Source organism: Nocardioides segetis, assembly GCF_051390595.1.
GTDB lineage: Bacteria > Actinomycetota > Actinomycetes > Propionibacteriales > Nocardioidaceae > Nocardioides.
Map to the genome: position 1 here is coordinate 1 of NZ_JBNINR010000012.1, position 111,286 is coordinate 111,286.

The window sequence follows — 111,286 nt, forward strand, 5'->3', positions numbered from 1 at the left end:
GCCCCACCACCGCCCAGCTGGAGGAGGGCTTCGCGCGGATCCAGGAGCAGGCGGCGACGGGCGAGCTCCAGGAGTCGCTGGCGAAGGCCGAGGAGTTGAGAGAGCGGGGGAGGCCCGGTGCCCGCCGCTGATCGATCCGTGCCCGGCTCCGCGAGGCCGGTCAGGGGACCACGATGTCCACGCTGCTGTGGCCCGACGCGCCACGGCGCAGTCGGGCGTCGCAGGTGACGAGTGTGGCGTCGAGGCTCTCGGCCAGCGCCACGTAGGTCGCGTCGTGGGCGGTGAGGCTCTCGCGCAGCGACCAGATCCGGGGGAGGAGGTCGTCGACAGCCCATCGACGCGCGGGGAACGCAGCGAGGTCCTCCAGGGCCGCGGCCGCCCGCGGCACGGGGATCTGGTCGCTGCGTGCCCACCCCCGCAGAACCGAGGCGGTCTCCACCACTGCGAGATGCGGGAGGTGCAGGTCGCCGGCATGGCCGGCGAGGCGCCGGTCGACGGCGGCCGCCCTCGGGGTGTTCATGACGAGCTCCGCGAGGGCCGAGGCGTCGAGGACCGCCGTCACCGCTCGCGCTCGGCCTGCAAGACGTCGGCTGCGCTGGTGGCGGGTTCCGTCCCGCCTCGAAGCCGGACCCGGTCGCGCCACTCGTCGTACGTCGGTTGGGAGGCCGTACGCTCGAGCTCCTCGCGGACGTAGTCGGACAGGCTCATGCCTCGACGAGCCGCGCGCTGCTTGAGGATGCGACGCAGATCGTCGGAGACGTTGCGGACCTGGAGCGTTGACATGCATTCCAGTCTATCTGCATGCACAATGCATGTCTGGATCACTCCACCGGATGCCCGGCGTCCCGGATCGTCAGCGCGATCTGCACCCGATTGGTGGTCTCCAGCTTCTCGAACAGCTTGGACACGTGTCCCTTGACCGTCGGCACCGACAGGTGGAGCTCGGCGGCGATCTCCGCGTTGGAGAGGCCCCGGCCGACCGCGCCCGCGACGTCGAGCTCGCGCTCGGTCAGCCGGTCGAGCCGGCGCTGGGCGTCGGCGGCTCGGGCGTCGCCGGATCCGGTGCGGACCCGCTCGATCAGCGTGCGGGTGACGGACGGGGAGAGCATGGGGTCGCCGGCGGCGACCTTGCGGAGGGCCGCGACGATCTCCGGCGGCGCGGTGTCCTTGAGCAGGAAGCCGTCGGCCCCGGCCGCGAGCGCGCCGACCACGTAGTCGTCGGCGTCGAAGGTGGTCAGCACGATCACCCGCGGCGGCATCGGGTCCGCGTGCAGGATCCGGGTGGCGGCGAGGCCGTCGAGGACGGGCATCCGGATGTCCATGAGCACCACGTCGGGACGCAGCTCGCGGGCGAGGGCGATGCCGGCGCGGCCGTCGGGAGCCTCGCCCACGACCGCGATGTCGGCCTGGCCGCCGAGCATCAGCGTCAGCGCCGAGCGGACCAGCGGGTCGTCGTCGACCACGATCACGCGGATCTGGTCACTCGCCGGGTTCGTCATGAGGCCTCCTCGTGGCCGGGCTCCTGCTCGGCCGCCCACGGTAGCCATGCATGCAGGACGAACAGGTCGGCCCCCGCCGGGTCGGCGGCGTGCTCGATGTGATGCTCGAGGGTCCCGCCGCGTAGCTCGGCCCGCTCGGTGAGACCGACCAGCCCGAGACCGGCTCCGGGGGTGCGGGTGGGGCCGAAGCCGAGGGCGTTGCGCAGCACGACGTCGACCCCGTCGGCGGGGGAGCCGCTCACCCGGATCCGCAGCGTGGCGGCCGGTGCGTGCTTGCCGGCGTTGGTGATGCCCTCCTGCACGATCCGGTAGACGGTCCGGCCGACGACGTCGGGCAGCTCGCCGGCGTCGGCCGCCAGCTCGTCGTCGTACTCGATGACGGCGCCGGCCTCCCGTGCGTCCGCGATGAGGGCGCCGAGGTCGCGGTGTGTCGGCTGTGGACCCGTCAGCGGGCCGCCGCCCTCGACGCCGTTGGCGTCGCGGAGGACGCCGAGCACCTCGCGCAGGTCGGTGAGCGCCTCGTGCGCCTTGGCCTGGATGACGGCGACGCTGCTGCGCATCTCCTCCGCCGAGAGGTCCTCGCGGTAGGTCAGCGCGCCGGCGTGCATGGAGATCTGTGAGATCCGGTGCGCGAGGACGTCGTGCATCTCGCGCGCGATCCGTGCGCGCTCGGTCGTGCGGGCCTGCGTGGCACGCAGGTCGCGCTCCGCCTCGGCGGTCTCCGCCCGCTGGCGCAGCGTCCAGACCAGTTCGCGGCGCGAGCCGATGAACATGCCCCACGCCAGGATCGCCATGACGACGGCGACGGTGACCGAGAGGTTGACCCACCACGGATCCGTCGACTGGTCCGGCTGGATCTCGTAGTAGACCATGCTGACCACGACGTTGAGGACGCCGGCCGTGATGACCTGCCACCATCGGCGGCGCGTGGCCAGCGAGACCGTGGCGAGCGACGCGGGGCCGGCGGCGAGCGAGCTGATCGGCCCCATGAGGATGGTGATCATCGCGATCGTGAACGGCCACCGCCGGCGGAAGGCGACGAGCACGAAGGCCACGAGCCCGACGCCGAGGTCGACCCAGAAGAGCACGGGGTCGCGGTCGAGCTGGGCCTGCATGACCGAGGACCAGGCGAGCAGGCCGAGGAGGAGGGCGAGAAGGTAGCGCCAGACCTGGCTGTACCAGCGCAAGGGCGGCTGGAAGTCGTCGGCTGCGGGCGCGTCCATGGTCAGAGGCTAGTGTCCGCGGTCGGGCGGGCGGCAGCGCCCGGGGACCGGACCGGCACCTACTTTGGTCGGGACGACTCGCGACGCGGGTTCGATGTGCGGAGGTGCCCGCTCGGGCAGGCTGGAGCCATGATCACCGTTGATCGACTCACCAAGACCTACGGCGCGTACACCGCCGTGGACGACGTCAGCTTCGTCTGCCAGCCGGGCCGCGTCACGGGCTTCCTCGGCCCCAACGGCGCCGGCAAGACGACCACCATGAGGGTGATGGTCGGCCTCACCCTCCCGACCCGCGGTCAGGTCACCATCGGGGGCCTGCACTACCACGACATCCCCAACCCGGGCCGTCACGTCGGCACCCTGCTGGACGCCTCCGCGCAGCACGTCGGGCGCACCGGACGGGAGATCCTGACGATCGCGGCGCAGACGATGGGCCTCCCGAAGACCCGGGTCGACGAGATGCTCGCGCTGGTGGGCCTCAACGACGACGAGGCGGGGCGCCGCCTGCGCAACTACTCGCTCGGCATGAAGCAGCGCCTCGGCATCGCCCACGCGCTGCTCGGCGACCCGTCGGTGCTCATCCTCGACGAGCCCGCCAACGGCCTCGACCCGGCCGGCATCCGGTGGATGCGCGGCCTCCTCAAGGGGTACGCCGACCGCGGCGGCACCGTGCTCCTGTCCAGCCACCTGCTGCACGAGGTCGAGCAGATCGCCGACGAGATGATCCTGATCGGGCGCGGCAAGATCGTCGCCCAGGGCAATCGGGAGACGCTCCTCGCCGGCGCGAACGGCACGCCGATCACGATGGTCACCTCGCTCGACAACACCGCCCTCGGTGCGGCCCTGACCCACGCGGGTCACGCGGTGGAGCCCGCGGGCGCGGGTCTGAAGGTGCAGGCGAGCCCGGAGCAGGTCGGCCGCGCGGCCCTGACCGCCGGCGTCGTCCTCACCGACCTCCGGTCCGGCGGCGCCGGCCTGGAGGACCTGTTCCTCGAGCTGACCTCGGCCGACGCCCGCGAGGCGGTCCCCGGCGTCGGCACCCCGACCACCGGAGGTATCCCGGCATGAGCACCACCACCACAGTCCCCACGCTCGACGTCTCCAACACCCCCCGCACCCCGCTGAGCAGGCTGGTCGGGGTCGAGATCCGCAAGGCGGTCGACACGCGCGCCGGGTTCTGGTTCGCGACCTCGATCGTCGGGCTCGTCCTCGTCGTGCTGCTGATCTACACCCTCGCCGCGCCCGACGCCGACAAGGACTTCAGCGACATGCTGTCGGTGGCCGGCGGTGCGCTCGGCTATTTCCTGCCCATCTTGATCATCATGCTGGTCACGAGCGAGCAGTCGCAGCGCAACGGCCTGGTCACCTTCACGCTGGAGCCGCAGCGCTCCCGCGTGGTGGCGGCGAAGTTCCTGGCCGGCGTCAGCCTGGCCGCCACGGTGATGGTGCTGGCCGTGATCCTCGCGCTCGTCTTCACCGGCGTCGGCGCCGCCACGGGCTCCTCGCCCGAATGGTCGGTCGACGGCAACCTGCTGTTCAACGGCTTCGTCCTGGCCAACCTCATCGGCATCTTCGTCGGCTTCGCCATCGCGATGCTGCTGATGAACACGCCGGCCGGCATCGTCGGCTACTTCGCCTACAGCCTGATCCTCCCGATCGCGGTCGGCATCCTCGGCGCGCTGAGCTCCGGCTTCGAGAAGGTCGCGCCGTGGATCGAGTTCAACACCGCGCAGACCCCGCTGTTCACCGGCGACTTCCAGCCCTCGGGCGAGGAGTGGGCCCAGATCGCGACGGCCGGCACCATCTGGCTCGTGATCCCGCTGGTGCTCGGCACGCTGCGACTGTTGCGCATCGAGTTCAAGTAGCACCACCACCCCGGCGCTTCACCGAAGATTGCCGGACACGTCACCGTGGCGGAGCCTGCAGGTAGCGGGCTCCGCCACGGTTGGTTGTCGTGGGCAACGGATACCTGCGCTTCGCCGCTCTCGGCGACAGCACCACCGTCGGCGTCGGAGACCCGCTTCCCGGTGGCGGATGGCGCGGCTGGGCCCGGTTGCTGGCCGAGTCGCTGCGGGCGTCGTACGACGTCTCGTTCTGCAATGTCGCGGCGTCGGGTGCGACCGCGGCGATCGTGCGCGAGCACCAGCTCGACGAGGCGCGGGCCCACCGGCCGGACCTCGCCTCGCTCCTGGTGGGCGTCAACGACACCCTGCGCTCGAGCTGGGACCGCCGTCGGCTGCACGCCGACCTGCACCACGTCGCGGGAGCGCTCGTCGACGGTGGGGCCACCCTGATGACGGTGCGCTGGCACGATCACGCCGCACTGCTCGGCCTCCCGCGGGTGCTGGTGCGACCGATGACGGAGCGGATCGCCGTCGTCAACGACGTCTACGACGACCTGCACGCGACGTACGGCGGGCTCCGGCTCGACCTCGCGCTGATGCCCGAGGTGACGGACCGGGCCTGCTGGTCGGTCGATCGCTTCCACCCCTCCGAGGTCGGGCACCGCGCACTGGCCCGAGCCTGGGCCGAACGGCTGCGGTCGGCCGGCTACGACCTCCCGTTGCCGAGTCTCGAGTCCAGTGGCGGCTGCCCTCCGAGCTGGCGACGCGACGTGGCCTGGATGGTCACCGAAGGTGCTCCGTGGTTCGGACGTCGCGCACGCGACCTCGGCCCGTGGGCGGTCCGGCGGGCGTTGGCGGCCACACGCCAGACCCCCGCTAGGTTGGGGGCATGAGCATCCGCGAGGACGGCCGCGCCGACGACGAGCTGCGCCCGATCACCATCACCCGCAACTGGCTCGACCACCCCGCCGGCTCGGTGCTGGTCGAGTTCGGCAGGACCCGCGTGCTGTGTGCGGCGTCCGCGTCCGAGGGCGTCCCGCGGTGGCGCAAGGGCTCGGGCCTGGGCTGGGTGACGGCCGAGTACGCGATGCTGCCCGCCTCGACCAACACCCGCTCGGACCGTGAGTCGGTCAAGGGCCGGATCGGCGGCCGCACCCACGAGATCAGCCGCCTCATCGGCCGTTCGCTGCGCGCCGTGATCGACGACAAGGCGCTGCGCGAGAACACCATCCAGATCGACTGCGACGTGCTCCAGGCCGACGGCGGCACGCGCACGGCCGCGATCACCGGTGCCTACGTCGCCCTGGCCGACGCCTGCGCGAAGCTGGGCGTCCCCGGCGCGCTCACCGGGTCGGTGGCCGCCGTCAGCGTCGGGATCATCGACGGCGTACCGCGTCTCGACCTGCCCTACGTCGAGGACGTGCGGGCCGAGACCGACATGAACGTGGTGATGACCGGCGACGGCAAGTTCGTCGAGGTGCAGGGCACTGCCGAGGGTGCCGCCTTCGACCGGGCCGAGCTCGACGCGCTCCTCGCGCTCGCCGAGAAGGGGTGCGCCGACCTGACCCGGATCCAGCAGGAGGCGCTGGGCGGCTCCCGATGACCGAGCCGCTCCAGATCCTCGTCGCGTCGCGCAACGCCAAGAAGCTGGAGGAGATGCGTCGCATCCTCGCCGAGCACATGGCCGGGGTGGAGGTCGTGGGACTCGACGACGTGGCGCCGTTCGACGAGCCGGTCGAGGACCAGCCGACCTTCGAGGGCAACGCCCTGCTCAAGGCCCGCGCGGGTGTCGCCGCCACCGGTCTGCCCACCCTCGCCGATGACTCCGGCCTGTGCGTCGATGCCCTGAACGGCATGCCCGGCGTGCTCTCCGCGCGCTGGTCGGGCCCGTCCCTGGGTTCGAAAGAGGGGCAGGACGAGCGCAACAACGAGCTGCTGCTCGCCCAGCTCCACGACGTGCCCGACGAGCGGCGTACCGCGCACTTCGTCTGTGCCGTCGCCGTCGTCCACCCCGACGGCCGCGAGCTCGTCGTCGAGGGCCGGATGGACGGCCGGGTGATCCGGGAGGTGCGGGGGAGCGGTGGCTTCGGCTACGACGTCCTCTTCGTCGCCGACGACCACCCCGGCCTGACCACCGCCGAGCTGTCCCGCGAGGACAAGGACGCCATCTCCCACCGGGGCCGCGCGCTGCGCGAGGTCGCGCCCCTCGTGGCCCGGCTCCTGGCCGGCGAGTAGCCCGCGCCGCTCGGCGCGGGCGGATCGAGACGGTGCCGGAGGCGGGACTCGAACCCGCACACCCGAAGGCACGGCATCCTAAGTGCCGCGTGTCTGCCAGTTCCACCACTCCGGCGTGAGCGGGACGAGTCTAGGAGGCGTTGCCCGCACGCCGCGCGCCGGGAAGGATGGAGTCATGCCCGCCACCCTCGACGAGCTGGTCGCGATCTACGAGGACCTGCACCGCCACCCCGAGCTCGGCCGTCAGGAGCATCGCACCGCCGGCATCGTGGCCGACCACCTGCGCACCCTCGGGTACGACGTCACGAGCGGCGTCGGCGGGACGGGCGTCGTCGGCACGCTCGCCCGGGGCGAGGGGCCCACGGTGCTGCTGCGGGCCGACATGGACGCGCTGCCGGTGCGCGAGGACACCGGCCTGCCCTATGCCAGCACCGCGACGGCCACGACCGCCGACGGCGAGACCGTGCCCGTGATGCACGCCTGCGGCCACGACGTGCACACGACCTGCCTGATCGGCGCGGCGGCGGGGCTCGCCGCGGACACCGGCTGGCGGGGCCGCCTACTGGTGGTGTTCCAGCCCGACGAGGAGGGCGGGGGCGGTGCGCAGGCCATGGTCGACGACGGCCTGTTCGAGCGGTTCGGTACGCCGGACGTCGTGCTCGGGCAACACGTGGCGCCGGTGCCGGTCGGGGTGCTGGGCGTGCGTTCCGGCCCGGCGTTCGCGGCGTCCGACGCGCTGCGGATCACCGTGCACGGTGCCGGCGGGCACGGCTCGCGACCTGAGACGACCGTCGACCCGGTGGTCCTGGGCGCATCAGTGGTGCAGCGGCTGCAGACGGTGGTCTCCCGGGAGGTCGCGGCCGCCGAGACCGTCGTCGTGACGGTCGGCTCCTTCCACGCGGGCACGGCCGCCAATGTCATCCCCGACCGCGCCGTGCTCGGCCTGAGCATCCGCACCACCGATCCCGACGTTCGCACGCGGGTGCTGGCCGCCGTGGAGCGGATCGTGCGGGGCGAGGCGATTGCGGCCGGCGCGCCGCGGGAGCCGGAGCTCGAGGTCCTCAACAGCTTCCCGGCGGTGGTGAACGATCCCGTGGCCTGCGACCGCGTCCGCGCGTCGTTCGCGGAGGAGGGCCGTTGGCTGGTCGTCGATCCGGGGCCGGTCACCGGCAGCGAGGACGTCGGCGTCCTGGCCGAGGCGGCCGGCGCGCCGTGCGCCTACTGGCTGCTCGGCGGCGCCGATCCGGCGCTCTTCGCGAGTGCGACGTCGGTCGACCAGATCCGAAGGGTGGTCGACGGGCTGCCGTCGAACCACTCGCCGCGCTTCGCCCCGCTCGCGGGCCCGACGCTGGAGTCCGGGGTGGCGGCGCTGGTGAGCGCCGCCCGGTCCTGGCTCGCCTGAGGGAGCGGCGGGCGGGGCGTCGCTCCCGCCCCGCCGCGGCGGCTCAGGTCAGTCGGTCCACTGCCAGGCGTCGAGGATGTCGGCGAACCTGTCGAGCACGTCGTCGTCGCCGTCCTTGAGCGAGACGGTGATCGAGTACGCCGTGTCGCCGCTGATGACCAGGTAGGAGCGCTGGGCGACCTCGACGTCGTTGTCGTTGGTCCGGCTGATGTCGACGCCCAGCGCGGTCTGTCCGTCGATCGTGGTGTCGTCGATGTCGACCGTGGAGGCCGTGGTGTCGCCCTCGGTGAGCGCCTGCTTCCAGTCGTCCTTGAGGTCGGCCGGATCCGTGCTGCCGTAGGCCGACTGGACCTCGACGATGACGTTGCCCCGCGCGGCCTGGAAGGTGGGCCCCCAGATGAACACGCGGTCCAAGGTGGCGGCGTCGGGGCTCTGGGCCGCGAGCTCGTCGGTGCCGTCGGACCAGCCCTTCGGCAGGTGCGCCTCGTAGCCGGTGCCCTGGACGGCGGGGCCGCCGAGGTCGGGGGCCGCGGAGTCGTCGTCGGTCGGCTCCTCGCCGGAGTCGCCGGAGTCCGCGTCGTCGCTCGGGTCCCCGGTGCCGGTCGTCTGCGACGACGTGTCGTCGGCCGCCTTGTCGTCGTCGCGCCCGGCGACCGCGATGACGCCGATGATGCCGGCCACCACGAGCACGAGGGCGACGGCGACGGCCGCGACGATGAGCCCGGTGTTGGACTTCTTCGTCGGCGTCGGCTGCGACCAGGCCGCCGGGGGCGGGGCCGGGGCGGCGTACGGCGGCGCGGGCTGCTGCTGCGCGGGAGGAGTCGCCTGGGGCGGCGGCAGGACCGGCCGCTGCGGAGGCGTCACCGGCGAGGTCACCGGCGGCGCCATCGGCGAGGTGGTCGGCGAGCCGGCCGGCGGCTGCGCGGGGGCGGTGCCGCCCGGGCCGTAGCTCGGGGGAGCGGCGGTCGCCGCGTCCGGGTCGAGGCCGCCGACGAGGGACTCGGGCACCCGGCCCAGCGCGAAGCCGAGCACCGCGACGGCCCACTGGCAGCCGCGGACGTCGGCGCTGCCGCGGTCGCGGGCGAGCCGCTGCCCGGCGGACTCGACCGCGTCGGCGGCGCCCGCGCCGCTGTCGAGCATGGACACCAGGGCGTCGAGGGCCCCCAGCCGCACCGCGTCGGTGAGCAGGTTGATGGTGCCGCTCGAGGCCTGGCCCTCGTCGAGGTAGTCGTCGAGGGAGCCGCGGAACGCGGAGGCGTCGCGGAACAGCGCGGGGCCGTGGTCGCGAGCGAGCTCGGCGAGCGACTGGTGCAGCTTCATCGGGGTGCGTCCTTCGGATCCGGGTCAGGCGGGCGGGACGGGCAGGCCGAGGTCCTTGCGGAGCTTCGCCACGTGCCCGGTCGCCTTGACGTTGTACTGCGCGAGCTCGACCGCGCCGTCGGTGTCGACGACGAAGGTCGAGCGGATGACGCCCTCGACGACCTTGCCGTAGAGCTTCTTCTCGCCGTAGGCGCCATAGGCGCGGTGCACCGCCAGGTCGGGGTCGGAGAGCAGGGTGATCGTGAGTCCGTCGCGCTCGCGGAACTTGGCGAGCTTGGTCGTGGTGTCCTTCGAGATGCCGACCACGGTGTAGCCGGCCGCCTGCAGGGCGTCGAGGGAGTCGGTGAAGTCGCACGCCTGCTTGGTGCAGCCCGGCGTCATCGCCGCGGGGTAGAAGTAGACGATCACCTTCCGGCCCTGCTTCAGGAGGTCGTAGAGGTCGACCTCGCCGTCCTGGTCGGAGGCGAGGGAGAAGTCCGGCGCGCGGTCGCCGGCGGACAGCCTGGCCTGGTCGCTCATGGGATGCGTACTCTCCTGGTGGGCAGGTGCTGTTGCAACTGCGATGCAATAAAGTGGCCGAAGAATGAGTCACTGCTCGTGACCATCTAACTACCCCGGTACCCGGCGACCGAACACCGGATCGAGGACAGGAGCAACCATGCACGTCCCGGACGGCTTCCTCGACGCCCCGACCTCGGTGGCGACCGGCGTCGTCGCCGCCGCCGGCGTGGGCATCGCCCTGCGCCGGGCACGCGCAGAGCTCGACGACCGCACCGCGCCGATGGCGGGCCTGGTCGCGACCTTCGTCTTCGCGGGACAGATGATCAACTTCCCCGTCGGCGCCGGCACCAGCGGCCACCTGCTCGGGGGCGCGCTGGCGGCGGTGCTGGTCGGCCCGTGGACCGGAGCGCTGTGCATCAGCGTGGTCCTCCTCGTGCAGGGCCTGTTCATGGCCGACGGCGGCCTGACCGCCCTGGGCACCAACATCACGCTGATGGGGCTGGTCGGCGTCTTCGTCGGGTACGCCGGGTTCCGGCTCGTGCTCGCGGTCCTCCCGCGCCGCCTCGGCTCGGTGCCGCTGGCCGCCGCGCTCGGCGCCCTGGTGTCCGTGCCCGCGGCCGCGGCCGTCTTCACCCTGCTCTTCGCCGTCGGCGGCACGGCCGACGTGTCCGTCGGCAAGGTGCTGACCGCCATGGTGGGCTGGCATGCCGTCATCGGCATCGGCGAGGCCGTCGTGACCGGACTCGTCGTCAGCGCGGTCGTCGCCTCGCGGCCCGACCTGGTCCACGGTGCCCGCGGCCTGGACCGCCGCACGTCCCTGCGCGTCGGGGAGGTCCCGGCATGAGGAACCGACGCTTCCTGCTCGCCGGCCTCCTCGTCGCCCTCCTCCTCGCCGGCGTGGGCAGCTACTACGCCAGCAGCCACCCCGACGGCCTGGAGTACGTCGCCGGAAAGACCGGCTTCGGCGACTCCGCGAAGGAGCCCGTCGACACCGGCAGCCCGTTCGCCGACTACGGCACCGAAGGCGTCGACGACGAACGGCTCAGCGGCGGCATCGCCGGGGTGGCCGGCGTCGGCCTCACCCTCCTCATCGGCGGCGGGCTCTTCTGGGCCCTGCGGCGGCGCTCTCCCGACGTGCAGCAGGACTGAGGATGGGCGCGGGTCACGGGCACCGGCTGCACTTCCACGGGCACTCCGTGGTGCACCGGGCGCCAGCGCACCTGAAGATCCTGCTGCTGCTCGGCTTCGTGCTGACCGTCGTCGCCACGCCGCGCGAGTGGTACCCCGTGTTCGGCGGCTATCTCGCCCTCCTGCTCGGCGTGGTGCTCCTCGCGCGGGTGCCGCTGACCTACCTGCTGCCGCGGATGGTCGTCGAGGTGCCCTTCCTCGTGTTCGCCGCGCTGATGCCGTTCGTCGCCGAGGGCCCGCGCGTCGCCGTACCCCTCGGCGGATGGGAGCTCTCGCTGTCCGAGTCCGGCCTCATGGCCGCGTGGGGACTGGCCGTCAAGGGCACCCTCGGCGTGCTGGCGTCGCTCACCCTCGCCGCGACCACCGAGCCGGCCGACGTGCTCCGGGGCCTGCAGCGGCTGCGCCTGCCCGACCTGCTCGTGCAGATCATGGGCTTCATGATCCGCTACCTCGACGTCGTGACCAGCGACCTCGGCAGGATGGTCACCGCCATGCGCTCGCGCGGCGTCGACCCCCGCTCGCCCCGGCACTGGCCGGCGCTGGCGCGTACGCTCGGTGCGCTGTTCGTGCGGTCCTACGAGAGGGGGGAGCGGGTGCACCTCGCCATGCTGTCGCGCGGCTACGACGGCCGGCTGCCCGGAGACGTGCGATGACGCCCGTCCTCGACATCCGCGACCTGGCCTTCGCCTACCCCGACGGCCATCAGGCGCTGTTCGGCGTCGACCTCCACGTCCACCGCGGCGAGCGGGTCGCCCTGCTCGGGCCCAACGGGGCCGGCAAGACCACGCTGGTGCTGCACCTCAACGGCATCCTGTCCGGCGAGACCGGGCACGGCGCGGGCAGCGTCGCCGTCAGCGGACTGCCCGTCACGAAGAAGAACCTGCTCGAGATCCGGCGCCGGGTCGGGGTGGTCTTCCAGGATCCCGACGACCAGCTGTTCATGGGCTCGGTCCGCGCCGACGTCGCCTTCGGCCCGGCCAACCTCGGCCTCAAGGGCGCGGCGCTCGAGCGCCGCGTGCTGGACGCGCTCGACCGGGTCGGCATGGCCGACTTCGCCGACCGGCCGCCCCATCACCTCTCCTTCGGGCAGCGTCGGCGGGTCGCCGTGGCGACGGTGCTGGCCATGGAGCCGGAGATCCTGGTGCTCGACGAGCCCAGCTCCAACCTCGACCCCGCCTCGCGCCGTGAGCTCGCCGACATCCTGCGCGCCCTCGACGTCACGCTGCTGATGGTCACCCACGACCTGCCGTACGCGCTGGAGCTGTGTCCCCGCTCCGTCGTGCTCAACGACGGCAGGGTCGTGGCCGACGGCCGGACCTACGACGTCCTGACCGACGAGGCCCTCATGCGTGCCCACCGACTGGAACTGCCCTGGGGTTTCGACCCGAGCTCGATCGCGATTGATAGCCTGCCCGGGTGAGTGAGACTCCCTCTGACATCGAGCGTGAGATCGAGGAGGCGCGCGAGCGCCTCGCGGGCACGATCGACCAGTTGCTCTACCGCTCGCACCCCAAGACGATCGTGAGCCGCGAGGTCGCCCAGGTGAAGGCTCACTTCGTCGACCCGGCGACCGGGGAGCCGCGCACCGACAACATCCTCAAGGCGGTCGGCGGCGTCGTAGGCGTGATCGCGCTCTTCGCCGTCCTGCGCAAGATCGCCCGCTGAGCCCCGCCTCCGGTTGAACGCGCACGTGTCCGACAAGACTCCCATCAAGATGCTGCACGACCGCATCCTGTGCGAGGCCGACGCCGAGGCCGGCGAGCGCCGCTCCTCCGGCGGCATCGTCATCCCCGCGACCGCCGCCATGGGCGCCCGCCGCCTGGCCTGGTCGCGCGTGGTCGCCGTGGGCCCGCACTGCCGCTCGGTCGTGACCGGCGACAAGGTCCTCTACGACCCCGAGGACAAGGCCGAGGTCGAGGTCTCCGGCGACGTGTACGTCGTCATGCGCGAGCGCGACATCCACGCGGTCGCCGCCGAGCGCCTCGGCGACGAGGCCGCCGGTCTCTACCTCTGAGATCGGGCCGAGCGTGTCGGATACCGAGCTCGCCGGCCGCGCTTCGCCACCGTGACGTAACGCAGATCACATCGACGCCGTTGGGCGCGTGTGAGGTCGTCTCGTCTGCTCAGCCTGCTCGCCGCCGCTCTCGTGCTGCCCGGCCTGACGGTGGCGGGTCCCGCCGGTGCCGGTTCACCGGAGACGGCGGCTGGCCCGGCTGTCGTACCCGATGACCTCGCGACGGCCGAGCGACCCGGCAGGTACCGGGCCACGGTCTCGATCACCAAGCACGGCATCCCGCACGTGGTGGCCAAGGGCTGGGGGTCGCTCGGCTACGGCAGTGGCTACGCGGCCGCCGCCGCGTCGATCTGCAACCTCGCCGACACCGTGCTCACCGCACGCGGTCAGCGCTCCCTCCACCTCGGACCGCAGGGCCGCTACCGCGACGGCGTCTCGCTGGACGCCAGCAACCTGCAGGTCGACGCCTTCGTGACCGACCTGCGCAACCGGCGGGTCGTGGAGGACCTGCTGGTCTCCCCGGCGGGCCCGAGCGCCCGGGCCCGCAAGCTGGTCCGCGGCTACGCGGCCGGCGTCAACCGCTGGCTGCGCACGAACAAGGTCAGCGACCCCGCGTGCCGCGGCGCCGCCTGGCTGGTGCCCGACGCCACCGAGCTCGACCTCTGGTACGGCGTCTACCTGGCGAACCTGATCGCCTCGTCCGGTGTCTTCGTCAAGGAGATCGTCGAGGCGGATCCGCCGACACTGCAGGATCCGGGCCTGCCCGACCTGGGCCTGCCGCTGCCGCGCACGGAGGCCGAGATCCCGGCGTACGCCGCCCGGGTGGACCGCGACGCCCTGCTGGCCTCGCTGGGGCGCGACCCCTCCTTCGGGTCCAACGCCACCGCGATCGGCGGCGACGCCAGCTCCACGGGGCGGGGCATGTTGCTGGGCAACCCGCACTTCCCGTGGGTCGGCCGCTACCGGTTCACCCAGCAGCACCTGACCATCCCCGGGAAGTACGACGTCGCCGGCGGCTCGCTGATCGGCTCGCCGGTCGTCAACATCGGGTGGAACAAGGACGTGGCCTGGAGTCACACGGTCTCGACCGCGTACCGGTTCACGCCGTACGAGTACCTGACGCTCGGCCCCGGCACGAGCTACCTCACGCCGCGGGGGATCGAGAAGGCGGAGCGACGCCTGGTCGACATCCGGGTGCGCAACGCCGACGGGTCGATCGGCACGGTCCAGGAGGACCTCTACCGCACGCCCCAGGGCTACCTGATCGACAGCCCCGCGCAGTTCATGGGCTGGTCCCCGCTCAGCTTCTGGGCGATCCGGGACGCCAACGCCGAGCAGCTGCGCACGATCGACACGTTCCTCGAGATGGGCCGCGCGACGAGCAGCCGCGACCTGCTCGCCCGCCAGGACGCCGCGGGCGGGATGCCCTGGGTGAACACCACCGCCGCCGATCGCGGCGGTGAGGTGCTCTATGCCGACCACAGCGTCGTCCCGCACGTCACCGACGCCATGGCCAACCGCTGCATGACCGTGGTGGGTCGCCTGATCCAGACTGTGGCCGGCCTGCCCGGGCTCAACGGCAACCTCGCGGACGGAGCCTGTGCGTGGGGCAGCGACGCCGACGCCCAGCGGGCCGGGATCCTCGGCCCCCAGCACCTGCCCGCCGTCGTACGCCGCGACTGGGTGATGAACGCGAACGACTCGTACTGGACGCCCAACGACCGGGTCCGGCTCGAGGGCTATCCGTCGATCATCGGATGCGAGCGGTGCGAGCGGACGATGCGGACGCGGATGGTCGCGCAGTACGTCGTGGACCGACTCGCGGCCGGGAAGGAGACCCCGCGCAGCCTGCGCGGGCACCAGTTCGCCAACCGGCTCCGGGCCGCCGAGGTGTTGCGCGCGGACGGCGGACTCGACGCCGTGTGTGCCGCGACCGGAGAGACCAGGGCCTGCGAGGTCCTGCGCGCCTGGGACGGGCGCTCGGACACCACCTCGGTCGGCACCCATCTCTTCGAGGCGTTCGTGCAGCGGGCGCCGACCGGCTCGGCGCTGTGGCAGGTCCCGTTCGACCCTGCCGACCCCTGGCACACACCCCGGGGGCTGCAGACCGGTGCGCGGGTCGTCGCCGCGATGAAGGCGGCCATCGACGCCGTGCGGGCCGCGGGCGTGCCGCTCGACGCGTCCTGGGGCTCGCTCCAGGTGGCCGGCGACCGCGGCGCGCCGGCCCTCCCGCTCGGCGGCGGGGAGGGCGACCTCGCCGGCAACGCCAACGCCCTGGCATCGATCGCGCCGGCCGCGAACGGCGGACGCTACAAGGCGATCAGCTACGGCTCCTCCCACATCCAGGCGATCGCCTTCCGGGGCACGCGCCGGATCCAGGCCCGCACGCTCCTGACCTACGGGCAGTACGAGGACCCCGGTTCGCGATGGTCGCGCGACCAGACCCGGCTCTTCTCGAAGGAGTCCTGGGTGCGCTTCCCGTGGACCGAGCGGCAGATCGCCCGGGACCTGGTGCGGACGGTCGTCCTGCGGGGCAAGTAGCGTCCTCCCCACGGGCTCACACACGACGAGCGGGGAGGAGCGGGCGTGGCCAACGTGCCGGGGCGGGACCAGCGCGGTCCGATGGAGCGGCTCGTGCGGATCGCCGCCATGCTCCAGGCCCATCCCCAGGGCGGGGTCAGCGCGGCGCGCCTCGACCGGGTGGCCGGCTTCCCCGAGTCGCCGGGCCACGATCAGCTCAAGCGCGAGATCCGGCACCTCGAGCGGCAGGGCTGGCGGATCGAGAACATCGCCCCGGCGGGCTCGCCCGCGGTCTACCGGATGACGACCGTCGACAACCGGCTCCGCGTGCGCCTCACCCTCGGCCAGCAGGCCGCGCTGCGGCGGGCCGTGCTGCTCGCCGACCGCGGCGACCTCGCCCAGCGGCTCGGCCTGGGCGACGACGCCGGAGCCACGGCCACGACCGTGCCCGCCGCCGTCCAGGTGCCGGCGCCGGACGCGCTGCGCCTCGTGGTCGACGCGGTCCGCGACCAGCGGGTGCTGCGCTTCGGCTACAAGGGCTCGCCGCGCGTCGTCCACCCCGCATCGGTCCGCACCCAGAACGGCGTGTGGTACCTGCGCGGCGTGGAGGACGGCGATCTGGCCGACGCGGTCGTGAAGACCTTCGTCGTGTCCCGGATGCTCGACGTCACGCTCGACGACGCGCGCAGCGCGCAGCCGCCTCCGCAGGTACGCCACCCCGAGCTGCACCCGCTGTCGTGGCAGATCGACCCGCCGGTCGAGGTCACGCTCCGCACGCCGGCCGGGTTCGAGCCCGACGTACGACGCCTGCTGGGTGAGCCGGTCGCGGTGACGGCCGACGGCGCCGACGTGCTGCTGCGCTATCGCGTCACGCACCGCGCTGCGCTCCACGCGCGGCTGGTCGAGCTGGACGACCGGGTGCGGATCGACGCCCCGCCCGAGGCGCAGGCGGACCTGATCGCCTTCCTGGCGGCGGCACGGGGCGGGGAGGCCGGGCAGTGAACGACGTCCCGCGCTATGTCAGCCGGATCGCCCGGCTGCCTGAGGTGTTCGCCCGGCTCGCGGCGAGCCCCGACGGGCTGAGGCTGCAGACCCTCGCCGACGCGTTCGACACGTCGGTCGCCGAGCTGCGCCAGGACCTCCTCGCCTTCTACACCGCCGACGTCGGCGGCGAGTGGCTGCTCTCGCGACCCGAGGTGCTGGAGTTCCTCGGCGCTGACGGCGACACCGAGGACCCCGGGACCGCCGACGTCGTGCGGCTCGTCGCGGAGAGCCCGATCGATCTGGGTGTCGAGTACGTCGACGCCGGTGAGCTCGGTCGCGTCCACGCCGCGGCCCAGGCGCTCCTGGAGATCGAGCCCGACAACACCGAGCTCGCCGAGGCCCTCGACGTGCTGGCCGAGACGATGTTCGGCCGGGCGCCCGGGGAGGCGCCGCACGACGAGGCCTCGGACGCCGGTGCTGCGGGGGGCGCGGGTGCTACGGGTGGTGCGGACGGCGCGGGTGGCGCGGGTGCTACCGGTGGTGCGGACGGCGGGGATCTGCTGCCGCGGTTGCGCCGGGCGCAGGGCGAGGGCCGCGCCGTGCGGATCGTCTACTCGCGGGCGTGGGAGCCGGGCGTCACGGAGCGGGAGATCGAGCCCTGGCGACTCGTGCAGACCCGGCGCGGCTGGGAGGTCGATGCGGGGCCGGTCGACGACCAGGGCCGGATCCGCACCTACCTGATCTCCAACATCCGCTCGGTCGAGGTGCTGGACCGCGCGTTCGCCGTACCCGACGACCTCGACGACCTGCTGGCCAGCCAGCGCGCCACGACGCGGGTCCGGGTCCTGCTGCCGCAGGAGTCGCGGTGGGTGGCGGACTTCTACGCCGAGCAGGTCAGCTACGTCGAGGACGACGAGCAGGACGTCGTCGTCGACCTCGAGCTCCTCCCGCCCGTCGAGGACCGGATCGGGCGGCTGCTGCTGACCGCCGGCCCGACCGCGACCGTTCTCGACCCGCCCGAGCTCGACCGCGCTGGCGTCGTCCTCGCCGAGAAGCTGCTCCGGCACCACACCTCGGACCCCCACCCCGAGTGACCGCGGGCGCGCGCCATGTAACTAAGGGTTACGTTGCGAAATTCGCTGCAACAACGCCCGGGTAGTGGTCGGAACGCCCGGGTAGTCGCGTCGGACCGGCGCCTCGACGTCCACGGCCGTTGGTGCGGTGGTTCAATCATCTACCAGGGTGCTGTGGTCACCACCCGGGCGTTGTTGCAGCGAATTCCTTGCTGTAACTCGTAGTTACAAGCGGCGGTGCGAACCGAGACCGTCAGCCCCGCTCCACATGCTCCTTGAGCTGACGCAGCACGTTCGTCCAGTTCTCCCGGGCGGCGGCCACGTCCTCGCCCTCGGTGAGCGACTGCTCGACCGCGACGTCGGTGTGGTCGCCGTCGTCCTCGAGCAGCCAGGCGACGCGGTGGTAGTTCTCCGGGGAGTCGGGCCGACCGGTCAGTGGGCTGTAGTGGGTGACTACGAGTCGCTGCTCGGGCCGCACCTCCACGACCTCGCCCTTGTCCTCGAACGGGCGGCCGTCGTACTCACCGCGCCACCGGATCGGCGAGCCAGGATCCCAGGTCGTGTCCACCTCGGCGCCGAAGAAGTAGGCCCGGATCTGCTCGGGTTCGGTCAGCGCCTGCCACACCTGGGCGGGGGACGCCGAGACCTGCACCTGCGCGTGTGCCGTCGATGTGTCCATCTCCGACCGTTACCCGGCAGGCATCCGGGCATCCGGCCATGCGGCCCGCCCACCTGGCCGGTACGGTGGGCGGTGCAGCTCAGGACGCGGGCTGCCACGGGGGTCGGTCGACCCCGCTCGCACCGCAGGAGCCCGCATGTCCGAGCAGGTCAGCGTCCAGGTCCGTGTCCAGGTCGGCGTCGAGGGTGCACCGGTCCCCGGCCTGGTCCTCAAGTGGGACCGGCTCCGGGGCCGGGCACTGGTCACCTACGAGGCCGACGGGCACGTGCAGACGCAGTGGGTCTCCTCCGACCAGGTGGTGCCGGTCGAGGTCTGAGCCGCACCGGCGCGCGTCAGCCGCCCTCCGGCGGAGGGACGGCGAACTGGCGGCTGGTCGAGTCGACGACCTCCTGCGCGACATCGCGCAGCTTGATGTTGCTGGTACTGCTCGCACGCACGAGGAACTGGAAGGCGCGCTCCTCGGGGATGCGGTAGCGCTCCATGATGATGCCCACCGCCGTGCCGATCGCCTGGCGGGTGGTCACCGACTCGTTGAGCTGGTGCTCGTGACGCGCCCGGCCGAGAGCGATCGAGGCGTGCGCGGCGAACAGCTCGGCGAGCTGGATCGCGTCCGGGTCGATGCCCGGCTCCCAGGAGTAGAAGTTGAGCCCGCCGAGGGTGCTCTCGTCGCTGTAGAGCTGGAGCCCCATCTGGGCCCGCAGGCCGTGGCCGGCCGCCTCGTCGACGTACCGGGGCCAGCGCTGCTCGGTCGCGATGTCCTCCATGATGGTGACGCCGCCGGTCCGGATCGCGTCGTAGCACGGACCCTCGCCGAGCTTGTACTGGAGCTCGTCGATCTCCCACACCAGCGCGCCCGTGCCCGAGCGGGTCTCGATCCGGCGGTTGCCGTGGGTGATCGAGATGCCGACGTGCTCGAAGCCGGGCACCGTCTGCTGTGCCGCCCGGACGATGGCGTCGAGCGTGTCGTCGAGCGAGCGGTGACTGTTGATCGTGAGCGCGGCCTCGGTCAGGGCCGCGGCGACGCTGCTGGGGTCGTGGAGCATGCGGGACACCTCCTGGGTCGGGCTGGTGGTACCCGCACGGGGGTCGCGTCAGACCCGGTCCGGGACCGCCCGAGGCCGGCTTCCGGCCTGCTCCGCGCCCGGGTCAGGAGGTCAGCCGGGCCAGGCAGGCGAACCAGCGCTGCCCCTGCAGGAAGGCGGTCGGGCTCGGGGGGAGCACGAACACGTCGTAGGTGCCCTGGGGACGGTCGTCCCCACTGTCCGCGTCGTAGGCACGCAGCGTGTCGGCGGTGCAGGTGCCCTGCGCCTCGGCATCCGCGTCGACGGCCTCGGTGGTGACGTCCGTGGTGCCCTCCGCGAGCTCGCCGACCGCGAAGGTGAACCAGTGGTCCTCGGCGCACTCGCCCTTCGTGGCGCTCAGGGCCTGGCCGAGCTGCTGGACGCCCCCGTAGCAGGAGCCCAGCTCCGGGGCTCCGGCCAGCGGGTCCGGCACGGGCTCGGAGTCCTGGGAGACCCCGGCGTCGGCGGCGCCTCCGGCGCCGTCGGGCGTGCCGGCCCGGGCGGCGGGGTCGGACGGGTCGGCACGATCGTCCGGGGCGAGTACGACGCCGCCCAGGCCGCCGAGGCCGAGCCCGGTCACGGCGGCGGCGAGCGCGAGGGGCCACCGCCGGCGGGCCGGCGTGGGGGAGCGGGCCGGGGGAGGCGGCGGCCGGAGCTGGGTGAAGCTGGCCTCGGGGCCGCCGACGACCACACCGCCGCCGGTGTCGCCGGACCGGATCTCGCGCAGTGCGTCGTGCAGCTCACGCGCGGTCGGGTAGCGGTCGGCGGCGTCGTACGCCGTGGCGACGCGGATCACCCGCATCAGCGCCGCGCTGCCGGGCACGTCCGGGTCGGGGAACTCGGCCCGGAGGCTGGCGAGCAGCTGCTCGATGGGGACCGGACTCCCGTCGCCCGAGCGCCGCGGCGAGTCGCCGGAGATCATCGCGTGCAGGGTCGCGCCCATCGAGAAGACGTCCGACTGTGGCGTGGGGGCCGAGAAGGAGAACGCCTCGGGCGAGGCGTAGGCGGGCGTCAGCGCCTCGAGGCTCACCGACGGGTCCTGTCCGGGCTGGGGGAGCGCGGCCAGCCCGAAGTCCGAGAGCCGGGGCGTGCCCCAGGCGTCGATGAGGATGTTGCCGGGCTTGATGTCGCGGTGCAGGATCCCGGCCTCGTGGGCGGCGGCCAGCGCGCTGGTGACGGCGAGCCCGACCTCGATCGCCTCCGGCACCCGCATCGGCCCGTGCTGCGACAGATAGGACGACAGGCTGCCGTGGGTGCACAGCTCCATCACGAGGTACGGCCGGTTGTCGCGGGTCACGCCGACGTCGATCAGGGAGACCACGTGGGGATGACCGCTGATCCGGCTCACCGCGGTCGCCTCGCGCACGAACCGCCGGCGGTTGCTCTCCTCGTCGAGCACCCGGTTGTCGATCTTCACCGCGACGTCGCGGTCGACCGCCAGCTGCCGGCCGCGCCACACCGTCGCGAAGCCACCGTGTCCGATCTGCTCGAGCAGCTCCACGCCGGGCAGGAGCAGAGCGTGCTGGGTCGCCTCCACGTCCCGCATGCTAGCCGCGGCCGCGGTGCGCGCCGGCCTGGGATGTCGGGAGTGCTCCGGCGACGATGCCGACCGATGCGAAGAGGCCCTCTCCCGATCGGGAGAGGGCCTCTTCGTGGGTGGTACGCCATCAGGGACTCGAACCCCGAACCCGCTGATTAAGAGTCAGCTGCTCTGCCAATTGAGCTAATGGCGCCTGCGTCGAACGCGAGATGGAACATTACCAGCGTACGCCGATCCGGGTGAAATCGCCGAGGCCTCCCGCTTCCCTCACCGGGTCTCGAGCACCGCCTGCGCGGCGTTGTGCCCGCCGAGACCGGACACGGCTCCGCCCCGCCGGGCGCCCGAGCCGCAGAGGAGGACGCCGGGGTGGGCGGTCTGGACGCCCCACCGCTCGGCAGGGCTCTCCAGCCGGGCCCGGGCGGGGGCCCAGGGCCAGTCGAGGTCGCCGTGGAAGATGTGACCGCCCGGCATCGCGAGGTCCGCCTCGACGTCCTGGGGGATGCGGGCCTCGATGCAGGGCGTGCCGTCGGGGGCCCGCAGCACGACGTCCTCGATCCGGTCCTCGAGCACGGCGTCGAGGGACGCGATCGCGCGGCGCACCGCCTCCTCGCGCGCCCGGTCGGGGTCGGCCTCGAAGAGCCGGGCCGGGGTGTGGAGGCCGAAGTAGGTCAGGGTGTGGGTGCCGGGCGGCACGTCGCCGAGGATGCTCGGGTCGGTGAGGGAGTGGCAGTAGACCTCGCCGGGCAACGGGTCGGGGAGCTCGCCGCGCTGGGCCGCCGCCCAGGCGACCTCCAGGTCCGAGGCGGTCTCGGCGAGGTGGAGCGTGCCGGCGAAGGCGACCTCCGGATCGATGCCGGAGCGCAGGCGGGGCAGCCGCGAGAGCAGGAGGTTGATCTTGAGCTGCGCGCCCTGGGGTTTGGTGGCGGGGTCCTCGCCCTCGCCGAGGAGGATCCGCAGCACCCAGGGGGCGACGTTCGCCAGGACGCGGGACGCCTCGACGACATGCTCGCGGGCACCGTCGTGCCAGCGGACCTCGACCGGGCTGCTCGCGTCGTCCTGCGCCGGCCGGATCGCGCTCACCCCGGCGCCCGTCACGATCTCGGCGCCGGCCTCGGTCGCGGCTCGGGCCAGGGCGTCCGTGACGGCGCCCATCCCGCCGACGGGGACTCGCCACTCGCCGGTCCCGTTGCCGATGAGGTGATAGAGGAAGCAGCGGTTCTGGACCAGCGAGCGGTCGTGGAGCGAGGCGAAGGTCCCGATCAGCGCGTCCGTGCCGACCACGCCGCGCACCAGGTCGTCGCGGAACCGTCGGCCGATGGCGAGGCCGATCGGCTGCTCGACGACGTCGCGCCAGATCTCCGGGTCGACCTGCGCCCGGATCGCCGCGTCGGTGGCCAGTGGCTGGGTCAGGGTGGGGGCGACCGCGCGGGCCAGGCCGGCGACGCCGTCGTAGAAGGCGCGCCAGGCGTCGTACTCGTCGTCGCCGCCGGTCACCTCCCGGAACGACGCCCGCGTCGCCTCGCCCTCGCTGCGCTCGACGAGCAGTCCGGTGTGCCGCCCGGCGCGCACCGTGGGGGAGTACGACGCCGTCGGGCGGCTCACGAGACGCAGGTCGAGCCCGAGGTCGGCGACGATCCGGTCGGGCAGCAGCGAGACCAGGTAGGAGTAGCGCGAGAGCCGGGTCGGGAAGCCGGGGAAGGCCTGGGCGGAGACGGCGGCGCCGCCGACCCGACCGAGTCGTTCGAGCACCAGCACCGAGAGTCCGGCGCGGGCAAGGTAGGCCGCCGCGGTCAGGCCGTTGTGGCCGCCGCCGACGACGACGGCGTCGTACTTCCCCCGGGTCATGGAGGGAGCCTAGGGGTGGGGGAATGCGCCGCGGTGAGTTATGGTTGACATGGCAACCAATCCGACCAGCCACCCGGAGGTGGATGCGATGCCTGCCATGACCGTCGACGACCTGACCGTCCTGCCGCGCCTGCGGGCGCCGGGACTCGGGGACCAGCCCCGTCCGGTGTGGCAGGTGACCACCGCGCCGCAGGGCTACGAGGGGGAGGGCTTCCCGGTGCGGCGGGCGTTCGCCGGCATCGACATGAGGCACCTGGACCCGTTCATCATGATGGACCAGATGGGCGAGGTGGAGTACGCGCCCGGTGAGCCCAAGGGAACGCCGTGGCACCCGCACCGCGGCTTCGAGACCGTCACCTACATCATCGACGGCGTCTTCGACCACCAGGACAGCCACGGGGGCGGCGGCACCATCACCAACGGCGACACCCAGTGGATGACCGCCGGCAGCGGGCTGCTGCACATCGAGACGCCGCCCGAGTGGCTGGTCCAGGCCGGCGGCCTGTTCCACGGCATCCAGCTGTGGGTGAACCTGCCCAGGACGGACAAGATGAACGACCCGCGCTACCAGGACATCCGCTCCGGCGAGGTCGCGCTGCTCGCCGGTGACGACGCCGGGGCGCTGGTCCGGGTGATCGCCGGCGACGTCGACGGGCACGTCGGCCCGGGTTCGACGTACAGCCCGATGACGCTGGTGCACGCCACCATCGAGCCCGGCGCCCGGCTCGACCTCCCGTGGCAGGTCGACTACAACGCCCTGGTCTACGTCCTCAACGGATCCGGCACGGTCGGTGCCACCGACCCGAGCCCGCTGCACACCGGGCAGACCGCCGTCCTCGGCGCGGGCGACTACCTCACCATCACCGCCGACGGCCGCCAGGAGAGCCGCTCGCCGAAGCTCGACGTCATCGTCGTCGGCGGCCGGCCGATCCGCGAGCCGATCGCCTGGGCCGGCCCGTTCGTCATGAACACCAAGGCCGAGGTGATGGCCGCCTACGAGGACTTCCAGAAGGGGCGCTTCGGGCTGCCGATCGGCGGCTGAGCTACAGCGTCTTGGCGAAGAAGGCCTCGGCGTACGGGTTGTCGTTGTAGCGCTCGACCCGCTCGTAGCCCGACCGCTCGTACATCGCGATCGCCTCGCGCAGGGTGCCGTTCGTGTCGAGCACGACCCGTCGGTGCCCCTGCGCGGCGGCGAGGGCCTCCAGGTGGCGCAGCATCCGTGCGCCGAGGCCCGCCCCGCGCCAGTCGGCGTGCACCCACATCCGCTTGATCTCGGCCGTCTCGTCGTCGAGGACCGGGCGGATCCCGCCGTAGGCGACCGGCTCGCCGTCGGAGGTGGCGACGACGTACGTCGACCCCGGCTCGGGTGCGTCCGGGCCGCCGGGGTCGAAGCCGCCGGGGAAGCGGGCGTCGAGCTCGGCCACGTAGCGCCGCGTCGCCTCCCTGGCGAGCGGGTGGTCGGCCGGGACCTCGTCGAGCCGGACCGTCGCCGCCCGGACCAGCAGGTCCGCCATCCGCAGCGCCTCGGCGAGCCGCTCCTGCTGGCGCGGGGTCAGCGGCGCCACGAGGTCGGCGGCCCGCTCCTCGGAGCGGCGCTCGAGGTCGTCGTACGCCGCCTCGCCGGCCGTTGTCAGGCGCACTACGCGGCGGCGCCGGTCGGCCTCGTCGGGCACGGTCGCGACCAGGCCGTCGGCCTCGAGGCGGCGCAGCATCCGGGAGAGATGGCCGGAGTCCAGGTCGAGCCGGTCCCGCAGCGCACGCACGCTGGTGCCCGGGCTGCTGCCCACCTCGAACAGCAGCCGCGAGACCGCCAGCGGGCGGCCGGTGTCGAGGAACGACTCGTCGAGCGCCCCGATCCGCTGGGTGTAGGTCCGGTTGAAGCGGCGCAGCACGTCCGTGAGCATTCTCTGACTTTAGTCAGAAGAAATACCGCTGTCGACCGGCAGGCTCCGCCTGTTACGGTGCTCCACTTTGTGCCGAGCTGCCGAACTGCAAAGGATGACGACGTGCACGCGCACCGGGAGTTCCTCGACCGACTGACGCCGATCCTCCAGCGGGACGAGAGGATCCTGGGTCTGGCGCTGGCCGGGTCGCTGGCCGAGGGGACCGCGGACGAGCACTCCGACGTCGACCTCGTCGTCGTCCTGCGCGACGCGGCGTACGACGAGGTCATGGCCGACCGGCTCGGGCTGATCGGCTCCTGGACGCCGTTGGTCGACGGCTTCACCGGCGAGCACGTGGGCGAGCCGCGGCTGATCATCGCGCTCGTCGGGCCGCCGCTGCTCCATGTCGACTTCAAGTTCGTCCGGATCTCCGACCTGGGCGAGCGGAGCGGCGACCCGGTCGTCGTCTGGGAGCGCGACGGCAGCCTCGCCCGGGCCCTCGCGGGCCGCCCTGCCACGGAGGCGGGGTACGACGCGCAGTGGGTCGAGGACCGCTTCTGGACCTGGGTCCACTACGGCGCGACGAAGCTCGCGCGCGGTGAGCTGTTCGAGGTGATCGGCTTCCTCGGCTTCCTGCGCGAGGTGGTGTACGGCCCGCTCGCCGCCGAGCTCAGCGGGACCGCGCCGCGCGGCGTACGTCGCCTCGAGACCCTGGCGCCCGACCTGGCGCACGCCCTCGAGTCCACTGTCAGCGGGTACGACGCCACCGAGGCCGCCGCGGCGCTGGTCGCCTGCGTCGACGTCTACCGCTCCTGGACGGACCGCCTCGCCGCCCCGCCGCGGCGCAACGAGCTGGTGGTGGGGCTGGTCGGGGACTACCTGCGCGGCGTCGTCGGCCGGTTCGACATCGCCTGACGAGCCCGCCCGTCGATGTCGCTGGGGCGGGGACGCCGGATCAGGCTGTTGCGCCTGCCGGCTCGTACCGCAGGGCGATCGCGCCCGAGCGGAAGTCGTGGCGCTCCACGAGCTCGAGCCGGATGCGCTCGCGCAGGCCGGCGAGAAGCGTCGGCCCGTGACCGGCGACGACCGGCTGCACGAGGAACAGGTACTCGTCGATCAGGCCCAGGTCCGCCAGGGCCAGGGGGAGCGTCACGCCGCCCACGAACAGGCTCTCGCCCGGCTCCTCCTTGAGTCGCCGAACCGCGGGTCCGAGATCGCCTCGCACGAGCTCGGCGTTCCAGTCGACCGTGCTCAGGGTGCTCGACACGACGTGCTTCCTCGCCGGGTCGATCGCCTCGGCGAACGGGATCTCCCATGCGTCCATCCAGTCGGGCCACCCGCCCGAGGCGGGCCGCCGCCACGCCGCCTCCATCATCTCGTAGGTGACCCGGCCGAAGAGCAGGCCGTCGGCACGCTCCATCTCGGCGGTCCAGAAGCGCATCGACTCCTCGTCCGGCGGGATCCCCGCCTCGTGATGGCAGCAGCCGTCGAGAGTGACGTTGATCGCGTAGCGAAGGGTTCTCATCTGCTCTCCTCGGTGCGGACGACGATGCGGGCGGTGCGGGCGACGCGCTCTCGCCGGAGTAGGCAGACTCCCGCGCCGGTCGTTTCTCATCGGCGATCTCCGCCGGCCGGGCCGTCGATCGCAGCGGGACCGATCCGGCGGGAGCAGGCGCGGAACAGGGGAGCGCAGGGCGGAGCGGGGCGGAAGCACCAGTGGCGAGGTCCGGGCCCCGACCGGAGCTGTCCTCCGGTCCGGGACGGACCTCGCCACATCCGGGTGAGTAACGGGACTCGAACCCGCGACATCCGCGACCACAACGCGGCGCTCTACCAGCTGAGCTATACCCACCACGGCTCTCGAAAGAGCCGGGGACGAGTGTAGAGGCAAGCGGCCCCGAACGAGGAATCGGTATCAGCTCAGGGGGCGCGGAGGCCGGTGATCGAGCCGCCGTGGCGTGCCGCGGCGTCCTTCGCGGCGTCGGAGTCCGGGCCGGGGAGGGGGACGAAGACGGTGTCGCGGTAGTAGCGCAGCTCCTCGATGCTCTCCTGGATGTCGGCGAGGGCGCGGTGGTTGCCGCGCTTGGTCGGCGCGTTGAAGTAGGCGCGCGGGAACCAGCGCTTCGCCAGCTCCTTGATCGAGGAGACGTCGACGATCCGGTAGTGCAGGAAGGCGTCGAGCACGGACATGTCGCGGGCCACGAACCCCCGGTCGGTCGCGACCGAGTTGCCCGCGAGGGGAGGCCGGCTGTCGGGCGGGCAGTGCTGGCGCAGGTAGTCCATCACCTGCTCCTCGGCCTCCTGCAGCGTCACCCCGTTCTCGAGCTCGGCGAGCAGGCCCGAGGTCTCGTGCATGGAGCGGACGAACTCGATCATCTGGTCCAGCGCCTCGGCCGGCGGCTTGATGATGACGTCGACGCCGTCGCCGAGGACGTTGAGGTCGAAGTCGGTCACCAGCGCCGCGACCTCGATGAGAGCGTCCGCCCCGAGGTCGAGGCCGGTCATCTCACAGTCGATCCAGACCAGTCGTTCGTTCACGAGCCTGCACCTTACGCCGTACGCCGTCACGACGCCCGGTTCTCAGGTGCCGCTCAGCGGGGCCGGTTAGCCTCGCCGGCATGAGAGGGACACTGGCCTGGGTGGGTCTGGCCGCCCGGCTGGTGGCCGGTGGGGTGTGGATCGTCGCCGGTGGGCTGAAGATCACCGAGCCGGACGCGAGCATCGCCGCCGTGCGCGCCTACCAGCTGCTGCCGTCGTCGTTGGCCGAGATCGTGGGCCTCGCGCTGCCCGCGGTCGAGCTGGTCGTCGGGCTGGCGTTGGTGCTGGGCGTCTTCGCGCGCGGAGCGGCCGTGATCTCGGCGCTGCTGTTCGCGGCGTTCATCGTCGGCATCGCGTCGGTGTGGGCGCGCGGCATCGAGATCGACTGCGGCTGCTTCGGCGGCGGTGGCGCCAAGGCCGGCGCCTCGTCGGCGTACCCGTGGGAGATCGCCCGCGACGTCGCGCTGCTCGCCGCCTCCCTCCTCGTCGCGTTCGTACGACGGACCCGACTGTCCCTCGATTCCCTACTGTTCAACCCGGGGCCCGACGAGCGGGCCGCCGTCACCGAAGGAGCCGTGCACTGATGTCGTCGAACTCGAAGGCCAAGGCCCGAGCGGAGAAGGCCGCCGCGGAGCGGGCCGCGCAGGCCCAGCGCGAGAGCCGGCGCCGGATCCTCACCATCGTGGCCGTGCTCGCGGTCATGGTGCTCATCGTGGGCGGTTCGATCCTCGTCAGCGTCCTCAACAAGGAGGAGGTCAAGGCCGTCGGTGCCGGGTCCAGCGACTACGGCGTGACCATCGGCGACCCGGACGCCCCGCACTCGGTCATCGTCTACGAGGACTTCCTGTGCCCCTACTGCGGGCAGCTGGAGTCCGCGACCCGCGCCGACCTCGAGGAGCTCGCGGCCGACGGCAAGGTGTTCGTCGAGTACCGCCCGTTCGACCTGCTCAGCCAGAGCTTCGGCGACTACCCGATCCGCGCGGCGAGTGCCTTCGCGCTGGTGCTGGAGAAGTCCGGGCCCGAGGTGGCGAAGAAGTTCCACGACCTGCTCTACGAGAACCAGCCCTCGGAGGAGGACCCCGACTCCGTCAGCGACGACGACCTCGTCGACCTCGCCGTCGAGGCCGGAGCGGCCGAGGCCGACGTCCGCGACGGGATCGAGAGCGTCTCCCACAAGGACTGGGTGACCGCGGCGACCGCGGAGGCCGACAAGGCCGGGATCAGCGGCACGCCGACGGTGCTCCTCGACGGCGAGGTGTTCCAGGACGGGCGCACCATCCAGGACCTCGCCGACAACCTGGTCGCCGAACTCGAGTGACCCGGGCTCGGCCGGCTGGCAGGATCTCCCCGTGCTGAGCAACTTCGTCGCGGGTCTGCCAAAGGCCGAACTCCACGTCCACCACGTCGGCTCCGCGTCGCCGCGGATCGTGTCGGAGCTGGCCGAGCGCCACCCGGGCACGGTCCCGTCCGACCCGGAGCTGCTGCGGGACTTCTTCGCCTTCCGGGACTTCGCTCACTTCATCGAGGTCTACCTCGCCGTCGTCGACCTGGTCCGCACGCCGGAGGACGTCAGGTACCTCACCTACGAGATCGCCCGTGAGCTCCACGAGGGGCAGTCCGTCCGGTACGCCGAGCTCACCTGCACGCCGTACACCTCGGTGCTGCCCGGCGACCCCGATCGCGGCATGCCGATCGAGGCCTACACGGAGGCGATCGAGGACGCGCGGGTGGCGGCCGAGCGCGACTTCGGGCTGGTCCTGCGCTGGATCTACGACGTCCCGGGGGAGTCGGGGGTCCCGGCGGCCGACGCGACCCTGGGCTTCGCACTCGACCACGGGCCGGAGGGCCTGGTGGCGTTCGGCCTGGGCGGCCCGGAGATCGGGGTTCCGCGCGAGTGGTTCGTCCCGCACTTCGCCGCGGCCCGCGCCGCCGGACTGCGCTCCGTGCCGCACGCCGGCGAGACGACCGGGCCCGAGACGATCTGGACCTCGCTGCGCGACCTGGGGGCCGAGCGGATCGGGCACGGCACGTCGGCGGCGCAGGACCCGGCCCTGCTCGCCCACCTCGCCGAGCACCGGATCCCGCTCGAGGTCTGCCCGTCGTCCAATGTCGCCACCCGTGCCGTCGCGTCGCTCGCCGAGCACCCGCTGCCGCTCTTCGTCGACGCCGGGGTCGTGGTGACGATCAACTCCGACGACCCACCGATGTTCGGCACCACGCTCAACCGCGAGTACGAGATCGCGGCGGAGCTGCTGGGGCTCGACGAGGCGGGGCTGGCCGCGCTGGCCCGCGCCGCGGTGGACGCGTCGTTCGCGCCCGACGAGGTCAAGGCCCGCCTGCGCGCCGAGATCGCGGCGTACGCGCCGTAGCGCGCGCCCGAGAAGGACGTCAGCCCCGCGGGGCTCATACCTCCCGCGGAGCTGCCCTCTTTGTACGGCGCGCGGCGGGTCAGGCGTGGGAGGCGCGCCGCATTCGGCGCGCGACGGCGTAGGACTGCTCGCGCAGGTGCTCGACCCAGGGGTACTGCTCGAGGCCCGGCAGGGGGTTGACCACCGGGTCGAACGAGACCTCGGTCTCCTCGGGCAGCGGCATCGTCAGCGTCAGATCGCCGAGCGCGTGCCACTGCCGGCCGACGACGGCCCAGCACAGCTGGTAGCCGCGGACGTCGATCGGCCGGGCGCCGATGACCAGGGGCCCGATGGGACTCCGATAGGGGAGCAGGGTCGTCAGCGGCCAGTGGGCGTTCCACGCCGGCATCAGCAGGTGCCGGGTCAGCGGGTCCCAGCCGGTGCTGGCGAGCAACAGGTCGCCGTACCTGGTCTGGCCCTTGCGCAGGCGCAGGGCCAGGCCGTGCACGTCGGGGACGGGGCCGGGCAGCCCCACCGCCCGGGAGAGTCGGACGATCACGTCGTCCTCGCCGCCCTGGTCGATCCACGGCACCCCGGTCCGCTGCTGCGATCCGGGACGGATCAGCTGGCCGGCGTACATGTCGCCGTCCGGGTGGAGGGGCTTGTCGGCGTGCCGCACGGCGGCGACGCCTCGGGTGATCGACGCCAGAGCGCGTCCGGCGAGGTCGGCTGCGGTGGTGACCACGGAGTGTGCCATGCCCCCGTGGTACCCCGGTCAGGCGCTGTGCAGCCGGGCCGGGGGCAGCGCGCGGGCGCGCCAGCGGCCGGCGTCGTGGTCGACCTCGATCGGGTGCTCGAAGGTGCGGGTGATGGTCTCGGTCGTGACCGCCTCGTCGACCGGGCCGGCGACGACAACCCGACCGTGCGCGAGCAGCAGCGCGTGGGACGTGGTCGTCGGCAGCTCCTCGAGGTGGTGGGTGACCAGCACCGAGGCGACCTCCGGCGCCGTGTGGGCCAGCCGGTCGAGCACCGCGAGCAGCTGCTCGCGGGCCGCGACGTCGAGACCGGTCGTCGGCTCGTCGAGGAGCAGCAGCTCGGGCTGGGCGATGAGGGCCCGCGCGATCAGGGTCCGGCCGCGCTCGCCCTGGGAGAGGTGGGGCCAGCGGGCGTCGCGCCGATGGGAGAGGCCGACCTCGGCGATCAGCTCGTCGGCGGTCCGCATCTGCTCCTCGGTGGCGGACCAGCGCATCGGCAGCTCGATGGTGCCGGTGATCCCGGTGAGCACCACCTGGTGGACGCTCAGTCCGGACTGGAGGGGGTGGCGGGGGTTGACGTGGCCGATGTGACGGCGCAGCTCCTGCAGCTCGACCCGGCCCAGCCGCTTGCCGAGCACGTCGACCGTCCCGGAGGTGGGGTGGACCTGCGCGCTGCAGAAGCCGAGCAGCGTGCTCTTGCCGGCGCCGTTCGGGCCGAGCAGTGCCCAGTGCTCGCCCGCCCGCACGGTCAGGTCGACGCCGTGGAGGATCTCGCTGCCCCCGCGGCGGAAGACGACGTCGTGCAGGTCGAGGACGGTCGAGCTCATGTCAGGCGGTTCCCTACGTGTCTGCGCGTGCGCGGCTGCGCTTCTCTGCGCTTGTCTACTTGTCTGAGGAGTGGCTAGAGTCTAGGCCATGCGGATCACCGGCCTCCTCCTTCCCCGCCGCGGCGGGGCCTGGTGCGGCTGGCTCCCCGTCGTGGAGTGATGCGTGCGCCGGCCACCTCCACGACCGGCAAGGAACCACCCGCATGACCCTCACCTGGAACCGCCAGCGTCCCTCGGGGATGCCCTCGCACCGCTATCGCGACGTCTACGACCGCGTCGCCGTCCCGCTGGCCGAGCGCACCTGGCCCACGCGCCGGCTCACCTCCGCCCCGCTGTGGGTGCCCGTCGACCTGCGCGACGGCAACCAGGCACTCGCCGAGCCGATGGACCCCGCGCGCAAGCGACGGTTCTTCGAGCTGCTCGTCGCGATGGGCTACAAGGAGATCGAGGTCGGCTACCCGTCCGCCTCGCAGACCGACTTCGACTTCGTCCGCCTGCTCGCCACCACCGACCTCGCACCGGCGGACGTCACGGTCGTCGTCTTCACGCCGGCGCGCCGCGACCTGATCGCCCGCACGGTGGAGTCCGTGCGCGGGATGCGCAATCCGGTCGTGATCCACCTCTACACGGCGACCGCACCGACCTGGCGCGACGTCGTGCTCGGTCACTCGCGGGCGTCGCTGAAGGAGCTCGTGCTGGCGGGAGCCCGCGACGTCCTCGAGCTGGCGGACGGCCTGCCCGACGTGCGCTTCGAGTTCTCGCCCGAGGTCTTCAACCTCACCGAGCCGGACTACGTCCTCGAGATCTGCGACGCGGTGACGACCCTGTGGGACGCGACGCCCGAGCGACCGGTGATCCTCAACCTGCCCGCCACCGTCGAGGTCGCCACGCCGAACGTGTACGCCGACCAGATCGAGTACATGCACACCTCGCTCGCCCGCCGCGACTCCGTGATCCTCTCCGTGCACCCCCACAACGACCGCGGCACCGGCATCGCCTGCGCCGAGCTCGCCGTCCTGGCCGGCGCCCAGCGGGTCGAGGGCTGTGTCTTCGGCAACGGCGAGCGCACCGGCAACGTCGACATCGCCACCCTCGCGCTCAACCTGCACGCCCAGGGCATCGACCCGATGATCGACTTCTCCGACATCGACGAGATCCGCCGCACCGTCGAGCACTGCAACCGCGTCGAGATCCACCCGCGCCATCCCTACGTCGGCGACCTGGTCCACACCGCCTTCAGCGGCACCCACCAGGACGCGATCCGCAAGGGCCTCGCCGAGCACCGCGCCCGCGCCGCCGAGCTGGGCAAGCCCGAGGACGAGATCGAGTGGCGGGTGCCCTACCTGCCCGTGGACCCCGCCGACCTCGGTCGCAGCTACGACGAGGTGATCCGGGTCAACTCCCAGTCCGGCAAGGGTGGCATCGCCCACCTGCTGGAGAGCGAGTACGGCGTCGAGCTGCCCCGCCGGCTGCAGATCGACTTCAGCCGCCGGGTCCAGGAGCATGCCGACGCCACCGGGGGCGAGGTCACCGCGGCGCAGCTGTGGGCGCTGTTCGAGGCGGCCTATCTCAGCGCCTCCGCGGGGGAGGCGGCCGCGCGGGGGACCGTGCTGGCGTCGTACCGGACGGGGGTGGGGGCCGGCGCCGGCGCCGTCCCCCTCACCCTCGTCGAGTACCGGTCCGACGACGGCTCCACCGCCTGGGCGGCGAGCCGGTTGGACGATGGGCGCCCCCGGCAGGAGTCGAACCCGCAACCATCGGAGTAGAAATCCGCTGCGCTATCCATTGCGCCACGGGGGCCTGGCTCGAGGGTATCGCTCGACCCCGGGGCCCGTGACGTGGCCGGTGGGGCCTGTGGTGTGTCGGAGCCGGATGCGACGGTGCTGGGGCACGGACGCAGTCGGCTCGGCGTCGGCGGACGTCAGTGGCCGGCGATCGCGGCGGCGACCGCGTGGTGCACCTCGGGGTGGAATACCGACGGCATGATGAAGCTCGCGTTGAGCTCGTCGTCGCGTACGACGAGCGCGATGGCCTCGGCGGCGCGCAGCATCATCTCCATCGTCACCTCGGAGGCCCGGGCGTCGAGGAGGCCCCGGAACACACCGGGGAAGGCGAGCACGTTGTTGATCTGGTTGGGGAAGTCCGAGCGGCCCGACGCCACGACCGCGGCGAAGCGCGCGGCCGCGGCGGGGTCGACCTCGGGGTCGGGGTTCGCGAGCGCGAAGACGACCGGGTCGGCGGCCATCGTCGGGATCCACTCGGGCTTGAGGATGCCGGGGGCGCTGACGCCGATGAACACGTCGGCGCCCTCGAGCACCTCCTGCAGCCCGCCGGTGCGCCGCTCGCGGTTGGTGAGCGCGGCCAGCTCCTGATGGGCGGCCGAGAGCCCGGGGGCGTCGGCGACGAGCGCGCCGGCGCGGTCGACGACCACGACGTCTCGGACCCCGGCGGCGAGGAGCAGCTTCACGATCGCGGTGCCGGCGGCACCGCCGCCGGAGACGACGACGCGCGCCGTACCGAGCTCCTTCTTCACCACGCGCAGCGCGTTGGTGAGCGCGGCGAGGACGACGATCGCCGTCCCGTGCTGGTCGTCGTGGAAGACGGGGATGTCGAGGCGCTCACGCAGCCGGGCCTCGATCTCGAAGCAGCGCGGTGCGGCGATGTCCTCGAGGTTGATGCCGCCGAAGCCGGGCGCGATCAGCTCGACCGCGCGCACGATCTCGTCGGTGTCCTGGGTGTCGAGGCAGATCGGCCAGGCGTCGATCTCGCCGAACCGCTTGAAGAGCGCGGCCTTGCCCTCCATCACCGGCAGCGCGGCGCCCGGGCCGATGTTGCCCAGGCCCAGCACGGCGGAGCCGTCGGTGACGACGGCAACGGCGTTGCCCTTGACGGTGAGACGGCGCACGTCGTCGGGGTTCTCCGCGATCGCCATCGACACCCGCCCCACGCCGGGGGTGTAGGCCAGCGACAGGTCGTCTCGGGTCTTGAGCGGCACCTTGGAGGCCACCTCGATCTTGCCGCCGAGGTGGATGAGGAAGGTGCGGTCGGAGACCTTGTGCACCTCGACGCCGGCCACCGCCGCGACCGCGGCCTGGAGGTCGGCCGCGTGCTCGGCGTCGGCGGCGGAGCAGGTGACGTCGACGGTCAGCCGGTGCGCGCTGGAGTCCGCGACGTCGATCGCGGTCACCATCCCGCCCGCGCCGGCGATCGCGGTCGCGACCTCGCCCACGACGCCGTGGTCGACGGTGGTGTGGAGGCGCATCGTGATGGAGTACGACGAGGCAGTGGCAGTCCTGGTGGGCACGGACCCAGTCTCGACCCCGCCCGGGGTTACTCGGAAGTCGCGAGCGCTCCTGCCGCGTGCGGTGCGGGAGAGCGGCTACTTGCGCTCGTGCGTGTGCGCGACGTACACGTCGCAGGAGGCGTGCGCGGCGACGTCGCGGGCGATGCTGCCCAGCACCCGCCCGGCGATGCCCTGCACCCGCTTGTTGCCCACGACGATCAGCTCCGCGCCGACCTGGCCGGCCGCGGTCACCAGCGCCTCACCGGGCTTGCCGTCGGCGGCGGCGGTGGTGATCTCGAGGCCGGGGTGGGTCAGGCGCAGCGTCGTGGCCGCCTTGGCGGCGACCTCCTCGGCGTCCCGCTCGGAGCTGAGGATGAGCGTGTCGCTGCCGATCTGGACGGTCTCGGACTCGAACTTGCCGAAGGCCGAGACCACGTGCAGCCGCGCACCCAGCGCCTGGGCGAGCATCGCCGCCCTCTCGGCCGCGGCCATCGCGGTGTCGCTGCCGTCCACGCCGGTCACGATCGTCTTGTCCGCCATCGCTCTCTCCTGTCCGAGCTGTCCGAGCCGTCCGAGCGCGCCGAGGACGGCCAGTTGTCAGGGCAGCAACGTAGCGCAGCGGGCGGGCATGACGCGGCCGCGATCGCACCCTCAGCCGCGCAGCGCGGCCATCCACTCCTCGACCGCGTCCGGGGTGCGCGGCAGCCCCGCCGAGAGGTTCTCGATGCCGTCGGCGGTGACCACCACGTCGTCCTCGATCCGGATGCCGATGCCGCGCAGCTCCTCGGGGACGAGCAGGTCGTCGGCCTGGAAGTACAGTCCCGGCTCGACGGTCAGCACCATGCCCTCCACCAGGTCGGCCTCCCGGTAGGCCTCGGGCGCCGCCTGGCCGCAGTCGTGCACGTCCATGCCGAGCATGTGGCTGACGCCGTGCAGGGTCCAGCGGGCGTAGACGCGGGAGTCGGGGGAGAGGGCCTCGTCGACCGACACCGGCAGCAGGCCGAGGTCGTCGAGACCGTGCGCGAGCACCTCCATCGCCGCGTCGTGACCGGCCAGGAACCTGGCTCCCGGCCGCAGCGCAGCCAGGGCGGCGTCCTGGGCCCGCAGCACCAGGGTGTAGAGGTCGCGCTGCAGCGGCGAGAAGGTGCCGCTGACCGGCAGGGTGCGGGTGACGTCGGCGGTGTAGAGGTTCGCGCCCTCGACGCCCATGTCGAGCAGGATCAGGTCACCGGGTACGACGGCGCCGGAGTTCTCGATCCAGTGCAGGGTCGTGGCGTGGGAGCCGTTGGCGACGATCGAGTCGTAGCCGAGGTCGTTGCCCATGGTCCGCGCGCGGCGGAAGAAGGTGCCCTCCAGCCAGCGCTCGCCGTGCTCGATCACCCGGTCCCACTCGCGCACGCAGTCCTCGAAGCCCAGCGTCGTCGCGTCGACCGCGGCCTGCAGCTCCGCGATCTCCCACGCGTCCTTGACCAGGCGCATCTCCGAGGCGACCCGGGCCAGCTCGCCGTCGCGGCCCTCGTCGCCGGCGACGAGGCCGTCGACGGTGGCGGACACCCCGCGGTGCACGCGGGTCTTCGCGCCGCGCGCCAGGTCGGCCGCGAGCTCGTCGACGTGCTTGACCGTCAGGCCGAGCGCAGCCTCCAGCTCGCCGGCCGACGGGCGCTTGCCCGCCCACAGGGCGCCGTACTGGCGGTCGCGGAAGAACTCGTCGGTGTCGCGGCCCGAGCGCGGGCGGGCGTAGAGCACCGAGGAGCCGTCCGGCTCGACGACCAGGACGGCGTCGGAGGTGTGGTTGCCGGAGTAGTAGGCGTGCGCGGTGTCGGCGCGGAAGCGGTAGTCGGTGTCGTAGGCGCGCACCTGGTATCCGCCGCCCGGCAGGACCAGCCGCTCGCCGGGGAACGCCTCGGCCAGGCGGGCGCGGCGGGCGGCCGCGAGATCGGCGACGGGGTGACGGGCGACGTCGTCCTCGCGCTCGTCCCAGCCGGTCCGCATGAACGCGGCATAGGCCTCGGGGACGGCCGGGTCGTGCTGCTCCGTCTTGGGGGCGTTCTGGGCGCTGTCGTCGGTGATGTCCGCACTCACCTTGTCACTGTACGACCACGTACGCTCGCCCGCACACCCGGCGATCGGGGGCGCGGCAGCCGCTCCCGATAGGGTTCCCCCATGCCTTCAGCCCGCCGCAACAGCGTCGCCTTCACGGTCGTCGTGACCGTGGCGGTGGTGTTCGGCGCGCTGCTCACCCTGCTGATCCTCGCCCTGTCGGGCGCCCCGGCCATCACGCTGCTGGCGACGGCGCTCGCCGCACTGCCGGTGGGCCCCGTGCTGGCGGCGTACCTCTGGCTGGACCGCTACGAGCCGGAGCCACGCCTCCTGCTCGCCGGCGGCCTCGCGTGGGGCGCGTTCGTCGCGACCATGGCCGCGATCGTCGTCCAGGGCCTCGGCGGCCTGCTCGTCGGCTTCACCGACGACTTCTCGCTCGCGGTCGCCGCGCCGGTGATCGAGGAGGCCAGCAAGGGCCTCTTCCTCGTGCTGCTGCTGTGGTGGCGGCGCGCGGAGGTCGACGGCATCCTCGACGGCATCGTGTACGCCGGCATGGTCGGTGTCGGCTTCGCCTTCACCGAGAACATCCTCTACCTCGCCGCTGCCTGGAACGGCACCGACGGGATGGGCCCCGGCGGCATCGAGGCCGTCACCGGCACCTTCGTCATCCGCTGCGTGTTCAGCCCCTTCGCCCATCCGCTGTTCACCGCGTTCACCGGCATCGGCATCGGCCTCGCGGTCGCCTCGCGCAACCGGAGCGCGCGCTGGCTCGCGCCTCTCGGCGGCTACCTCATCGCGGTGCTGGCCCACGCCGTCTGGAACGGCTCCACGGTGTTCGGGTTCGGCAGCTTCGCCGTCGTGTACGTCGTCATCATGGCGCCGGCCTTCATCGGCATGATCGCGCTGGCGTGGTGGGCTCGCGAGACCGAGGCCCACGTGCTGCGGATGGCGCTCACCGACGCGGCGCAGCGCGGACTCCTCCCCGCGACCGACATCGGGTGGGTCGTGGACCTGCGGGCCCGCCGCGACGCGCGCCGCCACGCGCGGCTCCAGGGCGGCCCGGAGGCGGAGCGCGCCATGCGCGACTACCAACAGGCCGCGATCGAGCTCGGCTACCTGCACCATCGGCTGCTTCGGGGCACCGCCCCGGCCGACTGGCAGGTGCGCGGTCAGGACTTCCTCGGTCGGATCCAGGCGGCTCGGCCGCGGATCGCCTTTCCAGGACAGGTGGTACCCCAGCGATGACCCTCGGCGCCGATCTCAGCGACGACCTCCTCGGGAGCAGGATGCTCACCGAGGTGGTCCGCCTGCACGGATCCCTGCTCAACGCGCCGCTCCCGCTCGACCTCCCCGGCGTGGACGCGCTGCGGGTGGGGCGCGAGCACATCATCGAGCAGCTCGAGGACTACATCATCCCGCGGCTCACCGAGCTCGACGCGCCGCTGCTGGTGGTCGTCGGCGGCTCGACCGGCGCGGGCAAGTCCACCCTCGTCAACACGCTCGTCGGCAGCCGGGTGACCGTCCCCGGCCTGCTGCGTCCCACGACCCGCTCGCCGGTGCTGGTCCACCACCCGGAGGACGGCCGCTGGTTCGGCGCCGACCGGCTGCTGCCGGAGCTGGCGCGCGTCCAGCAGGCCACCAACGACCAGTTCGCGATCCAGCTCGTCCCCAGCACGGCCGTGCCACGCGGCCTGGCCGTCCTCGACGCCCCCGACGTCGACTCCGTCGACGAGCGCAACCGCGAGCTCGCCGCGCAGCTGCTCGCCGCCGCCGACCTGTGGCTCTTCGTCACCTCCGCGGCGCGCTACTCCGACCAGGTCCCGTGGGAGCACCTCAAGAACGCCGTCGACCGCAACACCGCCGTCGCGCTCGTGCTCAGCCGCACGCCGGAGGAGGACGTCGCGACCGTCTCGGTCCACCTCGCCCGGATGATGGCCGCCCGCGGGCTCAAGGACAGCCCGCTGTTCGCCGTACCCCAGGGCACGGTCAGCGACGAGGGGCTGCTGCCCGCGTCGTACGCCACCGAGATCAGGGAGTGGCTCCAGGCGCTCGCCGCCGACGCGGCCGCGAAGCGTGACGTCGTCAACCAGACCGTCGGCGGAGCGGTGCGTACCGTGACCCGCAAGGCGTTCCCGATCGCCGACGCCGTCGCCCAGCAGGTGGAGGCGGTCGGCGAGCTGCTGACCGTCGCCGACCGGGTCTACGACGACGCGCAGACCGCGCTGCTGGCCGCCGGTGCCGACGGCACGCTCCTGCGCGGCGACCTGCTGGCGCGGTGGCAGGAGTTCGTCGGCAGCGGCGAGCTCACCCGCACCCTCGAGGCCAAGGTCGGCTTCGTGCGCGAGCGGCTGGTGAACGCGATCAAGGGCAAGCCACAGCAGGCCGAGCGCGTCGGCGTCGCCCTCGAGATGGGCATCGAGGCCCTGGTCGCCGACCACGCCGAGCGGGCCGCCGCGACGGCCGCCGCGGCCTGGCGGGAGCGGTCCTACGGCGAGGCGCTGCTCAAGTCGACGACCGACGACCTCGCCCGGGCGGGGCGCGGGTTGCGCTCGCAGGCGGAGCAGGAGATCCGGGGTTGGCACGACGAGCTCCAGGAGTTCGTCAAGCACGAGGCCGGCGACGCGCGGCACAGCGCGCGCTTCCTCGCGCTCGGCGCCCGCGGACTCGCCGTCACACTGGGCGTCGTGGCGCTCGCCGGACCGGATCCGCGCGGCGCCGCCGCGGAGTCGGTGCGGTTGGGCCGCACCCTGCTGGAGAGCACGCTCGGCGAGGCCGGAGCCGCCCGGGTGGTCGACCGGGCCCGTGGCACCCTCGCCCGGCGGCTCACGAACCTCATGGGCGCCGAGCGCGCCCGCTACCTCGCGCCGGCCGCGCGGTGGGAGCTCAAGCCGGACGCGCCGGACCAGCTCCGCCAGGCGGCGCGACGAGTGGACGACCTGCGGTTCGCCGCGGCGAAGAAGGGAACGGGTGGACACCTGTGACGGCACCGTTGGCTGAGGGGCGCGGCGACGCGATCCCGGCGGATCTCGCGACCCGCGGCACCTCGATCGGCACCCGGGTCGCCGGGCTCGGCGCGGCGGTCGAGGCCGCGCGCGGCCGCGTGGCCGACCCGCTGCTCGACGACGTGGCCGCCGCGGTGGACAGGTCCACCGGCCGGCTGCGGCTCTCGGCGCGGCACACGGTGGTCGCCATCGCCGGTGCGACCGGCTCGGGCAAGTCGTCGACGTACAACGCCCTGACCGGACTCGAGCTGTCGTCGGTCGGCATCCGCCGGCCGACGACCTCCTGGGCCACCGCGGTGGTGTGGGGCAGCGAGGGTGCCGGCGAGCTGCTCGAGTGGCTCGGCATCCCGCCGCGGCACCAGACCATGCGCGACTCCATGCTCGACACGCGCTCCGAGTCGGAGTTCGACGGCGTCGTCCTGCTGGACCTGCCCGACCACGACTCGACCGAGGTCGCCCATCACCTCGAGGTCGACCGGCTCGTCGCCGTCGCCGACCTGATGGTGTGGATCCTCGACCCGCAGAAGTACGCCGACGCGGCCGTCCACGACCGCTACTTCAAGCCGATGGGCACCCACCAGGACGTCATGCTCGTCGCGCTCAACCACATCGACACCGTGCCTCCGGAGCGGCGGCAGGCGATGATCGACGACGTGCGCCGGCTGCTCGCCGAGGACGGGCTGCCGCAGGTGCAGGTGCTGCCCATCTCGGCGAAGGAGGGCATCGGCATGGCCGAGCTCCGCGCCGAGATCCTGCGCCGGGTCAACGACAAGCGCAGCACGAGCCTGCGGGTGGAGGCCGACATCGCGGCCGCCGCCGGCCGCCTCGAGCAGGCGGGCGGCACCCTGCCGGCGCCCGAGCTCGCGCCGCGCCGCGTCGAGGAGGTCGAGGACCGCGTCGCCGACGCCGCCGGCATCTCCGCGGTGGTCGAGGGCATCGAGCGCACCGTGGGGGAGCGGGCCCGCCGCGCGGTCGCGTGGCCGCCCTTCGCCCTGCTGCGGCGCGGCGCGGACGGTCCCGGCGCCGACCCCGAGATCGCGCCCCTCGACCGGGCCGCGGTCGACACCACGGTCCGCGCGCTCGCCGACGAGGTCTCCGACGGCATCGGCCCGGCCTGGGCGCCGCGGGTGCGCGCCGCCGCGTCGACCGGCCTGGCCGCGACCGGCGAACGGCTCGAGAAGGGCCTGCGGGGCGTTGACCTCGGCGGCCGGCTCCCGGCCTGGGTGACGCTCGTCCGGTTGCTCCACTGGCTCCTCCTGCTGGCCGCCGTCGGCGGGTTCGCCTGGTGGGGTGTCGCCGCCGTGCAGGGCACCACCGACGACCTCGCCGCGGTGGCGGGCTTCCCGCTCCCGGCGGTGCTCGGCATCGGCGGGCTCGTCCTCGGGCTGCTGCTCGCGGTGGTGGGCGGGATGCTGGTGCGCGGGCTGGCCCGCCAGCGGGCCGATCAGGCCGACGAGCGCCTGCGTGGCGTGGTGCACCAGGTCCTCGAGCGCGACGTCGTCCAGCCGATCGGCACCGAGCTGTCGTCGTACGCCGCCTTCCGGCGCGGCATCGAGGCCGCGCGCGGCTGAGCGTCTCGAGACCGCCTCTCCCGGTCCCAGCCGTCCCCGGAGGGGGCGTCGGGCCTCCACAGGCCGGGTGGGTGCACCGCTGCGTCCACAGGCGGTCGGGAGGCGGTGGCCCGGCGTCGGTCCCGTGCCGTGGACTCGTCGGCGACCGGTCGCTCCCGCGACCGCCGACGAGAGGAGTCCCGAGATGTCCTACCAGACGATGGTCACCGTGCAGGGATGGATCGGCACGACGCCGATGCTGCGCGAGGTCGGTGGCGTGCCCGTCCTCAACTTCCGGCTCGGATGCACGCCGCGCCACTTCAGCCGGGCCTCCGGCACCTGGGTCGACGGCCAGCCGCAGTGGTACGGCGTCAGCGCCTGGCGCCGGCTGGCGACCCACGGCGGCCCGTCGCTGCACCAGGGCGATCCCGTTCTCGTGCACGGCCGGCTCGAGCACCGCACCTATGTCAACAAGAGCGGCGTCGAGGTCGTCGCCCTCGAGATCGAGGCGCTGACGATCGGCCACGACCTCACCCGGGGCGTCGCGACCTTCGTCAAGGCCGCGTCCGGCGCGTCCGCGGGTGACCCCGAGCACGACCGCGGGGCCGCCGCTGCGTAGCCTGGGGGCATGGCTGAGTACGTCCTCTCTCTGCGCAATGTGCGTAAGGCCCACGGCGACAAGGTGGTCCTCGACAACGTCACGCTGTCGTTCCTGCACGGCGCGAAGATCGGCGTCGTCGGCCCCAACGGCATGGGCAAGTCCTCGCTGCTCAAGCTCATGGCCGGGCTCGACCAGCCCAACAACGGCGACATCGTCCGCGACCCCGACGCCACGGTGGGCATGCTCCAGCAGGAGCCGCCGCTGACCGAGGGCAAGACCGTGCTCGAGAACGTCGAGGAGGCGGTCGCCGACACGAAGGCGAAGATGAAGCGCCTCGAGGACGCCTACATGGAGATGGGCGACCCCGACGCCGACCAGGACGCGCTCATGGCCGAGACCGGCGAGCTGCAGACCGAGCTCGACAACATGAACGCCTGGGACCTCGACAGCCGCCTGGAGCAGGCGATGGACGCGCTGCGTTGCCCGCCGTCGGACGCGCTCGTGGACAACCTGTCCGGTGGTGAGCGCCGGCGCGTCGCCCTGTGCAAGCTGCTGCTCCAGCAGCCCGACCTGCTGCTGCTCGACGAGCCCACCAACCACCTCGACGCCGAGTCCGTCCAGTGGCTCGAGGGTCACCTGAAGTCCTACCCGGGCGCCGTCTTGGCGGTCACCCACGACCGGTACTTCCTCGACAACGTCGCCGAGTGGATCGCCGAGGTCGACCGCGGCTCGATCCACGGCTACGAGGGCAACTACTCGACCTACCTGGAGACCAAGAAGGAGCGGCTCAAGGTCGAGGGCGCCAAGGACGCCAAGCGCGCCAAGATGCTCGAGAAGGAGCTGGAGTGGGTGCGCTCCAACGCCAAGGCGCGCCAGACCAAGTCCAAGGCGCGGCTCCAGCGCTACGAGGAGATGGCGGCCGAGGCCGACAAGGCCCGCAAGATCGACGCCGCCGACATCAACATCCCCCCGGGTCCCCGGCTCGGCGACGTCGTTCTCGAGGCCCAGCACCTCACCAAGGGCTTCGAGGGCCGGATCCTGTGGAACGACATCTCCTTCACGCTGCCGCGGGCCGGCATCGTCGGCGTGGTCGGTCCCAACGGCGTCGGCAAGACGACGCTGTTCCGGATGATCACGGGCAGCGAGCAGCCCGACGCGGGCACGCTCAACGTCGGCCAGACGGTGAAGATCTCCTATGTCGACCAGAGCCGCGGCGGCATCGACCCCAACAAGAACGTCTGGGAGGTCGTCTCCGACGGCCTGGACTTCATCAAGGTCGCCAACTTCGAGATGAACAGCCGCGCCTACGTCGCGTCGTTCGGCTTCAAGGGCCCGGACCAGCAGAAGAAGGCCGGCGTGCTCTCCGGCGGTGAGCGCAACCGCCTCAACCTCGCGCTCACGCTCAAGCAGGGCGGCAACATGCTGCTGCTCGACGAGCCGACCAACGACCTGGACGTCGAGACCCTGTCCTCGCTCGAGGACGCGCTGCTCGACTTCCCGGGCTGTGCCGTCGTCACCTCCCACGACCGCTGGTTCCTCGACCGCGTCGCCACCCACATCCTCGCCTGGGAGGGCACCGAGGAGAGCGAGGGCGAGTGGTTCTGGTTCGAGGGCAACTTCGCCTCCTACGAGGAGAACAAGATCGAGCGCCTCGGCGTCGAGGCTGCCCGCCCGCACCGGGTCACCCATCGCCGCCTGACGCGGGACTGAGCTGGATGGCGCGAGCGCGTCGCCGCCGGGCGGAGCCTCCGCTACGGCCGGCGGGCCGCTCGCGCCTAGGACCGGATCTCGCGCTCCGGGTGCGCGTCGATCAGCTGGTCGCAGACCGCGTCCATCACGCGGCCCAGCGCGCGCAGGTCGTCGGGCGCGACGAGGTCGACGAGCGAACGGCGTACGGTCTCGACGTGGTCGGGGGCGGCCGTGCGCAGCATGTCGCGGCCGGCGTCGGTGAGCCGGCAGTCGACGCCGCGCCCGTCCTCGGGTGACTCCTCGCGCAGCACGAGGCCGGCCGACTCCATCCGCTTGACCGTGTGGGTGACGCGGCTGCGGCTGTGGGCGAGCGCCGCGGCGAGCTGGGCCATCCGGAGGGTCCCGTCGGCCTCGGAGAGGCGGACCAGGATCTCGTACTCCACCGCCGAGAGGCCGTGCTCGCGGCGCAGGTCCTCGTCGAGGCGGTCGAGCAACAGGGTCGTGCCGAGCAGGAACGAGCGCCAGGTGCGTTGCTGGTCCTCGTCGAGCCAGCGCGGCGGGTGGCCGGTCGCCACGGGCCCAGCGCTGTCGTCAGTCACCGCGTCAGTCTAAGGCGATCCTCATCAGCACCCGGGGGTGTCCGCTCAGGACGGACGTCGTGTCGGCGACGTACCGGAAGCCGGCCGCCTCGAAGTTGGCCCGCAGCCCGGCGTAGGCCATCGTCTGGTCGACCTTCGCGTCGCCGTTGTCGAGCGGGTACGCCTCGACCGCCGGCGCGCCCTGGTCGCGGGCGAAGGCGACCGCGCCCTGGATGAGGTGGTGGGAGATGCCCCGGCCGCGGTGCCCGGGACGCACCCGGATGCACCACAGCGACCAGACCGGCAGGTCGTCGACGTGGGGGATCTTGCGGTTGCGGGCGAAGGTCGTCGCCGAGCGCGGCGCGACCGCCGCCCAGCCGACCGGCACGTCGCCGTCGTAGGCCAGCACCCCGAGAGGTCCGTCCTCCAGCAGCCGGGCGACGAACTCACCGCGCTCCTGCCCGCGCATCTTGTTGTTGACGGTGGACGGGATCCGGTAGCTCAGGCACCAGCACACGCTCGCGTCGTCCCGCTTGGGTCCGACCAGTGCCTTGACGTCCTCGAACACGGCGGCAGGCCGCACCTCGATGCTCATGCACCGCAACCTACGACCCGCCGCCGACACCGACCCGTCGCAGATTGAACTCCGGACGGCGCCGACCCGTCGCAGATTGAACAGCGAGCTACTCAACCTGCGCCGGGTCGGCCCGCACGCGTGTTCAATCTGCGCCGGGTCGGCACTCCTGGCGAGTTCAATCCGCGCCGGGTCGGGACGGGATCAGCTGAGGCGCTCCAGGATCATCGCCATGCCCTGGCCGCCGCCGACGCACATGGTGATGAGGCCGGTGGACTTGTCGTGCCACTGCAGGGAGTTGAGCATCGTGTTCTGCAGGCGGGCACCGGTCATGCCGAAGGGGTGACCCACGGCGATGGCGCCGCCGTTGACGTTGAGCTTCTCGATCGGGATGCCGAGGTCCTCGGCCGACGGCAGGACCTGGGCGGCGAAGGCCTCGTTGATCTCGGCGAGGTCGATGTCGTCGATGGTCATGCCGGCGTACTTGAGGGCGTTGCGGGTCGCCTCGACCGGGCCCAGGCCCATGATCTCGGGGGAGAGGCCCGAGACGCCGGTGGAGACGATGCGGGCGAGCGGGGTGAGGCCCAGCTCGGCCGCCTTGGTGTCCGACATGATCACCACAGCTGCGGCGCCGTCGTTGAGGGGGCAGCAGTTGCCCGCCGTCACCACGCCGTCGGGCCGGAAGACCGGCTGCAGCTGGGAGATGGCGTCGTAGGTGACGCCCGCGCGGGGGCCGTCGTCCTTGGTCACGACGGTGCCGTCGGCGAGCGTGACGGGGGTGATCTCCCGCTCCCAGAAGCCGTCGGCGATCGCCTTCTCGGCGAGGTTCTGCGAGCGCACGCCGAAGTGGTCGAGGTCCTCGCGCTTGAGGCCGCGCATCCGCGCGACGTTCTCCGCGGTCTGGCCCATCGCGATGTAGATGTCGGGCAGCAGGCCGTCCTCGCGCGGGTCGTGCCAGTCCTTGCCGCCCTGGGCGTACTCCTCGGTGCGCTGCTGGGCGTCCGCGAAGAGGGGGTTCTTGGTGTTCGGGATGTGGTCGGAGGTCCCGAACTGGAAGCGCGAGACCGTCTCGACGCCGGCGGAGATGAAGACGTCGCCCTCGCCGGCCTTGATCGCGTGGAAGGCCATCCGCGAGGTCTGCACCGACGAGGAGCAGTAGCGCGTGACGGTCGCGCCGGGGATCTCGTAGCCCATCAGCGTGGTCACGATCCGCGCCATGTTGTTGCCGGCCTCGCCGCCGGGCAGGCCGCAGCCGAGGAGCAGGTCGTCGACATCGTTGGGGTCGAGCGCGGGGATCTTGTCCAGGGCGGCCTGGGCGATGAACGCCGTCAGGTCGTCGGGACGGAAGTCCTTGAGCGAGCCCTTGTTGGCACGCCCGATCGGCGTACGGGCGGCGGACACGATCACGGCCTCGGGCATGGAGACTCCTCGGTGCAGGTGAGTGGCGGAACCCGCACAGCGTAGTCGGCCGGAACTGCAACGCGTTCCCGCCGTGTCGCACGCCACAGCCCGGTCCCTGGATCCGGGCCGCGTCCCGGAGGACCGTCGGGTCTGGAAGCATGACGCGCGTGCGGCACCGCTACGACTGCCCCCTGCGCTGGGGTGACATCGACCAGCTCAACCACGTCAACAACGTGAAGTACGTCGACTACCTGCAGGAGGCCCGCGGCGCCCTCCTGCACGCCTGCCGGACGGCCGCCGGCGTCGAGCACCACCACAACGACGCCTATGTCGTACGCCGCCACGAGGTCACCTTCCGCGCGCCCCTGCGCTTCCGCTTCCAGTCCGTGTCGATCGAGTCGTGGGTCAGCGAGCTCCGCACCGCCAGCTTCACGCTCGATCACGAGGTGTTCGAGGAGCGCCCCGACGGCACGCGCACGGTCTACCTGCGCGCACGGACGGTGCTGGCGCCCTTCGTCCTCGAGACGGGGGCACCGCGCCGCCTCGACGACCAGGAGCGCACCGCGCTGGCGCCGTACGCCGAGCTGGGGGAGGTGCGCTCGCGGCCGGTCCTGGTCGACGTACCTCGGGAGCGGGCGGCGCACTATCCGGTCCAGGTGCGGTTCTCGGACCTCGACATCTACCGTCACGTCAACAACGTGAAGTACTTCGAGTACTTCCAGGAGGCCCGGATCGCCTCGCTCGGACGGCTGCGGCAGGGACTGCGGGACTTCCCGCGGATCGCGAGCGTGATCGCCCAGGCCGACGTCGAGTACGTCGCCCCGATCACCCTGCGGCCGCAGTCCTACGACGCCTGGTCGGTGATCTCGCGGATCGGCACCAAGTCGATGGCCATCGAGTCCGAGATCACCGACGGCACCGACCGGTCGGCGGGCGGGGCGGTGCTGGCCCGGTCGAAGGTCGCTCTCGTCTTCTTCGACGTCGAGACCCAGCGCTCGGTCACTCCGCCACCCGGCTTCCGCGAAGCGCTCGTCGACGCCCTCGGCGACATGGTCGTCGGCTGAGCCGGAGCCGTCCCGAGGCGTCCTGGCCGGCTGCGCGCGGACTCAGGAACCCGGCGGCAGCCGGGTGAAGTCGGGCTCGCGGCCCTCGGCGAACGCGGCCAGCGCCTCGAGGTTGGCCGGACCGCCCATCAGCTCGGCGAAGGCGGCGTTCTCCCGGTCCCGGGCGGCCCGGATCGCGTCGCGATGCGGCTCGGTCATGGTCCGCTTGACGGCGACGAGCGACGAGATGGGCTTCGAGGCGAGCACCTCGGCGTGGCGGCGCGCCGTCGGCATCAGGTCCGCGGGTGCGCACACCTGCTTGACCAGTCCCATCTCCCGGGCCTCGGTCGCGGTGATCCAGGACGAGGACAGCAGCGCCCAGGCCGCATTCTGGCGGCCGACCAGGGCCGGGAAGAGGTACGACGACGCGGCCTCCGGCGCGACCCCGAGCGCGGTGAACGGGCACTTGAGCCGGGCGTCGTCCGCCATGAAGCCGAGGTCCGCGAAGCCGAGGATCGTGGCGCCGATGCCCAGGCCCAGCCCGTTGACGGCGACGACGAGCGGCTTGGGGAAGTCGGCGAGCGCGTCGACGAGACCGATGAAGCCGTGCTCGCCCCGGGGGAAGCCGGGATCGGTCGCCATGCGGTGCATCTCCAGCAGGTCGGTGCCGGCGCTGAACGCCCGCCCGGCCCCGGTGAGCAGCACGACGGCCACCTCGGGATCCACGGCCGCGGCGAGGAGGGCCTTCGTCGTGGCGTCGTAGAGCGCCTCGTTGAAGGCGTTGAGCGCCTCGGGGCGGTCGAGGGTCAGCGTGCGGACCCGGTGCTGGTCGGACACCTGCAGCGTCATGACCCCAGGATAGAACCTGTTCTAGTCGGCGTCCGGGGAGGCCGGGGGCGGGTCGCCGAGGCGGGTCCGCAACCGCTTGAGACCCCGGTGCCGCGCGACGCGGACCGCGACCGCGGTCATCCCGAGGGCGGCGGCCGTCTGGCCGACGTCGAGGTCGAGGACCTCGGTGCACGCGATGACGTCGCGCTCGCGCGGTGGGAGGAGCGCCAGGGCGTGCCGTACCCACTCGTCGGAGAGCAGTCCGGTCTCGGGGCCGGCCACCGTGCGGTCGGCGTCGGCGGCGAGGGTGTCGAGGCCCCGGATCCGGGTGGCGGTGCGCCGCGAGGCGTTGGCCGCGTGCTTGCGCGCGATCCCGAACAGCCAGCCCCCGAAATCCGACGAGCTGCCGGTGAAGTCGGCGATCCGCTCGGCGGCGACCAGCCAGGCCGCGGCCGCGAGGTCGTCCGCTGCCTCGCCACCGGGTGTGGAGCGCGTCTCGAGCCAGAGCAGCAGCCGGCCGGCGTGCGCGCGATAGAGCTCGCGCCACGCGGCGGCGTCACCGCGCTTCGCAGCAGTGACGAGCTCGTCGTCGGCCCGCACCGGACGTGTCCCCACCCCTGTTGTTCTGGCGTGGTCCGGACCTCTCCCCGGGCCACGCGCCCCATTGTCCCGCCCGCGAGCCGGAAGCGGGACATTTGCCGTCGGTCAGTGCGTCGGGCGCTGCTGGTCGCCCGGGCGGTCCTCGTCGCTCGACGGTCCCGCCGGGTCGTCGTCCGCGCCCCGGTCGCCGCCGCCCGAGCCGCGCGGCCCGTCCTGACGGTTGCCCTCTCCGGGCTCCCGGTCGTGACCCTTCGCCTTCCCGCGCGCCTTGTCCTTGTCGTGCCCCTTGGCCTTGCCCTTGCCGGGGGAGTCGTCGGACGAGCCGGGATCCTGAGCGTCGTGCCCCGGCGGGTCCTCGCCGCGACCGCCCTGGCCCTGGTTGCGCGGGCCCTTCTTCTCGTCGGCGCCGTCCGGATCGGTGGCGTGCTCGGGCGAGAAGGACGTGGTGGTGCCCGGCAGCCCCGGGGACAAGGGGCTGCCGGGCGTGGCTACGTCGGAGTGTGGGGTTCCGACGTCTCCGGGACTCGGCGTGCCGGACGGTCCGATCCGGGACGGGCTGTCGGCGGGGGAGTGTGGGCCCCCTCCGCCGGTGGGGATGCCCGCTGCCCAGGTGGCGGTCGCGACGACGGCGACGAAGCCGGTCGCGACGACCACTCGGAGTCCGGCCGACCGAGTCGATCGGGGGCTGGCCGCGTGGGATCCCGCACTCAGGTGCGTGAGCATGCCGAGGAACGCCGGGTCCGGCTCCAGCGTCGGTACGTCGACGCGGAGGCGCTCGGTGGGGCGCTTGCGGATCATGGCCTGCTCTAGGGGTGCGGGGGGATGCGGCAGCGATCGCGGCTCCCGTCAGGACAGGGAACCGCTCTCAACCGGAACATGTCGTCGTGCCGGCCGGGTGTTACATCCGGGATCAGAAAGCCCGGAAAGCGTGACGTCAGGGGCGCTCAGCCCGGCGTGTTCACCATGAAGGTGGCCGCATGGGTGACGTACTCCCAGAAGCGGGCGTCCTGCTCGGGGGTGAGCTCGACGCTGTCGAGACCCGCCCGGAAGTGCGTGAGCCAGCGGTCGCGGGCGTCGGCGTTCACCTCGAACGGGGCGTGCCGCATCCGCAGCCGGGGGTGCCCGCGGTTCTCGGAGTAGGTGGTGGGCCCTCCCCAGTACTGCACGAGGAAGAGCAGGAAGCGCTCCTCCGCGGGTCCGAGGTCCTCCTCGGGGTACATCGGGCGGAGCACCTCGTCGGCGGCCACGCCCTCGTAGAACCGCGCCACGATCCGCCGGAAGGTCTCGAACCCGCCGATCTCCTCGTAGAAGCTCGTCTCCTCGCTCACGCAGCCATCATCCCTCGCGGCCCGACGCGGCCGGCGCCGCCCCCGGCTCCTCGTCGAGCTGCCGCCGGTCCTCGCGATGCCACACGACCCGCTGCGCGAACGGGATCTCGATGCCCTCGTGGTCGAAGCGCGCCTTGATCCGCTGCCGCAGGGCCCGGGCGACGGCCCACTGCTCGAGCGGAGCGGTCTTCACCATGACCCGCAGCGTCACCGAGTCGGCGGCCAGCATCTCGACGCCGGTCACCTCGGGCTCCTCGATGATCACGTGGCGGAACTCGTCGTCCTCCCACAGGTCGTGGGCGACCTCGCGAAGCACCCGTTGCACACGCGCCAGGTCCTCGCCGTACCCGACACCGACGTCGACCACGGCGCGCGACCAGTTCTGGCTCTTGTTGCCGACCCGGACGATCTCGCCGTTGGGGACGTACCAGACCGTGCCGTTGATGTCGCGCAGCCGCGTCATCCGCAGCGTGACGAGCTCCACCGTCCCGTTGGCGTCCCCGACGTCGACGACGTCGCCCACGCCGTACTGGTCCTCGATGAAGATGAAGATGCCCGCCAGGAAGTCCTTGACCAGCGACTGCGCTCCGAAGCCGAGGGCGATGCCGATGATGCCGGCGCTGGCGATGATCGGCGCGATGTCGACGCCCACCTCGCTGAGCACCATCGTGCCGACGATCGCGACGATGACGAAGGTGATGATGCTCTTCAAGACGCCGCTCATGGTGGCGGCCCGCTGCTTGCGGCGGGCCGCCACGGCGCTCTCCACCCGCTCCGGGAGGACGCCTCGTTCGGCACGCCGGGCGACCCGGTCCACGACGCGGTGCAGCAGCCAGCGGATGACCAGGCCGAGCAGGATCAGGCCGATGATGGCGAGCGGTGTCCCGATGAGGACGTCGGACCACTCGGACAGTCGGCGGTTCCCGGTCACGTCCCAGGTCAGGTCGCAGACGGTCTCTCCATCGGCGCAGGGGCTCTCCATCCGCCCAGTGTCCCAAAGCCGCCTGACGAGCGCCGGGGACACCACCGGGCCGCGCGGGATCGGGAGCCGATAGCATCCTCCTCGTGACCAGCACTGCCGTACGCCGCCTGATCGCCGTGTGCTCCCTCGTCGGGGTGAGCGCCCTGCTCGTCGTCGCCGGAGCGGGCTCCGCCTCGGCCGACACGCCGGAGCCGCGCCCGGGCAACGGCGCCGCCAGCTGGGAGCCCAAGCCGGACATCGACGTCCTCAACGCGTGGCTCTACCTCGGCGGTGTGCCGCTGCTGGTGTTCATCGTCATCACGCTGCTCTACGTCGCCCCGGCGCTCGCCCGCGGCGAGAACCTCGGCATCAACGCGCTCGAGACCGAGAGCCAGTGGCTCGGCGGGCCGCGGAAGGCCGCCGGTGAGCTGGCCGCCCCCGACTCCGAGGACTCCAAGGCCGGCGGCGCCGGCGGCAGCTGGTAGCAGCCGACCATGAGCACCCCGACGCTGAGCGCCACCGAGCGCGCCGCACTCGACGTCACCATCCGCGCGGCCGAGCAGGCGTGCCGCGCCGAGATCTCGGTGTTCGTCGGCTCCGCCAGCGGCGACCCGCGGGACTTCGCGACGAGCCTGCACAACACCCTCGTGCTGCCCTCGCGCAGCATCCTGATCATGGTCGACCCCGACCGTCGCGTGGTCGAGATCGTCACGGGCGGTCACACCCGTGAGCGGCTCACCGACGACGAGTCGGGCCAGGCCGTGGCCGCGATGACCGAGGCCTTCGCCGCCGGTGACCTCGCCGGCGGGCTGAACCGCGGCATCGAGCTCCTCGGCGAGCTGGCCAAGGACTGACCCGGCGCAGATTGAACGACACAAGCCGCTGACCCGGCGCAGATTGAACCTCAGGTGTTCAATCCGCGCCGGGTCAGCGCGTTCTGGGATTCAATCTGCGCCGGGTCGCGCTACCGCCGGGCGTCGCAGGCCTGCGCGGCGAGTGCCCGGGCGACGTCGGCGCGGCCCTCGCGGACATAGCGCACGGCCCCGGGGTTGACGGTCTCGGCGTGGGCGGCCAGCCAGTCGTCGACGGCAGCGAGGGTCGCCGGCGTGGCGATGAGGCGCGGGAAGATGTGCTCCAGGGCGACCGCGGCCTTGTGGGCACCGAGCCGGTCCCAGGTGCCGGCGACCTCCGCGAGGTAGCGCTCGACGTACGGCGTGAGGACGTCGTCCTGCCCGGGCTGCCAGAACGCGAGGACGACGCTGCGCTGGGTCTCGTTGGGCACCGACGGGTCGAGCAGGGCCTGGGTCCAGGCGCGCTCCTTGGCCGCGGCGGTGGGCTGGGCGGCCCGCGCGGCAGCGGACTTCTCCTGCCCGGAGATGGTGTTGTCGCCGGCCAGCTCGCCGTCGATGCGGGCGTCGTCGGCGCGACCCACCCGGGCCAGGTGGGTGAGCAGCGCCCATCGCAGGTCCTGGTCGACGGCCAGTCCCTCGAAGGTCAGCGAGCCGTCGAGCACTGCCTCGAGCTCGGCGACCGCGGCGTCGCTCGTCGCGGCGGTCGCGTAGGCCCGGGCGAAGGTGAGCTGGTGATCGGTGCCCGGCTCGGCGGCGGCCAGCAGATCGCGCAGGCCCTGCTCCCAGCGGGCGGCGAGCGCCGGCCGGCCGGCGGGGTCGCTGTAGAGGGAGACGGCCTGGGCGGCGTACACGGGGATCCGGCTGACGCCCCAGGCGTCGGTCTCCTGGCCGATGTTGCCGAGAACGAGCTCGACGAAGTCGGTGGCGGGGAGCTCGGCGTCGCGGGTCATGTCCCACGCGGCGCTCCAGACCAGCGCCCGCGCGAGCGAGTCGTCGAGGTCGGAGAGCCGGGCGATGGCGGTGGCCTGCGAGCGCTCGTCGAGCCGGATCTTCGCGAAGGCGAGGTCCTGGTCGTTGAGCAGCAGCAGCTCGGGCTGGGCCTTGCCGACCAGCTCGGCGAGCTCGGTGCGAGGACCCTCGACGTCGACCTCGACGTAGTCGGTGCGGACCAGGCGTCCGCCCTCCGCGGTGTTGTAGAAGCCGATGCCCACCCGGTGCCGGCGCAGCGTCGGGTGCTCCTGCGGTGCGGTCTGCAGCACCGCGAAGGAGGAGTAGCTGCCGTCGGCGGCGAGCTCGAAGGCGGGGGAGAGGGTGTTGGTGCCGGCGGTCTGGAGCCACTCCTGGGCCCACCCGGAGAGCTCGCGGCCGGACGCCTTCTCCAGCGCGGTCAGCAGGTCGGAGAACTCCGTGTTGCCGAACGCGTGGTCGTGGAAGTACTGCTTGAGCCCGGCCAGGAACGGGTCGAGGCCGACCCAGGCGACGAGCTGCTTGAGCACCGCCGCGCCCTTGGCGTAGGTGATCATGTCGAAGTTGACCTCGACCGCGTGCAGGTCGACGTTGTCGGCGGCGATCGGGTGCGTCGAGGGCAGCGAGTCGGCGCGGTAGCCGGTCTGCTTGCGGGCGTTGGTGAAGCCGGTCCACGCGTCGTCGTACGACGTGGCGAGCGCCTCGGCGTGATAGCAGGCCCACTCGGCGAACGACTCGTTGAGCCACAGGTCGTCCCACCACTTCATGGTCACCAGGTCGCCGAACCACATGTGGGCCATCTCGTGCAGGATCACCGAGGCGCGGAACTCGTAGAACGAGCGCGGCTGGCGCGAGCGGGGGAGGTACTCGTCGCGCAGCGTCACCGCGCCGGCGTTCTCCATCGCGCCCATGTTGTACTCCGGCACGTAGAGCTGGTCGTACTTGCCGAACGGATAGGGGTAGCCGAAGGCCTCCTCGAAGAAGGCGAAGCCCTGGCGGGTGAGGGTGACGATCTCCTCGCGGTCGCGCTCGAGGTACTCCTTGAGCGACTGGCGGCAGTAGTGGCCCAGCGGGATGGTGCCGTGGGCACCTTCGTAGACGTCGTGCACCTCGTAGTAGTCGCCGGCCACGATCGCGGTGATGTAGGTCGACATCGGCTTGGTCGCCGGGAAGCTCCACACGGCCACGCCGTCGCGAACCGGGGCGGGCTCGGGCGTGGCGGCGTTGGAGACCACGGTCCAGTGCGCGGGGGCCGTGACGTTGAAGGTGAACGGCGCCTTGAGGTCGGGCTGCTCGAAGGTCGTGAAGACGCGACGGGCGTCGGGGACCTCGAACTGGGAGTAGAGATAGACCTTGCCGTCGGCGGGGTCGACGAAGTGGTGGAGCCCCTCGCCGGAGTTGGAGTAGGTGCAGTCGGCCTTGACGACCAGCACGTTCTCGGCCTGCAGGCCCGGCAGGGCGATGCGGCTGTCGGCGTACGCCGTGGCGGGGTCGAGCGCGGTGCCGTTGAGGGTGATCTCGTGGACCGTCGCGTCGACGAGGTCGGCGAAGGTGGCCGAGCCCGGCTGGTGGCAGGTGAAGGTCAGCGTGGTGGTCGACCCGAAGGTCGTCACCCCGTCCTCCGTCGCGCGGGACAGGTCGAGATCGATCACGTAGGACGTCACGTCGACGAGAGCGGCGCGGGTAGCCGCCTCGTCGCGGGTGAGGTTGGTGCCGGGCATGGCAGTCATCCTTGCATCCGCGCGAAGTTGTCCGACAATCGGAGCGGGGGGCGCGAACTACAACGCTGTCATTCACTTCTGTCAACGCGACACGCCAGTGACGGGTGAGATTTTCGGGGATTTTGTTGCGTTCTGGGGCGGTTGTGCCCGATGGTGTTCGGCATGCGCACTCCAGGACGGACCGCGCGTTGGGGGACCACGACCGCTGCCAGCGCGCTGGTGGCGTCGTACCTCGTCCTCGCCGGTCCCTCGACCACGACCTCGGATCCGGTGATCCGCTCGGCCGGCACGACGTACCTGTGCAGCGACTACGCCGGATGCAACAGGGCCGGCTACTCCGACGCGGGATACGGCGCGGCCAACGGGACCATGTACTGGCAGATGTACGCCGGCCACAACTGCACCAACTACGCCGCCTATCGCATGATCCAGGCCGGGATGCCCAACAAGCGACCGTGGGTCGGCGGCGGCAACGCCAGTGAGTGGGGCAAGTACATGAGCTCCATCACCGACCAGACGCCGAACGTCGGCGCCATCGCGTGGTGGGGCAAGTACGCCAACGGCGCGGGCTCCGCGGGGCATCTCGCCTACGTCGAGCGGGTGGTCTCCCCGGACGAGATCATCGTCTCCGAGGACTCCTGGGGCGGCACCTTCCACTGGCGCTCGATCACCCGGGCCAGCGGTCGGTGGCCGACCGGGTTCATCCACTTCGTCGACCGCCCGACCACGCCGACGCCGACCCCGACGCCGGAGCAGCCGGCCGATCCGGTCTTCACCCTGACCGGTGCCCCGGTCGTGAACGGGCCGCTCGTGGTCGACACGACCGTCAGTGCCACCGCCGGCACCTGGTCGCCGGTGCCCGCCGAGAACCGGTGGCGCTGGTTCGCCGACGGTGTCCGGATCGCCGACAACATCTCCTCCAGCCTGCCGCTGACCGCCGACCTGCTCGGCAAGCAGATCAGTCTCCGCGTGGTCGCCCGACAGGACGGCTACCCGACCGAGGTGTCACCGTTCTACGACGTCGGACCGGTCGTCGCCGGCATCGTGCACCCGACGACGCCGGCCACCATGACCGGTACGCCGGAGCTCGGCCAGGTGCTGACCGTCACCCCGGGTGGCTACGACCAGCCGGACGCGACGGTGGGCTACCAGTGGCTCCGCGACGGCGCCCCCATCGCGGGAGCGACCGGCGCGACGTACCAGCTCGCGGTCGAGGACGTCGGGACGTCGGTGGCGGTGCGGGTCACGGGGGAGAAGCCGCAGTTCCTGGCGCACGCCGAGACCGTCCCCGCGACGCCGCCGGTGACCAGCCCGGCGGTCGTCACCTTGAAGACCAAGTCGAAGAACGGACGGGCCATCGCCAAGGTGCGCGTGACCGCAGTGGGGAAGCTGCCGGTCAAGGGCAAGGTGCTGGTCCGGATCGGCTCCTGGAAGAGCGAGGTCCGGCTCCGCGACGGCCTCGTCAAGGTCAAGGTGCCGATGGCGCGGGGGCCGAAGGCGGTGCGGGTGCGCTATCTCGGCTCGACGGTGGTGCCGCGCTCGGCGAAGGTGACCGGCACCGTGGACGTGTCGTGATCCACGCGGGAACGTCGCACGCGGGAACGTCGCCCGCGGGAATGCGGGCGGCACGAGTGGGGTTGGCCGTTCATGGCTGAGAACTCCGCGCCCGCGTCGGCGCCGCACCGCGCCGACTTCTGGTTCGACCCGCTGTGCCCGTTCGCCTGGATCACCTCGCGCTGGATCATCGAGGTGGAGCAGGTCCGTGACATCGAGGTGCACTGGCACGTGATGAGCCTCGGGTACCTCAACCGGGACAAGGACATCCCCGAGGAGTACCGCACCATCCTCGCGCCGGCCTGGGGCCCGGTCCGGGTGCTGATCGCCGCCCAGCAGCGCTATGGCGACAAGGTGCTGCGCCCGCTGTACGACGCGTTCGGCCAGCGGATCCACCTCGACGGCCGCAAGCTCCACGAGCAGGCGGACGGCGGGCTCGCGCTGATCGCCGAGGTGCTCGCCGAGGTCGGCCTCGACGCCGACCTGATCGACGCCGCCACCGATACGTCGTACGACGACGCCGTGGCGCGCTCCCACCACGAGGGCATGGACGCGGTCGGCGACGACGTCGGCACGCCGACCATCCACATCGACGGCACGGCCTTCTTCGGCCCGGTGCTCTCCAAGATCCCGCGGGGCGAGGACGCCGGGCGGCTGTGGGACGGCTGCGTCGCCGTCGCGTCGTTCCCCTACTTCTACGAGCTCAAGCGGACCCGGACCGGGGACCTCGACTTCTCGTAGGCGCCGCGGCGGGGATGCGCGACACGCGGGGGAGCCGCTTCCTCTCCCACGCGCGATGGCGCATGCTCGATGGTCATGACCCTCTCGGACCCGTCCCTGCGCCGCCGCGACCTCGCCACGCTCGGTGCCGCGGCGGTGGCGCTCCCGCTGGTGGCGCTCGCCGCCGGCACCGCCGGCCCGGCGAGCGCTGTTCCCGCTGCCCCGCCGGCCGCCCCCGCGCGGCCGGGCGGCCGGCTGCGGCTGCGTCGCGACGGCAGCGGACTCGGCGGTGCGCTCGACGTACCGCTGACCGCGGACCCGCAGGTCGCCGCGCGCGGCGCCGTGCTGCGCACCGCCGAGCAGCACACCGACCGGTTCGCGCTGCTCGGCGTCACCTGGGCCGCGGGAACCGGCCGGGTCCGGGTGCGGGTCCGCGGCGTGGGCGGTGCCTGGGGGCCGTGGCGCGATGTCGCCGCCCTGCGCGACCTCCCGGACCGCGACACCGCCGAGGGACGGCGGACCCGCGCGGGGACCGAACCGCTGTGGGTCGGCGACAGCGACGGCGTCCAGGTCGAGGTGACCGGCGCCGTCCAGCGCCCGGTGCTGACCCTGGTCGACCCCGGCCACGACCCCCGCGACGTCGCGGCGCCCCCGGGTCTCGCGGCCCGGCCGAAGCGCCGGCGGTCGCTGCGCCCGAGGATCCGCAGCCGGCGCGCCTGGGGCGCGAAGGAGAGGTGGGCGACCGGCAGGCCGAAGCGGGTCGCGACGGTCGAGCAGGTCCACGTGCACCACACGGCGACCGGCAACGACTACCGCAGGCGCGACGTACCCCGGATCCTGCGGGCGATCTACCGCTACCACACCAGGACGCTCGGCTGGTCCGACGTCGGCTACAACTACTTCGTCGACCGCTTCGGCCGGATCTGGGCCGGTCGCCGCGGCGCGGACGGCGACCGCGACACCCGCGGTGCGCACACGCTCGGCTTCAACCACACCTCGGTGGGCATCGCCGTGCTCGGCTCCTACCAGGAGGTGGCGCCGACACCGAAGGTGGTGGCCGGGGTCGCCAAGGTCGCGGCCTGGAAGCTGAGGAAGTACCGCCGGGACCCGCTGGCGACCACGCCGGTGCTCTCCCGCGGCAGCGACCGCTTCCCGAAGGGGACGGTGGTCACCCTGCCGGTCATCGACGGCCATCGCGACACCAACGAGACCGCGTGCCCCGGCGAGCTGCTCTACGCGGCGCTGCCCGAGATCCGCCTGCGCACGGCCGCCCGGATCCGGAGGTCGCGCCGCTGAGGCCCCGCGAGGGCGGCGACCCTAGGATTCAGGGCATGACGCACGTCCTCTCCGCTGTCGCCTGGCCCTACGCGAACGGCCCTCGCCACATCGGCCACGTGGCCGGCTTCGGCGTACCGTCCGACGTCTTCAGCCGGTACCAGCGGATGGCGGGCAACGACGTCCTCATGGTGTCGGGCTCCGACGAGCACGGCACGCCCATCCTCATCGCCGCCGACGAGGCCGGGATGACGCCGCAGGAGCTGGCCGACAAGAACCACCGGCTCATCGTCGAGGACCTCGTCGGTCTCGGCGTCAGCTACGACCTCTACACCCGCACCACCACGCGCAACCACCACGCGGTGGTCCAGGAGCTCTTCCTCGGGGTCTACGAGAACGGCTACTTCGTCGAGCAGACGACCTACGGCGCCATCTCGCCGTCGACCGGGCGCACCCTGCCGGACCGCTACATCGAGGGCACCTGCCCGATCTGCGGGTACGACGGCGCGCGCGGCGACCAGTGCGACAACTGCGGCAACCAGCTCGACCCCCACGACCTGATCGACCCGCGGTCGAAGATCAACGGCGAGACGCCGGAGTTCATCGAGACCCAGCACTTCTTCCTCGACTTGCCCGCGCTGGCCGACGCGCTGCAGGCGTGGCTCGACGAGCGCGAGGCGACCGGCCTGTGGCGGCCCAACGTCATCCGGTTCTCCAAGAACATCCTCGAGGAGATCCGCCCCCGCGCGATGACGCGCGACATCGACTGGGGCATCGCCGTGCCGCTCGAGGGCTGGCAGGACAACCCGACCAAGAAGCTCTACGTCTGGTTCGACGCCGTCATCGGCTACCTCTCGGCCTCCATCGAGTGGGCGCGGCGCAGCGGCGACCCCGACGCGTGGCGCGCGTGGTGGAACGACCCGGCCGCCCTGTCCTACTACTTCATGGGCAAGGACAACATCACCTTCCACTCCCAGATCTGGCCTGCGGAGCTGCTCGCGTACGCCGGCAAGGGCGCCAAGGGCGGCCAGCCGCGCGAGTACGGCGAGCTCAACCTGCCCACCGAGGTCGTCTCCAGCGAGTTCCTCACCATGGAGGGCAGGAAGTTCTCCTCGTCGAAGAAGGTCGTCATCTACGTCCGCGACCTGCTCGCGCGCTACCAGCCCGACGCCTTCCGCTACTTCGTCGCCGCCGCCGGTCCGGAGAGCCAGGACTCGGACTTCACGTGGGCGGAGTTCGTGCGTCGTACCAACGACGAGCTGGTGGCCGGCTGGGGCAACCTCGTCAACCGGACAGCGAACCTGATCGCCAAGAACTTCGGCGAGATTCCCGCCGCCGGCCCCTTGGCCCCCGAGGACGAGGCGGTGCTGGCCACCACCGAGGCTGCCTTCGGCACCGTCGGCGACCTGATCGGCCGCCACCGCCAGAAGCAGGCGATCGGCGAGGCGATGCGAGCCGTCGCCGACGTCAACAAGTACGTCTCCGACTCCGAGCCCTGGAAGATCAAGGACGACCCGGAGCGCCTCGGCACCGTCCTGCACGTCATGGCCCAGTGCGTCGCCGACCTCAACCTGCTGCTCAGCCCCTTCCTGCCGTTCTCGGCCAACGAGGTCGACAAGGCGCTGGGCGGAGCGGGGGCCGTCGCGCCGATGCCCGCGATCGAGGACGTCACCGACCTCGACGACGCGGAGCGCAGCTACCCGATCATCACCGGCGACTACTCCGGCTTCCCGGCGTGGCGGCGACATCCGGTCGAGGTGGGTCGTCCGGTCGCGAAGCCGACGCCCGTCTTCGTCAAGCTCGACCCGAGCGTGGTCGAGGAGGAGTTGGCTCGCCTCGACGGCTGAGCCGGAAGAACGCAGCCCCGCTGTGACGCCGCTGCTCGACCTGGGGAGCCGGAAGCTGTGGCGCGCCCTCGGCCGGCCGGTCGACCTCGGGGGCGAGCACCGGTGGCTGCGCGCCCCGACGAGCACGGGCTCCGTCGTCCGCGACGGGTGGCTGGACGCCGAGGCCGCCCTCCATCACGGGTACGTCGACGAGGCGACGCCCGGCGCCGGTCTGCTGTCGTCCATGGCGCTGCTCGACGGTCCCGGGTTCCGCGCTGCCGACCTGGCGCCGCCACGCCTCCCGGGCGCCCGTCCACGAGACCTTCCGCGTCCACCTCGACGAGCGAGGGGTGCTGCGCACCGACCACGAGCTGCGGATGTGGGGTGCGACCGCGATGCGGCTGCACTACAGGCTGGAGCGCGACGGGGGCCGCGAAAGGCGTAGGAGGGATCCCGCCGTTCCCCTAGTCTCCTCGTGCATGAGCACCGCGTTCCTGCTGACCTCGCTGGTGATCGTCGCGACGCCGGGCACCGGCGCGCTCTACGCGATCGCCGCCGGCCTCACCCGCGGCACCCGGGCCGGCGTCCTCGCCGCCTTCGCCGGGACCCTCGGCACAGTGCCGCACATGCTCGCGGCGATCACGGGGCTGGCCGCCCTGCTCCACGCCAGCGGGGCCGCCTTCGCCGCCATCAAGTACGCCGGCGTCGCGTACCTGCTCTTCATGGCCTGGTCGACCTGGCGCGACCGCGGCGTCCTGAGCGTCGACGAGGAGGCCACCGGCACCCGCACCGGGTCGACCCGAGCCGTCCTGGTCTCCGGCGTGACGCTCAACCTGCTCAACCCGAAGCTCACCATCTTCTTCTTCGCGTTCCTGCCGCAGTTCGTGCCCACCGGCTCCGGTGCCGTCCCGGCGATGCTCGGGCTCAGCGCGGTGTTCATGGCGATGACGTTCGTCGTCTTCGCGGTCTACGGCATGTGCGCTGCCGCCGTGCGTGACCAGGTCCTGACCCGGCCGAGGGTGGTCGACCGGATGCGCAAGATGTTCGCGGCGAGCTTCGCGGTGCTCGCCGGCCGCCTCGCGTTCGAGTCCCGCTGACGTGGGCAGCGGGTACGACGTCTGGTTCACCGAGGACGCGGGGGAGTTCCTGGCGCGCGCGGGGGACCGACTCGGCGAGGAGCCGGTCACCGGCACGGTCGTCAGCACGACCGCCCACCGGGTCCGCGACCACGGGCGCGGCGGCCTGCCGCACTGCTGGTTCGCGGTCGTGACCGGCCCGGACGCCGAGATCGCCGGGATCGCGATGCGCACGGCGCCGTTCCCGCCCTATCCCGTCTACCTGCTCGCGATGCCCGATGCGGCGGCCCTCGCCCTGGCCGACGCCGTCCGGGCCCGCGGGGAGGACGTCACGGGCGCGACGGGTCTCCGGCCCGCCGCCGACCGCTTCCTGGCCGCGATCGCCGCGACCCGGGGTGGCCGGGTCGAGCAGCACCTGCATCACCGGCTCTTCGAGCTCGGCACGCTCGTCGACCCGCGCCCGGTGCCGGGGCGGCTGCGGCCGGTGACGCCCGGCGAGGCGGACCTCGCTCTCGCCTGGATCCATCGGTTCTTCGCCGACGCCGACGAGCAGGCCGGCCGCGCGGCCGGCCACCTGGAGGAGGCGAGCGCCTTCGGCCCCGACGACGTCGCGCGCAGGCTCGCCGAGGGCGTGCTGTGGTTCTGGGTCGACGGCGAGGGCAGGCCCGTCCACCTGACCGGCGCCAACCCGCCGTCGTACGGCGTCGTGCGGATCGGTCCGGTCTACACGCCGGCGGAGGAACGCGGCCGCGGCTGGGCGGGCGCCGCGGTCGCGGAGGTGTCCCGTCGGTTCCGCGCGCGCGGCGACCGGGTGACGCTGTTCACCGACCAGGCCAACCCCACCTCGAACGCGCTGTACCAGGCGCTCGGCTACCGGCCCGTCGCCGACACCGTGCAGCTCGTGCTGCGCTGACCCGCCGGGCTCAGGGCGGGCCGGTGAGCCAGGCCCGCAGGTAGGCCCGCTCGGTCTCGGGGGCGGTGTCGACCAGGTCGGTCGCGAGGCGCAGGTGGGCCGCGGCGGCCTCGTCGTCTCCCGCGGCCGCGGCCGCGTCGGCGAGGCCGCGGCGGGCCCGGACCCGCTCCGGCAGCAGACCCGCGGCCACCGCGACCTCCTCGGCCTGGAGGAACCGGTCGCGCGCGGCGTCGTGCTCGGCGAGCGTCAGCCGACCGACCGCCTGGCCGCACAGCGCCGAGGCCTCCAGCACCCGGTCGCCCGAGCGGCGGGCGATCTCGAGCGCGGTGTCGTGGTGCGCGAGTCCGTCGTACGGGTGGCCCAGGCTGACCAGGGCGCGGCCCCAGGCGGTGAGGCCGTAGCCGCGGACCGGGTCGTGGCCCACTGCCTCCGCGAGACGCACACCCTGCTCGGCCGACGCCAGTGCGGCCTCGGGGTCGCCGAGGGTGAGCTGGAGGGTCGCGACGTTGACCAGGCTCAGCGCCCGCGGCGCGTCGGCGCCCGCCTGGTCGGCGACCTGCTGCGCCAGCTGGTGGTGGCGCAGGGCCTCGGTGAGGTTGCCGAGCCGGTGCTCGACGATGGCGACGTTCTCCAGGGAGAGCGCCTGCCCGACCAGGTCGCCGGTCTCGACGGCGAGCTCGGCACAGCGCCGGAACAGCGCGGAGGCCTCGGCCGGTCGGCCCTGTTGGGCGGCGATGATGGCGAGGGCGTTGAGAGCCTCGCGTGCCTCGACCCGCAGCCCGGCCTCCTCGAGGCGCGGGTGGACCGCCCTGAGGTGCTCGCCGCCGGCCGCGAGGTCGCCGAGCCGGACGAGTGTGCTCCCGAGGTCGAGCCGGGCTCGCAGCACGGCGTCCGGTCGCTCCGCGGCCCGGGCGACCGCCCAGGCGCGTTCGTGGAGGACCTGCGCGTCGGCGTACCGGCCCCACAGGTCCAGTCGCGCGGCGATCGCTCGGGCGAGGTCGGGCAGCACGTTGGTCAGCGGGCCGTCGGCCAGGCCGGCGAGGAGCAGGAGCGTGTCCGACTCGCGATCGACCCGGCGCCGGACCTCCTCCGCGTCGAGGTCGGGCAGCTCCAGGCCGGCGGGCGGCGGCCGACCGCTGCCGGCGCGCAGGTGGACGTGGTCGGCCCAGGCCAGCGCGAGCAGGTGGTGGGCGAGCCGGTGCTGGGCGTCGGTGCGCTCGCGCGGCCGGTCCTCGTCGTGGGACCGGTCGAGGGCGAAGGTGCGCACCAGCGGGTGGAGGCGGAGCCGGTACGGCGCCGCGCGCTGCAGGAAGTGGTGGCGCCACAGCTCGGCGAGGGCGGCGTCGGTGTCCGCCGCCGACAGGCCGCCGACCGCCGTGACCGCGGTGTCGTCGAACTGTTCGACCGGCGGCGCCGAGAGCAGGCGCAACAGGCGCTGGGCCGCGGGGCTCAACGCGCCGTAGGTGGCGGACAGGGTGGCCGCGACGGCGTCGTCGACGCGGAGTCCGCGCCGTCGGGTGTCGGCGACGGCGACCAGGTCGGCGAGCGGCCAGTCGTCGCGCGCGGCGACCCGGGTCGCGATCAGCGACACGGCGAGGGGGAGGTGGCCGGTCGCCTCGGCGAGCGCGGCCGCCGCCTCCGGCTCGGCGGCGACGCGTTCGGCGCCGGCGATCGCGCCGAGCAGGTGCAGCGACTCGTCGGGGCTGAACGAGCCGAGCGTGACCGCGGCGGCGCCCTCGACGCGGAGTGCGCGGCGGCTGGTGACCAGGTGCACCGTCGGGCCGGCGCGGACGAGGAGCGGGCGCACCTGCTCCTCGTCCGCGGCGTCGTCGAGGACCACGACCCGCGGACGCTCGCGCAGCAGCGCGGTGTACTGCTGGCGCCGCGCGCGCTGCGCCGCCGGAGCCGTGGCGCCGCCGAGCGTTCGGACCGCGGCTGTGAGGGCGGCCTCGGCGGCCACCGGGGGCAGGTCGTCGTGGAAGCCGCGGAGGTCGACCTGCAAGCCGCCGGTGGCCCGCCCCGAGGCGACGAGCGCCTGGGCCGCGCGCCGCGCCAGCTGGGTCTTGCCGCTGCCGGCCAGCCCGTCGACGACCACCACCCGGGCACCCGCCTCGACCGCGGCGAGCACCGCGGCCAGCTCGGGCCGGTCGATGGACGGCTCCTCCGGCGCGGGAACGGGCGCGATCGCACTGCCGACCATGGCCGCGTCGCGGCGGTGCTGCGCCGCGGTGCTGCGCTGCCGCCAGTGCCCGGCGCTCGCGCCGTCACCGCCGAGCGCGGCCACGATCTCAGCCACCAGGTCGGCATCGAGCCGTCGCCGGCCGTCGCGGAAGCAGTCGTAGACCGTGACCCGGCCGACGTGGCACTCCGCCTCCGGCAGGCCGCGGGCCCGGCGGGCCTCGACGACCCGCTCGGCGATGCGCGCGTACGACGGGCTGCCCGCCGCCGCCCGCAGCTCGCGCAGGCCCGCGGCGACGTCGTCCAGGCTCCAGGTCACGCCCTCGTCCGAGGCCGGGCGGGTGACGGTCACGCGGGTGAAGTTACCCGGTGCGTGTTCGGGATCGTTCGGGATCCGCGACGGTCCCGGCCGGCGCCGTGATCCTGGACGCTCGCCGTCGATGTCGTGAGGAGCGTGGAGCGTGCGGGTCAGGAAGAGTGCGGTAGTGGTCGCGGGAGCGCTGCTGGTGGCGTCCTTGGCGGGCGGCGCCCCCGGCCCGGCCGCCGCCGAGCAGGCAGCACCGGACGTGCCGGGCGTGCCGTCCGTGCCGTCGGCCGGACCCACCATCGCCACCTACCCCGTGCCGACCGCCGACGCCGGGATCGAGTCCCTGGTCCGGGGAGCCGACGGTCACCTCTGGTTCACCGAGAGCAAGGGCTGGAAGCTGGGCCGGATCACGACCGGCGGCGCGATCACCGAGTTCCCGGTCGCCCCGCAGGGCGGCTCGACGGGGCCGACGAACATGGTCTCCGCCAGGGACGGCTACCTGTACTTCCTCACCGACACCTCGGCGCGTCTGCGGCGCGCGACCACGGCGGGCGCCGTCGAGCCGATGGCGAGCTACGGGCTCGGACAGGGCGGCTACCTGGCCGCCGCCAGGGACCGCGGCGTGTGGTCGACGAAGCTCGGCCCCAGCGACGCCGTGCTCCGCATGTGGGTCGACCCGGACACGAACGAGACGACCGGGTGGCAACTACCCACGTCGTACGGCATGCCGACGCCGATGGCGGTCGCCGCCGACGGGGCGCTGTGGTACGGCGACGCGTTCGGCCACCTGCGCCGCATCGACGACGCGCGCCCCGACCAGGGCGGCACCGAGCGGTCCTATCCCGTGCAGTGGACCAACGCCAACTACGACGCCACCTCGCTCGCCTTCGGTGCCGACGGCGCGCTGTGGGCGACCGGATACTCGCCGGGACAGATCCTCACCTCGTCGCAGGGCGGCGCGGTCGGTCGCTTCGACGGCACCCGGCTCACCTCCTGGGAGCTGCCGAGGCTCGCCCCCGGTGTCGAGCCCGTGCCGCACTCGATGGTGCTCGGCCCCGACGGAGCGCTGTGGTGGGCCGAGCGGGAGGGCATCGGCCGGATCGCGCCCGACGGCGCGATCTCCCGGGCCCGGATCGCGCCCTGGGACCCAGCGCAGATCGCGTTCGGCGGCGACGGCCGCCTGTGGTTCATCGACCGCGCGGCCAACCGGGTCGGCGCGATCACCGTCGACGCGCACCTCTTCCCACCCCGCCAGGTCGCCCGCAAGGTCAAGCTGCGCGGCGTCGTCGGCGGCAAGGTGAAGGGTCGGATCGTCGCGGAGCCCGGCTGCCGGGCCGGCAAGGTCGTCGCCTACGCCAAGCCCGGCAAGGGCAAGGCCCGCAAGGTCGGCGCGGGCAAGGCGAACGGCAAGGGCAGGTTCGCGGTCAAGGTGCGCAAGCGCGCCGCGGGCAAGGTGTTCGTCACGGTGAAGGCCTCCGCGCCGGCGCCCGGCGTGCAGTGCCTGGCGGCGAAGTCCCGCGCGCGCTGATCGCGGCTAGTGACGCGGCACTAGTCCACGTGCCGGCGGGACTCCTCCGCCAGGGTGCTCAGCCGCGCGACGCGTGGATCGGGGCCGAGGAACTCGGTCAGCCAGCCGATCGCCTCGGCGGCGTCACCCGCGCCGTTCTCCAGGAGCGCCTCGATGTCGACCCAGTCCTTCGACCGGTCGAAGAGGACCTTGAACACGATGAGGTCGGTCGCGGTCATCACCTTGATGTCCGCGCCGAGGAAGTCGACCGGCTCGGCACGCTCCGTCACGAGTGCGTGGTAGGTCGGGTGCTGGGGGAGGAAGAGATCGACCGGCGTGTCGGGGGAGGGCCAGATCAGTCGGATCTGGCCGTCCCGGGCGATGGTCCGGGACGCGTCGTCGGGGATCCGGATCTCTTCGGGCAGGCAGGCGAGCATGGCATCGGGCTGCTCGGGATCCGCCATCACGTTGAGATCGATGTCCGCGGTGAAGCGGGGCTCGAGCACGTGGACGGCCAGGGCGATGGCGCCGCCGACCGCGTGGTCGAACCCGGCGTCGCGCAGGGCCTCGTGGACCGCGCGCAGGCGGCGCAGGAGGAGGGGCTGCGGACCGTCAGGCATCGGCGAGCCGCGCGGGCGCCGTACGCCGGGCGATGTCGCGCCAGAGCGGACCGAGGTTCGGCAGCTCGCGCGGAGGCTTGCGTGGGAAGAGGTCGCCGAACTCGAGCACGGCCAGGAACTGCTCCGGGACGACCCGGCGCCGGCGCCGTACCGTCACCTCGAGCTCCAGTCCCGCTGCCTCGGCCAGGCGTGCGGTCTGGGCGAGGCTGGGCTGGGTCGTCCCCTTGAGGTAGTTGTCGATCATCGAGCGACTGACACCGGACCTCGCCGCGAGCGCGCTCTTGGACAGACCGGACTGCTCCAGGATGCGGGCGACGGTGCTGCTGGCGGTGGCCATGCCTCCATGATGTACGAGAAGTCGTACACATGGAAGGCTGGGCCCATGGCCCTCCACCCCCAGGCTCGCGCGGCCGCCGCGAACGCCGCGGCACAGCCCGCGGTGACCGATCCCGGCTATGACATCGCCGCCGAGCGGGAGCGGGCACGCGCCGCCGCCCTGGTGCAGCCGCGACCGGCGGTCGCGCAGGTGCGCGACGTCGACGCCGCGGGCGTGCCCGCCCGCGTCTACCTCCCCGAGGGGTACGACGCCGTGGTGGTGCACGCCCACGGGGGAGGGTTCGTGTTCAACGACGTCGAGGTGCACGACGCCGCGGTACGACGCTTCGCGAACCTCAGCCGCACGGCCGTGGTCAGCGTCGACTACCGCCGCCCGCCGGAGCACCGGTTCCCGGCCGCGCCGGACGACGTCTCCGCCGTGGTGCGCTGGCTCGACGACCAGCCGGAGCTGGCCGCCCTGCCGACCTTCGTCCACGGCGACAGCGCCGGCGGCAACCTGGCCCTGGTCACGGCGCTGCGCCGACCCGACCGGTTCGCCGGGGTCGCGCTGATCTATCCCTTCCTCGACCCGGCGGCGGGCTTCGAGTCCTACGCGACGGGCCCGGAGGGCTTCGCCCCGGAGGAGGCGGCCTGGTACTGGCAGCAGTACGCCGCCACCCCGGCCGACCTCGAGGACCCGGACCTCGCCCCGCTGCGCTCGGACGCGCTGGGCACGCTGCCGCCGACCCTGGTCGCGACCGCGGAGCACGACCCGCTGCGCGACGAGGGCGAGCACCTGGTGGCCCTGCTCGCCGAGGCCGGGGTCGAGGTCGTCGGCACCCGCTACCTCGGTCAGGTGCACGGCTTCTGGCGGCACACCGACGTGTTCGACGCCGCCGAGCCGCTCATGTGGCAGGTCGCCGGGTGGATGCGGATGTGGATCGAGCGGCGCGCTCGGTCCGGCTGATTCGACAGGGATGCGCGTCGAGGTGGGCGGCTCGGCGCCGGTGTGGCTCAGTGTTCGGGGCGCGGGGCGACGCGCGGCCCGACGGGCATCGTCCCGGAGTTCGCCGACAGGGTGCGGACGACCACGACGTCGACGTACGCCTCGCCGGTGCCGGCGGACCGGGCGATGACGACGTTCGCGGTACCGCCCGCCCCAGGCGTGATGTACGAGCGGTAGGTGGACGTGCCGTTCACGCCCTCGCCGGGGATCGGATAGATGTTCCCCGAGGCGCGGACCAGGTGGATGGTCCAGCCGCTCACCGCCGGGTCCGCGCCCGGGATCGTGGGCAGCGTCCTCGAGAACTGTGGCGTCGTGGAGAAGTCGAATCCACCGAGGGAGTAGACGAGGACCTTCCCTCCGCGGGCGCTCGCGGCGAGATCGCTGTCCTGCACGCTGCCGTCCCGAATCGCGGCCGAGGTCACGGCGTCGGCGGCGAGGTCGCCCTGGCGGACCTCGCCGTCCTTGATCTTGGTGGACTTCACGGCGTTCTTGTGCAGTTTCGCGGTGGTGACGGCGCCCTTCCGGAGGTCCGAGGTGCCGATCAGCGGCGCGGCGTACGCGCCGCCGACGCCGATCGAGAGGGCGAGGGCGAGGGTGGCGGCGATGCCGGCGTAGGTCGGCCGGCGCCGGGGGCGGGTGGCGGTCATCAGGGTCTCCTTGTCCGGTGTGGTAGGGGCACCGATTCACCGTAGGACCGACGAACCGCGCCGTCCCCTGTTCGCGAGAGTCGAGGCCGACCCGTGGCCGGGGTTCGGACCCGGTGTCCGCCCTCCGACGCCAGGTGCATTAGGTTCCTTGTTGCAAATGTCTTGCAACAAGGAGGTGGAGCGTGGCGCGTCGCTGGACCGGCGGCCTGCTCGTCGTCCTCCTCGTCTCGATGGTCGCCGGCACCGCCCTGGGCGCGATCCACGTCCCCTTCGGCAGCGTCGTGCAGGTCGTGGGGCATCACCTCTTCCTGCTGCCCGCCGAGCAGACCTGGAGCGCGCCGCGCGACTCGATCGTGTGGGAGGTCCGCCTGCCGCGGGTGCTGCTCGCGGCGGTGGTCGGCGCCGGCCTCGCGGTCGCCGGCATGGCCCTGCAGGCGATGGTGCGCAACCTGCTCGCCGACCCCTATCTGCTGGGCGTGAGCTCCGGTGCCTCCACCGGCGCCGCGGCGGCGATCCTGTTCGGCGTCACCCTCGGCCTCGGCGAGCACGTGCTGTCGGCGAGCGCGTTCGTCGGAGCGATCGCGGCCTCCGCGCTCGTGTACGTCGTCGCCCGCTCCGCCGGGCGGGTGACCTCCACCCGTCTGCTGCTCGCGGGCGTCGCGGTCGGCTACGCGCTCCAGGCCGTCACCAGCTTCCTCATCTTCGCCTCCGACTCCGCCGAGGGCGCTCGGTCGGTCATGTTCTGGCTGCTCGGCTCGCTGGCCCTCGCCGCCTGGGGCCAGCCGCTCGCCGTCGCGGTCGTCGTCGTGCTCCTCGCCGTCGCGGTGCTCACCGTGCTCGGCCGGCAGCTCGACGCGCTGGCGGTCGGCGACGAGACCGCACTCGCGCTCGGCGTACCCCCGGAGCGGTTCCGCACCGGCCTGCTCGTGCTGGTCGCGCTCTGCGTGGCGGTCGTCGTCTCGGCCGCCGGCGCCGTCGGCTTCGTCGGTCTCGTCGTGCCCCACCTGGCCCGGCGCGCGGTCGGGGCCGCCCACACCCGCGCCGTCCCGGTCGCCGCCCTGATGGGAGCGATCCTCCTGATCTGGGCCGACGTCCTGGCCCGGGTGCTGCTGGCTCCGCAGGAGATCCCGATCGGGATCATCACCGCGGTCGTCGGCGCCCCCTTCCTGCTCATCCTCGTCCGCCGCCTCCAGGCCACCGCCGCCTGACCCCCCACCCGATCTCCCAGGAGAAGCCATGCGCCGCCCCCTCGCCGCCCTCACCGCGACCGCCTCCGTGCTCGCCGTGTCCGCCTGCGGCCTCAACGCGTCCGAGAAGTCCGCCGAGGGTGGGTCCGGTCCCTACCCGCTGACCGTCGAGAACTGCGGGGCCGAGGTCACCTTCGATGCCGCCCCCGAGAAGGTGGTGCTGCTCAAGAGCGCCGCGGTTCCCTATCTCGCCTCGCTCGGCGTGCTCGACCGGGTCACGGCCCGGGCCGGGGAGTACCCCCGCGACTACTACGACGACGCCACCTGGTCCGCGCTCGAGGACATCCCCGCCCTGACCGGCAAGACCGACACCTCGGGGCACCTGCTGGTCTCGAAGGAGGTCGTCATCGACCAGGAGCCCGACCTGGTGCTCGGCGAGGTGGACAACCTGGGCCGGGACACCCTCGGCGACGTCGGGATCCCGCTGATCGAGGAGCCCGCGATGTGTGCCGCCGGGCTCGACGAGCCCGGGTTCGACGACATCGTCGACCAGATGACGACCTACGGGCGGATCTTCGACCGGACCGACGAGGCCGCGGCGGCGGGCGCGCAGATCGAGGAGCGGGTGGCCGCCCTGACGGCCGAGCCGGACGCGCAGCGGCGTACCGCCGCCGTGCTGTACCCGACTGTCGGCGGTGGCGTCACCTACGCCTACGGCACCCGCAGCATGGCGCACCCGATCCTCGAAGCCGCCGGCCTCGAGAACGTCTTCGCCGACACCGACGAGCGGGTGTTCGAGGTGACGCCCGAGGAGCTGATCGGTCGCGACCCCGACGTGCTGATCCTGCTCCACAGTGCCGGCGACCCGGCCGAGGTCACCGCGGCGGTCACGTCGTTGCCCGGGGCGCAGAGCATCGCGGCGGTCCGCGACGACAACCTGATGCCCCTGCTCTTCAACTACGTCGAGCCGCCGACGCCCTTGGCGTTGGACGGTCTCGAGCAGGTCCGGACGAGGTTCGGCTCGTGATCGTCGCGGAGGACCTCCACTTCGGGTACGACGCGCGGCCGGTGCTGCGCGGGGTCCGGCTCGAGGCCCGGCCCGGCCGCGTCCTCGGTCTGCTCGGCCCCAACGGCAGCGGGAAGACCACGGCCCTGCGGATGCTCTACGGATCGCTGCGGCCCGCCCGGGGCCGGGTCACGATCGGCGGCCGGCCGCTGGCGACGCTGCGGCCGCGGGAGGTCGCGCAACGGATCGCCGTCGTGGTGCAGGAGTCCGACGCCGACACGATGCTCACGGTGCGCGAGATGGTCACCCTGGGCCGGCTGCCGCGCCTGGGCACCTTCCAGCGCACGGGCTCGGCGGACCGGGCCGCCATCGACGCCGCGCTCGCGCGGGTCGGGGCGGCTCATCTGGCCGGCCGGTCCTACGCCGAGCTGTCCGGTGGCGAGCGACAGCGCGTCCTCGTCGCCCGCGCCCTCGCCCAGGAGGCGGACTTCCTGCTGCTCGACGAGCCGACCAACCACCTCGACATCCGCTACCAGCACGAGGTGCTCAGCCTGGTCCGCGACGTGGCGACCAGCGCCGTCGTCGTCCTCCACGACCTCAATCTGGCGGCCCGCTACTGCGACGACCTGGTGCTGCTGGACCGGGGCCGGGTCGCCGCCGCGGGCACGCCGGACCTGGTCCTCGACCCGGACCTGCTCGAACGCGTCTACGGCATCGGCGTCACCCGCACCGAGGCCGCCGGACATCCCCAGCTGCTCTTCCACCCGCTCGCCGCCACCTCCGAGAGGCTCTCCGCATGACGACCCACCCGCTCCCGCAGGACAGCATCAACGCCTACTGGACCGGCCGCGCGCCGGAGTACGACGACTACCAGCAGCGTCCCGAGCGGCGCGACCACGACCGGGCGGCCTGGGCCGAGATCTTCGGTGCCGTGCTGCCGCCGGCGCCCGCGGAGGTCCTCGACCTCGGCACCGGCAGCGGGTACGTCGCGCTGCTGCTCGCCGGCCTCGGCCACGACGTGACGGCCACCGACCTGTCCGAGGGGATGCTGGCCCGCGCCCGGGAGCACGCGGCCCGTGCGGAGCGGGCCCCGCGGTTCCTCCAGGGTGACGCCGTCGCGCCCGACTTCGCCGACGCGTCGTTCGACGCGATCACCAACCGCTACCTGATGTGGACGTTGCGCGAGCCGGAGCGGGCCCTCGCGAACTGGCGCCGCGTGCTGCGCCCCGGCGGAGTGCTGGCGCTCGTCGACTCGACCTGGTTCCCCACCGGCCTGGACCGCGACACCTCCGCCGACTTCGTCGAGCTCTACGACGACGGTGTCCGGGCCCTGCTGCCCCTCGCCGCCGCGACCTCGATCGACGCGACCCGCGACGTGGTCGCCGCGGCCGGATTCGAGGACGTGAGCGTCACCCCGCTGCAGAGCATCCTCGAGCTGGACCGCCGCTTCGGCGTCGCCCCGGACCACGAGGTCCAGCTGCAGTTCCTCATCACGGCCCGGCGCGGCCGCGACTGACGGCTCACCCCGGGTCGACGACCTCGAGCGTGCCGTCGTCGCGCTGCCACAGGCCGGCGATGTGCAGCTGGCGCTGGCGGCCGACCTGGTCCCAGGCGTGGTAGACGAGCCGCAGGGACCCCTTGTGCACGAACGCGCTCGCCCCGCCGGGACCGAGGCGTCCGGTCGAGGCGGTCGCCAGCAGCGGCTCGCCGCCGTTCTGGCGCACGCACGGACCCTGGGGGCCCGCGCAGATCGCGTAGCCGGTCGCGTAGTCGGCACGCTCCCAGGAGTTGCCCGAGTAGAAGAGGTAGGTGACGCCGCGGAACTGCACCATGCTCGGGTTCTCGATGGTGTCGCCCTCCCATGGCCGGTCGAGGGTGAGCAGCTCCCGGGTCTGTGAGCCGTCGGCGAAGCCGGTCCCGTCGCGGTTGAGCTGGCGGATGAACAGCCCCGCGGGACGCCGGTTCACGATGCCCGAGAACTTCCACAGCAGCCACGCGACGCCCTGCTCGTCGACGAACACGTCGGGATCGATGACGCCGAGCTGCGCCTCGCCGTAGCAGAGCGGCTCGCCCACCGGCCGGAACGGACCCGCGGGCGACGGCCCGCGGGTGAGGCCGATGCAGTTGTGCCGCTGCCCGCCCTGGGTGCCGGCGGGCGCGGAGTACGCCGCCGTCCAGCCGTCGCCGACCTTGTCCACGCCGGGTGCCCACAGGTCGCGGCCGCCGTCGCGGCTGCGCACCCAGCCGGCCACCTCGATCGGGTCCACCCGTCCGCCGCCGGTGGTGGCCAGCGGTGTCCAGGTGACCAGATCCCGGGACGTGAGCGTCGGCAGCCGCAGGTGCGAGGTGTTGGTCGCGTAGGCGTACCAGCGGCCCCGATGCCGGACGATGTCCGGGTCCGCGAACACGCCGCGGTACGCCGCGCCCGGCTGCCACCGCGAGCTGCCGCCCGCGATCCGGACCGGCTCCGGCCGGCGCTGCGCGGGGAGCTCCTGGGCGAGCCGCTCGGCGAGCTGGGCGAGATCCTGCATCTCGCCGGCCAGCACGTCGCTCGGCAGCGCCGTCGGCAGCGCGCTCGGCTCCGGGATGAGCGGCGCCTCGGTGGCGGTGCGGTGAGCCTCGGGCGGGGACGCCTCGCCGGAGCCGCAGGCGGCCGCGAGCAGGGCGACGGCCACCAGCACGGCCGTGGCCGCGACGCCCCTGTTGCGCATGCCCGCCTCCTCCCGGGCGGCCACGATAGAGGACCGGGAGGGCGTGGTCCTCAGGGCCGGCCGAAGCGGACCGTCCGGGTCTGCGGCAGGTAGCCCGGCGCGGTCACGCGCACCCGTACCGCGACCGCCTTCCCGCGGAACGCCTTGCGGACCTTCAGTGCGCGACCGGTCGCGCCGTGCAGCGGCCGCCTGCCGGCGTACCACTGCAGGTCGACGCGGACCCCCAGCGCGACCGCCTCCGCGGACAGGACGGGGGAGGAGACCCGGACCCGCTTGCCGACCCGGGCCCTCGACCCGGCCTTCCGGGCCGGCCACGCCGCGACGGCTCCGGCCGGCAGGTCGGCCGGCGCCACGGGCGCGGTCTCGGCGGAACGGGCCACGCCGGGGCCGGTGAACCACGGCGTGCCGGGCCCGGCGTCGCCCGGTCGGGTCGTGGTCACCTCGACGCCGATCCGGGTGCCGACGTCCGCCGGGGTCACCCGGTACGTCGGCCCGGTCGCCCCCGTGATCGGCACGCCACCGCGCAGCCACCGGTAGGCGTGGGCGTAGGTCGCCACGGTGGGCCGCCAGAGGCCGGGCGACGCGGTCAGCAGGCCGCCGGTCGCCGCCGTGCCCGACACACTCGGCACGACGGCGCCGAACGGCGTGGTGTTGACGACCACGACCGGCGCCGACTCGATCGGTGCCCCGTCCCATGCGTGGAAGCCGTCGGGCACCGCCCGCACGGAGAGCTCGACCTCCCAGCCGTCGTCGAGGCCGTCCAGGACGAGCTCCGGTCCGGTCAGGCCGTCGACCACGACGCCGTTGCGGAGCCACTGCAGGACCGTCCCCGTCCCGGCGTCGCCCCACACGACGTCGGAGCGGGCCGTCAGGGTGCGCCCCCACTCGGGGCTGCCGCTGATCGTCACCCCGCCGCTGACGTGGGTCGTCGCGGTCTTGAGGGTGCGGGTCCCGAGATCGGTGTCCGCGTCGGCCGCCGACGGGATCGCCGTGAGCCCGACCGATCCGGCGCCGAACGCCACGCCGCCCGCCCCGGGCGTGGTCGCCGTGAGGCCCGAGTCGGCGAAGGAGAAGACGTAGTCGCTGCCGCCCGGCGCGACGAACCGCAGTGCGAGGCGGAGCCCGTTGGGCACCGTCGCGAGGTCGAAGGCGAAGGTGCCGCCCGCGGTCAGGGTCTGCGCCGGCACGCTGTCGAGGCGGTACCAGGTGCCGGGGAGGTTCCACGCCCCGTCGCTGGCCGCCCACAGCTCGACCCGCACGCCCGCCACGCTGCGCCCGGGCGCGGCGACCGCTCGGCCGGCGTACTCGTGGAGCGCGAACCCGGTCAGCAGGGGCGTCGTCCCCAGCGTCGTCGCCGCGCCGTCGGTGACCGTGATCGTGCCGGCGCCGGTGACCGTGCTGCCGCTGCACGAGCCCGCCGCGACGCCGGGGGAGGACCACCAGCGGTCCCGGCCGTGGCTGCACGGGTTCATGTCCGACCAGAACGTGCCGAACGCGACGTGATAGGTCCCCGCAGCCAGGCCGCTGAGGGCGAACCCGCCGTCGGGACCGACCCAGGTGCCGGCCCCGGCGGCGAACGCCGCCGGCTGGGCCGTCGTGCTCACGAACACCTGGACCCCGCGCACGTCGTACCCGGCCGGCACGGTGACGGTGCCGGTGATGGACCCGGTCCCCGCCGCCCGCGCCGGACCGGACAGGGCCGGAGCCGTCGCGGAGACCAGCACCAGGGCGAGCAGGACCAGCAGCGCACGTCGCATCCCGCCATCGTCGGCGGGCCGCGGCGTCCGCGGCGTCAGGGTGCACCCCCAACATTCCGGGCTCCGAGGCGACCGCCCCTAGACTCGGCCCCGCCATGAACGATCCCGACGCGCGCCCAGCCGAGACCTTCGCCGAGGCCGAGGACGCCCTCCTGTCCCGCTGGCCCGAGACCCGGCTGGAGCCCTCGCTCGACCGGATCCGCGCCTTCACCGAGCTGCTCGGCGACCCGCAGCGCGCCTACCGGTCGATCCACCTGACCGGCACCAACGGCAAGACCTCCACCTCCCGGATGATCGACGCGCTGCTGCGCTCCCTCGACCTGCGCACCGGGCGCTTCACCAGCCCCCATGTCGAGAAGATGAGCGAGCGGATCAGCGTCGACGGCGAACCGCTGGACGACGAGGCCTTCGTGCGGGCGTTCAACGACGTCGCGCCGTACACCCACCTCGTGGACCAGGCCGAGGCGCACCCGCTGAGCTTCTTCGAGACCGTCGTCGGGATGGCCTATGCCGCCTTCGCCGACGCCCCGGTCGACGTCGCCGTCGTCGAGGTCGGCATGGGCGGCTCCTGGGACGCCACCAACGTCATCGACGCCGACGTCGCCGTCGTGACGCCGATCGCCGTCGACCACGCCCACTACCTCGGGGACACGGCGGCGGAGATCGCGCGGGAGAAGGCCGGCATCATCAAGCCCGGCGCGACCGCCGTCCTCGCCCAGCAGACCGCCGACGTCGCGACCGTCCTCCTCGAGCGGATCGCCGAGGTCGGCGCCACCGTCGCGCGGGAAGGCCTCGAGTTCGGCGTCGTGACCCGCGCGCCGGCCGTGGGCGGCCAGGTCGTGACGCTCCAGGGTCTCCGCGGTCGCTACGACGACCTCTTCCTCCCGCTCTACGGCGCCCACCAGGCCCAGAACGCAGCGACCGCCCTCGCCGCGGCCGAGGCCTTCGTCGGCGGCGACGAGCCGCTGGGCGACGAGATCGTCCGCGGTGCCTTCGCCGAGATCACCTCGCCCGGCCGACTCGAGGTCGTCCGGCGCAGCCCCACGATCGTGCTCGACGCCGCGCACAACCCGCACGGCGCGGAGGCCACCGCGGCGGCGCTGGAGGACTCCTTCCAGTTCGATCCGCTCATCGGGGTGATCGGCGTGATGGGAGACAAGGACGCCGAGGGCCTCCTCGCGGCGTTCGAGCCCCACCTCGCGCACGTGGTGGTGACCCAGAACTCGACCGACCGTGCCCTGCCCGCCGACCGGCTCGCCGTCGTCGCCCGCGAGGTCTACGGCGACGACCGGGTCACCGTCGTCCCCCTGCTCGCCGACGCCATCGACGCGGCCGCCGCCCGGGCCGAGGCCGCGGGCAGCGACGCGCTCAGCTCGGGCGCGGTGCTGGTCACCGGCTCGGTCGTGACCGTCGGCGAGGCCCGTACGCTGCTGGGAGGCCGCAAGTGACCGACGAGAGCCCGCGCCCCGACGCACCCGTCGACCCCGAGCGCGAGAAGTCCCCGCGCCGCGGGATGTGCGCCGCGGTCCTCACCCTCGAGGCGATCGCGGTCGGCCTGTCCACCCCGGTGATGATCGGCATCTCCGACATCCGGCCCGCCGTCGCGCTGCCGCTCGGCCTCGGCCTGGCGGTGCTGTGCGTGCTCGTCGCGGGCATGCTGCGCCGCGAGTCGGCGTACGTCCTCGGCCATGCGCTGCAGGTCGGCGCCGTGGCGCTCGGCTTCCTCGCCCCGCTCATGTTCGTCGTCGGCGGCATCTTCGCCCTGCTCTGGGGGACCGCCTACGGCCTGGGACGCAAGATCGAGAACGAGCGGGCGGCCGCCTTCGAGGCCTACGACCGGGGCCGGGATTCCAATGGTTCGTGACCGTCTCCGGGCACTGGGTAGAGTGACCGCGTGCCAGTGATCATCGACAAGCTCCTCCGCATCGGAGAGGGCAAGATCCTCCGCCAGCTCGAGGGCATCGCGAAGGCCGTCAACGCCATCGAGGACGACTTCAAGGCGATGTCCGACGACGAGCTGCGGGGCATGACGGACGAGTTCCGCAAGCGCCTGGCCGAGGGCGAGGACCTCGACGACATCATGCCCGAGGCGTTCGCGACGGTCCGCGAGGCCGCGCGCCGCGTCATCGGGCAGCGCCACTTCGACGTCCAGATCATGGGTGGCGCCGCGCTGCACATGGGCAACATCGCCGAGATGAAGACCGGTGAGGGCAAGACCCTGGTCTCGACGCTGCCGGCGTACCTCAACGCCCTCGAGGGCAAGGGCGTCCACGTCGTCACGGTCAACGACTACCTCGCCAAGTTCCAGTCCGAGATGATGGGCCGCATCCACCACTTCCTCGGGCTCTCGGTGGGCGTGATCCTGCCGAGCATGCGTCCCGACGAGCGGCGCAAGGCCTACGCCTGCGACATCACCTACGGCACCAACAACGAGCTCGGCTTCGACTACCTGCGCGACAACATGGCCTCCTCGCTCGAGGAGTGCGTCCAGCGCGGCCACAACTTCGCCATCGTCGACGAGGTCGACTCGATCCTCATCGACGAGGCGCGGACCCCGCTGATCATCAGCGGTCCGACCCAGGACGAGGTCAAGTGGTACGCCGAGTTCGCCAAGATCGCGCAGAAGCTCACCAAGGACGTCGACTACGAGGTCGACGAGAAGAAGCGCACCATCTCGGTCCTCGAGGACGGCATCACCCGGGTCGAGGACCACCTCGGCATCGAGAACCTCTACGAGTCGGCCAACACCCCGCTCATCTCCTTCCTCCACAACGCCATCAAGGCCAAGGAGCTGTTCCGCAACGACAAGGAGTACGTCGTCATGGAGGGCGAGGTGCTCATCGTCGACGAGCACACCGGCCGCATGCTGGCGGGACGCCGCTACAACGACGGTCTCCACCAGGCCATCGAGGCCAAGGAGGGCGTGAAGGTCCGCGAGGAGTACCAGACCCTCGCCACCGTCACCCTGCAGAACTACTTCCGCCTCTACGAGAAGCTCTCCGGCATGACCGGTACGGCCATGACCGAGGCCTCCGAGTTCGACAAGATCTACAAGCTCGGCGTGGTCCCGATCCCGACCAACAAGCCGATGCAGCGCAAGGACCAGCCCGACCTCGTCTACCGCACCGAGGAGGCGAAGTACGACGCGGTGGTCGACGACATCGTCGAGCGCCACGAGAAGGGCCAGCCGGTCCTCGTCGGCACCGTCTCGGTCGAGAAGTCCGAGTACCTCCACCAGCAGCTCACCAAGCGCGGCATCCCCCACTCGGTCCTCAACGCGAAGGTCCACGCCGAGGAGGCGAAGATCGTCGCCCTCGCCGGCCACAAGGGCGCCGTCACCGTCGCGACCAACATGGCCGGCCGCGGCACCGACATCATGCTCGGCGGCTCGTATGAGTTCCTCGCCGACGCAGAGCTGCGCAAGCAGGGCCTCGAGCCCACCGGCGAGACCGCCGAGGAGTACGAGGCCGCCTGGCCCGCCACGGTCGAGCGGATGAAGAAGCAGGTCGAGGCCGAGCACGACGAGGTCAAGGAGCTCGGCGGCCTCTACGTCATCGGCACCGAGCGCCACGAGTCGCGCCGCATCGACAACCAGCTGCGCGGTCGCTCCGGCCGTCAGGGCGACCCCGGCGAGAGCCGCTTCTACCTGTCGCTGCAGGACGAGCTGATGCGACTGTTCAAGTCGGACTGGGTCGACCGGGTCCTGCTGATGCTGAAGATCCCCGACGACGTCCCGATCGAGAACAAGCGGGTCACCAACGCGATCGCCAACGCCCAGGGCCAGGTCGAGTCGCAGAACTTCGAGTCCCGCAAGAACGTCCTCAAGTACGACGACGTCATGGACCGCCAGCGCAAGGTCATCTACGGCGAGCGCCGCGAGGTCCTCGAGGGTGTCGACCTCGAGGAGCAGATCCGCACCTTCATCGACGACGTCGTCACCGGCTTCGTCAACGGCTCGCTCGACGAGTTCGCCGAGGAGTGGGACCTCGAGCAGCTGTGGACCGACCTCCGGCAGTTCTGGCCGGTCTCGGTCTCCTGGAAGGACCTGGCCGAGGAGGCCGGCAGCCAGGCCGCCATCGAGAAGTCGCACCTCATCGACGTCCTCAAGGCCGACGCCCACGCGGCGTACGACCGTCGCGAGGAGGAGGTCGGCGAGGAGGTCGCCCGCGAGCTCGAGCGCCGCGTGCTCCTCTCCGTGCTCGACCGCAAGTGGCGCGAGCACCTCTACGAGATGGACTACCTGCGCGAGGGCATCTACCTGCGCGCCTACTCGCAGCGCGACCCGCTGGTCGAGTACCAGCGCGAGGGCTTCGACATGTTCGCCGCCATGATGGACGGCATCAAGGAGGAGACCGTCGGCTTCCTCTTCAACCTCGAGGTCCAGGTCGAGGACGACGAGGAGGAGTTCCACTACCACGCCGACGGCACCCGGCACGCCGGCCCGATGCACGAGGGCGCGTTCGCCGAGCCCCCGGTCGGCGTCGGCGTGGGCGCCGGTGGCGAGGTCGACCTGGCGTCGATCTCCTCCGAGCTCAAGGCCCCCAAGGTCACCGCCAAGGGCCTCGACGCCCCCAAGCAGCCGCAGAACCTCACCTACTCCGCGCCCGACGAGACCGGGCACGAGGAGGTCCGCGGCACCGGCACCGTGTCGAACGCCGACAGCGAGTTCGGCGACGTCGGCCGCAACGCCCTGTGTCCCTGTGGCTCCGGCAAGAAGTACAAGCGCTGCCACGGTGCGCCGGGCGGGCCGTCGGGCCTGACCACCCGCGTCAACGGCTGATCAGCGGATCAGGCTGGGATCTTCGACGATGCTGATGTCGGCATCGTCGAAGGTCCGTCCCTCGTGCGCCGTCGCGAGGAAGGCACGGACCTGGTCCTCGGCCGTGGTGAGTGACGGCGTCTGCGTCACGCCTTCGCCGTCGATGTGCAGCTCCCAGCCGTGCTGCCACCGCCGGGCGGTCACCTGGTAGGTCGTCACTGCAGCCATCCCTCCGGAAGGCTCGACAGCCGTCGGATCGTGTCGCGGACGACGCCCGGCGAGATCTCACGGGTGTCGGCCAGCACCGGCTCGTGGTGTTCTCCGCAGTCGCATTCCCACACGTCGTGGTCGTCCTTGCCTTCGCGTTTGAACGAGACGCCGTTGGCCCTGAACGCCTTCAGGACGTCGCGCCGTTTCATTGCCTTGACGACGAGTCTAGGCCGCCCTCGGCCAGGTCACGAGAAGTCGAGCGCGGTGCAGACCCAGCGCTGGTCGCGGCGCTCGAACCGAGCGGCGACGGCACGGGAGCGCTCGCCGTGCCGGACGTGCACGCCGCACTCGACGATCGCCTCGCTGAGGAAGCAGGCGTGCACGCTCTGCACCCGCGGCCGGACGGGCTGAACCCGCGCCAGACCCGGTTGGTGACCGCCGGCACGGGCGACGAGGAGGGCCCGGCGGTGAAGGTCGGCGTACACGTCGCGGGTGGTCCAGCGGACCAGCTGGGACACCGGACGGTCGCCGCCCACGATCTCGACGGCCGCCTGCACGAACCGATGGGTCCACTCCTCGATCGCGTGCCGCAGCCGCTGGTCGATCGGCACGACCACCGCGCCGGGCCGCGTGGGGGGCCGCGACGCGGCCCGGTCGCCTGAGCTCGGCGGGGACTGGCGCGGCAGCAGGGCGAGGGCGAGCGTGCCCTGGGTGGGACTGACGGGGACGGCCAGCCGGAGGCCGACCAGCTGGTGCGGGGCTGCGGACATGGTTCCTCCTGGGTGGGCTGGTCGGCGGGGTCAGCCGGGCGGTAGCCGGAGCGACTGGCCGGGACGGATCAGGTCGGGGTCGGGGGCGAGGCTGGCGGCGTTGAGCGCCTGCAGACGCACCCAGTACGACGCCACGTCGCTCTGCGACGCTTCCGGCCCGAGCTGTCGGGCCGCGATGGACCACAGGGAGTCGCCGGGTCGGACCACGACGATCGTGGGTGCGGCGTACTGCGGGTCGGCACCGTGGGGGTCGACACCGTGGGGGTCGACACCGTGGGGGGCGGCACCGCGGGGGCCGGCACTGCGGGGGTCGGCACTGCGCGGGGCGGCTCGGCCGAGAGGCCGGTCGGGCAGCGGCAGCCCGTCGAGCCTCGCCGGACCGGCGGGCGTGCGGGGACCGGCGGGCACGTCGGGCCCGGTGGGGATGTCAGCGGAGCTGGCGGCGGCCGGTGCGGTGCCCGCGAGAACGGCCACCCCGCAGGCGGCGAGGAGCAGTCGGCGGACCGACCCGACCGGACGTCGCGATGGCCGGCCGCCGGTGCGCAGCACGCCGCCCACGACGTCGGTCACGGTGATCCACAGCGCGGCGACGGCCACCAGGACCACCACGGCGCACGCCTCGACGAGGAGGTCGGCGAAGCCGGTGCCGCGGCCCTCGGGCCCACCGCCCCGCCCGGCGACGCCGCTCGTGAACAGGGGGACGACCAGGCGGCGGGCCGGCGGCAGGGCGAGCGTGGCGAGACCCGCCAGCGCGGTGGTGGCGATGAGCCAGAGCAGGGCGGCGCGGATCCGCACCCGGCCGGCAGCGGCGAGTTCCATCCCGAGAGAACCTTTGCGTTTGCTTCCGTTTGATTCAGGATGAAGTGGTTCGATGCCCTTGTCAACCGTTCGTTGCCGGCCTGTGGACGGCGCCGTGCGAGGGTGGTGCCATGGGCTGGGAGGACGAGCTGTTCGCGCTCTTCGACGATCTCGAGCACCAGGCCAGCGCCCTCTTCGGCGCGGAGCGCGACCTCGAGGTGGCCGACCGCAGCCGGGCGGAGTATCAGCAGGTCGGCCTCGCCGGCCGGCTGATGGCGAGCGTGGGCGCGGAGGCGACACTGGGCGTCGTCGGCGTCGGTGCCCTGACCGGCACCATCGAGCGGGTCGCCGACGGCTGGCTGCTCCTCACGTCCGGTGACCACGACTGGGTCGTCGCCGTCGCCGCGCTCGCCACCGTCGAAGGCGCATCCGCTCGCTCGGTGCCCGCCGTCGCCTGGTCGCCGTTCACCCGCCTCGGCCTCGGCTCCGCCCTGCGCCGCATCGCCGAGGCGCGCGAGCCCTGCCTGCTCCACCTGCGCGACGGGACACGCCACGACGGCATCCTGGGTCGGGTCGGCGCGGACTTCTGCGAACTGATGCAGGGCGAGGGGCGGCGCCAGCTGCTCGTCGCGTTCAGCGCGCTCGCGGCGGCACAGTCACACCGCTGACGCCGGTCGCCAGGAGCCCCGATTTACACCGCCGATTGGGCAGAGACTGCATGCTCCGGCGTCGAATTCGCACGGATTGGTCCCAAACCGCGAGATCTACTGACGCGTCATTCCGCAGGAATCAGGTCGCATCCAGGTCGTACGGCGGCCGCTCGCCCGGCTCCAGCGGCCGCACGGAGACGTCGTCGTCTCCCGTGCCGCGGATCGTGTCCTCGAGCTCGTCGAGCTCCGCCATCGCCTCGGCGATGTGCTTGCGGACGATCGCGCGCGGGTCGAGGTCGGAGAGCTCGAGGTCGGCGTACTCCGGGCCCAGCTCCGAGCGCAGCTCGTCACGCGCGTTGTTCGCGAACCGGCGCAGGTCTCGGATCAGCCGGCCGGCCTGGCGGGCCAGCTCGGGGAGCTTGTCGGGGCCGAAGACGAGCACGGCGAGGAAGGCGATGAGCGCGAGCTCGCCGAAACCGATACCGAACACCCGCCAGCCCCTTCCTGCGTGCGTCGCGAAGCGTGCGGGTCAGAACTTACTGGTCGGCGTGAGTCCCAGCTGCATGCCGGCCAGCCCGCGGCCCCGGCCGTCGAGGCGGTCGGCGATCGCCTGCAGCGCGGCGGCGGCGGGTGCGGTGGGGTCGGCCTCGACGATCGGCTTGCCGGCGTCGCCGCCCTCACGCAGTGCGATGTCGAGCGGGATCCGGCCGAGGACGGGCACGTCGTAGCCGAAGCGCTGTGACAGCGTCTCGGCGACCCGATCGCCGCCGCCGGTGCCGAAGATGTCGAGCCGGTGGTCCTTGCCCTCGGCGGTGCAGTGCGGGCAGGGGAGGTAGCTCATGTTCTCGACGACGCCCACGACGCGCTGGTGCATCATCGAGGCCATCGTGCCGGCCCGCTCCGCGACCTCGGTGGCCGCCTCCTGGGGGGTGGTCACCACGACCACCTCGGCGCCGGGGAGGTGCTGGCCGAGCGAGATGGCGATGTCGCCGGTGCCCGGCGGCAGGTCGAGGAGCAGGACGTCCAGGTCGCCCCAGTAGACGTCGGCGAGCATCTGCACGAGCGCGCGGTCGAGCATCGGCCCGCGCCAGGCGACGACCTGGTCGCGGCGCGGCTTGAGCATGCCGATCGAGATGACCGAGACGCCCGAGGGCGTGGGGACCGGCATGATCAGGTCGTCGACCTGGGTGGGGTGGGAGTCGGCGACGCCGAGGATGGCCGGGATCGAGTGCCCGTAGATGTCGGCGTCGACGAGGCCGACCTTGCGGCCCGCCTTGGCCAGCGCGAGGGCCAGGTTGGCCGTGACCGACGACTTGCCGACGCCGCCCTTGCCGGAGGCGATGGCGTAGACCTTGGTGAGCGAGCCGGGCTGCGCGAACGGGATCTCCCGCTGGGCCTGGCCGCCGCGGAGCGTCTCGTGCAGGCCGGAGCGCTGTTCGGCGCTCATCACGCCGAGCTCGACCTCGACGCCGGTCACGCCCGGGAGCGCGGCCACGGCAGCGGTCACGTCGCGGTTGATGGTGTCCTTGAGCGGGCAGCCCGCCACGGTCAGCAGCGCCTTGACGGTCACCACCGAGCCGCCGTCGCCCGGGGCGACCTCGACGCCCTCCACCATGCCGAGCTCCGTGATCGGGCGCTTGATCTCGGGGTCGTTGACCTTGCTGAGCGCGGCCATGACCTGCTCGACGGACGGGGACTGCGTCGTACTGCTCACAACCCCTGAGTCTACGGAGCGCCCGCAGGGTCCTCGTCGGCGCCGTCCCCGTGAGACGGAGCACGCTCCTCGAGGTCGGACAGCAGGTTGCGCAGCTCGGAGCGCAGGAAGTCGCGCGTGGCGACCTCGCCGACGGCCATGCGCAGCGACGCGACCTCGCGGGCGAGGAACTCCATGTCGGCGTGTGCCCGGGCGTCGGCCTGGCGGTCCTGCTCCGCGATCACCCGGTCGCGGGCCTCCTGGCGGTTCTGGGCGAGCAGGATCAGGGGCGCGGCGTACGACGCCTGCAGGCTCAGCATCAGGGTCAGGAAGATGAACGGGTAGTCGTCGAAGCGCAGGTCCGCGGGTGCGAGCAGGTTCCAGCAGATCCAGCCGACGACGAACAGCGTCATGTAGATGAGGAAGGTCGCCGTGCCCATGAACCGGGCGAACTGCTCGGCGAAGACCCCGAAGGCGTCGGCGTTGTACGACGGCCGACGGACCAACTGCCGTCGCTCGTCGCGTGGGGTGTCGAGCCGCTCCCGGGTCCGGCGGGTGTCGCTCACGAGGCGCCCCTGCCGCGCTCGCGGGCGCGCTCGCGCCAGTTGGCCGGCAGCATGTGGTCGAGCAGGTCGTCGACGGTGACGGCCCCGAGCAGGCGACGGTCCTCGTCGACGACGGGCGCCGCGACCAGGTTGTACGTCGCGAGGTGGGCCGCGACCTCGTCGATGGCGGCCTCGGGGCGCAGCCACTCCATCGAGTCGTCGAGGGCGCCGGCCACGAGCGTCGAGGGCGGCTCGCGGAGCAGCCGTTGGATGTGCGCGACACCGAGCAGCTTGCCGGTCGGCGTCTCCAGCGGCGGCCGGCAGACGTAGACGAGGGCGGCCAGGGCCGGCGTGAGCTCGGGGTTGCGGACGTGGGCGAGCGCGTCGGCGATGGTGGCGTCCGGGCCGAGGATCACCGGCTCGGAGGTCATCATGGCGCCGGCGGTGTTCTCGACGTACGACATCAGCCGCCGCACGTCCTCGGCCTCCTCGGGCTCCATCAGCTCGAGCAGGACCTCGGCGGTCTCCGGCGGCAGGTCGCGGACGAGGTCGGCCGCGTCGTCGGGTGACATCTCCTCCAGCACGTCCGCGGCCCGCTCGGAGTCGAGGCCCTTGAGGATCTCGACCTGGTCGTCCTCCGGCAGCTCCTCGAGGACGTCGGCGAGCCGCTCGTCGTCGAGCGCCAGTGCCACGGCGGTGCGCCGCTCGGGCGGGAGGTCGTGGAGGATGCTCGCCGCGTCGGCGGGGCGCATCTCGTTGAGGGCGGCGACGAGGTGGGTGGCGCCCTGCCGGTCGTCGCTGCGGGTGAGGCCGACGACGTCGCGCCACTCCACGATGTGGGTCTGCCCGCGCCGGCGGAAGCCCTTGGACGGCTCGCGGACGGCGACCCGGCTCAGCACCCAGTCCCGGGTCCGGGCCGGCTCCATGGCGACGTCGTAGACGGTGCCGGTGACGCCGCTGTCGCGGATCGTCACGGTGCGGTCGAGCATCTGCCCGATCACGAGGGTCTCGGTGGTGCGCTGCTCGAAGCGGCGCATGTTGAGCAGGCCGGTGGTGTAGACGTGGCCGCTGTCGATATTGGTCACCCGGGTCATCGGCACGAAGATCCGCCGCCGACCGAACACCTCGGCCACCATGCCGAGCACCCGCGGCTGGGTCCCCTCGGTGCGCATCGTGACGACCAGGTCGCGGACCTTCCCGACCTGGTCGCCCTGAGGGTCGAAGATCGGGAGCCCGACCAGCCTGGCCGCGAACACGCGGGTAGGGGTGGTGCTCACGGCACGAACGCTACCGCCCTGCGTGGCTACTTCATGAACGTCCGCGGGCACGTCGCCCCGGCACAGTCACGGGTCTCCAGCCACAGCCCGCGCAGCTCCTTGCGCATGGCTTGGTAGCGAGGGTCGCGGTACAGGTTGGAGAGCTGGAACGGGTCGTTCTTCGCGTAGTACATCTCGCCGCGACCCTTGCGTCCGCGGACATAGGTCCACGGCCCGACCATCACACCGGTGTAGAGCGGCTCGAGGCCGCCCTTGACGGGCCATCCGGCGATCGGGATGACGCGGCGCGTGGCATCGCTGTCGAGCCAGGGCATCACGTCGACGCCGTCGGCGTCCCGGTCCAGGGTGGTGCCGGCGAGAGCGGCGAAGGTCGGCGCCCAGTCGGCGTTGGTGACCGGCGCCTGGGTGGTGGTCCCGGCCGGCAGTCCCGGGCCCCGGATGATCATCGGGATGCCGATGCTGTCGCGGAAGTACCAGAGCTTCCCGTTGAGGTTGTGCTCGCCGGTCATGAAGCCGTTGTCGGAGGTCACCACGACATAGGTGTTGTCGAGCTGTCCGGTGTCCTCGAGCGTCTTGACGGTGCGGGCGATCGCCCGGTCGACGGCCTGCAGCGCCTCGACCCGCTGCTGCCGCTCCTCGCGCAGTCCGGCCCGGCGCTCGTCGGAGACCTTCTGCCGGGCGGCCCGGATCAGGGCCTTGTCGCTCGGGTCCTCCTCGAACATCTCGGGAGTCGTGTCGAGGTCGAGGTCCTCGAAGGTGTTGCGGTCCTCCTTGGCCGGGACCGTGGTCGAGATGCCCTCGGGGTCGTCGTCCTCGATCGGGCTGCCGTGGTGCGGGGCGACGTAGTTGACCCAGAGGTACCACGGGTCGTCGCTGTCGGCCCGCTCCTCGATCAGGTCGTTGGACTGGTCGCTGAGGAGCGTCGTGGAGTAGGTGTCGTAGCGCTCGATGCTCCCGTCGACGAGCAGCTGCGGGTGCTCGAAGTCGTAGGTCGCGAAGTCGACGGTCGGGCGCCACACGGTCCAGCCCGGCGGCTGGTGGTCGACCTCGTGGCGGGTGTAGCCGTTGAGGTACTTGCCGACCATCATCGTGTCGTAGCCGGCGTCCTGCAGGCTGCCCGGCAGCGTGTCGGCGTCCTCGAACGCCGGATAGCCGCCGCCCTCGCCGCCGACGGTGACCGCGCCGTGGTTGTGGGCGTACTGCCCGGTCAGCAGGGAGGCGCGGGCCGGCACGCAGATCGGGGTCGGTGCGATCCCGTTGGCGATCGTGACGCCCTGGTCGGCGACGACCTCCTGCAGGTGCGGCATGAACGCGATGTCCTTGAGCGCCGCGTCGTCCATCGTGATCATCAGCAGGTTGGGCCGCTCCGGCGAGGCCACCGGTGCCGGTGTGGCCTCGGGTCCGAGGACGGTGTCGTCCTTCGTCGGCGCCGCGACGTCGGCCTGCTCGCCGGGCGGCTGGTACTTCACCACCGGCGGGCGTTCGGTGGACGCGCCGTCACCGCCGCCGGAGCAGGCGGCGAGCACACTCGCGCTGAGGACGGCGGCGGTGGCCAGACGGAGGCGTCCGGGGCGGCTCACGCGTGGGTCTCCTTCGTGGTGGTGCGGACGGTCGTGCTGGTGACGTCGGCCGCGCAGCGGAAGCCGAGGTTCGACGCGCTGGAGTCCGGCGGCGCCGCCGAACGGGCGGCCACCCGGTACCGGTTGCAGTACGAGTCGTGACACAGGAAGGAGCCCCCGCGCATCACGCGGACGGTACCAGAGGCGGGCCCGCGCGGATCGTGGCGCGCTCTCGCGCCGTAGGCAGCGGGGTCGAACCAGTCCGAGCACCACTCCCAGACGTTGCCGACCATCTGGTGCAGGCCGTAGCCGTTCGGCTCGTACGCCGTCACGGGGGCCGTCGTGGTCCAGCCGTCCTCGGCGGTGTTGGTGCCCGGGAAGCTGCCCTGGAAGATGTTGACCCGCCAGCGCTCGCCGTCCATCAGGTCGTCGCCCCACGGGTAGCGCCGCGCGGTCAGGCCGCCCCGGGCGGCGTACTCCCACTCGGCCTCGGTGGGCAGTCGCCGGCCGGCCCAGCGGGCGAAGGCGAGGGCGTCGTCGTGGGAGACGTGGACGACGGGATGCTCCGCCCGCTCCTCGATGTCGGAGCGGGGGCCCTCGGGGTGTCGCCAGTCCGCGCCGCGCACGCCGACCCACCACGGGGTGGCGGGGGAGCGGCCGAGCACGTCGGCGACACTCGCCGCGACGTCGGTGTGGAAGACGGCCGAGTAGCCCTCGGTCTCCGCCGTGGTCCGGTGCCCGGTCGCGTCGACGAACGCGGCGAAGGCCCGGTTGGTCACGGTGGTCGTGCCGAGCCGGAAGGCGGTCAGCTCGACCTCGTGCACCGGCCCCTCGCCGTCGCCCGCATAGCCGTCGCCGAAGTGGTCGCCGAGGGCGGCGCTGCCGGCCGGGATCGTGGCCAGCGGCGTCGGGTCGGCGCCGCGGGCGCCCGGGTCCGGCGTACCGTCCGCGGTGCCGGCGCCCACCCCCGTCGAGGAGCCGGGGCCGGCGGGGACGCAACAGGGACGCTGATCGGTCATCGCCGCCCAGTCTGCCCCAGCAGGCGAAGCGGTCCGGAGAGGCGGGGTCGTCGTTTACCATTCCGGACGTGGAGGAGCAGGAGACCCGGCGCGGGCGCGCGGGCAGGCGCCAGGGCCTCGGCGTCTCCTCGCTCGACATGGTCGTCACGCTCGTGGCCGTCGTGGTCGTCGTGGCGGGTCTCAGCGTCTCCTTGATCTTCCCGCCGGACGCGCCCGAGGCTCCCGTCGCCGACGAGGGCCGGCGCGCGCCGGCGGCCGCGATCCCGTCTCCCGCCGTGGCCGACCCGGTCGTCCCCGAGGGGGGCGAGGTCGTGGTGCCGCCGCTGGCGATGGAGGCCGAGCGCCAGTCCGCCCAGCTCGTGTGCCAGGCGCTGATCGGCACCACGGAGCTCACCGCGCTGGCCTACAACATCAAGTCGGCCCGGGCCGGCAGCCTCGACCGGCTGCTCGGGGTGATGCAGCGCTCCGGCGCCGACGTGATCCTGCTCCAGGAGGTCGACAACCGTCGGCGCAGCACCGGCAGCGTCGACCAGGCCGCGTGGTTCGCCGAGCGTCTCGGCGGGTGGCACTCCGCCTTCGGGCGCAATGTCACCTTCGGTGACGGGCTCTACGGCACCGCGATCGTGTCGAAGTACCCGATCCTGTCCTCGGTGAACACGCCCCTGCCCAACATCGGCCGGGCCCAGCCGCGAGGTCTCCTGCATGCCGTGATCGACGTCGAGGGCGTGGAGGTGAGTCTCTACAGCACCCACCTCGACAACACCTCGGCCAACATCCGCACCCAGCAGGCCAGCCGGATCTCCAGCATGCTGGCCGCCGACCCGCGCCCCAAGATCCTCGGCGGCGACATGAACACCTGGCCCGGCTCCGGCCCGGAGCAGATCCTCACCTCGCGGCTCGACGACTCCTTCGTCGACGCGGGCAGCGGCAGCGGGCCCACCCACCCGGCGAGCCGTCCGCGCACCCGCATCGACTACCTCCTCTACGGCGGTCCCGACCTCACGCCCACCAGCTCGGTCGTGATGTCCGAGGGCGGCTCCGACCACCTCCCCGTCCGCTCGGTGTTCACGCTCGGGGGGATCAAGACCGAGAAGTGCAGCGACGGCGCTGCGTCCAAGAAGTCGAAGAAGGGTGGGGGCGATCAGCCCACCCAGGAGAACACCGCCACGCCGGAGTAGGAGCTCCGTCCAGCCGGTTTTCGGCCCATCCAGGCGGGTATAGTGCCCGCGTCAAAGGGTCGAGACCGCCTGCGCGCCCACCAGGGAGCGCCCGTTCGGAACCCGGTCAATTCTCGGGTGGAGTGGGTAGGAGTCAGGGACGTGACGAATGTGTGGGGGAGCCGGTCGGCTGCGGGACGGACCCGGACGGTGGTGGCGACGCTCGTCGCCCCGCTGCTCGCGGCCGGGCTGCTGGCCACCGGGCCGGCCGGGGTGACCCGAGCCGACGCCGCGCCGGTCGCCGCGCCCGCGACCACCGCGACCACCGAGACCCCGGCCACGCCGGCGGCGCGGAAGGCGGCGCGCAACAAGCCCAACCCGGAGTCCGTCGTCAAGCCCGGCATCACCTTCAACCACCCGTTCCGCAAGAGCAAGCGGGCCGCGATCCACCGCAAGATCGTCAAGACGCTCAAGAACGTCGAGGCGGGCCAGACCGTCCGCATCATGACGTGGAACTTCGACTCGCCCTACCTCGCGAGCAAGGTCATCGCGGCGCACAAGCGCGGCGTCTCGGTGCAGGTCATCATGGCGCGCGGCCTCGCCCGCGAGCAGGGGATGCACCGGTCCTACGGCGTCCTCCTGCGGGCGCTGAAGAAGGGCAACGCCGACCGGCCCAAGGAGCTGCGCAGCTGGATCCGCACCTGCAGCGCCACCTGTCGGGGCAAGGGCGGCGCGATGCACAACAAGATGATGCTCGTCAGCAGGTCCGGCGCGACCAACTGGATCGTGATGCAGGGCTCGGGCAACTTCACCGGCGCGGCGGCCGTCCAGCAGTTCAACGACTGGACCACGACCACCGAGAACCAGGCGCTCTACGACGGCTGGATGACGATGTGGAACCAGGCCAAGAAGGACAAGAACTTCCCGGCCCTGCAGTTCACCGTCCCCAGCACGACCATCCCCGGCGCCAACATCACCACGATGTTCGCCCCCCACCGCGACCAGGTCGACCCGCCGCTGCGGATCCTCAACAAGGTGCAGTGCAACGGCGCCAACACGGCCAACGGCCGCACCAAGGTGCGCGTCGCCAACGCCGTGTGGGGCGACGAGCGCGGCGCGCGCATCGCGCGCAAGGTGCGCGAGCTGCACTTCCAGGGCTGCGACGTCCGCGTCGTCTTCATGATGATGTCGGGCAACATCCGCAGCATCCTCGCGCCGGTCCCGGCGAAGCAGATGGTCTACATCACCGGCGAGACCGCCAACAAGTTCAAGGACCGCTACGTCCACCTCAAGGGCCTCTCGGTCGAGGGCAACCTCGACGGCAACCCCGGTGCGAGCGCCGTGCTCTCCAGCAGCGAGAACTGGACCCAGCTCGGTTGGTTCTCCGACGAGCACGACATCATCTTCTGGGACGACGCCGCGATGGCCGCGAAGTACGCCGGCTGGGTCGACATGATCTACAACACCGCGCCGCGCACGCTCGCCAACTACGTCAACTCGGCCGACCCCGACCCGAAGGTCCGGATCAAGCCGGGCAGTGAGTACCTCGGTCCGAAGGACTACCCGTTCCACGAACTCGAGGCCGAGCTCTCCTAGGACACGACCTCATGGCGCAACGGGTGGTGCTGCACGTCGGCACCATGAAGTCCGGGACCAGCTTCCTGCAGAACGTGCTCGGCGAGAACAAGGCGCTGCTGGCCGAGCGGGGCGTGCTCTTCCCCGGCCGGCGGTGGCGACGCCAGGTGCGAGCCGTGAAGGAGCTGATCGCCCACGGCGGCCCCGGTCAGCCGCCGATGCCGGCCGACGGTCCGTGGCAGCAGCTGGTCGACGAGATCCGGGCCTGGCCGGGCACGGCCGTGGTGTCCATGGAGTACCTCGCTCCCCGGGACGAGGCGCAGATCCAGCGGATCCGCAAGACCTTCCCGGAGAGCCGGGTCGAGGCGGTCGTCACCTGCCGCGACCTCGGCCGCAACGTGCCCGCGATGTGGCTGGAGTCGGTGCAGAACGGCGGCACGACGGCGTGGCCGGACTTCGTGGCCGCGCTCGGCGACCGCAGGGACGAGTCGGGCGTGGCGAACCGGTTCTGGCGACACCAGGACGTGCCGGCGATCGCGGGGCGCTGGGCGAAGGGCCTGCAGAGGGGCGCCGTCAGCCTCGTCACGGTGCCGCCGCCCGGTGCGCCGGAGGACCTGCTGTGGAGGCGGTTCGCCGAGGTGCTGGGGATCAGCCCCGACGGCATCCGGCTCGACGTCCGCAGCAACCCGAGCATCGACCTGCCGAGCGCGCTGCTGCTGCTCGAGCTCAACCGGCACCTGCGTCCCGACGGCCGGGGCGACCTGCCGGACTTCTACGACCGGCAGGTCAAGCACCAGCTGGCCAAGCGCGGCCTGTCGCTGCGCAGCGGCGGCGGCCAGCGGCTGGGGTACGACGACGCGTGGGTCCGCGCCAAGGGCGACGATCAGGTCACCCGGCTGCGCAAGGGCAAGCACCGCGTCGTCGGCGATCTCGACGACCTCCGGCCGCGGCCGGTGCCGGGGCTCCAGCCCGCCGACCTGCCGACCGAGGACGTGCTGCGCGCCGCGATCGACGCGCTGGGCATCGCGCTGGACCGGTGGGCGCGCGTGCGCGCCGGGCAGGACGAGGGAGACTCCGAATGAGGTGGCCAGGTCGTCGCGAGCAGGGTGCCGGCCCCGGGCCCGCGGCCGCGCCGGCCACGGCGCGCCCGTCGGGGGACGGGCTGCCCCGGATCGCGGTCATCACGATGAGCCGCGACAGCGGTCCGGTGCTCCGGCACTGGGTCGAGCACTACCGCCGCCAGGTCGGACCCGACGACGTCTTCGTCATCGACGACCACAGTGTCGACGGGTCGACCGACGACCTGCCCTGCACCGTGCTGCGGCTGCCGTACCTCGACAAGTTCCCCTTCGAGCCCTCGCGGATGGGCATCCTCAGCGGGCTGGCGTCGTCGCTGCTCTTCGCCTACGACGCGGTGCTGCTCGCGGACGCGGACGAGTTCGTCGTCGCGGACCCGGCGAAGCACGAGACGCTGCGCCACTTCGCCGCGGCGCGCGCGGGCAACGACGTGGCCGGGGTGCTCGGCTACAACGTGATCCACCGGGTCGGCATCGAGCCGCCCCTCGACTTCGACGCGCCCTCGCTGCTGCGACAGCGTGCCTACGCCCGGTTCACGCCGCTGATGTGCAAGCCGGCGCTCAAGTGGGTCGACGCTCCCTGGGCGCACGCCTCCCACGGCATCCGGCACCCGTTCGCGCCGGACCCGGAGCTGTTCATGTTCCACCTCAAGTTCGCCGACGTCGGCCAGCTCGAGCTGCTCGCCGAGCACCGCCACCAGGCGGCGGTCGTCGAGGGCCGCGCCGTGAAGTCGAGCTGGAGCCGGCCCACCGACGAGATCGTCGAGGCGCTGCGGACCGCCGCCGCCCAGGTCGAGCAGGCCGAGGCCGACGGCGAGCTGGGTCGGTTCCGGCCCGGCCCGAAGAAGCTCGCGTCCATCGTGCAGCACGAGGGCGGCCTGTGGCGGGCCACCGGCGCCGGGCAGCATCTCGCCCTGGTCCGCCCGCCGTACGTCCGGATCCCCGACGAGCTCCGTCACGCGTTCTGAGTTCTTTGGGCCGAGCGTGTCGGATATCGACCTCGCCGCCCGGTCCTCGCTGCGCTCGGACCGCGGGCGTCGGTCGATGCGGCTGCGCCGCCGTCCGCCACGCTGCCGGCCGCGCGGTCGCGTCCGGTGGTTCCCGGCCTCGCATGGCGACCACAGGACGCGTTCTGACAGGCTGGTTCCATGAGCAACGCGCCGACCCTGGCGGTCACCGCCGTCGACGAGGAGGGCCTCCTCCTCTCCGACGTCGCCGAGGACCGTGCGCTCGACGTCCTCTTCGACGACCGCCGGATCTGGTCCTTCTGGTCGCTGCGCGACACCGCCGAGGAGGCTCCGGACCGGCCCGCGGAGCGGCGCATCGCCTGGCCCGATCGGATGCGGCGCTTCCTCGACGGCGCGACCCGGCTCAGCGTCCGCGACCACGTCGCGGGCACGGTGCTGCACGACGAGGAGACGACCTTCGGCGCCGGCGAGGGGCGGATCGCGTTCGTCAACAAGCAGGGCCTGCCGGTCGCCCTGGACAAGTCCGGGCGCTTCCACCCCGAGTTCTCGGTGCGCAGCGGCGACCAGCTCGAGCCGCTGCTCGAGGCGATGCACCGCGTGATCGCGGTCCTCGAGGAGGAGGGGATCGCCGCGTTCCCGGCGTACGGCACCCTGCTCGGCGCGGTCCGCGAGCAGGACTTCCTCGGCCACGACTCCGACGCCGACCTCGGCTACGTGTCCCGGCACGGTTCGCCGGTCGACGTCGTGCGCGAGTCCTTCCGGCTGCAGCGGGCGCTGGCCGCGCGGGGCATGGCGACCTTCCGCTACAGCGGCGGCGCCTTCCGGATCGACGTCGAGGAGAGCGACGGCTCCGTGCGCGGGCTCGACCTGTTCGGCGGCTTCTTCGCCGGCGACGGGAAGCTCTACCTCATGGGCGAGGTGGGGGTCGACTTCCGCGAGGAGTGGATCCTGCCGCTGTCCACGGTCACGCTCGCCGGCCACGAGTTCCCGGCGCCGGCGGAGCCCGAGCGGCTCCTGGAGGCGATGTACGGCCCGCACTGGCGGGTCCCGGACCCCGCCTTCAAGTTCGAGACCTCGGCGGCGACCAAGGCCCGGCTCGACAACTGGTTCCGCGGCCTGTCGCCCTACCGCCGCGAGTGGCAGACCAACCGTGACCACCGCAAGGGACCGGTGGACGCCCCGGCCTCCGACCTCGCCCGCCGGCTGGCGGCGGCGGCGACGCCGGACACCCACGTCCTCGACGTCGGGGCGGGACGGGGCAGTGACGCGCTCCACCTCGCGCGGCAGGGCTTTCGGACGACCGCCTACGACTACGTGCCGCAGACGCTGCGCAAGGCCGAGCGGCGCGCCGGACGCGAGGGCGCCCCGCTCGAGGTGCGCACGATCAGCCTCACCCAGCTCCGCTCGGTCCTCGCCGAGGGCGCCCGCGTGGCCCGTGAGCAGGGACCACGGGCCGTGCTGGCGCGCCATGTGCTCGACGCGACCACCGAGCGTGGGCGCGAGGGTCTCCTGCGCTTCGCGGCGATGGCGCTGCGAGGTGGCGGCCGGTTGTACGCCGAGTTCGCGACGGGCGCGGGGGAGACCGACGAGGGTTTGTATCCTGTTCCACTCGACAGCGTCCTCGCCGAGATCGACCGGTTCGGCGGATCGGTGCTCTCGGCGGACGTCGAGCCGGGGACGCAGGACCGGGCCGGCCGGGCCGTCGTGGTCGCCCAGTGGTGAGGGCAGTGAGGGAAGAGATGACACAGAATCGCTGGAACCTGTTCGCGACGGTGCGCGCGCAGCGGCTGCGGATCGAGGCGCTCGAGGCCGAGGTCGTCGAGCTGCAGCGGCACTACGTGCGTATGGCGGAGCTGGTCGACGTCGTCCAGGAGCTGCTGATCCCCGTCGCGCAACGCGACGAGGCCCGGATCGCCGAGGCGATCGAGGCGTTCGACAAGAGCCTGTAAGGAACCGGTCCGTTGGCCCGTCGCGTCTTCGTCCACATCGGCCTGCCCAAGACGGCGACCACCTATCTGCAGACCATCGTCTGGTCGTCGCGGGACCGGTTGCGGGAGGACGGTGTGCTGCTGCCCGGCCTGGGGCGCTTCGACCACCTGTGGAGCAGCCGGATCGTGCGCGACGACCCCCGGCTGCCCAAGGCGTCCGAGGAGCACCGCAGCGCATGGGAGCGGCTGCGCGCGGAGATCGCGGCCTACGACGGCGACGCGTTGGTCACCCACGAGTTCTTCGCGGCGGCGAGCGCCGAGCAGGCGCGCCGGATGGCCGACCAGCTCGCTCCCGCCGAGATGCACGTGGTGATCACCGCCCGCGACCTGCTGGGGCTGTTCACGGCCAGCTGGCAGGAGAGCCTGAAGAACCGCGGCACGGCGCCGATGAGCGACTACTCCCGCGAGGTGTCCGACGACCCCCGCGACGTGTGGAACTGGCGCACCCTCGACCTGCACCTGGTCCTCCAGCGGTGGTCGGAGGCCGTCGCCCACGAGCGGATCCACGTGCTCCCGCTCGACACGTCCGCGCCCCGCGACGAGATCTGGCAGCGGTTCGCCGGCCTGCTGGGTCTGCGCGCGGACGCCTACGACCTGAGCCGGTCCTTCCCCAACGAGTCGATGGGGGTCGTCGAGGCCGAGGTGCTGCGCCGGGTCAACGAGCACCTGGTGGCCCGCAAGGCGCTGGGCGCGGCCCGCGACCGCGGCATGTTCATCCGCACGCATCTCGCCGACGAGCGCCTGGTGCCGCGCCGGGGGGAGAAGTTCTGGCCCCAGCCCGACCGGGTCGCCGAGTGCCGCGCGCGCAACGACGCCGCCCTCGACTACCTGCGCACCCACCCCGTCGACGTGGTGGGGGACCTCGCCCGGCTGGAGATCCCCGCCGAACTGGCGCCGCGTCGTACGCCGGACTCGGTGACGGAGGAGGAGGTGGCCGCCGTCGCCACCGACCTGGTCGCGACCCTGCTCGGCGAGGTGCGTGACCTCCGGGTCGAGCGCGCCGCCCCTCCTGGGCCGGGCCGTCGAGGACTGCTCGGGGCGTTGCGCCGTCGCTGACCGCACGGGCGTCGCCGCCCGGATCGGGGCAGCGGCGCTCCCCGAGGGCCCGTGAGGACCCGGCCGTCAGGAGGCGGGCCGTGACGAGAGGTCGTGGATGACCCGCTGCCGGACCGCGGCATAGGCGGACTTGTTCTGTGACGCGACGGTGCCCGCGTAGTGCACGGCGGCGAACTTCGTCAGGAGCAGGGACCGGCGCTCGACCCACCGGTCGGTCAGCGGCCCCGGCTTCAGCTCGCGCAGGTAGTGCGCGCCGATCATGCCCGGCCAGGAGACGACCTGCCGGTCGGAGCGGCGGGGGTCGGTGCGCATGGCACGACTGTTCTGCAGGTCCCGCGCACCGTCGATCAGCGTGATCCGTGCCGGGTCGTAGCGGTCGGCCTCGCGGCGCTCGACGATGGACTTGACCTGGATGCCGCGGATCGTCCCGCTCGCGGTGTCGACGACGATGAAGTCGGCATTGGCCGAACCTGCCCAGCGCTCGAACTGGGGCGGCCCGGGCACGACGATCAGCCGTCGGTCGCGCCGGGTCAGGTCCAGCAGGGCGATATAGGCGTCGATCTCCGTGAGCGCGCCGGTGTGCATGGCCCGGCCGGTCCGGACGTCGTCGCCGAAGTACAGGTCGTCCTCGATGAGGATGTTGCGGTACTCCGAGAAGGTGAGCACCTCGCGGGCCAGGTGGTAGCAGGTCGACTCCACGATCTCCCGGTTGGCCAGGCCCGGGACCCCACACAGGAGCGCGGCCCAGAAGGTCCCGGCATGGGCGTTGAGCCGGTGGAAGTTCAGCTCACTGCTCAGCTGCGCGAGCGTGTCGAGGAACGCGGCGACGCCGTCCTCGTCGGACTCGGTGAGCTGTTCGGCCCGGGTGGCGGCCCACCGCTCGACGAAGGAGCTGACGCCGCCGAAGCCCGCGTTGGCCCAGGCGGAGTACCCCATGGAGAACGCGCGCAGCTCGGGAAGGGGCGGGGCCTGGCCGAGAGCCAGGGCGTCATGGAGGATCTCACCCCAGCGGACGGCGAGGCGGCGGACGTCGCCGAGCCGCGCCTCCAACTCGTCGGGATAGCTCGGGAACCGACCCGGCTCGCGACGATAGGGCACGACGAACTCGTCGAACTCCATGACTCACCACCCCCCATCGGGACAACGTCCTGTGTAACACTCCGTTACGAATCATGCTATAGAAGGCCATACCTGTCTGGTGTTCGCGAGGAACTCCCGATAGCGACGATGGGGCGGTGCCCTGGGACGAGGAGGCGGCCCGTCTGCTCGGCCGCCGCGTGCGGCGGCTGCGTGAGGGCCTGGTCCTGTCGCAGGAGGCGCTCGCCCACCGTGCGGGCTGCTCCAAGAACCACGTCCAGCTGATCGAGGCCGCCGGCCGACGTGCCCCGGCGCGCCCGGTGAACCTGCGGCTGACCACGCTCTACGGCCTGGCCGAGGCGCTGGGCGTGACGCCGTGGGACCTGGTGCGCGACCCCGACCCGGGCGGGTGAGGGCCGCGGTGCGGGAAGGATGCGGCCCCTTCTTCGGAAATGACAAGGATGTAATTCGAGGAATTACATCCTTGTAGTTATTCACGGCGTATTGCCATGGTGAAGTTGTTACTGGTGTGATTCCTGAGGCAATTGTTCGCTCGGTGCATTTCGGCACCGTGATCGGGGAGGTCCCATGCGCACCCAGAGCTCGCTTCGATGGCTTCGCGCCCTACCGGCGACGGTCGCTGCGCTCGCGGTCCTGGCGACCCTCCTGGTCCTCGCGACGGCGACCGCGGGCAGCGGCCGGGGTGCCGCCCTCGAGAACGCGGCCGCCGCGTCCGACCCGGGCAGCGCGAGCGGGATCCGCCTGGTGCAGGCCAACATCAAGTCGGGCATGTCGGCGTCGAACACCGCCAGTGACCTCGGTCAGGTCTTCGCCCAGCTGCCGGACTTCATCACCTACAACGAGGTCTCCAGCCGGCCCGACGCGATGCTGGCGCCTCCCGGCTACGCCATCCAGCGCACCCCGGGCACCTACACCGGCGCGACCGCGGTGGTCTGGGACACCGCGCGCTGGACCAAGATCGCCGCCGGCACCTACAACATCTCCGAGGTGTGGGGGAAGACGAAGAAGCAGAAGGTGCACTGGGGCGTGCGGTACGCCAACTGGGTCACCGTGCGCAACGCCGAGGGCAAGACCGTCTCGGTCGTCGCGGTGCACTTCGCTCCGGCGAGCAAGTACACGATGGGCCTGACCCTGCCGTCGTACCAGCGGATGGCCGCCCTCGCCCGGACCCTCTCGGCACACGGCCCGGTGCTCATGGGCGGTGACGTGAACGTCAACTTCCGTTCGGCGGCCTACCCCCGCAACGAGATCGCCGCCCTCGGCCTGGCCAACGTCTTCGACCTGTTCGGCGTCGCGCCGGCCACCCACGACAGCGGCGCGGTGATCGACCACGCCTACCTCTACCAGGGCGACCCGCTGCTCCCGGTGACGAACCTGACGACGGTCGGGCTCCACTCCGACCACCACCTGGTCGTCGTGGACCTCGGCAACGTCGGCCAGCGTGCGGGTGCCTTCGCCCCGGGCCTGGTCTCCAACAAGGACGACGCCAAGACCACGATGCGCCTGGCGCGCAGCGCCATCGACCAGGCTCCGCCCGGGTCGGCGCTCCATCTCGCCTCCAAGAAGCTCTCGGGCAAGGGCGTCTACAAGTCGATCGTCAACGCCCGCGCCCGCGGCGTCGAGGTCCAGATCATCACCGGCCACCGCAAGGCCACCGCGCTCGACACGAAGCTCGCCAAGCTCCTCGGCACCAAGAAGAAGCACAAGTCGTGGGCCAAGCGGAAGTCGAACTGGGGCAAGACCGGTCTGCCACGGGCGCTCGTGCTCGCCAGCACCTCGGGTGGCACCCGGGCCGTGCGGATCGACTTCAACCGCACCTGGGTCCCCAAGGACCAGAAGCGCGCGGGCTCGATCGCCCAGATCCGCTCCGACCAGTTCGGCTACGACGAGATGTTCGTCCGCTACTTCGCGGCGGTCGGGCGCACGATCTAGCCGCTCCGGACGGGTCGGCGACATGACTCATGTCACGGATCTCGGGCACTGTTCGGGGGGCGCTGGGAGGCCGGTTCGCGGGTACAGTGCGCTCCGGCACGACCAGTGAAAGGGAGCTGATGACCCGGCTTTGTCAGACCGAAGGCCTCTCCGAGGACCAGTCCGAGATCCTGAAGGCCGTGCGCGTCTTCGTGGACGAGCAGATCATCCCGGTCGCCCAGGAGCTCGAGCACTCCGACACCTACCCGCAGGAGATCATCGACGGGCTCAAGGAGCTCGGCGTCTTCGGCCTGACGATCCCCGAGGAGTTCGGCGGGCTGGGCGAGTCGCTGCTCACCTACGCCCTGGTGGTCGAGGAGATCGCCCGCGGCTGGATGAGTGTCTCGGGAGTCATCAACACCCATTTCATCGTGGCCTACCTGCTCATGCAGCACGGCACCGAGGAGCAGAAGCAGAAGTACCTCCCGCGCATGGCGACCGGCGAGGTCCGGGGCGCCTTCTCGATGTCCGAGCCCGGCCTCGGATCCGACGTCTCCGCGGTCTCGACCAAGGCCACGAAGCAGGACGACGGGTCCTACTCGATCACCGGCCAGAAGATGTGGCTGACCAACGGCGCCACGTCGACGCTGGTCGCGCTGCTCGTCAAGACCGACGAGGGCGCCGACAGCGTCTACAAGAACATGACCACCTTCCTCGTCGAGAAGGAGGCCGGCTTCGGCGAGACCGCCCAGGGCGTCACCGTGCCCGGCAAGATCGACAAGATGGGCTACAAGGGTGTCGAGACCACCGAGCTCATCCTCGAGAACCACCGGATCTCCGCCGAGGCGATCCTCGGCGGTGAGCCGGGCAAGGGCTTCTTCCAGATGATGGACGGCGTCGAGGTCGGGCGGGTCAACGTGGCCGCCCGCGCCTGCGGCCTGGCCTGGCGTGGCTTCGAGTTGGGCGTCGCCTACGCCCAGCAGCGCAAGACCTTCGGCAAGGTCATCGCCGAGCACCAGGCGGTGCTCTTCCGCATCGCCGAGATGGCGACCAAGGTCGAGGTCGCGCACAACATGATGGTCCGCGCCGCGCGCCTCAAGGACACCGGCAAGCGGATGGACGTCGAGGCCGGCATGGCCAAGATGGTGGCCTCGGAGTACGCCAACGAGGTGGTCGAGGACTCCTTCCGGATCCACGGCGGCTACGGCTACTCCAAGGAGTACGAGATCGAGCGGCTGATGCGCGAGGTCAAGTTCATGCTCATCGGCGAGGGCACCTCCGACATCCAGAAGATGATCATCGGGCGCCAGCTCCTCAAGGAGTACAAGCTCAAGTGAGCAGCGCTGCGCAGCCGGCGAGCGGAGTCGTCGCCGACAAGACCGACCCGGGCAACTTCTTCGAGGACTTCGAGGTCGGTCAGGTCATCCGGCACGCGACGCCGCGCACGGTGACCGAGGGGGACCGGGCGGTCTACGGCTCGCTCTACCCGACCCGGTTCGCGGTGCCGTCGTCCGCGGTGTTCGCGGCGTCGGTCGGCCTGGACCCGCACCCGGTCGAGGAGCTGATCGCGTTCCACATCGCCTTCGGCAAGACGGTCCCGGACGTCTCGCTCAACGCGGTCGCCAACCTCGGGTACGCCGAGTGCCGGTTCCACGCGCCCGTCGTGCCGGGCGACACGCTCAGCACCACCTCCGAGGTGATCGGGCTCAAGCAGAACTCCAACGGCAAGAGCGGTGTGGTCTACGTCCGCTCCACGGCGACCAACCAGCGCGGCGAGGTCGCGCTGGACTGGGCGCGCTGGGTGATGGTGCACAAGCGCGACGCGTCGGCCGCCGCGCCCGAGACCGTCGTCCCCGAGCTCGCCTCGGCGGTGGCGCCCGCGGACCTGGTCGTCCCGGCGGGGCTCGACTTCACGGCGTACGACTTCGCCGCGGCCGGTGAGCCCCACCGCTTCGGCGACTACGTCGTGGGGGAGCGGATCGACCACGTCGACGGCGTGACGCTGACCGAGTCGGAGCACCAGCAGGCCACGCGGCTGTGGCAGAACACGGCCAAGGTGCACTTCAACGTCGAGGCCCGCCCCGACGGCAACCGGCTCGTGTACGGCGGCCACATCATCTCGATGGCACGCGCGCTGTCGTTCAACGGGCTCGCCAACGCCCAGCTGATCGCGGCGATCAACGCGGGTGCGCACACGGCGCCGGCGTTCGCGGGCGACACGGTCTACGCGTGGTCGGAGGTCCTCGACAAGGCCGAGACCGGCGCGCCGGGCGTGGGTGCGCTGCGGCTGCGGCTGGTGGCCACCAAGGGCCGTGACGTATCGATGATCCTGCGTGGCGAGGACGGGAAGTACGCCCCCGGCGTGCTGCTCGACCTCGACTACTGGGCGCTCGTCCCGCGCTGAGCCGGGCCGGGAAGGCCCCGGGAGGTCCGGGTCCCGGCCGAGCGGTCAACCCGTCACGCCGACCCGCACGTTCTTGATCGTGTAGGTCACCTCGTCGTCGACGCCCTGGGCGATCCGGTCGAGCATCACCGCATCGGGGTGGTCCTGGCCCTCGGGCCAGTCGACCCTCGTCTTGGCGACCTGGGGGTCGTTGGCCATGGCGATGATCTCGTCGATCGTGAGCCGGGCGAAGTCCGGTGCGGACCGGCCGGCGGTCGGTCCGTCGAGCGAGGTGGCCTCCGTGACCTCGCCGTCGCGGACGACCACCTCCACGGTGCCCACCTGGGGGCAGTAGCAGAGCACCTCGAGCTCGTAGGTGTAGTCCTGCGGGCCGTAGCCGGGGAACGCCCCCGTGCCGGCCGATCCGGTGGTCGTGCTCGTCGTACTCGGCGGGTCGGTCGCCTCGGCGCTCGGGCTCGCCGACGCCGTCGTCCGGTCCGCTGCCCGGTCGGACTCCTTGCTGCAGGCCGACGCCGCCAACAGCAGGGGGACGAGCGCGGCGAGGCTGGCGAGGGCGGCGGTCGGACGCATGGTGCTCATGATGCCTGTGACGTCTCGCGGTGCCCAACGGTTCCCGCGACGCGCCACTGAAACACGTTCCATTTTGGGGCGTGACCTGGGTCACGTCCGCCTCGTTGGTCGAGAGGCGGTCCGGACTCAAGATGAGGTGAGTGAATCAGTGGTGACGAGCACGCGCTTGCGCAGGACGAGCGGGGTCGTCGTGGTCCTGCTGGCGCTCACGGCCTGTGGCTCCCAGCTCGACCCGGCGACCGTGGCCAAGGCCAGCGGTCAGAGCGGTACGACGGGAGCCGGCTCCGGCACCGCCGGCGACACCGGGGTCGTCGCCGGTGACGCACCGGCCGCCGGCGACGTACCGCTGGGCGGCGACGCGCCCGCCGCCGGCGCTCCCGGCGACCCGGGCGCGGCGGCCGGCGACGGAGGCGGGGGCGGTGCCGCCGGTGCCGCCGGTGACGGAGGCAAGTCCAAGGGCAAGGGCTCGCCCACGGGCGGCGCCAAGGCCGCCTCCTGCGACGGCTTCAAGAACCAGACCGGCATCACCGACAGCACCATCTCCCTCGCCAACGTCTCGGACATCTCCGGACCGGTGCCGGGGATCTTCGAGTCGGCGCAACAGGCCACCCGCGCCTATGTGGAGTACTTCAACTCCCAGAACACGATCTGCGGCCGCAAGCTCGCGCTGACCAACCTCGACAGCCGTGCCGACGCCGGCGCCGACCAGCAGGCCTACGTCAAGGCGTGCAGCGAGGCGTTCGCCGCGGTCGGCTCGATGTCGGCCTTCGACTCCGGCGGCGCGGCCACGGCCGACTCCTGCGGGCTGCCCGACATCCGCTCGACGATCGTCAACCCGGAGCGCCAGGCCTGCAAGTCCTGCTTCGGCGCCTACTCGATCCGCACCAACCTGATCCCGGACGCGGCGTCGAAGTGGTTCGCGCAGAAGTTCCCCGACGCCGTCAAGAACGCCGCCGTCCTCTACATCAACGCCGGTGCCGCGCCGGTCAACTCCAAGAGCATGGCCGCCGGGTACGAGAAGGGCGCCGGCTGGAAGGTCACCTACCTCCAGGGCATCGACGTGGCGGAGTTCAACTTCGCGCCCTACGTCCAGCAGATGAAGGACAAGGGCGTCCGGGCGGTCGCCTACCAGGGGCCCTACCAGAACACGGTCAAGCTGCAGCAGGCCATGGCCCAGCAGGGCTTCAAGCCGGACTTCTTCCTGCAGGACCCGACCGTCTACGACAAGCGCTACGTCCAGCAGGCGGGGTCCGCGGCGGAAGGCACCTACGTCTACGCGGCCAACGACCTCTTCGAGAACACCAAGAACGCCGAGGTGCAGCTCTACCTGTCGTGGCTGCAGCAGGTGAAGCCGGGCGCCATCCCCAACTACTACGGCCTCTACGCCTGGTCCGCGGCCCGCCTGTTCGTCGAGAAGGCCATCTCGCTCGGCGGCAAGCTGACCCGCGAGTCCCTGGTCGCGGCGTTCCGGGCGACCACGGCGTGGACCGGCAACGGGGCGCACACGGCGATGAACCTCTCGACGCCGAGCTCGCCGCCGTGCCTGAAGGTCATCCAGTACGCCGGCGGCCGGTGGCAGCAGGTCTCGCCCGGCGACTACATGTGCGGCGGTGTCGTCGACTCCGGGGTCGGAGGCTGATCGTGGGCTCCCTCCTCGCCTACGTGCTGCTCGGCCTGTTCACGGGCGCGGCGTACGCGATCATGGCCAGCGGCCTGGTGCTGACCTACACGACCACCCGGGTGTTCAACATCGCCCACGGTGCGTTCGGCATGTTCCTGTCCTTCGTGTTCTGGGACTTCACCCAGCGCCAGGGGATGCCGACCGTGCTGTCGCTCGTCCTGGTGCTCGGCGTCGTGGCGCCGGCGATCGGCTGGTTCATCCAGCGCTTCGTGACCCGCGGCCTCGGCGAGGGACCGGTGTCGGTGGCGCTCGTCGTCACCGTCGGCCTGCTGGTCGGCCTGATCGGGCTGGCCCAGCAGATCTGGCCGCCGGAGCCGCGCGCGCTGCTGCCGTTCTGGCCCGACACCAGCTGGAACGTCGGCGGCACCTATGTCACCGCCCATCAGCTGGTCACCCTGGTCTGCGCGATCGCGGTGGCCTTCGGCCTCTACCTCCTGCTCGGCCGTACCCGGATCGGTACCGCGATGCGGGCCTCGGTCGACAACCCCGAGCTGCTCAAGCTCTTCGGCGGCAAGCCCGACCGCGTGGCCGCGCTGTCCTGGGCGATCGGCATGTCGCTCGCCGCCCTCGGCGGCATCCTGCTGGCGCCGGTCGTGCTGCTCGACTACTACGGCCTCACCCTGCTCGTCATCAACGCCTACGCCGCCGCCATGCTCGGCCGGCTCAAGAGCCTGCCGATGACCTTCGCCGGCGCCATGTTCCTCGGCGTGCTGGAGTCGCTCGCGGTCGCCTACCTGCCCAAGGACGGCTTCCTCAACTCCTTCCGCGCGGTGATCCCGGCGCTCTTCCTCTTCGCGATCGTGGTGCTGATGCCGCAGGCCCAGCTCCGGATCGGCCAGGTCAAGGGCATCGTCACCGCGCCCGTCCCCCCGATGCGGACCTCGATCGGCTCCGGCGCCGGGCTCCTGGTGGTGGCACTGCTGCTCGTCAACGTGGTCGCGCCCAACCAGGTGCTGCTCATCGGCGTCGCGGCGACGTACGCGATGGTGATGCTGTCGCTGGTGCTGCTCACCGGGTACGGCGGCCACGTCTCGCTCGCGCAGTTCACGTTCGCGGGAGTCGGTGCGCTCGCCTACGCCAAGCTCGACGAGCCGAACCTCGTCGGGCTGCTCGTGTCGGCGCTCATCGCCGCGGCCGTCGGCGCGCTCGTCGCCCTGCCCGTGCTGCGGCTGACCGGGCTCTACCTGGCGCTGTCGACGATGGCGTTCGCCGTGCTCATGGACAAGGTGATCTTCAACGCCGACTTCGCGTTCAAGTTCAACGGCACCCTGGCCGCCGAGCGGCTCTCGATCCTGGGCATGCGGATCGGTTCGGACGTCTCCTACGTCTGGTTCATGGTGCTGGCGTTCGTCCTGCTGTCCCTCGGCGTGCTCGTCCTGCGTCGTGGTGCCCTCGGCCGGCTGCTCATCGCCATGCGCGACAGCCCGTCGGCCTGCGGCACGCTCGGCCTGGACATGCGCTGGTTCCGGGTCGGTCTGTTCGCCCTGTCGGCGGGCATCGCCGGCCTGGCGGGAGGGCTGTTCGCCGGCCTGCGCGGCACGGTCGGCGCGGCCGACTTCCTCTACTTCCAGTCGCTGCTCGTGCTGCTGCTGGCCGTGGTCTTCGGCGCGACGTCGGTCACCGGCGCGCTGCTCGGCGGCACCGCGCTGATGCTGCTCCCGGAGTTCCAGGCCGCCTCGCCGGGGATGGCCGGCCTCCTGTTCGCCGTGATCGGCTTCGGCGCCGTGCTCCTCGGTCGTGATCCCAACGGCATCGCCAACCACCTGTTCCGCGTCGGCCGCTGGCTGCGGTCCCGCCTCGCCCCGGGGTTGGAGGAGCAGCTCCGGGGCCGGCTGGGCGGGCTGCTGCCGCGCGGTGGGGGCGGCGTACCGGAGACGGTGGCGGTCGCCGACGCGACCGACACGATGGTGATCGAGAAGGTGGTGTGAGATGGCGCTGCTCGAGGTCGATGACGTTGTCGTCAGGTTCGGTGGCGTGACCGCCGTCAACCGGGCGACCTTCACCGCGGACCGGGGCACGATCACCGGACTGATCGGCCCCAACGGTGCGGGCAAGACCACCTGCTTCAACGTGATCACCGGCCTCCAGCGACCGACCAAGGGCCGGGTCCGCTACCGCGACCGCGACGTCACCGGCTGGCCGGTCCACCGGCGCGCGCGCCACGGCGTGGGCCGGACGTTCCAGCGGCTGGAGGCGTTCGGGTCGCTGTCGGTGCGTGACAACGTCCGCGTGGCCCAGGAGATCCACGGCGGACCCCTGGCCTGGTTCGGCGGCCGACGCGGCGCGCACGGCGTGGACCTGCTGCTCGACCGGGTCGGGATCGCGGAGTACGCCGACGAGCGGGCCGACTCGATCCCGACCGGGACCGCCCGGCTGCTCGAGCTCGCCCGGTGTCTGGCGGGCGACCCCCAGCTCCTGCTGCTCGACGAGCCCTCCTCGGGACTCGACGAGACCGAGACCGATGCCTTCGGGGAGCTGCTCGTCGACCTCGCCGCCGAGGGCTGCTCGATCCTCATGGTCGAGCACGACATGGACCTGGTGATGAGCGTGTGCCACGACATCCACGTGCTCGACTTCGGCGAGATCATCGCCTCGGGCGGTCCGGCCGAGATCCGCACCGACCCGGCCGTCCAGCGGGCCTACCTCGGCTACGCCGAGACCGACGGCGCCACCAGCGTGCTGGAGCCGGTGACCGAGGAGGTGCTGTCGTGAGCGTCCCGATCCTCGACGTCATCGACCTGCATGCCGCCTACGGACGGATCGAGGTGCTGCGCGGCGTCGACCTGTCGGTGCCGCGGGGGGCGGTGATGGCCCTGCTCGGTCCCAACGGGGCCGGCAAGTCGACCCTGGTCAAGGTGATCAGCGGCCAGAAGGCGGCCACCTCCGGCGACATCCACCTGGCCGGCGTCCACGTGCAGGGGGCCGCCTCGGACGACCTGGCGCGGGTCGGGCTGTGCACGATCCCCGAGGGCCGCTCCGTGTTCCCGAACCTCACCGTCGAGGAGAACCTCGTCCTGATGTCCTACGCCGGCGTCCCGGCGCCGGCGATCCTCGACACCGCCTACGCCTACTTCCCGCGCCTGCACGAGCGCCGGCACCAGCTGGCCGGCACCATGTCGGGCGGCGAGCAGCAGATGCTCGCGATGGCGCGCGCGCTCGCCTCCGACCCGGCGCTGCTCCTGCTCGACGAGCTCTCGATGGGCCTGGCCCCGCTGATCGTCGACGAGCTCTACGAGACCGTCGCGCGGATCGCCGAGTCCGGCGTCTCCATCCTCTGCATCGAGCAGTTCGCCCGCACCGCGCTGCGGGTCGCCGACTACGCCGCGGTGATGAGCGGCGGCCGCATCGTCGCGACCGGTGAGCCCGGCGAGATCCTCGACACCATGGCCGACGTCATCCTGGGAGGGGCGGCATGAGACAACCCACGAAGGTCCTCGTCACCGGCGGCGTGATCGGCTCCCTCGCCCTCCTGGCGACCGGGCCCGTCGCGTCACCGGCCGCGGCCGACGACGGTGCCGCGGCGGCGTACGGCGGCTACACGGCCCAGGCCTGGTCGGCCCCGATCCGGGTCGAGGTCTTCGAGCCGAGCCTGCCGATCCCCGTCGACGCGGGGGTCGCCCAGCTGGAGTTCGACCTGGGCTACAGCAAGGTCAAGGCCGACTCCGGCGAGTCACGCGGCCGGGCCAGCCTGTTCTGGCCCGGTGACCCGGTCGGCGAGGGCCTGAAGACCTTCGCCGAGCAGCTCGGGCTGCCGCCGAACCCGCTCACCGACGGCGGCTACCCGATGCAGGTCAACTCGCAGTACCCCGGCGATACGCCGACCCAGAAGGACGAGACGATCCCGGGCGCCATCATGACGACGACGTCCGGCGACAAGACGGCCTCCGCCGAGACCGGCTTCTCGCCCGACGGCGCCGTACTCGGTCCCGAGGGCGCCACCGCCGACCCGGCCACGAAGAGCGGGCTGCTCGACCTGCTCAACGGCGTCACCGGGCTGCTCACGGGCGGTCTCGGCGGCGGACTCGGCGGCGGCCTCGGCGGCGGCTCCGGGGCCGCTCCGGCCGCGGGTCAGACCCGGGCGGCCGCGCCCGGCCTGCCGCCCCAGCTGGCCGCCCTCGTCGACATCGACGGCTACGTCTCGACCAGCCGGATGGACGCCACCGGGGGCAAGGTCGTCGGGGTCTCCCGCGCGACGATCGGCGAGATCCGGCTGCTGGGCGGCCTGGTGACCCTCGGCGGCGTCGAGGCCGTCGCCAAGTCCACCTCCGACGGCGCCACCGGTACGGCGACCGGGTCGGCCACCTGGGGGAAGCTGGCGATCGCCGGCCAGGAGTTCGGCATCGGCCCCGACGGCGCGCTCACCATGGGCAAGGTCACGCCGATCCCCGGGCTCGACAAGCTGCCACTCGACGCGCTGCAGGCCCTCGGCGTCAGCATCGAGGTGCCCCAGCAGGTCCGCACCGTCGACGGCGACGCCGGCACCAGCGTCTCGGAGGGCCTGCGGATCACCATCGACACCCACCTGCTCGCCCCGCTGCTCAAGGCGCTGCCCACCAACATCCTCGCCGAGCTCATCCCGGCCCAGGCCGGCCCGCTCAAGGGCGTGGTGTCCGGCCTGTCCAACCTCGCCCCCAAGGTCGTCGTCACCCTCGGCATCGCCGAGGCGAAGGTCGACACGGTCCCGCCGATCGAGGTCCTCGCCCCGCCGCCCCCGGCGGGGGAGGAGGCGCCGCCGGCAGCCGCGCCCGAGGCGGCGCCCGCGCCCGCGGCAGGCGGGGTCGGCGTACCGTCGGCGGTGGCCCCGGTGCCGGCGCCGACCGGAGCCGTCCCGCCCGCCGGAGCCGCTCCGACCGGCGTCCTCGCGGACGCGGCACCGACCGGCGCCGGGCTTCCCGAGCTGTTCTCCATCCCCGGCCTGCTCCTCGTCGCGGCCTTCGCCGCCGCGGCGGTCGCCGGATCCTGGTTCCGCCGGCTGGGCGCCGCGGCCCTCGGGATCGGCGCCTCCTGTCCCCACGGCCTCGACAGCGGCCTTCCCGATCTCCGAAAGGCCTGAGCCATGACCACAGCCGCCACCCCGTCCGGTAGTCGCTCCGGCCGCCTGCAGGCGCTGCCGCGGGCCGGCGAGTCCGCCGGCTCCGGCCGATCGGGCATCGCGCCGCTCAAGGACAACCACTACGCCTTGCTGCAGGTCGTGCTCTTCTGGGCGGGCGCCGTCATGCTCCCGCTCGGCATCGTGGTGATCATCCTGGGCTGGTACGGCGCCGCCAACACGCCCTACCAGTGGGACCAGATGTCCTACGTCGTCTCCGGCGGCATGCTCGGCCTCGGCCTCACCTTCGTCGGCGGCTTCCTCTACTTCGGCGCCTGGCTGGCCCGGATCGCCGCCGACGGCCGGGAGTCGTCGAAGCGCCTCGCCGACACGCTGTTGGTGCTGGCCGAGGTCACCGCCACCTCCGCGCGCACCGACGAGCAGGGCCACGACGTCGGCGCCATCCCCGTCGTCGCCGGCGGCGGCACCACCATGCACCGGCGCGACTGCGCGCTCATCGCCCACCGCGACGACCTCGCCCCGGTCGGCGAGGACAACGCGCACCTCGCCACCTGCCGGGTGTGCCGGCCGACCGCGCGACGCTGACCTCGGAACTCACGCCGACCCGGCGCAGATGAAACCCGGGAACGCGCCGACCCGGCCCAGATGAAACCCGGGAACACGCCGACCCGGCGCAGATTGAACTTCAATCTGCGCCGGGTGGGCGTCAATTCCGATGAAGACTGCGCCGGGTCGGCGTCATCTCGGATCCGCCCCGCGCGGCGAACCAGCGGGCGAGGGGCACCAGGCCCAGCACGAGCGCCATCGGGACGACGAAGCCGAAGCGCAGCTCGTCCTGCCCGACGACGCCGGTGAGCACCGCTCCCAGGAGGCCACCGACGTAGTTGAACTGGTTGAACCGCGCGATCACGGCGTCCACCCGCTCGACGGAGCCACCGGCGATCCGGGCCGCGGCCGAGAAGCTCAAGGGCGCCACGACCGAGATGCCCGCGCCGGTCAGCGTGAAGCCGAGGACGGCGACCGGCCAGGTCGGTGCGGCCGTCACCACGACCAGACCGGCGCAGGCGACCACCGCGCCGACGCGCAGGACCGGCGTCACGCCGTACCGCTCGACGAGGGAGTCGCCGGCCAGGCGCACCACCAGGCTCGCCGTGAGATAGGGCAGCGTCGCGAGCGCCACCCACCGGCTGGGCGCGTCGACGACCTCGTCGAGGTAGACCGCACCCCAGGTCTGGGCGGCGGTGTCGACCATGTAGAACACGACCATGCCGAGGCCGACCATGAGGATCGGCCGCCACGGCACCGCCACGCCGGCGCCGGTCTCCGCGGGCCGGGCGCGCCCGTCGCGGGGCAGGAAGGCCGCGCCGGCGCAGAGCAGCGGGACGACGGCGATCAGGGCGGTCCAGGCGAGCGGGGCGTCCGCGGTCGCGAGGGTCACGGCCGCGCCGAGCAGGCCGCCGAAGGTCCAGGCGCCGTGGAAGCTCGGCAGGATCGTGCGGCCGTAGCGCCGCTCCAGCGCGACCGCCTGCATGTTGGTCGTCGCGTCGACCATGCCGAGCCCCACGCCGTACACCCCCACACCGAGGAGGTACGCCGCCCACACGGGCGAGGCGAGCATCAACGCGGAGCCGCCCCCGACCAGCACCAGGCCGGCGCGCAGCACGCGTGCGCTCGCCGCCCGGGCGGCCAGGCGCTCCGCGAGCACCGACCCGCCGCCAGCGAGGAGGACGATGGCCAGCAGCACCCCCGAGATCGCCAGCTCCGAGAGGTCCCATCGGTCCTTGAGGTCGGGCAGGCGGGTGGTGAGCCCGATGAAGACGAAGCCCTGGGTGGCGAAGCCGAGCGCGATGGCGAGGCGGAAGCGACCCGGCGTCGCGGGCGGGCCGCTCGGACGGTCGGTCGGGGGCATGGCGGGATCCTGCCACCGCCGGGGCCCGCGCGCGCCCGACTGGCAGGATGTGCCCATGGCCGAGTCCGCGTTCCTGGCCCGCCACGGCGCGACGGAGTGGAGCGTGGCGGGGCGGCACACCTCCCGCACCGACCTGCCCCTGCTCCCGGAGGGCGAGGAGGTCGCGCGCGGGCTGGCCGCCCGGCTCGCCGGTGTCGCCTTCGCCGAGGTCCTGACCAGTCCGCTGCAGCGGGCCCGGCGCACCGCGGAGCTCGCGGGCTACCCCGACGCGGAGGTCAGCGACGACCTGCGCGAGTGGGGCTACGGCGACTACGAGGGCCGCACCACCGCTGAGATCCGCGAGCAGGTGCCCGGCTGGACCGTGTGGACCCACCCGTCACCCGGCGGGGAGTCCGCCGCGGCGGTCACCGCGCGCTGCGACCGCGTCGTCGCCCGGATCCGCGTCGCAACGGGCCCGGTGCTGGTGGTCGCCCACGGCCATGTGCTGCGCGCGCTGGCCGCCCGGTGGCTCGGCCTGCCCGCGACCGACGGGCGGCTGTTCCGCCTCGACACGGCCACGCTCTGCGAGCTCGGCCACGAGCGGGAGACACCCGTGCTGCTGCGCTGGAACAGCTGAATGCAGGCGAGCCTGGCTCCGTGCGACCGGCGCCGGGTGCTTGACGA

Annotated in this window: 109 protein-coding genes, 4 tRNA genes and 1 pseudogene; 64 read left to right on the top strand and 50 right to left on the bottom strand. The window is 72.6% G+C overall.

The genetic code is table 11. The features are described 5' to 3' along the window. Positions 1-160: 160 nt before the first annotated feature. Genes ACPZVR_RS18450 through ACPZVR_RS18465 form a run of 4 tightly spaced genes read right to left on the bottom strand, consistent with a single transcriptional unit; the run spans position 161 to position 2,722 of the window. A complete protein-coding gene (locus ACPZVR_RS18450) occupies positions 161-643 on the bottom strand; it encodes a type II toxin-antitoxin system VapC family toxin (RefSeq protein ID WP_436701145.1) in 483 nt (160 codons plus the stop codon). Continuing rightward, positions 559-783 carry a FitA-like ribbon-helix-helix domain-containing protein gene (locus ACPZVR_RS18455; RefSeq protein WP_436701146.1) on the bottom strand — a complete coding sequence of 75 codons (225 nt, stop codon included), beginning with the start codon at positions 781-783 and terminating at the stop codon, positions 559-561. Before ACPZVR_RS18455 ends, ACPZVR_RS18450 begins: the two co-directional genes overlap by 85 nt. 38 nt (positions 784-821) lie before the next feature. Further along, complete coding sequence (locus ACPZVR_RS18460; protein WP_436701147.1) at positions 822-1,499, bottom strand: response regulator; 678 nt, start codon at positions 1,497-1,499, stop codon at positions 822-824. Further along, on the bottom strand, positions 1,496-2,722 hold the full coding sequence (locus tag ACPZVR_RS18465) for a sensor histidine kinase (RefSeq protein ID WP_436701148.1): 1,227 nt from the start codon (positions 2,720-2,722) through the stop codon (positions 1,496-1,498). The genes ACPZVR_RS18460 and ACPZVR_RS18465 overlap by 4 nt, the downstream gene beginning before the upstream one ends. A gap of 129 nt (positions 2,723-2,851) precedes the next feature. On the opposite strand from ACPZVR_RS18465, the gene ACPZVR_RS18470 reads away from it, so the two are divergent. The 5 genes from ACPZVR_RS18470 to rdgB all read left to right on the top strand — a co-directional run bounded on the left by ACPZVR_RS18470 (position 2,852) and on the right by rdgB (position 6,801). Then, positions 2,852-3,790 (top strand): ABC transporter ATP-binding protein, encoded by a 939-nt coding sequence (locus ACPZVR_RS18470; protein WP_436701149.1) that lies wholly within the window; start codon positions 2,852-2,854, stop codon positions 3,788-3,790. Next, positions 3,787-4,587, top strand: a complete 801-nt coding sequence (locus tag ACPZVR_RS18475; protein WP_436701150.1) for an ABC-2 transporter permease — start codon at positions 3,787-3,789, stop codon at positions 4,585-4,587. The genes ACPZVR_RS18470 and ACPZVR_RS18475 overlap by 4 nt, the downstream gene beginning before the upstream one ends. Before the next feature lie 89 nt (positions 4,588-4,676). Next, positions 4,677-5,459, top strand: coding sequence for an SGNH/GDSL hydrolase family protein (locus ACPZVR_RS18480; protein WP_436701151.1), 783 nt, complete (start codon positions 4,677-4,679; stop codon positions 5,457-5,459). Further along, positions 5,456-6,169 carry a ribonuclease PH gene (gene rph, locus ACPZVR_RS18485; protein WP_436701152.1) on the top strand — a complete coding sequence of 238 codons (714 nt, stop codon included), beginning with the start codon at positions 5,456-5,458 and terminating at the stop codon, positions 6,167-6,169. Before ACPZVR_RS18480 ends, rph begins: the two co-directional genes overlap by 4 nt. After that, positions 6,166-6,801 carry an RdgB/HAM1 family non-canonical purine NTP pyrophosphatase gene (rdgB, locus tag ACPZVR_RS18490; protein WP_436701153.1) on the top strand — a complete coding sequence of 212 codons (636 nt, stop codon included), beginning with the start codon at positions 6,166-6,168 and terminating at the stop codon, positions 6,799-6,801. Before rph ends, rdgB begins: the two co-directional genes overlap by 4 nt. Positions 6,802-6,834: 33 nt before the next feature. On the opposite strand, the gene ACPZVR_RS18495 is transcribed toward rdgB, so the two are convergent. Next, positions 6,835-6,916: transfer RNA gene (locus ACPZVR_RS18495), tRNA-Leu, on the bottom strand. 60 nt (positions 6,917-6,976) lie between these two features. Between ACPZVR_RS18495 and ACPZVR_RS18500 the strand changes: the two genes are divergently transcribed. Further along, a complete protein-coding gene (locus ACPZVR_RS18500) occupies positions 6,977-8,203 on the top strand; it encodes an amidohydrolase (protein ID WP_436701154.1) in 1,227 nt (408 codons plus the stop codon). A 48-nt stretch (positions 8,204-8,251) separates the two neighbouring features. On the opposite strand, the gene ACPZVR_RS18505 is transcribed toward ACPZVR_RS18500, so the two are convergent. Further along, positions 8,252-9,523: a hypothetical protein gene (locus ACPZVR_RS18505; protein ID WP_436701155.1), complete on the bottom strand. Its 1,272-nt coding sequence runs from the start codon at positions 9,521-9,523 to the stop codon at positions 8,252-8,254. A gap of 24 nt (positions 9,524-9,547) precedes the next feature. After that, the gene (bcp, locus tag ACPZVR_RS18510; RefSeq protein WP_308089412.1) at positions 9,548-10,042 is read right to left on the bottom strand and encodes a thioredoxin-dependent thiol peroxidase; all 495 of its coding nucleotides are present in this window, start codon (positions 10,040-10,042) and stop codon (positions 9,548-9,550) included. Between the two features lie 139 nt (positions 10,043-10,181). On the opposite strand from bcp, the gene ACPZVR_RS18515 reads away from it, so the two are divergent. The 9 genes from ACPZVR_RS18515 to ACPZVR_RS18555 all read left to right on the top strand — a co-directional run bounded on the left by ACPZVR_RS18515 (position 10,182) and on the right by ACPZVR_RS18555 (position 17,824). Next, positions 10,182-10,868, top strand: coding sequence for an energy-coupling factor ABC transporter permease (locus ACPZVR_RS18515; protein WP_436701156.1), 687 nt, complete (start codon positions 10,182-10,184; stop codon positions 10,866-10,868). Further along, a complete protein-coding gene (locus tag ACPZVR_RS18520; protein ID WP_436701157.1) occupies positions 10,865-11,173 on the top strand; it encodes a PDGLE domain-containing protein in 309 nt (102 codons plus the stop codon). The genes ACPZVR_RS18515 and ACPZVR_RS18520 overlap by 4 nt, the downstream gene beginning before the upstream one ends. A 2-nt stretch (positions 11,174-11,175) precedes the next feature. Continuing rightward, positions 11,176-11,865 carry a cobalt ECF transporter T component CbiQ gene (gene cbiQ / locus ACPZVR_RS18525; RefSeq protein WP_436701158.1) on the top strand — a complete coding sequence of 230 codons (690 nt, stop codon included), beginning with the start codon at positions 11,176-11,178 and terminating at the stop codon, positions 11,863-11,865. Further along, positions 11,862-12,632 (top strand): energy-coupling factor ABC transporter ATP-binding protein, encoded by a 771-nt coding sequence (locus ACPZVR_RS18530; protein ID WP_436701159.1) that lies wholly within the window; start codon positions 11,862-11,864, stop codon positions 12,630-12,632. Before cbiQ ends, ACPZVR_RS18530 begins: the two co-directional genes overlap by 4 nt. Next, a complete protein-coding gene (locus ACPZVR_RS18535; protein ID WP_436701160.1) occupies positions 12,629-12,877 on the top strand; it encodes a DUF3618 domain-containing protein in 249 nt (82 codons plus the stop codon). The genes ACPZVR_RS18530 and ACPZVR_RS18535 overlap by 4 nt, the downstream gene beginning before the upstream one ends. A 25-nt stretch (positions 12,878-12,902) precedes the next feature. After that, entirely contained in the window at positions 12,903-13,226 is a 324-nt protein-coding gene (locus ACPZVR_RS18540; protein ID WP_436701161.1) for a GroES family chaperonin, read from the top strand. A gap of 90 nt (positions 13,227-13,316) precedes the next feature. Then, entirely contained in the window at positions 13,317-15,767 is a 2,451-nt protein-coding gene (locus tag ACPZVR_RS18545) for a penicillin acylase family protein (protein WP_436701162.1), read from the top strand. Between the two features lie 45 nt (positions 15,768-15,812). Continuing rightward, complete coding sequence (locus ACPZVR_RS18550; protein WP_436701163.1) at positions 15,813-16,748, top strand: helix-turn-helix transcriptional regulator; 936 nt, start codon at positions 15,813-15,815, stop codon at positions 16,746-16,748. After that, positions 16,745-17,824 carry a WYL domain-containing protein gene (locus tag ACPZVR_RS18555; protein ID WP_436701164.1) on the top strand — a complete coding sequence of 360 codons (1,080 nt, stop codon included), beginning with the start codon at positions 16,745-16,747 and terminating at the stop codon, positions 17,822-17,824. Before ACPZVR_RS18550 ends, ACPZVR_RS18555 begins: the two co-directional genes overlap by 4 nt. Positions 17,825-18,056: 232 nt before the next feature. On the opposite strand, the gene ACPZVR_RS18560 is transcribed toward ACPZVR_RS18555, so the two are convergent. Next, the gene (locus ACPZVR_RS18560) at positions 18,057-18,482 is read right to left on the bottom strand and encodes an SRPBCC domain-containing protein (protein WP_436701165.1); all 426 of its coding nucleotides are present in this window, start codon (positions 18,480-18,482) and stop codon (positions 18,057-18,059) included. A 136-nt stretch (positions 18,483-18,618) separates the two neighbouring features. Here ACPZVR_RS18560 and ACPZVR_RS18565 point away from each other — a divergent pair, with 136 nt between their 5' ends. Next, complete coding sequence (locus ACPZVR_RS18565; RefSeq protein WP_436701166.1) at positions 18,619-18,798, top strand: hypothetical protein; 180 nt, start codon at positions 18,619-18,621, stop codon at positions 18,796-18,798. A 16-nt stretch (positions 18,799-18,814) separates the two neighbouring features. On the opposite strand, the gene ACPZVR_RS18570 is transcribed toward ACPZVR_RS18565, so the two are convergent. The 4 genes from ACPZVR_RS18570 to ACPZVR_RS18585 form a co-directional block, all read right to left on the bottom strand. Beyond that, positions 18,815-19,525: a GAF and ANTAR domain-containing protein gene (locus ACPZVR_RS18570; RefSeq protein ID WP_436701167.1), complete on the bottom strand. Its 711-nt coding sequence runs from the start codon at positions 19,523-19,525 to the stop codon at positions 18,815-18,817. Positions 19,526-19,628: 103 nt separating this feature from the next. Further along, positions 19,629-21,080 carry a serine/threonine-protein kinase gene (locus tag ACPZVR_RS18575; protein WP_436701168.1) on the bottom strand — a complete coding sequence of 484 codons (1,452 nt, stop codon included), beginning with the start codon at positions 21,078-21,080 and terminating at the stop codon, positions 19,629-19,631. Positions 21,081-21,200: 120 nt separating this feature from the next. Then, positions 21,201-21,276 (bottom strand) — tRNA-Lys (locus ACPZVR_RS18580). A gap of 74 nt (positions 21,277-21,350) precedes the next feature. After that, positions 21,351-22,928, bottom strand: a complete 1,578-nt coding sequence (locus tag ACPZVR_RS18585) for a phytoene desaturase family protein (RefSeq protein WP_436701169.1) — start codon at positions 22,926-22,928, stop codon at positions 21,351-21,353. Between the two features lie 88 nt (positions 22,929-23,016). Here ACPZVR_RS18585 and ACPZVR_RS18590 point away from each other — a divergent pair, with 88 nt between their 5' ends. Continuing rightward, positions 23,017-23,970, top strand: a complete 954-nt coding sequence (locus tag ACPZVR_RS18590) for a pirin family protein (protein WP_436701170.1) — start codon at positions 23,017-23,019, stop codon at positions 23,968-23,970. A gap of 1 nt (position 23,971) precedes the next feature. Here ACPZVR_RS18590 and ACPZVR_RS18595 read toward each other — a convergent pair whose 3' ends face one another. Then, the gene (locus ACPZVR_RS18595) at positions 23,972-24,832 is read right to left on the bottom strand and encodes a bifunctional helix-turn-helix transcriptional regulator/GNAT family N-acetyltransferase (RefSeq protein ID WP_436701171.1); all 861 of its coding nucleotides are present in this window, start codon (positions 24,830-24,832) and stop codon (positions 23,972-23,974) included. Positions 24,833-24,934: 102 nt separating this feature from the next. Here ACPZVR_RS18595 and ACPZVR_RS18600 point away from each other — a divergent pair, with 102 nt between their 5' ends. Continuing rightward, positions 24,935-25,726, top strand: coding sequence for a nucleotidyltransferase domain-containing protein (locus ACPZVR_RS18600; protein WP_436701172.1), 792 nt, complete (start codon positions 24,935-24,937; stop codon positions 25,724-25,726). A gap of 40 nt (positions 25,727-25,766) precedes the next feature. Here ACPZVR_RS18600 and ACPZVR_RS18605 read toward each other — a convergent pair whose 3' ends face one another. The 3 genes from ACPZVR_RS18605 to orn all read right to left on the bottom strand — a co-directional run bounded on the left by ACPZVR_RS18605 (position 25,767) and on the right by orn (position 27,349). Beyond that, positions 25,767-26,336, bottom strand: coding sequence for a dihydrofolate reductase family protein (locus ACPZVR_RS18605; RefSeq protein ID WP_436701173.1), 570 nt, complete (start codon positions 26,334-26,336; stop codon positions 25,767-25,769). A 254-nt stretch (positions 26,337-26,590) separates the two neighbouring features. After that, a tRNA-His gene (locus tag ACPZVR_RS18610) sits at positions 26,591-26,663 on the bottom strand. Between the two features lie 68 nt (positions 26,664-26,731). Further along, positions 26,732-27,349, bottom strand: a complete 618-nt coding sequence (gene orn, locus ACPZVR_RS18615) for an oligoribonuclease (RefSeq protein WP_436701174.1) — start codon at positions 27,347-27,349, stop codon at positions 26,732-26,734. An 80-nt stretch (positions 27,350-27,429) separates the two neighbouring features. On the opposite strand from orn, the gene ACPZVR_RS18620 reads away from it, so the two are divergent. From ACPZVR_RS18620 to ACPZVR_RS18630, 3 genes are read left to right on the top strand one after another with little or no spacing between them, the layout of a single operon-like run. Beyond that, positions 27,430-27,933 carry a MauE/DoxX family redox-associated membrane protein gene (locus ACPZVR_RS18620; protein WP_436701175.1) on the top strand — a complete coding sequence of 168 codons (504 nt, stop codon included), beginning with the start codon at positions 27,430-27,432 and terminating at the stop codon, positions 27,931-27,933. After that, positions 27,933-28,667 (top strand): DsbA family protein, encoded by a 735-nt coding sequence (locus ACPZVR_RS18625; protein WP_436701176.1) that lies wholly within the window; start codon positions 27,933-27,935, stop codon positions 28,665-28,667. The genes ACPZVR_RS18620 and ACPZVR_RS18625 overlap by 1 nt, the downstream gene beginning before the upstream one ends. Positions 28,668-28,698: 31 nt before the next feature. Further along, positions 28,699-29,718 carry an adenosine deaminase gene (locus tag ACPZVR_RS18630; RefSeq protein ID WP_436701177.1) on the top strand — a complete coding sequence of 340 codons (1,020 nt, stop codon included), beginning with the start codon at positions 28,699-28,701 and terminating at the stop codon, positions 29,716-29,718. Positions 29,719-29,797: 79 nt separating this feature from the next. Here the strand turns inward: ACPZVR_RS18630 and ACPZVR_RS18635 are convergent, their stop codons facing one another. Together ACPZVR_RS18635 and ACPZVR_RS18640 are read right to left on the bottom strand one after the other, a co-directional pair. Then, the gene (locus ACPZVR_RS18635) at positions 29,798-30,454 is read right to left on the bottom strand and encodes a hypothetical protein (RefSeq protein ID WP_436701178.1); all 657 of its coding nucleotides are present in this window, start codon (positions 30,452-30,454) and stop codon (positions 29,798-29,800) included. Between the two features lie 300 nt (positions 30,455-30,754). Continuing rightward, positions 30,755-31,279, bottom strand: a pseudogene (locus tag ACPZVR_RS18640) (ABC transporter ATP-binding protein); the annotation flags it as partial. Positions 31,280-31,518: 239 nt separating this feature from the next. Between ACPZVR_RS18640 and ACPZVR_RS18645 the strand changes: the two are divergent. Continuing rightward, on the top strand, positions 31,519-33,045 hold the full coding sequence (locus tag ACPZVR_RS18645) for a 2-isopropylmalate synthase (RefSeq protein ID WP_436701267.1): 1,527 nt from the start codon (positions 31,519-31,521) through the stop codon (positions 33,043-33,045). Here the strand turns inward: ACPZVR_RS18645 and ACPZVR_RS18650 are convergent. From ACPZVR_RS18650 to ACPZVR_RS18665, 4 genes are all read right to left on the bottom strand, one after another. Beyond that, positions 33,007-33,079 (bottom strand) — tRNA-Arg (locus ACPZVR_RS18650). The genes ACPZVR_RS18645 and ACPZVR_RS18650 overlap by 39 nt on opposite strands. 121 nt (positions 33,080-33,200) lie before the next feature. Next, a complete protein-coding gene (locus ACPZVR_RS18655; protein ID WP_436701268.1) occupies positions 33,201-34,541 on the bottom strand; it encodes an NAD(P)-dependent malic enzyme in 1,341 nt (446 codons plus the stop codon). A 117-nt stretch (positions 34,542-34,658) separates the two neighbouring features. Next, positions 34,659-35,102 (bottom strand): universal stress protein, encoded by a 444-nt coding sequence (locus ACPZVR_RS18660; RefSeq protein WP_436701179.1) that lies wholly within the window; start codon positions 35,100-35,102, stop codon positions 34,659-34,661. A gap of 111 nt (positions 35,103-35,213) precedes the next feature. Continuing rightward, positions 35,214-36,644, bottom strand: coding sequence for an aminopeptidase P family protein (locus tag ACPZVR_RS18665; protein ID WP_436701180.1), 1,431 nt, complete (start codon positions 36,642-36,644; stop codon positions 35,214-35,216). A gap of 81 nt (positions 36,645-36,725) precedes the next feature. On the opposite strand from ACPZVR_RS18665, the gene ACPZVR_RS18670 reads away from it, so the two are divergent. The 5 genes from ACPZVR_RS18670 to ettA all read left to right on the top strand — a co-directional run bounded on the left by ACPZVR_RS18670 (position 36,726) and on the right by ettA (position 43,465). Further along, entirely contained in the window at positions 36,726-37,847 is a 1,122-nt protein-coding gene (locus ACPZVR_RS18670) for a PrsW family intramembrane metalloprotease (protein WP_436701181.1), read from the top strand. Further along, a complete protein-coding gene (locus ACPZVR_RS18675; RefSeq protein ID WP_436701182.1) occupies positions 37,844-39,583 on the top strand; it encodes a dynamin family protein in 1,740 nt (579 codons plus the stop codon). Before ACPZVR_RS18670 ends, ACPZVR_RS18675 begins: the two co-directional genes overlap by 4 nt. 8 nt (positions 39,584-39,591) lie before the next feature. After that, on the top strand, positions 39,592-41,175 hold the full coding sequence (locus tag ACPZVR_RS18680) for a GTPase (RefSeq protein WP_436701183.1): 1,584 nt from the start codon (positions 39,592-39,594) through the stop codon (positions 41,173-41,175). A 184-nt stretch (positions 41,176-41,359) separates the two neighbouring features. Next, complete coding sequence (locus ACPZVR_RS18685; protein ID WP_436701184.1) at positions 41,360-41,773, top strand: single-stranded DNA-binding protein; 414 nt, start codon at positions 41,360-41,362, stop codon at positions 41,771-41,773. Between the two features lie 9 nt (positions 41,774-41,782). After that, complete coding sequence (ettA, locus tag ACPZVR_RS18690) at positions 41,783-43,465, top strand: energy-dependent translational throttle protein EttA (RefSeq protein ID WP_436701185.1); 1,683 nt, start codon at positions 41,783-41,785, stop codon at positions 43,463-43,465. Positions 43,466-43,530: 65 nt separating this feature from the next. Here the strand turns inward: ettA and ACPZVR_RS18695 are convergent, their stop codons facing one another. The 3 genes from ACPZVR_RS18695 to ACPZVR_RS18705 all read right to left on the bottom strand — a co-directional run bounded on the left by ACPZVR_RS18695 (position 43,531) and on the right by ACPZVR_RS18705 (position 46,015). Continuing rightward, positions 43,531-44,043, bottom strand: a complete 513-nt coding sequence (locus ACPZVR_RS18695) for a MarR family winged helix-turn-helix transcriptional regulator (RefSeq protein ID WP_436701186.1) — start codon at positions 44,041-44,043, stop codon at positions 43,531-43,533. 4 nt (positions 44,044-44,047) lie between these two features. Then, complete coding sequence (locus tag ACPZVR_RS18700; RefSeq protein ID WP_436701187.1) at positions 44,048-44,617, bottom strand: GNAT family N-acetyltransferase; 570 nt, start codon at positions 44,615-44,617, stop codon at positions 44,048-44,050. A 183-nt stretch (positions 44,618-44,800) separates the two neighbouring features. Then, entirely contained in the window at positions 44,801-46,015 is a 1,215-nt protein-coding gene (locus ACPZVR_RS18705; RefSeq protein ID WP_436701188.1) for an acetyl-CoA C-acetyltransferase, read from the bottom strand. A 140-nt stretch (positions 46,016-46,155) separates the two neighbouring features. Between ACPZVR_RS18705 and ACPZVR_RS18710 the strand changes: the two genes are divergently transcribed. Beyond that, positions 46,156-47,061 carry an acyl-CoA thioesterase gene (locus tag ACPZVR_RS18710; RefSeq protein WP_436701189.1) on the top strand — a complete coding sequence of 302 codons (906 nt, stop codon included), beginning with the start codon at positions 46,156-46,158 and terminating at the stop codon, positions 47,059-47,061. A 42-nt stretch (positions 47,062-47,103) separates the two neighbouring features. Here the strand turns inward: ACPZVR_RS18710 and ACPZVR_RS18715 are convergent, their stop codons facing one another. The 5 genes from ACPZVR_RS18715 to ACPZVR_RS18735 form a co-directional block, all read right to left on the bottom strand. Beyond that, positions 47,104-47,889 carry an enoyl-CoA hydratase/isomerase family protein gene (locus ACPZVR_RS18715; RefSeq protein WP_436701190.1) on the bottom strand — a complete coding sequence of 262 codons (786 nt, stop codon included), beginning with the start codon at positions 47,887-47,889 and terminating at the stop codon, positions 47,104-47,106. A gap of 21 nt (positions 47,890-47,910) precedes the next feature. After that, complete coding sequence (locus ACPZVR_RS18720) at positions 47,911-48,483, bottom strand: RNA polymerase sigma factor (RefSeq protein ID WP_436701191.1); 573 nt, start codon at positions 48,481-48,483, stop codon at positions 47,911-47,913. Between the two features lie 90 nt (positions 48,484-48,573). After that, complete coding sequence (locus ACPZVR_RS18725) at positions 48,574-49,266, bottom strand: hypothetical protein (protein WP_436701192.1); 693 nt, start codon at positions 49,264-49,266, stop codon at positions 48,574-48,576. 146 nt (positions 49,267-49,412) lie between these two features. Further along, positions 49,413-49,796 (bottom strand): globin, encoded by a 384-nt coding sequence (locus tag ACPZVR_RS18730; protein WP_436701193.1) that lies wholly within the window; start codon positions 49,794-49,796, stop codon positions 49,413-49,415. Between the two features lie 7 nt (positions 49,797-49,803). Continuing rightward, positions 49,804-50,778, bottom strand: coding sequence for a mechanosensitive ion channel family protein (locus ACPZVR_RS18735; RefSeq protein WP_436701194.1), 975 nt, complete (start codon positions 50,776-50,778; stop codon positions 49,804-49,806). Positions 50,779-50,861: 83 nt separating this feature from the next. On the opposite strand from ACPZVR_RS18735, the gene ACPZVR_RS18740 reads away from it, so the two are divergent. Further along, positions 50,862-51,242 (top strand): hypothetical protein, encoded by a 381-nt coding sequence (locus ACPZVR_RS18740; protein WP_436701195.1) that lies wholly within the window; start codon positions 50,862-50,864, stop codon positions 51,240-51,242. A gap of 9 nt (positions 51,243-51,251) precedes the next feature. Then, a complete protein-coding gene (locus ACPZVR_RS18745; protein WP_436701196.1) occupies positions 51,252-51,611 on the top strand; it encodes a TPM domain-containing protein in 360 nt (119 codons plus the stop codon). A 110-nt stretch (positions 51,612-51,721) separates the two neighbouring features. Here the strand turns inward: ACPZVR_RS18745 and pepN are convergent, their stop codons facing one another. Next, on the bottom strand, positions 51,722-54,295 hold the full coding sequence (pepN, locus tag ACPZVR_RS18750; protein WP_436701197.1) for an aminopeptidase N: 2,574 nt from the start codon (positions 54,293-54,295) through the stop codon (positions 51,722-51,724). Between the two features lie 162 nt (positions 54,296-54,457). Here pepN and ACPZVR_RS18755 point away from each other — a divergent pair, with 162 nt between their 5' ends. The 6 genes from ACPZVR_RS18755 to ACPZVR_RS18780 all read left to right on the top strand — a co-directional run bounded on the left by ACPZVR_RS18755 (position 54,458) and on the right by ACPZVR_RS18780 (position 61,659). Continuing rightward, the gene (locus ACPZVR_RS18755) at positions 54,458-55,870 is read left to right on the top strand and encodes a CHAP domain-containing protein (protein WP_436701198.1); all 1,413 of its coding nucleotides are present in this window, start codon (positions 54,458-54,460) and stop codon (positions 55,868-55,870) included. A 72-nt stretch (positions 55,871-55,942) separates the two neighbouring features. Then, a complete protein-coding gene (locus ACPZVR_RS18760) occupies positions 55,943-56,590 on the top strand; it encodes a mycothiol-dependent nitroreductase Rv2466c family protein (protein WP_436701199.1) in 648 nt (215 codons plus the stop codon). Between the two features lie 75 nt (positions 56,591-56,665). Continuing rightward, positions 56,666-57,865 carry an N-acetylmuramoyl-L-alanine amidase gene (locus tag ACPZVR_RS18765; protein ID WP_436701200.1) on the top strand — a complete coding sequence of 400 codons (1,200 nt, stop codon included), beginning with the start codon at positions 56,666-56,668 and terminating at the stop codon, positions 57,863-57,865. A gap of 35 nt (positions 57,866-57,900) precedes the next feature. After that, positions 57,901-59,691 carry a methionine--tRNA ligase gene (gene metG / locus ACPZVR_RS18770; protein WP_436701201.1) on the top strand — a complete coding sequence of 597 codons (1,791 nt, stop codon included), beginning with the start codon at positions 57,901-57,903 and terminating at the stop codon, positions 59,689-59,691. Positions 59,692-60,149: 458 nt separating this feature from the next. Further along, entirely contained in the window at positions 60,150-60,767 is a 618-nt protein-coding gene (locus ACPZVR_RS18775) for a LysE family translocator (protein WP_436701202.1), read from the top strand. 1 nt (position 60,768) lies between these two features. Then, positions 60,769-61,659, top strand: coding sequence for a GNAT family N-acetyltransferase (locus tag ACPZVR_RS18780; protein WP_436701203.1), 891 nt, complete (start codon positions 60,769-60,771; stop codon positions 61,657-61,659). Between the two features lie 10 nt (positions 61,660-61,669). Here ACPZVR_RS18780 and ACPZVR_RS18785 read toward each other — a convergent pair whose 3' ends face one another. After that, positions 61,670-64,189 carry a tetratricopeptide repeat protein gene (locus tag ACPZVR_RS18785; protein ID WP_436701204.1) on the bottom strand — a complete coding sequence of 840 codons (2,520 nt, stop codon included), beginning with the start codon at positions 64,187-64,189 and terminating at the stop codon, positions 61,670-61,672. A 109-nt stretch (positions 64,190-64,298) separates the two neighbouring features. On the opposite strand from ACPZVR_RS18785, the gene ACPZVR_RS18790 reads away from it, so the two are divergent. After that, positions 64,299-65,672: a Vgb family protein gene (locus ACPZVR_RS18790; protein WP_436701205.1), complete on the top strand. Its 1,374-nt coding sequence runs from the start codon at positions 64,299-64,301 to the stop codon at positions 65,670-65,672. Positions 65,673-65,692: 20 nt separating this feature from the next. Here ACPZVR_RS18790 and ACPZVR_RS18795 read toward each other — a convergent pair whose 3' ends face one another. Together ACPZVR_RS18795 and ACPZVR_RS18800 are read right to left on the bottom strand one after the other, a co-directional pair. Further along, positions 65,693-66,271, bottom strand: a complete 579-nt coding sequence (locus tag ACPZVR_RS18795) for a nucleotidyl transferase AbiEii/AbiGii toxin family protein (protein WP_436701206.1) — start codon at positions 66,269-66,271, stop codon at positions 65,693-65,695. Continuing rightward, positions 66,264-66,608 carry a helix-turn-helix domain-containing protein gene (locus ACPZVR_RS18800; protein WP_436701207.1) on the bottom strand — a complete coding sequence of 115 codons (345 nt, stop codon included), beginning with the start codon at positions 66,606-66,608 and terminating at the stop codon, positions 66,264-66,266. Before ACPZVR_RS18800 ends, ACPZVR_RS18795 begins: the two co-directional genes overlap by 8 nt. A 45-nt stretch (positions 66,609-66,653) precedes the next feature. On the opposite strand from ACPZVR_RS18800, the gene ACPZVR_RS18805 reads away from it, so the two are divergent. Further along, positions 66,654-67,553, top strand: a complete 900-nt coding sequence (locus ACPZVR_RS18805) for an alpha/beta hydrolase (protein ID WP_436701208.1) — start codon at positions 66,654-66,656, stop codon at positions 67,551-67,553. Between the two features lie 47 nt (positions 67,554-67,600). Here ACPZVR_RS18805 and ACPZVR_RS18810 read toward each other — a convergent pair whose 3' ends face one another. After that, complete coding sequence (locus ACPZVR_RS18810; RefSeq protein WP_436701209.1) at positions 67,601-68,239, bottom strand: hypothetical protein; 639 nt, start codon at positions 68,237-68,239, stop codon at positions 67,601-67,603. A gap of 182 nt (positions 68,240-68,421) precedes the next feature. On the opposite strand from ACPZVR_RS18810, the gene ACPZVR_RS18815 reads away from it, so the two are divergent. From ACPZVR_RS18815 to ACPZVR_RS18830, 4 genes are read left to right on the top strand one after another with little or no spacing between them, the layout of a single operon-like run. Continuing rightward, positions 68,422-69,447, top strand: coding sequence for a FecCD family ABC transporter permease (locus tag ACPZVR_RS18815; RefSeq protein WP_436701210.1), 1,026 nt, complete (start codon positions 68,422-68,424; stop codon positions 69,445-69,447). A gap of 28 nt (positions 69,448-69,475) precedes the next feature. Further along, positions 69,476-70,453: an ABC transporter substrate-binding protein gene (locus ACPZVR_RS18820; protein ID WP_436701211.1), complete on the top strand. Its 978-nt coding sequence runs from the start codon at positions 69,476-69,478 to the stop codon at positions 70,451-70,453. Then, a complete protein-coding gene (locus ACPZVR_RS18825) occupies positions 70,450-71,232 on the top strand; it encodes an ABC transporter ATP-binding protein (protein ID WP_436701212.1) in 783 nt (260 codons plus the stop codon). Before ACPZVR_RS18820 ends, ACPZVR_RS18825 begins: the two co-directional genes overlap by 4 nt. Next, positions 71,229-71,948, top strand: a complete 720-nt coding sequence (locus ACPZVR_RS18830; protein ID WP_436701213.1) for a class I SAM-dependent methyltransferase — start codon at positions 71,229-71,231, stop codon at positions 71,946-71,948. The genes ACPZVR_RS18825 and ACPZVR_RS18830 overlap by 4 nt, the downstream gene beginning before the upstream one ends. A 4-nt stretch (positions 71,949-71,952) precedes the next feature. On the opposite strand, the gene ACPZVR_RS18835 is transcribed toward ACPZVR_RS18830, so the two are convergent. Next, a complete protein-coding gene (locus ACPZVR_RS18835; RefSeq protein ID WP_436701214.1) occupies positions 71,953-73,143 on the bottom strand; it encodes a glycoside hydrolase family 43 protein in 1,191 nt (396 codons plus the stop codon). A gap of 50 nt (positions 73,144-73,193) precedes the next feature. Beyond that, positions 73,194-74,900 (bottom strand): hypothetical protein, encoded by a 1,707-nt coding sequence (locus ACPZVR_RS18840; protein WP_436701215.1) that lies wholly within the window; start codon positions 74,898-74,900, stop codon positions 73,194-73,196. 95 nt (positions 74,901-74,995) lie between these two features. Here ACPZVR_RS18840 and folC point away from each other — a divergent pair, with 95 nt between their 5' ends. From folC to secA, 3 genes are read left to right on the top strand one after another with little or no spacing between them, the layout of a single operon-like run. Continuing rightward, positions 74,996-76,348, top strand: coding sequence for a bifunctional tetrahydrofolate synthase/dihydrofolate synthase (gene folC, locus ACPZVR_RS18845; protein ID WP_436701216.1), 1,353 nt, complete (start codon positions 74,996-74,998; stop codon positions 76,346-76,348). Further along, positions 76,345-76,764, top strand: a complete 420-nt coding sequence (locus ACPZVR_RS18850; RefSeq protein WP_436701217.1) for a DUF4233 domain-containing protein — start codon at positions 76,345-76,347, stop codon at positions 76,762-76,764. Before folC ends, ACPZVR_RS18850 begins: the two co-directional genes overlap by 4 nt. 30 nt (positions 76,765-76,794) lie before the next feature. Continuing rightward, positions 76,795-79,680, top strand: a complete 2,886-nt coding sequence (secA, locus tag ACPZVR_RS18855; RefSeq protein WP_436701218.1) for a preprotein translocase subunit SecA — start codon at positions 76,795-76,797, stop codon at positions 79,678-79,680. Here the strand turns inward: secA and ACPZVR_RS18860 are convergent, their stop codons facing one another. The 4 genes from ACPZVR_RS18860 to ACPZVR_RS18875 are packed head-to-tail and all read right to left on the bottom strand — an operon-like array spanning position 79,681 to position 81,458. Continuing rightward, on the bottom strand, positions 79,681-79,878 hold the full coding sequence (locus ACPZVR_RS18860; RefSeq protein WP_436701219.1) for a hypothetical protein: 198 nt from the start codon (positions 79,876-79,878) through the stop codon (positions 79,681-79,683). It lies immediately after the preceding gene. Next, positions 79,875-80,078 (bottom strand): hypothetical protein, encoded by a 204-nt coding sequence (locus ACPZVR_RS18865; protein ID WP_436701220.1) that lies wholly within the window; start codon positions 80,076-80,078, stop codon positions 79,875-79,877. The genes ACPZVR_RS18860 and ACPZVR_RS18865 overlap by 4 nt, the downstream gene beginning before the upstream one ends. A gap of 36 nt (positions 80,079-80,114) precedes the next feature. After that, on the bottom strand, positions 80,115-80,639 hold the full coding sequence (locus tag ACPZVR_RS18870) for an Rv3235 family protein (protein ID WP_436701221.1): 525 nt from the start codon (positions 80,637-80,639) through the stop codon (positions 80,115-80,117). A 30-nt stretch (positions 80,640-80,669) separates the two neighbouring features. Further along, entirely contained in the window at positions 80,670-81,458 is a 789-nt protein-coding gene (locus tag ACPZVR_RS18875) for a LysM peptidoglycan-binding domain-containing protein (RefSeq protein ID WP_436701222.1), read from the bottom strand. A 110-nt stretch (positions 81,459-81,568) separates the two neighbouring features. Between ACPZVR_RS18875 and ACPZVR_RS18880 the strand changes: the two genes are divergently transcribed. Beyond that, positions 81,569-82,105 carry a hypothetical protein gene (locus ACPZVR_RS18880; RefSeq protein ID WP_436701223.1) on the top strand — a complete coding sequence of 179 codons (537 nt, stop codon included), beginning with the start codon at positions 81,569-81,571 and terminating at the stop codon, positions 82,103-82,105. Positions 82,106-82,226: 121 nt separating this feature from the next. On the opposite strand, the gene ACPZVR_RS18885 is transcribed toward ACPZVR_RS18880, so the two are convergent. Genes ACPZVR_RS18885 through ACPZVR_RS18910 form a run of 6 tightly spaced genes read right to left on the bottom strand, consistent with a single transcriptional unit; the run spans position 82,227 to position 88,180 of the window. After that, the gene (locus tag ACPZVR_RS18885; protein ID WP_436701224.1) at positions 82,227-82,577 is read right to left on the bottom strand and encodes a sec-independent translocase; all 351 of its coding nucleotides are present in this window, start codon (positions 82,575-82,577) and stop codon (positions 82,227-82,229) included. Between the two features lie 39 nt (positions 82,578-82,616). Next, positions 82,617-83,762, bottom strand: a complete 1,146-nt coding sequence (locus ACPZVR_RS18890; protein WP_436701269.1) for an Mrp/NBP35 family ATP-binding protein — start codon at positions 83,760-83,762, stop codon at positions 82,617-82,619. A 50-nt stretch (positions 83,763-83,812) separates the two neighbouring features. After that, entirely contained in the window at positions 83,813-84,346 is a 534-nt protein-coding gene (locus ACPZVR_RS18895; protein ID WP_436701225.1) for a DUF1003 domain-containing protein, read from the bottom strand. After that, complete coding sequence (locus ACPZVR_RS18900) at positions 84,343-85,602, bottom strand: magnesium transporter MgtE N-terminal domain-containing protein (RefSeq protein ID WP_436701226.1); 1,260 nt, start codon at positions 85,600-85,602, stop codon at positions 84,343-84,345. Before ACPZVR_RS18900 ends, ACPZVR_RS18895 begins: the two co-directional genes overlap by 4 nt. A 26-nt stretch (positions 85,603-85,628) precedes the next feature. Continuing rightward, the gene (locus ACPZVR_RS18905) at positions 85,629-87,182 is read right to left on the bottom strand and encodes a sulfatase family protein (protein WP_436701227.1); all 1,554 of its coding nucleotides are present in this window, start codon (positions 87,180-87,182) and stop codon (positions 85,629-85,631) included. Further along, positions 87,179-88,180, bottom strand: coding sequence for a formylglycine-generating enzyme family protein (locus ACPZVR_RS18910; protein ID WP_436701228.1), 1,002 nt, complete (start codon positions 88,178-88,180; stop codon positions 87,179-87,181). The genes ACPZVR_RS18905 and ACPZVR_RS18910 overlap by 4 nt, the downstream gene beginning before the upstream one ends. A gap of 68 nt (positions 88,181-88,248) precedes the next feature. Between ACPZVR_RS18910 and ACPZVR_RS18915 the strand changes: the two genes are divergently transcribed. From ACPZVR_RS18915 to ACPZVR_RS18945, 7 genes are all read left to right on the top strand, one after another. After that, positions 88,249-89,358, top strand: a complete 1,110-nt coding sequence (locus ACPZVR_RS18915) for an endonuclease/exonuclease/phosphatase family protein (RefSeq protein ID WP_436701229.1) — start codon at positions 88,249-88,251, stop codon at positions 89,356-89,358. A gap of 141 nt (positions 89,359-89,499) precedes the next feature. Then, the gene (locus ACPZVR_RS18920; protein WP_436701230.1) at positions 89,500-90,933 is read left to right on the top strand and encodes a phospholipase D-like domain-containing protein; all 1,434 of its coding nucleotides are present in this window, start codon (positions 89,500-89,502) and stop codon (positions 90,931-90,933) included. A gap of 11 nt (positions 90,934-90,944) precedes the next feature. After that, complete coding sequence (locus tag ACPZVR_RS18925; protein WP_436701231.1) at positions 90,945-91,994, top strand: hypothetical protein; 1,050 nt, start codon at positions 90,945-90,947, stop codon at positions 91,992-91,994. Beyond that, on the top strand, positions 91,991-92,956 hold the full coding sequence (locus ACPZVR_RS18930; protein WP_436701232.1) for a glycosyltransferase family 2 protein: 966 nt from the start codon (positions 91,991-91,993) through the stop codon (positions 92,954-92,956). Before ACPZVR_RS18925 ends, ACPZVR_RS18930 begins: the two co-directional genes overlap by 4 nt. Positions 92,957-93,136: 180 nt before the next feature. Further along, positions 93,137-94,678, top strand: coding sequence for a LicD family protein (locus ACPZVR_RS18935; RefSeq protein WP_436701233.1), 1,542 nt, complete (start codon positions 93,137-93,139; stop codon positions 94,676-94,678). A gap of 17 nt (positions 94,679-94,695) precedes the next feature. Continuing rightward, entirely contained in the window at positions 94,696-94,905 is a 210-nt protein-coding gene (locus tag ACPZVR_RS18940; RefSeq protein WP_282400526.1) for a DUF6752 domain-containing protein, read from the top strand. A gap of 12 nt (positions 94,906-94,917) precedes the next feature. Further along, positions 94,918-96,000, top strand: a complete 1,083-nt coding sequence (locus tag ACPZVR_RS18945) for a hypothetical protein (RefSeq protein ID WP_436701234.1) — start codon at positions 94,918-94,920, stop codon at positions 95,998-96,000. A 66-nt stretch (positions 96,001-96,066) separates the two neighbouring features. Here the strand turns inward: ACPZVR_RS18945 and ACPZVR_RS18950 are convergent, their stop codons facing one another. Beyond that, positions 96,067-97,119 (bottom strand): hypothetical protein, encoded by a 1,053-nt coding sequence (locus tag ACPZVR_RS18950; RefSeq protein WP_436701235.1) that lies wholly within the window; start codon positions 97,117-97,119, stop codon positions 96,067-96,069. Positions 97,120-97,235: 116 nt separating this feature from the next. Between ACPZVR_RS18950 and ACPZVR_RS18955 the strand changes: the two genes are divergently transcribed. From ACPZVR_RS18955 to ACPZVR_RS18970, 4 genes are all read left to right on the top strand, one after another. Further along, the gene (locus ACPZVR_RS18955) at positions 97,236-97,490 is read left to right on the top strand and encodes a helix-turn-helix domain-containing protein (RefSeq protein WP_436701236.1); all 255 of its coding nucleotides are present in this window, start codon (positions 97,236-97,238) and stop codon (positions 97,488-97,490) included. Between the two features lie 175 nt (positions 97,491-97,665). Beyond that, positions 97,666-99,030, top strand: coding sequence for a hypothetical protein (locus ACPZVR_RS18960; protein ID WP_436701237.1), 1,365 nt, complete (start codon positions 97,666-97,668; stop codon positions 99,028-99,030). A 119-nt stretch (positions 99,031-99,149) separates the two neighbouring features. Continuing rightward, positions 99,150-100,346 carry an acyl-CoA dehydrogenase family protein gene (locus tag ACPZVR_RS18965; protein WP_436701238.1) on the top strand — a complete coding sequence of 399 codons (1,197 nt, stop codon included), beginning with the start codon at positions 99,150-99,152 and terminating at the stop codon, positions 100,344-100,346. After that, a complete protein-coding gene (locus ACPZVR_RS18970) occupies positions 100,343-101,413 on the top strand; it encodes a MaoC family dehydratase (RefSeq protein ID WP_436701239.1) in 1,071 nt (356 codons plus the stop codon). Before ACPZVR_RS18965 ends, ACPZVR_RS18970 begins: the two co-directional genes overlap by 4 nt. 45 nt (positions 101,414-101,458) lie before the next feature. Here ACPZVR_RS18970 and ACPZVR_RS18975 read toward each other — a convergent pair whose 3' ends face one another. Further along, positions 101,459-101,983 (bottom strand): DUF6174 domain-containing protein, encoded by a 525-nt coding sequence (locus tag ACPZVR_RS18975; protein WP_436701240.1) that lies wholly within the window; start codon positions 101,981-101,983, stop codon positions 101,459-101,461. A 166-nt stretch (positions 101,984-102,149) separates the two neighbouring features. On the opposite strand from ACPZVR_RS18975, the gene ACPZVR_RS18980 reads away from it, so the two are divergent. Genes ACPZVR_RS18980 through ACPZVR_RS19005 form a run of 6 tightly spaced genes read left to right on the top strand, consistent with a single transcriptional unit; the run spans position 102,150 to position 109,299 of the window. Continuing rightward, positions 102,150-103,622, top strand: a complete 1,473-nt coding sequence (locus ACPZVR_RS18980; protein ID WP_436701241.1) for an ABC transporter substrate-binding protein — start codon at positions 102,150-102,152, stop codon at positions 103,620-103,622. Positions 103,623-103,624: 2 nt separating this feature from the next. After that, positions 103,625-105,592 (top strand): ABC transporter permease, encoded by a 1,968-nt coding sequence (locus ACPZVR_RS18985; protein WP_436701242.1) that lies wholly within the window; start codon positions 103,625-103,627, stop codon positions 105,590-105,592. A 1-nt stretch (position 105,593) separates the two neighbouring features. Then, positions 105,594-106,376 (top strand): ABC transporter ATP-binding protein, encoded by a 783-nt coding sequence (locus tag ACPZVR_RS18990; RefSeq protein WP_436701243.1) that lies wholly within the window; start codon positions 105,594-105,596, stop codon positions 106,374-106,376. Then, positions 106,373-107,080 carry an ABC transporter ATP-binding protein gene (locus ACPZVR_RS18995; RefSeq protein WP_436701244.1) on the top strand — a complete coding sequence of 236 codons (708 nt, stop codon included), beginning with the start codon at positions 106,373-106,375 and terminating at the stop codon, positions 107,078-107,080. Before ACPZVR_RS18990 ends, ACPZVR_RS18995 begins: the two co-directional genes overlap by 4 nt. Beyond that, positions 107,077-108,717 carry a choice-of-anchor P family protein gene (locus tag ACPZVR_RS19000; protein ID WP_436701245.1) on the top strand — a complete coding sequence of 547 codons (1,641 nt, stop codon included), beginning with the start codon at positions 107,077-107,079 and terminating at the stop codon, positions 108,715-108,717. Before ACPZVR_RS18995 ends, ACPZVR_RS19000 begins: the two co-directional genes overlap by 4 nt. Before the next feature lie 3 nt (positions 108,718-108,720). After that, complete coding sequence (locus tag ACPZVR_RS19005) at positions 108,721-109,299, top strand: hypothetical protein (RefSeq protein ID WP_436701246.1); 579 nt, start codon at positions 108,721-108,723, stop codon at positions 109,297-109,299. A gap of 121 nt (positions 109,300-109,420) precedes the next feature. Here ACPZVR_RS19005 and ACPZVR_RS19010 read toward each other — a convergent pair whose 3' ends face one another. Further along, on the bottom strand, positions 109,421-110,623 hold the full coding sequence (locus ACPZVR_RS19010; protein ID WP_436701247.1) for an MFS transporter: 1,203 nt from the start codon (positions 110,621-110,623) through the stop codon (positions 109,421-109,423). A gap of 55 nt (positions 110,624-110,678) precedes the next feature. Between ACPZVR_RS19010 and ACPZVR_RS19015 the strand changes: the two genes are divergently transcribed. After that, positions 110,679-111,239, top strand: a complete 561-nt coding sequence (locus ACPZVR_RS19015; RefSeq protein ID WP_436701248.1) for a histidine phosphatase family protein — start codon at positions 110,679-110,681, stop codon at positions 111,237-111,239. Positions 111,240-111,286 lie beyond the last annotated feature (47 nt).

Excerpts from the sequence above, each read along its gene's own strand:
- ACPZVR_RS18455 (WP_436701146.1), bottom strand. The coding sequence starts at position 783 with ATGTCAACGCTCCAGGTCCGCAACGTCTCCGACGATCTGCGTCGCATC.
- ACPZVR_RS18460 (WP_436701147.1), bottom strand. The coding sequence starts at position 1,499 with ATGACGAACCCGGCGAGTGACCAGATCCGCGTGATCGTGGTCGACGAC.
- ACPZVR_RS18465 (WP_436701148.1), bottom strand. The coding sequence starts at position 2,722 with ATGGACGCGCCCGCAGCCGACGACTTCCAGCCGCCCTTGCGCTGGTAC.
- ACPZVR_RS18470 (WP_436701149.1), top strand. The coding sequence starts at position 2,852 with ATGATCACCGTTGATCGACTCACCAAGACCTACGGCGCGTACACCGCC.
- ACPZVR_RS18475 (WP_436701150.1), top strand. The coding sequence starts at position 3,787 with ATGAGCACCACCACCACAGTCCCCACGCTCGACGTCTCCAACACCCCC.
- rph (WP_436701152.1), top strand. The coding sequence starts at position 5,456 with ATGAGCATCCGCGAGGACGGCCGCGCCGACGACGAGCTGCGCCCGATC.
- rdgB (WP_436701153.1), top strand. The coding sequence starts at position 6,166 with ATGACCGAGCCGCTCCAGATCCTCGTCGCGTCGCGCAACGCCAAGAAG.
- ACPZVR_RS18500 (WP_436701154.1), top strand. The coding sequence starts at position 6,977 with ATGCCCGCCACCCTCGACGAGCTGGTCGCGATCTACGAGGACCTGCAC.
- ACPZVR_RS18505 (WP_436701155.1), bottom strand. The coding sequence starts at position 9,523 with ATGAAGCTGCACCAGTCGCTCGCCGAGCTCGCTCGCGACCACGGCCCC.
- bcp (WP_308089412.1), bottom strand. The coding sequence starts at position 10,042 with ATGAGCGACCAGGCCAGGCTGTCCGCCGGCGACCGCGCGCCGGACTTC.
- ACPZVR_RS18515 (WP_436701156.1), top strand. The coding sequence starts at position 10,182 with ATGCACGTCCCGGACGGCTTCCTCGACGCCCCGACCTCGGTGGCGACC.
- ACPZVR_RS18520 (WP_436701157.1), top strand. The coding sequence starts at position 10,865 with ATGAGGAACCGACGCTTCCTGCTCGCCGGCCTCCTCGTCGCCCTCCTC.
- cbiQ (WP_436701158.1), top strand. The coding sequence starts at position 11,176 with ATGGGCGCGGGTCACGGGCACCGGCTGCACTTCCACGGGCACTCCGTG.
- ACPZVR_RS18530 (WP_436701159.1), top strand. The coding sequence starts at position 11,862 with ATGACGCCCGTCCTCGACATCCGCGACCTGGCCTTCGCCTACCCCGAC.
- ACPZVR_RS18560 (WP_436701165.1), bottom strand. The coding sequence starts at position 18,482 with ATGGACACATCGACGGCACACGCGCAGGTGCAGGTCTCGGCGTCCCCC.
- ACPZVR_RS18565 (WP_436701166.1), top strand. The coding sequence starts at position 18,619 with ATGTCCGAGCAGGTCAGCGTCCAGGTCCGTGTCCAGGTCGGCGTCGAG.
- ACPZVR_RS18570 (WP_436701167.1), bottom strand. The coding sequence starts at position 19,525 with ATGCTCCACGACCCCAGCAGCGTCGCCGCGGCCCTGACCGAGGCCGCG.
- ACPZVR_RS18585 (WP_436701169.1), bottom strand. The coding sequence starts at position 22,928 with ATGACCCGGGGGAAGTACGACGCCGTCGTCGTCGGCGGCGGCCACAAC.
- ACPZVR_RS18590 (WP_436701170.1), top strand. The coding sequence starts at position 23,017 with ATGCCTGCCATGACCGTCGACGACCTGACCGTCCTGCCGCGCCTGCGG.
- ACPZVR_RS18595 (WP_436701171.1), bottom strand. The coding sequence starts at position 24,832 with ATGCTCACGGACGTGCTGCGCCGCTTCAACCGGACCTACACCCAGCGG.
- ACPZVR_RS18605 (WP_436701173.1), bottom strand. The coding sequence starts at position 26,336 with ATGAGAACCCTTCGCTACGCGATCAACGTCACTCTCGACGGCTGCTGC.
- ACPZVR_RS18620 (WP_436701175.1), top strand. The coding sequence starts at position 27,430 with ATGAGAGGGACACTGGCCTGGGTGGGTCTGGCCGCCCGGCTGGTGGCC.
- ACPZVR_RS18625 (WP_436701176.1), top strand. The coding sequence starts at position 27,933 with ATGTCGTCGAACTCGAAGGCCAAGGCCCGAGCGGAGAAGGCCGCCGCG.
- ACPZVR_RS18635 (WP_436701178.1), bottom strand. The coding sequence starts at position 30,454 with ATGGCACACTCCGTGGTCACCACCGCAGCCGACCTCGCCGGACGCGCT.
- ACPZVR_RS18645 (WP_436701267.1), top strand. The coding sequence starts at position 31,519 with ATGCCCTCGCACCGCTATCGCGACGTCTACGACCGCGTCGCCGTCCCG.
- ACPZVR_RS18655 (WP_436701268.1), bottom strand. The coding sequence starts at position 34,541 with ATGCGCCTCCACACCACCGTCGACCACGGCGTCGTGGGCGAGGTCGCG.
- ACPZVR_RS18660 (WP_436701179.1), bottom strand. The coding sequence starts at position 35,102 with ATGGCGGACAAGACGATCGTGACCGGCGTGGACGGCAGCGACACCGCG.
- ACPZVR_RS18670 (WP_436701181.1), top strand. The coding sequence starts at position 36,726 with ATGCCTTCAGCCCGCCGCAACAGCGTCGCCTTCACGGTCGTCGTGACC.
- ACPZVR_RS18675 (WP_436701182.1), top strand. The coding sequence starts at position 37,844 with ATGACCCTCGGCGCCGATCTCAGCGACGACCTCCTCGGGAGCAGGATG.
- ACPZVR_RS18685 (WP_436701184.1), top strand. The coding sequence starts at position 41,360 with ATGTCCTACCAGACGATGGTCACCGTGCAGGGATGGATCGGCACGACG.
- ettA (WP_436701185.1), top strand. The coding sequence starts at position 41,783 with ATGGCTGAGTACGTCCTCTCTCTGCGCAATGTGCGTAAGGCCCACGGC.
- ACPZVR_RS18700 (WP_436701187.1), bottom strand. The coding sequence starts at position 44,617 with ATGAGCATCGAGGTGCGGCCTGCCGCCGTGTTCGAGGACGTCAAGGCA.
- ACPZVR_RS18705 (WP_436701188.1), bottom strand. The coding sequence starts at position 46,015 with ATGCCCGAGGCCGTGATCGTGTCCGCCGCCCGTACGCCGATCGGGCGT.
- ACPZVR_RS18710 (WP_436701189.1), top strand. The coding sequence starts at position 46,156 with ATGACGCGCGTGCGGCACCGCTACGACTGCCCCCTGCGCTGGGGTGAC.
- ACPZVR_RS18715 (WP_436701190.1), bottom strand. The coding sequence starts at position 47,889 with ATGACGCTGCAGGTGTCCGACCAGCACCGGGTCCGCACGCTGACCCTC.
- ACPZVR_RS18725 (WP_436701192.1), bottom strand. The coding sequence starts at position 49,266 with ATGATCCGCAAGCGCCCCACCGAGCGCCTCCGCGTCGACGTACCGACG.
- ACPZVR_RS18735 (WP_436701194.1), bottom strand. The coding sequence starts at position 50,778 with ATGGAGAGCCCCTGCGCCGATGGAGAGACCGTCTGCGACCTGACCTGG.
- ACPZVR_RS18745 (WP_436701196.1), top strand. The coding sequence starts at position 51,252 with ATGAGCACCCCGACGCTGAGCGCCACCGAGCGCGCCGCACTCGACGTC.
- pepN (WP_436701197.1), bottom strand. The coding sequence starts at position 54,295 with ATGCCCGGCACCAACCTCACCCGCGACGAGGCGGCTACCCGCGCCGCT.
- ACPZVR_RS18755 (WP_436701198.1), top strand. The coding sequence starts at position 54,458 with ATGCGCACTCCAGGACGGACCGCGCGTTGGGGGACCACGACCGCTGCC.
- ACPZVR_RS18760 (WP_436701199.1), top strand. The coding sequence starts at position 55,943 with ATGGCTGAGAACTCCGCGCCCGCGTCGGCGCCGCACCGCGCCGACTTC.
- ACPZVR_RS18765 (WP_436701200.1), top strand. The coding sequence starts at position 56,666 with ATGACCCTCTCGGACCCGTCCCTGCGCCGCCGCGACCTCGCCACGCTC.
- metG (WP_436701201.1), top strand. The coding sequence starts at position 57,901 with ATGACGCACGTCCTCTCCGCTGTCGCCTGGCCCTACGCGAACGGCCCT.
- ACPZVR_RS18775 (WP_436701202.1), top strand. The coding sequence starts at position 60,150 with ATGAGCACCGCGTTCCTGCTGACCTCGCTGGTGATCGTCGCGACGCCG.
- ACPZVR_RS18795 (WP_436701206.1), bottom strand. The coding sequence starts at position 66,271 with ATGCCTGACGGTCCGCAGCCCCTCCTCCTGCGCCGCCTGCGCGCGGTC.
- ACPZVR_RS18800 (WP_436701207.1), bottom strand. The coding sequence starts at position 66,608 with ATGGCCACCGCCAGCAGCACCGTCGCCCGCATCCTGGAGCAGTCCGGT.
- ACPZVR_RS18805 (WP_436701208.1), top strand. The coding sequence starts at position 66,654 with ATGGCCCTCCACCCCCAGGCTCGCGCGGCCGCCGCGAACGCCGCGGCA.
- ACPZVR_RS18810 (WP_436701209.1), bottom strand. The coding sequence starts at position 68,239 with ATGACCGCCACCCGCCCCCGGCGCCGGCCGACCTACGCCGGCATCGCC.
- ACPZVR_RS18820 (WP_436701211.1), top strand. The coding sequence starts at position 69,476 with ATGCGCCGCCCCCTCGCCGCCCTCACCGCGACCGCCTCCGTGCTCGCC.
- ACPZVR_RS18830 (WP_436701213.1), top strand. The coding sequence starts at position 71,229 with ATGACGACCCACCCGCTCCCGCAGGACAGCATCAACGCCTACTGGACC.
- ACPZVR_RS18835 (WP_436701214.1), bottom strand. The coding sequence starts at position 73,143 with ATGCGCAACAGGGGCGTCGCGGCCACGGCCGTGCTGGTGGCCGTCGCC.
- ACPZVR_RS18840 (WP_436701215.1), bottom strand. The coding sequence starts at position 74,900 with ATGCGACGTGCGCTGCTGGTCCTGCTCGCCCTGGTGCTGGTCTCCGCG.
- folC (WP_436701216.1), top strand. The coding sequence starts at position 74,996 with ATGAACGATCCCGACGCGCGCCCAGCCGAGACCTTCGCCGAGGCCGAG.
- ACPZVR_RS18865 (WP_436701220.1), bottom strand. The coding sequence starts at position 80,078 with ATGAAACGGCGCGACGTCCTGAAGGCGTTCAGGGCCAACGGCGTCTCG.
- ACPZVR_RS18870 (WP_436701221.1), bottom strand. The coding sequence starts at position 80,639 with ATGTCCGCAGCCCCGCACCAGCTGGTCGGCCTCCGGCTGGCCGTCCCC.
- ACPZVR_RS18875 (WP_436701222.1), bottom strand. The coding sequence starts at position 81,458 with ATGGAACTCGCCGCTGCCGGCCGGGTGCGGATCCGCGCCGCCCTGCTC.
- ACPZVR_RS18880 (WP_436701223.1), top strand. The coding sequence starts at position 81,569 with ATGGGCTGGGAGGACGAGCTGTTCGCGCTCTTCGACGATCTCGAGCAC.
- ACPZVR_RS18890 (WP_436701269.1), bottom strand. The coding sequence starts at position 83,762 with ATGGCCGCGCTCAGCAAGGTCAACGACCCCGAGATCAAGCGCCCGATC.
- ACPZVR_RS18910 (WP_436701228.1), bottom strand. The coding sequence starts at position 88,180 with ATGACCGATCAGCGTCCCTGTTGCGTCCCCGCCGGCCCCGGCTCCTCG.
- ACPZVR_RS18925 (WP_436701231.1), top strand. The coding sequence starts at position 90,945 with ATGGCGCAACGGGTGGTGCTGCACGTCGGCACCATGAAGTCCGGGACC.
- ACPZVR_RS18930 (WP_436701232.1), top strand. The coding sequence starts at position 91,991 with ATGAGGTGGCCAGGTCGTCGCGAGCAGGGTGCCGGCCCCGGGCCCGCG.
- ACPZVR_RS18935 (WP_436701233.1), top strand. The coding sequence starts at position 93,137 with ATGAGCAACGCGCCGACCCTGGCGGTCACCGCCGTCGACGAGGAGGGC.
- ACPZVR_RS18940 (WP_282400526.1), top strand. The coding sequence starts at position 94,696 with ATGACACAGAATCGCTGGAACCTGTTCGCGACGGTGCGCGCGCAGCGG.
- ACPZVR_RS18950 (WP_436701235.1), bottom strand. The coding sequence starts at position 97,119 with ATGGAGTTCGACGAGTTCGTCGTGCCCTATCGTCGCGAGCCGGGTCGG.
- ACPZVR_RS18960 (WP_436701237.1), top strand. The coding sequence starts at position 97,666 with ATGCGCACCCAGAGCTCGCTTCGATGGCTTCGCGCCCTACCGGCGACG.
- ACPZVR_RS18965 (WP_436701238.1), top strand. The coding sequence starts at position 99,150 with ATGACCCGGCTTTGTCAGACCGAAGGCCTCTCCGAGGACCAGTCCGAG.
- ACPZVR_RS18975 (WP_436701240.1), bottom strand. The coding sequence starts at position 101,983 with ATGCGTCCGACCGCCGCCCTCGCCAGCCTCGCCGCGCTCGTCCCCCTG.
- ACPZVR_RS18990 (WP_436701243.1), top strand. The coding sequence starts at position 105,594 with ATGGCGCTGCTCGAGGTCGATGACGTTGTCGTCAGGTTCGGTGGCGTG.
- ACPZVR_RS19000 (WP_436701245.1), top strand. The coding sequence starts at position 107,077 with ATGAGACAACCCACGAAGGTCCTCGTCACCGGCGGCGTGATCGGCTCC.
- ACPZVR_RS19005 (WP_436701246.1), top strand. The coding sequence starts at position 108,721 with ATGACCACAGCCGCCACCCCGTCCGGTAGTCGCTCCGGCCGCCTGCAG.
- ACPZVR_RS19010 (WP_436701247.1), bottom strand. The coding sequence starts at position 110,623 with ATGCCCCCGACCGACCGTCCGAGCGGCCCGCCCGCGACGCCGGGTCGC.
- ACPZVR_RS19015 (WP_436701248.1), top strand. The coding sequence starts at position 110,679 with ATGGCCGAGTCCGCGTTCCTGGCCCGCCACGGCGCGACGGAGTGGAGC.